This is a genomic window from Mesorhizobium humile (genome assembly GCF_033977215.1).
Taxonomy (GTDB): Bacteria; Pseudomonadota; Alphaproteobacteria; order Rhizobiales; family Rhizobiaceae; genus Mesorhizobium; species Mesorhizobium humile.
Genome location: NZ_JAVIIV010000025.1, coordinates 1 through 83489, shown reverse-complemented (window position 1 = coordinate 83489; position 83489 = coordinate 1). Strand labels below are relative to the sequence as shown.

General features: G+C 63.9%; 73 protein-coding genes, 2 pseudogenes and 1 riboswitch. Of the genes and pseudogenes, 37 read left to right on the top strand and 38 right to left on the bottom strand.

The features are described from left to right. From RFM52_RS28170 to RFM52_RS28160, 3 genes and pseudogenes are all read right to left on the bottom strand, one after another. A pseudogene (locus RFM52_RS28170) lies at positions 1-215 on the bottom strand (glutamine--fructose-6-phosphate transaminase (isomerizing)); the annotation flags it as partial. Between the two features lie 235 nt (positions 216-450). Further along, positions 451-1818, bottom strand: a complete 1368-nt coding sequence (gene glmU / locus RFM52_RS28165; protein ID WP_320295548.1) for a bifunctional UDP-N-acetylglucosamine diphosphorylase/glucosamine-1-phosphate N-acetyltransferase GlmU — start codon at positions 1816-1818, stop codon at positions 451-453. A gap of 145 nt (positions 1819-1963) precedes the next feature. Next, complete coding sequence (locus tag RFM52_RS28160; protein ID WP_320295547.1) at positions 1964-2710, bottom strand: cytochrome c biogenesis CcdA family protein; 747 nt, start codon at positions 2708-2710, stop codon at positions 1964-1966. Positions 2711-2873: 163 nt separating this feature from the next. Here RFM52_RS28160 and RFM52_RS28155 point away from each other — a divergent pair, with 163 nt between their 5' ends. The 8 genes from RFM52_RS28155 to rpmG all read left to right on the top strand — a co-directional run bounded on the left by RFM52_RS28155 (position 2874) and on the right by rpmG (position 11818). Continuing rightward, entirely contained in the window at positions 2874-3251 is a 378-nt protein-coding gene (locus RFM52_RS28155; RefSeq protein ID WP_320295546.1) for a COG4315 family predicted lipoprotein, read from the top strand. 335 nt (positions 3252-3586) lie between these two features. Next, positions 3587-6154 (top strand): type I DNA topoisomerase, encoded by a 2568-nt coding sequence (gene topA, locus RFM52_RS28150; RefSeq protein WP_320295545.1) that lies wholly within the window; start codon positions 3587-3589, stop codon positions 6152-6154. Between the two features lie 6 nt (positions 6155-6160). Next, a complete protein-coding gene (gene rnr, locus RFM52_RS28145; RefSeq protein WP_320295544.1) occupies positions 6161-8470 on the top strand; it encodes a ribonuclease R in 2310 nt (769 codons plus the stop codon). Next, complete coding sequence (locus RFM52_RS28140) at positions 8470-8913, top strand: DUF983 domain-containing protein (protein WP_320295571.1); 444 nt, start codon at positions 8470-8472, stop codon at positions 8911-8913. The genes rnr and RFM52_RS28140 overlap by 1 nt, the downstream gene beginning before the upstream one ends. A 92-nt stretch (positions 8914-9005) precedes the next feature. After that, on the top strand, positions 9006-9746 hold the full coding sequence (locus RFM52_RS28135) for an NUDIX hydrolase (protein WP_320295543.1): 741 nt from the start codon (positions 9006-9008) through the stop codon (positions 9744-9746). A gap of 20 nt (positions 9747-9766) precedes the next feature. Next, on the top strand, positions 9767-10942 hold the full coding sequence (locus tag RFM52_RS28130; RefSeq protein ID WP_320295542.1) for an MFS transporter: 1176 nt from the start codon (positions 9767-9769) through the stop codon (positions 10940-10942). A gap of 93 nt (positions 10943-11035) precedes the next feature. Further along, a complete protein-coding gene (locus RFM52_RS28125) occupies positions 11036-11494 on the top strand; it encodes a YqfO family protein (RefSeq protein ID WP_320295541.1) in 459 nt (152 codons plus the stop codon). A gap of 156 nt (positions 11495-11650) precedes the next feature. Continuing rightward, entirely contained in the window at positions 11651-11818 is a 168-nt protein-coding gene (gene rpmG / locus RFM52_RS28120) for a 50S ribosomal protein L33 (RefSeq protein ID WP_006201775.1), read from the top strand. Between the two features lie 519 nt (positions 11819-12337). Here rpmG and RFM52_RS28115 read toward each other — a convergent pair. Then, the gene (locus tag RFM52_RS28115; RefSeq protein ID WP_320295540.1) at positions 12338-13711 is read right to left on the bottom strand and encodes a PleD family two-component system response regulator; all 1374 of its coding nucleotides are present in this window, start codon (positions 13709-13711) and stop codon (positions 12338-12340) included. Between the two features lie 33 nt (positions 13712-13744). Beyond that, complete coding sequence (locus RFM52_RS28110; protein WP_027166515.1) at positions 13745-14116, bottom strand: response regulator; 372 nt, start codon at positions 14114-14116, stop codon at positions 13745-13747. Positions 14117-14358: 242 nt separating this feature from the next. Between RFM52_RS28110 and RFM52_RS28105 the strand changes: the two genes are divergently transcribed. Next, positions 14359-14658 carry a DUF3572 domain-containing protein gene (locus tag RFM52_RS28105; RefSeq protein ID WP_320295570.1) on the top strand — a complete coding sequence of 100 codons (300 nt, stop codon included), beginning with the start codon at positions 14359-14361 and terminating at the stop codon, positions 14656-14658. Then, positions 14655-15308, top strand: coding sequence for a hypothetical protein (locus RFM52_RS28100; RefSeq protein ID WP_320295539.1), 654 nt, complete (start codon positions 14655-14657; stop codon positions 15306-15308). Before RFM52_RS28105 ends, RFM52_RS28100 begins: the two co-directional genes overlap by 4 nt. Before the next feature lie 9 nt (positions 15309-15317). On the opposite strand, the gene RFM52_RS28095 is transcribed toward RFM52_RS28100, so the two are convergent. After that, on the bottom strand, positions 15318-16895 hold the full coding sequence (locus tag RFM52_RS28095) for a YdgA family protein (RefSeq protein ID WP_320295538.1): 1578 nt from the start codon (positions 16893-16895) through the stop codon (positions 15318-15320). Positions 16896-16997: 102 nt separating this feature from the next. Beyond that, entirely contained in the window at positions 16998-17573 is a 576-nt protein-coding gene (locus RFM52_RS28090) for a GNAT family N-acetyltransferase (RefSeq protein WP_320295537.1), read from the bottom strand. Between the two features lie 65 nt (positions 17574-17638). Between RFM52_RS28090 and RFM52_RS28085 the strand changes: the two genes are divergently transcribed. Then, positions 17639-18967, top strand: coding sequence for a DNA polymerase IV (locus RFM52_RS28085; protein WP_320295536.1), 1329 nt, complete (start codon positions 17639-17641; stop codon positions 18965-18967). A 4-nt stretch (positions 18968-18971) separates the two neighbouring features. On the opposite strand, the gene RFM52_RS28080 is transcribed toward RFM52_RS28085, so the two are convergent. After that, positions 18972-19475, bottom strand: a complete 504-nt coding sequence (locus RFM52_RS28080) for a hypothetical protein (RefSeq protein WP_320295535.1) — start codon at positions 19473-19475, stop codon at positions 18972-18974. A gap of 177 nt (positions 19476-19652) precedes the next feature. On the opposite strand from RFM52_RS28080, the gene RFM52_RS28075 reads away from it, so the two are divergent. After that, complete coding sequence (locus RFM52_RS28075) at positions 19653-20534, top strand: DMT family transporter (protein WP_320295534.1); 882 nt, start codon at positions 19653-19655, stop codon at positions 20532-20534. 60 nt (positions 20535-20594) lie between these two features. Here RFM52_RS28075 and RFM52_RS28070 read toward each other — a convergent pair whose 3' ends face one another. Next, positions 20595-22157 (bottom strand): DUF7055 domain-containing protein, encoded by a 1563-nt coding sequence (locus RFM52_RS28070; protein ID WP_320295533.1) that lies wholly within the window; start codon positions 22155-22157, stop codon positions 20595-20597. A 317-nt stretch (positions 22158-22474) separates the two neighbouring features. Between RFM52_RS28070 and RFM52_RS28065 the strand changes: the two genes are divergently transcribed. After that, positions 22475-23338 (top strand): class I SAM-dependent methyltransferase, encoded by an 864-nt coding sequence (locus RFM52_RS28065; RefSeq protein ID WP_320295532.1) that lies wholly within the window; start codon positions 22475-22477, stop codon positions 23336-23338. A 119-nt stretch (positions 23339-23457) separates the two neighbouring features. Here the strand turns inward: RFM52_RS28065 and RFM52_RS28060 are convergent, their stop codons facing one another. The 5 genes from RFM52_RS28060 to RFM52_RS28040 all read right to left on the bottom strand — a co-directional run bounded on the left by RFM52_RS28060 (position 23458) and on the right by RFM52_RS28040 (position 31970). After that, on the bottom strand, positions 23458-23892 hold the full coding sequence (locus RFM52_RS28060; protein ID WP_320295531.1) for a GtrA family protein: 435 nt from the start codon (positions 23890-23892) through the stop codon (positions 23458-23460). Between the two features lie 20 nt (positions 23893-23912). Continuing rightward, positions 23913-24863, bottom strand: coding sequence for a glycosyltransferase (locus RFM52_RS28055; RefSeq protein ID WP_320295530.1), 951 nt, complete (start codon positions 24861-24863; stop codon positions 23913-23915). Positions 24864-24906: 43 nt separating this feature from the next. Further along, entirely contained in the window at positions 24907-26127 is a 1221-nt protein-coding gene (locus tag RFM52_RS28050; protein ID WP_320295529.1) for a glycosyltransferase family 2 protein, read from the bottom strand. 181 nt (positions 26128-26308) lie between these two features. After that, complete coding sequence (gene dnaE, locus RFM52_RS28045; protein ID WP_320295528.1) at positions 26309-29836, bottom strand: DNA polymerase III subunit alpha; 3528 nt, start codon at positions 29834-29836, stop codon at positions 26309-26311. 121 nt (positions 29837-29957) lie between these two features. Further along, positions 29958-31970: an acetyl/propionyl/methylcrotonyl-CoA carboxylase subunit alpha gene (locus tag RFM52_RS28040; protein ID WP_320295527.1), complete on the bottom strand. Its 2013-nt coding sequence runs from the start codon at positions 31968-31970 to the stop codon at positions 29958-29960. 251 nt (positions 31971-32221) lie between these two features. Here RFM52_RS28040 and RFM52_RS28035 point away from each other — a divergent pair, with 251 nt between their 5' ends. The 7 genes from RFM52_RS28035 (at position 32222) to RFM52_RS28005 (ending at position 37402) form a co-directional block, all read left to right on the top strand. Further along, complete coding sequence (locus tag RFM52_RS28035; protein ID WP_320295526.1) at positions 32222-33349, top strand: S-(hydroxymethyl)glutathione dehydrogenase/class III alcohol dehydrogenase; 1128 nt, start codon at positions 32222-32224, stop codon at positions 33347-33349. 67 nt (positions 33350-33416) lie between these two features. Beyond that, the gene (gfa, locus tag RFM52_RS28030) at positions 33417-33986 is read left to right on the top strand and encodes an S-(hydroxymethyl)glutathione synthase (RefSeq protein WP_320295525.1); all 570 of its coding nucleotides are present in this window, start codon (positions 33417-33419) and stop codon (positions 33984-33986) included. A gap of 64 nt (positions 33987-34050) precedes the next feature. After that, entirely contained in the window at positions 34051-34518 is a 468-nt protein-coding gene (locus RFM52_RS28025; protein ID WP_320295524.1) for a YaiI/YqxD family protein, read from the top strand. A 24-nt stretch (positions 34519-34542) separates the two neighbouring features. Further along, a complete protein-coding gene (locus tag RFM52_RS28020) occupies positions 34543-35214 on the top strand; it encodes a DUF1345 domain-containing protein (protein ID WP_320295523.1) in 672 nt (223 codons plus the stop codon). 98 nt (positions 35215-35312) lie between these two features. Beyond that, positions 35313-36185: a cytochrome b/b6 domain-containing protein gene (locus RFM52_RS28015; RefSeq protein WP_320295522.1), complete on the top strand. Its 873-nt coding sequence runs from the start codon at positions 35313-35315 to the stop codon at positions 36183-36185. A gap of 1 nt (position 36186) precedes the next feature. Continuing rightward, positions 36187-36978, top strand: a complete 792-nt coding sequence (locus RFM52_RS28010) for a molybdopterin-binding protein (RefSeq protein WP_320295521.1) — start codon at positions 36187-36189, stop codon at positions 36976-36978. Beyond that, positions 36965-37402 carry a GNAT family N-acetyltransferase gene (locus RFM52_RS28005; protein ID WP_320295520.1) on the top strand — a complete coding sequence of 146 codons (438 nt, stop codon included), beginning with the start codon at positions 36965-36967 and terminating at the stop codon, positions 37400-37402. The genes RFM52_RS28010 and RFM52_RS28005 overlap by 14 nt, the downstream gene beginning before the upstream one ends. Here RFM52_RS28005 and RFM52_RS28000 read toward each other — a convergent pair. Next, positions 37399-38403 (bottom strand): hypothetical protein, encoded by a 1005-nt coding sequence (locus tag RFM52_RS28000; protein ID WP_320295519.1) that lies wholly within the window; start codon positions 38401-38403, stop codon positions 37399-37401. The two genes, RFM52_RS28005 and RFM52_RS28000, sit on opposite strands and share 4 nt — an antisense overlap. Positions 38404-38616: 213 nt before the next feature. Then, positions 38617-38703: riboswitch (glycine riboswitch) on the top strand. A 149-nt stretch (positions 38704-38852) separates the two neighbouring features. Between RFM52_RS28000 and gcvT the strand changes: the two genes are divergently transcribed. The 3 genes from gcvT to gcvP are packed head-to-tail and all read left to right on the top strand — an operon-like array spanning position 38853 to position 43156. Beyond that, complete coding sequence (gene gcvT, locus RFM52_RS27995; protein WP_320295518.1) at positions 38853-39953, top strand: glycine cleavage system aminomethyltransferase GcvT; 1101 nt, start codon at positions 38853-38855, stop codon at positions 39951-39953. 6 nt (positions 39954-39959) lie between these two features. Further along, the gene (gene gcvH / locus RFM52_RS27990) at positions 39960-40328 is read left to right on the top strand and encodes a glycine cleavage system protein GcvH (RefSeq protein WP_320295517.1); all 369 of its coding nucleotides are present in this window, start codon (positions 39960-39962) and stop codon (positions 40326-40328) included. Between the two features lie 17 nt (positions 40329-40345). Further along, on the top strand, positions 40346-43156 hold the full coding sequence (gene gcvP / locus RFM52_RS27985; RefSeq protein WP_320295516.1) for an aminomethyl-transferring glycine dehydrogenase: 2811 nt from the start codon (positions 40346-40348) through the stop codon (positions 43154-43156). 14 nt (positions 43157-43170) lie between these two features. Here gcvP and RFM52_RS27980 read toward each other — a convergent pair whose 3' ends face one another. The 9 genes from RFM52_RS27980 to cpaB all read right to left on the bottom strand — a co-directional run bounded on the left by RFM52_RS27980 (position 43171) and on the right by cpaB (position 52579). After that, positions 43171-44343 (bottom strand): GGDEF domain-containing protein, encoded by a 1173-nt coding sequence (locus tag RFM52_RS27980; RefSeq protein ID WP_320295515.1) that lies wholly within the window; start codon positions 44341-44343, stop codon positions 43171-43173. A 175-nt stretch (positions 44344-44518) separates the two neighbouring features. Continuing rightward, positions 44519-44992, bottom strand: a complete 474-nt coding sequence (locus tag RFM52_RS27975) for a tetratricopeptide repeat protein (RefSeq protein ID WP_320295514.1) — start codon at positions 44990-44992, stop codon at positions 44519-44521. Between the two features lie 338 nt (positions 44993-45330). Beyond that, positions 45331-46293, bottom strand: coding sequence for a type II secretion system F family protein (locus RFM52_RS27970; RefSeq protein ID WP_320295513.1), 963 nt, complete (start codon positions 46291-46293; stop codon positions 45331-45333). 1 nt (position 46294) lies between these two features. After that, positions 46295-47260: a type II secretion system F family protein gene (locus RFM52_RS27965; RefSeq protein WP_320295512.1), complete on the bottom strand. Its 966-nt coding sequence runs from the start codon at positions 47258-47260 to the stop codon at positions 46295-46297. 4 nt (positions 47261-47264) lie between these two features. Further along, entirely contained in the window at positions 47265-48686 is a 1422-nt protein-coding gene (locus RFM52_RS27960) for a TadA family conjugal transfer-associated ATPase (RefSeq protein ID WP_320295511.1), read from the bottom strand. After that, positions 48683-49897 (bottom strand): CpaE/TadZ family protein, encoded by a 1215-nt coding sequence (locus tag RFM52_RS27955; protein WP_320295510.1) that lies wholly within the window; start codon positions 49895-49897, stop codon positions 48683-48685. The genes RFM52_RS27960 and RFM52_RS27955 overlap by 4 nt, the downstream gene beginning before the upstream one ends. A 13-nt stretch (positions 49898-49910) precedes the next feature. Further along, positions 49911-50186, bottom strand: coding sequence for a hypothetical protein (locus tag RFM52_RS27950; RefSeq protein WP_320295509.1), 276 nt, complete (start codon positions 50184-50186; stop codon positions 49911-49913). A gap of 4 nt (positions 50187-50190) precedes the next feature. Further along, positions 50191-51630 carry a type II and III secretion system protein family protein gene (locus RFM52_RS27945; protein WP_320295508.1) on the bottom strand — a complete coding sequence of 480 codons (1440 nt, stop codon included), beginning with the start codon at positions 51628-51630 and terminating at the stop codon, positions 50191-50193. 28 nt (positions 51631-51658) lie between these two features. Then, positions 51659-52579: a Flp pilus assembly protein CpaB gene (gene cpaB, locus RFM52_RS27940; protein WP_320295507.1), complete on the bottom strand. Its 921-nt coding sequence runs from the start codon at positions 52577-52579 to the stop codon at positions 51659-51661. Positions 52580-52833: 254 nt separating this feature from the next. Here cpaB and parE point away from each other — a divergent pair, with 254 nt between their 5' ends. From parE to RFM52_RS27925, 3 genes are all read left to right on the top strand, one after another. Beyond that, on the top strand, positions 52834-54888 hold the full coding sequence (gene parE / locus RFM52_RS27935; RefSeq protein ID WP_320295506.1) for a DNA topoisomerase IV subunit B: 2055 nt from the start codon (positions 52834-52836) through the stop codon (positions 54886-54888). 42 nt (positions 54889-54930) lie between these two features. After that, a complete protein-coding gene (locus tag RFM52_RS27930) occupies positions 54931-57027 on the top strand; it encodes an FUSC family protein (protein WP_320295505.1) in 2097 nt (698 codons plus the stop codon). A gap of 84 nt (positions 57028-57111) precedes the next feature. Next, the gene (locus RFM52_RS27925) at positions 57112-57549 is read left to right on the top strand and encodes a VOC family protein (RefSeq protein WP_320295504.1); all 438 of its coding nucleotides are present in this window, start codon (positions 57112-57114) and stop codon (positions 57547-57549) included. A 16-nt stretch (positions 57550-57565) separates the two neighbouring features. Here the strand turns inward: RFM52_RS27925 and RFM52_RS27920 are convergent, their stop codons facing one another. Then, positions 57566-58687 carry a DUF2336 domain-containing protein gene (locus RFM52_RS27920; RefSeq protein ID WP_320295503.1) on the bottom strand — a complete coding sequence of 374 codons (1122 nt, stop codon included), beginning with the start codon at positions 58685-58687 and terminating at the stop codon, positions 57566-57568. 152 nt (positions 58688-58839) lie between these two features. On the opposite strand from RFM52_RS27920, the gene RFM52_RS27915 reads away from it, so the two are divergent. Further along, the gene (locus tag RFM52_RS27915) at positions 58840-59292 is read left to right on the top strand and encodes a MaoC family dehydratase (protein WP_320295502.1); all 453 of its coding nucleotides are present in this window, start codon (positions 58840-58842) and stop codon (positions 59290-59292) included. Continuing rightward, positions 59292-60167: an HpcH/HpaI aldolase/citrate lyase family protein gene (locus tag RFM52_RS27910; RefSeq protein WP_320295501.1), complete on the top strand. Its 876-nt coding sequence runs from the start codon at positions 59292-59294 to the stop codon at positions 60165-60167. Before RFM52_RS27915 ends, RFM52_RS27910 begins: the two co-directional genes overlap by 1 nt. 3 nt (positions 60168-60170) lie before the next feature. Here RFM52_RS27910 and RFM52_RS27905 read toward each other — a convergent pair whose 3' ends face one another. Then, positions 60171-60845: a methyltransferase family protein gene (locus tag RFM52_RS27905; protein ID WP_320295500.1), complete on the bottom strand. Its 675-nt coding sequence runs from the start codon at positions 60843-60845 to the stop codon at positions 60171-60173. Positions 60846-60987: 142 nt separating this feature from the next. Between RFM52_RS27905 and RFM52_RS27900 the strand changes: the two genes are divergently transcribed. Next, on the top strand, positions 60988-61725 hold the full coding sequence (locus RFM52_RS27900; RefSeq protein ID WP_320295499.1) for a TetR/AcrR family transcriptional regulator: 738 nt from the start codon (positions 60988-60990) through the stop codon (positions 61723-61725). Positions 61726-61761: 36 nt separating this feature from the next. Here the strand turns inward: RFM52_RS27900 and RFM52_RS27895 are convergent, their stop codons facing one another. Further along, positions 61762-62346, bottom strand: a complete 585-nt coding sequence (locus tag RFM52_RS27895; RefSeq protein WP_320295498.1) for a nitroreductase family protein — start codon at positions 62344-62346, stop codon at positions 61762-61764. 164 nt (positions 62347-62510) lie between these two features. Here RFM52_RS27895 and RFM52_RS27890 point away from each other — a divergent pair, with 164 nt between their 5' ends. Further along, positions 62511-63476, top strand: coding sequence for a hypothetical protein (locus RFM52_RS27890; RefSeq protein ID WP_320295497.1), 966 nt, complete (start codon positions 62511-62513; stop codon positions 63474-63476). Positions 63477-63689: 213 nt separating this feature from the next. Here RFM52_RS27890 and RFM52_RS27885 read toward each other — a convergent pair whose 3' ends face one another. Both RFM52_RS27885 and thrS read right to left on the bottom strand, forming a co-directional pair. After that, positions 63690-64631 carry a lysophospholipid acyltransferase family protein gene (locus RFM52_RS27885; protein ID WP_320295496.1) on the bottom strand — a complete coding sequence of 314 codons (942 nt, stop codon included), beginning with the start codon at positions 64629-64631 and terminating at the stop codon, positions 63690-63692. An 82-nt stretch (positions 64632-64713) separates the two neighbouring features. Further along, a complete protein-coding gene (gene thrS / locus RFM52_RS27880; protein ID WP_320295495.1) occupies positions 64714-66687 on the bottom strand; it encodes a threonine--tRNA ligase in 1974 nt (657 codons plus the stop codon). Between the two features lie 173 nt (positions 66688-66860). On the opposite strand from thrS, the gene RFM52_RS27875 reads away from it, so the two are divergent. Further along, positions 66861-67763 (top strand): SAM-dependent methyltransferase, encoded by a 903-nt coding sequence (locus RFM52_RS27875; RefSeq protein WP_320327888.1) that lies wholly within the window; start codon positions 66861-66863, stop codon positions 67761-67763. Positions 67764-67769: 6 nt separating this feature from the next. Here the strand turns inward: RFM52_RS27875 and blaOXA are convergent, their stop codons facing one another. Beyond that, complete coding sequence (blaOXA, locus tag RFM52_RS27870) at positions 67770-68582, bottom strand: class D beta-lactamase (protein WP_320295569.1); 813 nt, start codon at positions 68580-68582, stop codon at positions 67770-67772. A gap of 142 nt (positions 68583-68724) precedes the next feature. Further along, positions 68725-69099: a membrane protein insertion efficiency factor YidD gene (gene yidD / locus RFM52_RS27865; protein ID WP_320295493.1), complete on the bottom strand. Its 375-nt coding sequence runs from the start codon at positions 69097-69099 to the stop codon at positions 68725-68727. Between the two features lie 319 nt (positions 69100-69418). On the opposite strand from yidD, the gene RFM52_RS27860 reads away from it, so the two are divergent. Then, the gene (locus RFM52_RS27860; RefSeq protein WP_320295492.1) at positions 69419-70324 is read left to right on the top strand and encodes a LysR substrate-binding domain-containing protein; all 906 of its coding nucleotides are present in this window, start codon (positions 69419-69421) and stop codon (positions 70322-70324) included. 8 nt (positions 70325-70332) lie between these two features. On the opposite strand, the gene RFM52_RS27855 is transcribed toward RFM52_RS27860, so the two are convergent. Next, positions 70333-70779: an iron-sulfur cluster assembly scaffold protein gene (locus RFM52_RS27855; RefSeq protein WP_095815273.1), complete on the bottom strand. Its 447-nt coding sequence runs from the start codon at positions 70777-70779 to the stop codon at positions 70333-70335. Between the two features lie 236 nt (positions 70780-71015). Here RFM52_RS27855 and folE point away from each other — a divergent pair, with 236 nt between their 5' ends. The 3 genes from folE to RFM52_RS27840 all read left to right on the top strand — a co-directional run bounded on the left by folE (position 71016) and on the right by RFM52_RS27840 (position 73196). Then, complete coding sequence (folE, locus tag RFM52_RS27850) at positions 71016-71648, top strand: GTP cyclohydrolase I FolE (RefSeq protein WP_320295491.1); 633 nt, start codon at positions 71016-71018, stop codon at positions 71646-71648. 39 nt (positions 71649-71687) lie between these two features. Next, positions 71688-72146, top strand: a complete 459-nt coding sequence (gene hisI / locus RFM52_RS27845; RefSeq protein WP_320295490.1) for a phosphoribosyl-AMP cyclohydrolase — start codon at positions 71688-71690, stop codon at positions 72144-72146. A gap of 84 nt (positions 72147-72230) precedes the next feature. Then, entirely contained in the window at positions 72231-73196 is a 966-nt protein-coding gene (locus RFM52_RS27840) for a patatin family protein (protein ID WP_320295489.1), read from the top strand. A gap of 16 nt (positions 73197-73212) precedes the next feature. Here RFM52_RS27840 and recJ read toward each other — a convergent pair whose 3' ends face one another. From recJ to RFM52_RS27810, 6 genes and pseudogenes are all read right to left on the bottom strand, one after another. Beyond that, a complete protein-coding gene (gene recJ / locus RFM52_RS27835) occupies positions 73213-74997 on the bottom strand; it encodes a single-stranded-DNA-specific exonuclease RecJ (RefSeq protein ID WP_320295488.1) in 1785 nt (594 codons plus the stop codon). After that, positions 74998-75221, bottom strand: a pseudogene (locus tag RFM52_RS27830) (DUF6434 domain-containing protein). Positions 75222-75293: 72 nt separating this feature from the next. After that, entirely contained in the window at positions 75294-76277 is a 984-nt protein-coding gene (glpX, locus tag RFM52_RS27825) for a class II fructose-bisphosphatase (protein WP_320295487.1), read from the bottom strand. A 217-nt stretch (positions 76278-76494) separates the two neighbouring features. Then, a complete protein-coding gene (locus RFM52_RS27820) occupies positions 76495-77808 on the bottom strand; it encodes a homoserine dehydrogenase (RefSeq protein ID WP_320295486.1) in 1314 nt (437 codons plus the stop codon). 159 nt (positions 77809-77967) lie between these two features. Then, positions 77968-79185 (bottom strand): LL-diaminopimelate aminotransferase, encoded by a 1218-nt coding sequence (locus RFM52_RS27815; RefSeq protein ID WP_320295485.1) that lies wholly within the window; start codon positions 79183-79185, stop codon positions 77968-77970. Between the two features lie 49 nt (positions 79186-79234). Then, entirely contained in the window at positions 79235-79642 is a 408-nt protein-coding gene (locus RFM52_RS27810) for a hypothetical protein (RefSeq protein ID WP_320295484.1), read from the bottom strand. Between the two features lie 97 nt (positions 79643-79739). Here RFM52_RS27810 and phaC point away from each other — a divergent pair, with 97 nt between their 5' ends. Both phaC and RFM52_RS27800 read left to right on the top strand, forming a co-directional pair. After that, positions 79740-81575: a class I poly(R)-hydroxyalkanoic acid synthase gene (gene phaC / locus RFM52_RS27805; protein ID WP_320295483.1), complete on the top strand. Its 1836-nt coding sequence runs from the start codon at positions 79740-79742 to the stop codon at positions 81573-81575. Positions 81576-81901: 326 nt separating this feature from the next. Next, entirely contained in the window at positions 81902-83059 is a 1158-nt protein-coding gene (locus tag RFM52_RS27800) for a D-Ala-D-Ala carboxypeptidase family metallohydrolase (protein WP_320295482.1), read from the top strand. The last annotated feature ends 430 nt before the right edge of the window (positions 83060-83489 follow it).

Below are 83489 nucleotides of genomic sequence, written 5' to 3'. Positions count from 1 at the left end.
GTGTGACCGATGCCGATCGTGCCGTCGAGCGGCTCTTCCTTCAGCCGGCGTTCAAGGTTGATGAGCTTGCCCTCGGCGCGGCGGCGGCCAAGCTCACCCTTCTCAATGGTGGCGACACCGGCCGAGTCGTAGCCGCGGTATTCGAGCCGCCTCAACGCATCGACGATGAGCGGCGCGACTTGGCTTCGGCCAACGATTCCAACGATACCGCACATGGCGCTTGCCCCCGATTCCCAGCGGAAAATCCGGCGTTATCTAGGGACTGCCGGCCTGCCGCGAAAGTCACTTTGCGTTTCGTTCCGTGTCAGCGGAACGGTTCTTTGCCAAGGCACAATGCCAGACTGCGCTTGCAATCCGGTTACCTGAACCGCTCGGGTTTTCAGGGCCCAGGTTTTCCACTCGTTCATATCTGATCGAGCAGCGACCGCCTCCCGAAGGAGGTGCTGAAGATCATTCCGCGGCCTTCTTCTTCGCCGCAGCGGCCGAGGCGAAGCGCTCGCGCAGCTCCTTGCCCTTGCCGGGGATCGTCTTCTGGCGGGCACGGCCGAAGGCCAGAGCGTCGTCGGGCACGCTCTCGGTGATCACGCTGCCGGAGGCGATATAGCCGCCCTTGCCGATCGTGACCGGCGCTACCAGCGAGGAGTTCGAGCCGACAAAGGCCCCCTCGCCGATATCGGTGAAGAATTTCGAGTAGCCGTCATAATTGCAGGTGATGGTGCCGGCGCCGATATTGGCCGCGGCCCCGACACGCGCATCGCCGATATAGGTCAGATGGTTGACCTTGGCGCCCTCCTCGATCGTCGCCTGCTTGACCTCGCAGAAATTGCCGACCTTTGCCTTGTTGCGAAGATCAGCGCCCGGCCTGAGCCGCGCGAAGGGCCCGACATCGCAATTGGACGCGATCGTCGCGCCCTCGATATGGCTGAAGGCGTGGATCTTGGCGGCCGAAGCGATCCTGACGCCCGGCCCGAACCAGACATTCGGCTCGACGATCGTGTCGGCGCCGATCTCGGTATCGTGCGAGAAATAGACGGTCTCGGGCGCAATCAGCGTCACGCCCGCCATCATCGCCTCGCGCCGCCGGCGCGCCTGCCAGACCCGCTCCGCCTCGGCAAGCTCGGCCCGGTTGTTGATGCCGAGCGCGTTTTCGAAACTGGCTTCCGTCGCCACCACGCTGAGGCCTTGCGCGCCGGCGATCTCGACGATGTCGGTCAGGTAGAACTCACCCTTGGCATTGTCGTTGCCGACTTTTTCGAGCAATTGCAGCGCCTGGTCGCCGGCAATGGCCATCATTCCCGCATTGCAGAAGGTGATCTTCTTCTCGTCCTCGCTGCAATCCTTCTCCTCGATGATGGCAAAGAGCTTTCCGCGTCTTTCGATCAGGCGCCCGTATCCGGTTGGGTTTGGAGTGCGAAAGCCAATGACGACGACGGCCGCACCCTCTGCCAGCTTTTGCCGCGCGGCTGCCAGCGCTTGCGCATCGATCAGCGGCGTGTCGCCGAACATGACGAGAATATCGTCATAACCTTTTGATATCGCTTCGCGAGCGGCAAGCACCGCATGCGCGGTGCCGAGCCGCTTCTCCTGCACGAAAGTCTCCGCCTTCGGCGCGAATTTCTGCGCCGCCTTGCGCATCTCGTCGGCGCCGTGGCCGATCACCAGCGCCAGGCCTGTTGCACCGGCGGCCTCCGCCGCCTTCACGACATGCGCCACCATAGGCAAGCCGGCAATGGCGTGCAGCACCTTGGGCATGGCGCTTTTCATGCGCGTGCCTTCGCCGGCGGCGAGAATGACGGACAGGCAGGATCTCTGGCTCATGAAATGGCAACCATGTGAAAGGGCTTGAATCAACGCATGCTAGCAGCGGGGTGATGCTGCACCAATGCGGTTAAATTCCGGTGAGGTGGGAGAGCAGCTGACTCTGAGCGGGTCCGCCATTCGATCTGGTGCTGCGCGCCCGGCCCTACCCCAGCCGCCCCAGCACCGGAAAATTCTCCAGCAGCCAGTAGGACGCGCTCTGCACGCCGCCTGTGAGGAAGAACACGCCGGCGACGACCAGCAGCGCGCCGATCGCCTTTTCGACGCGGCCGAGATGGACGCGGAATTTGCCGAGGAAGCGCATGAAGGCGCCGGAAAACAGCGCCGCGATCAGGAACGGGATGCCGAGGCCGAGCGAATAGGCCGCGAGCAGCAGTGCGCCCTCGCCCACCGTCTCGCGCCCGCCGGCCAAAGTCAGGATCGGTCCCAGCACCGGGCCGATGCAGGGCGTCCAGCCAAAGGCGAAGGCCAGCCCCATGACATAGGCGGCGATCATGCTGGCGGGCTTGCCCTGCGACTGGAAGCGCGCCTCGCGCGACAAGAGCGGAATGCGCAGGATGCCGAGGAAGTTCAGGCCCATGATGATGATCAGCGCGCCAGCCACCATCGCCAGCGGCTCCTGCCAGACGCGGAGCAGGTGGCCGATGGTCGAAGCGCCGGCGCCGAGCGCAACGAAGACGGTCGAGAAGCCGAGCACGAAAGCGAGCGAAGCATAGAGCAGCGCGCCGCGCGCGCCTTCCTTTGCCGTCACGCTTTGATTGCCGCGGAAATCGTCGACCGAAACGCCGGCCATGTAGCAGAGATAGGGCGGCACCAGAGGCAGCACGCATGGCGACAGGAACGAGATCGCCCCTGCTCCGACCGCGCTGACATAGCCGATGTCCAATGCCATTTCGTCCGCCCTGCTTGTGCTGGCGACGATATAGCGACGCGGATGGCGCTTCGCCAATCACCATTGTGTGGCACGTCGCCGCTTCGCCAAGGAAGAAACAGCCGCGCCAGGGCGTTGACATAGCCAGCGCGGAACTTCCGCGCGTGTTCTCAGGGAGATTGTCATGAAATCGATCGCACTCGGGTTTGCCGCACTTTTGCTCGGCACCGCCGCGTCCCATGCCGCCGAAGCGTGGAAGGAAGCCGAAGTCGGCGGCACCAAGATCTACACCGATGCCAAGGGCATGACGCTTTACACTTTCGACAAGGACGAAAAGGGCAAGTCCACCTGCTACGACAAATGCGCCGCCAACTGGCCGCCGCTGAAGGCCGAGGCCGGCGCCAAGGCAGACGATGAATGGACTGTTATCGACCGCACAGACGGCTCCAAGATGTGGGCCTATAATGGCAAGCCGGTCTACACCTTCGTCAAGGACAAGAAGGCCGGTGACATGAGCGGCGAAGGCGTCGCCGGCGCCTGGCATGTCGTCAAGGCCGATTGAACCTGCCCTCGCCACCGCCTGGCTGGAGGGTGGCTGCCGGGTCTCTCTCGACTCGGCAGCCGGCAATCCCTTTCCGATCCGAGCCGCTTCGACGATCGTCTTGCGACAAGAGCGCACGACCGTATCTCATGTGATCGAGACGCGGACCTCGCCATCCCCAAAAAATGTGATCTTTGCCATACACTCTAAGAGTGTATCGCCGATCGCCGCTTCCCAAATTGCCCGCCTCCCCTTGACCGATTGCAAAAGCGCGGCCATGTGAGCGACGAAAAGAGTGGGATTTCGTCGCGCGTCGCGGAGTTCTTCCGCCACCTCACAGCTGATTAAGAGACCTCATGGACGTCGTCGTCGTCGAATCGCCGGCCAAGGCGAAGACAATCAACAAATATCTCGGCAAGAACTATAAGGTTCTGGCCTCGTTCGGCCATGTCCGCGATCTGCCGGCCAAGGACGGCTCGGTGCGCCCCGACGAGGACTTCGCCATGTCCTGGTCGGTCGACACCGCGTCGGGCAAGCGCCTGGCCGACATCGCCAAGGCGGTCAAGGATGCCGACGGCCTGATCCTCGCCACCGACCCCGATCGCGAGGGCGAGGCGATTTCCTGGCACGTGCTCGAAGTCCTGAAGCAGAAGCGCGCGCTGAAGGACAAGCCGGTCAGCCGCGTCGTCTTCAACGCCATCACCAAGGCCTCGGTGCTGGATGCGATGGCCAATCCGCGCCAGATCGACGCGCCGCTGGTCGACGCCTACCTCGCCCGTCGCGCGCTGGATTATCTCGTCGGCTTCACGCTGTCGCCGGTGCTGTGGCGCAAGCTGCCGGGCGCCCGTTCCGCAGGCCGCGTGCAGTCGGTGGCGCTGCGCCTGGTCAGCGACCGCGAATCCGAGATCGAGCGCTTCATCCGCGAGGAATACTGGCAGATCGCCGCCATCCTCAACACGCCCCGCAACGACAGTTTCGAGGCGCGGCTGACCGCCTTCGCCGGCAAGAAGCTGCAGAAGCTCGACATCGCAAACAAGGCGCAGGCCGACGACATCAAGGGTATGCTCGAAGGCGCGACCTTCAAGGCTTTGTCGGTCGAGGCCAAGCCGACAAAACGCAATCCCGGCCCGCCCTTCACCACATCGACGCTGCAGCAGGCGGCATCGTCTGGGCTCGGCTTCTCGGCCACCCGCACCATGCAGGTGGCGCAGAAACTCTATGAAGGCATGGATGTCGGCGGCGAGACCGCCGGCCTCATCACCTATATGCGTACCGACGGCGTGCAGATGGCGCCGGAGGCGATCGAAGCCGCGCGCGACGCCATCGTCAGCGAGTTCGGCGCGAAATACCTGCCGGAAAAGCCGCGTTTCTACACCACCAAGGCCAAGAACGCCCAGGAAGCGCACGAGGCGATCCGCCCGACCGATTTCAAGCGCACCCCGACTTCCGTTCGGCAATATCTCGATGCCGACCAGGCGCGCCTCTACGAGCTGATCTGGAAGCGCGCCATCGCCAGCCAGATGCAGCCGGCCGAGATCGAACGCACCACGGTCGAGATCGAGGCGGTCAACGGCGCCCGCACCGCGGAGCTGCGCGCGATTGGCTCGGTCATCCGTTTCGACGGCTTCATTGCCGCCTATACCGACCAGAAGGACGAGGACGCGGAGGACGAGGAGAGCCGCCGTCTGCCCGAGATCCGTTCCGGCGAGCAGCTTGCCCGCCAGGCGATCAACGCCACCCAGCACACGACCGAGCCGCCGCCGCGCTATTCCGAGGCGTCGCTGATCAAGAAGCTGGAAGAACTGGGCATCGGCCGGCCGTCGACCTACACCGCGATCCTGAAGACGCTCGAGGACCGCGACTACGTCACCATCGACCGGCGCCGGCTGGTGCCGCAGGCCAAGGGCCGGCTGCTCTCGGCCTTCCTCGAAAGCTTCTTCGAGCGCTACGTCGAATATGACTTCACCGCCTCGCTCGAGGAGAAGCTCGACGAGATTTCCGACGGCAAGCTCGCCTGGAAGGACGTTCTGCGCGACTTCTGGAAGGATTTCTCCGGCGCCGTCGACGACATCAAGGAACTGCGTGTGACCGACGTGCTCGACGCGCTCAATGAGGAACTTGCGCCGCTTGTCTTCCCGGAACGCGAGGACGGCTCCAACCCGCGCATCTGCCCGAAATGCGGCTCGGGAAACCTCTCGCTAAAGCTCGGCAAGTTCGGCGCCTTCGTCGGCTGCTCGAACTATCCCGAATGCTCCTACACCCGCCAGCTCGGCGACGCCGCCAACCCCAATGGCGAGAACGGCAATGGCGACGACGGCGTCAAGCTGCTCGGCAAGGATCCCTACACCGCCGAGGAAATCACGCTGAGGAGCGGCCGTTTCGGCCCCTATATCCAGCGCGGCGAAGGCAAGGAGGCCAAGCGCTCGAGCCTGCCCAAGGGCTGGACGCCCGAGTCGATCGACCACGAGAAGGCGCTGGCGTTGCTGGCCCTGCCGCGCGATGTCGGCAAGCATCCGGAGACTGGCAAGATGATCTCGGCCGGCCTCGGACGCTACGGGCCGTTCGTGCTGCATGACGGCACCTATGCCAATCTGGAAAGCATCGAGGACGTATTCTCGATTGGCTTGAACCGCGCCGTCTCGGTGATTGCCGAGAAGCAGCAGAAGGGCAAGGGCGGCCGCAACGGCGCCACGCCCGCGGCGCTCAAGGACCTTGGCGACCATCCCGATGGCGGCGGCAAGATCGTCGTGCGCGACGGCAAATACGGTCCCTATGTCAATTACGGCAAGGTCAATGCGACGCTGCCCAAGGGCAAGGACCCGCAATCGGTGACGATGGAAGAAGCGCTCGCTCTGATTGCCGAGAAGGAAGCCAAGGGCGGAGGCGGCAAGAAGCCCTTCCGTCGGGGCGCGAAGAAGGGGTAGCGGGACGTGGCGCGCAGGATCTCCGGAAGAAGCCACGGCGATCCGCGCAACGCCGACACGAGGGCCAAGGTGGTCAAGGACGATTACCGGCCCTCGCGCGACGAGTTGCTGCGCTACATCGCCGAAAATCCCGACCGGTCCGGCAAGCGCGAGATCGCCAAGGCCTTCGCCCTTCGCGGCGACGACCGCATCTGGCTCAAGGATATGCTGCGCGACCTTCAGGACGAGGGCCTGTTGACGAAGGAGCGCAAGCGGCTCTCCCGTGTGGGCGCCGTGCCTCACGTCGCGGTGCTCGATATTTTCGGCCGTGACGACGACGGCGTGCTTCTGGCGCATCCGAACGAATACACCGGCAATGGCTCGCCGCCCGTCATCGCCATCCGCATTTCGCGCGGCGCCAGCGGCCCGGTGCCCGGCATCGGCGACCGCGTTTTAGCCAAGACCTTCCCGACCGACGATCCGTCGGGCCCCGCCTATACCGGCCGGGTGATGAAGATCTTCGAGAAGCGCAGCGACGCGGTGCTCGGTGTCTTCCGCGTGCTGAAGGACGGCACGTTCCGCATCGAGCCCGTCGAACGGCGGCAGCCGGAACTGATCGTCGACAAGGAATTCCAGAACGGCGCCAGGAACGGCGATCTCGTCGAGGTCGAGCCGGCGCGGGCATCCCGCTACGGACTGCCCAGGGCAAAGGTGCTGGCGGTGCTGGGATCGCTGAGCAGCGAGAAGGCGGTCTCGATGATCGCCATCCACGCCCACGACATTCCCCATGTCTTTCCGGCAGACGTGATCGCCGAGGCCGAAGCGGTGAAGCCGGCGACGCTCGATCACCGCGAGGATTGGCGCGATCTGCCGCTGGTGACGATCGATCCGGCCGACGCGAAGGACCATGACGACGCCGTCTTCGCCGCGCCCGATGCGGACGAGAAGAATCCCGGAGGCGTCGTCGTCACCGTGGCGATCGCCGATGTCGCCGCCTATGTTCGCTACGGCACGCCGCTCGACCGCGAGGCCTTGAAGCGCGGCAATTCGGTCTATTTTCCGGACCGCGTCGTGCCGATGCTTCCCGAACGCATCTCCAACAACCTCTGCTCGCTGCGCGAGGGCGAGGACCGACCGGCCATCGCCGTGCGCATGACCTTCTCCTCGGAAGGCCGCAAGCTCAGGCATTCCTTCCACCGCGTGATGATGAAGTCGGCCGCCAAGCTTGCCTACCCGCAGGCGCAAGCCGCGATCGACGGCGTGCCTGACGACAAGACGAAGCCGATCCTCGATAGCGTCCTGAAGCCGCTTTGGGATGCCTATTCGGTGCTCAGGCGCGGCCGCGACTCCCGCCAGCCACTGGAGCTCGACCTGCCGGAGCGCAAGATCCTGCTGAAACCCGACGGCACGGTCGATCGCGTCACCGTGCCGGAGCGTCTCGACGCGCACAAGCTCATCGAGGAGTTCATGATCCAGGCCAATGTCGCGGCCGCCGAGACATTGGAGGGCAGGAAAGAACCCCTCGTCTACCGCATCCACGACGCGCCGTCGCTGGCCAAGCAGGAATCGCTGCGCGAATTCCTGCAGACACTCAGCCTGTCGCTGGCGCGCGGCGCGCAGATGCGGCCCAGCCAATTCAACGGCATTCTGGAGCGGGTGCGCGGCGCCGACAACGAGGCGCTGGTCAACGAAGTGGTGCTGCGCTCGCAGAGCCAGGCCGAGTACTCGCCGAAGAACATCGGCCATTTCGGTCTCAACCTCAGGCGCTACGCGCATTTCACCTCGCCAATCCGCCGCTATGCCGATCTGATCGTGCACCGCGGGCTGATCGCCGCACTTGGTCTGGGTCCCGGTGGCTTGACGCAGCAGGAGGCGGACAGGCTGGAAGAGGTCGCAGCGCTGATCTCGGCCACGGAACGCCGCGCCATGGCCGCCGAGCGCGACACGGTCGACCGGCTGATCGCCGCCTATCTGGCCGAGCGCGTCAACGACACGTTCGACGCGCGCATCTCCGGCGTCACCAAGGCGGGGCTCTTTGTCCAATTGCCGCAGTACGGCGCCGATGGCTTTATTCCGGTGTCAAGTTTGGGCGGCGACTACTATATCTACGACGAAACCGCCCGATCGCTGTTCGGGGAACGCACCGGCAAAGGCTATCAGCTTGCCGACCGCGTCGAAGTCCGGCTAGTCGAGGTCGCGCCAATGGCCGGCGCGATGCGTTTCGAGATGCTGACCGACCCGAAGCCCCTGCCCGGCTCGAAGCGGTCGTTCCACAAGGCCAAGGGCCGCGCCCGCGCGTCGCAATCGCGCACCGGTCCGCGCGGCAGGAGAAGATGATGCCAGGCGATATGCGCGTGGAAGAACAGGTTTTCGGCGGCGAGCATCACTCCGGCCGCGTGGCGCGTCCGCTGTGGACGGCGATCAAGCGCGGCTTGCTCGGCCGCTGCCCGCATTGCGGCAAAGGGAAGCTGTTCAGCGCCTTCGTGAAGCCCGTGGACAAGTGCGAGGTCTGCGGCGAGGAACTGCACCACCATCGCGCCGACGACCTGCCTGCCTATCTGGTCATCGTCATTGTCGGCCATATCGTGGTTGGCTCGTTCATGATCGTGGAGGCCGCCACCACGCTGTCGACATGGCAGCACGCGCTGATCTGGGTGCCGCTGACCATCATTCTCGCTCTCGTGCTGCTGCAGCCGGTCAAGGGCGCCGTCATCGGCCTGCAATGGGCGCTGTATATGCACGGCTTCGGCGACGAGAAGGACGAATTCGAGAGCCATTGATAAGCCAGGTCTCGCCGCTGCCCGGCCCTGGTGCAAAGGCAGCGACGAGCAAGCCACTTTCGCATCCGGGAAGTTTCCGCTAGGTCGAGCGCATGGAACGAATGACCAAGGCGGATGTCGACAAGCTCGATAAGGGCCTGGCCGTGCGCAGCGGCCGGGCGCTGCGTCCGCGCGATGCCGCGACCCTCATTCTCCTCGACCGCAAGGGCAAGGACGTTCTGGTGCTGATGGGCCGGCGCCACGCCCGCCATGCCTTCATGCCCGGGAAATTCGTCTTCCCCGGCGGCCGCACCGATCCGGCGGACAGCCGCATTTACGTCGGCGCCCCCCTGCCCGGCGAAGAAGAGAAAAAGCTGCTCGCGGGTCCTGGCCGCGCGAGCGCGGCGCGGGCGCGGGCAATCGCCCTGTCGGCGATTCGCGAGACCTATGAGGAAGCCGGCCTGCTGATCGGCCGCAAGGGCGCCTTCTCGACCGTAAAGCGCGACTGGCAGGGTTTCGCCGAACATGGCGTGGTCCCGTCGCTGGACGTGCTTCGCTTCATCGCCCGCGCCATCACCCCGCCCAATCGCGTGCGCCGTTTCGATACGCGTTTCTTCAGCGCATGGCGCCAAGACGTTGCCGTGGAGTTGCCCGGCGGCGGTCCGACCAACGAGTTGGAGGAACTCGTCTGGCTGCCGCTCGCCGATGCCCGCAAGGCCGACATCCCCGACATCACAGGCATGATCCTGGAAGAACTGCAAAGTCGGCTTGCCGACGATCCCTTGCTGCGGCCGGGGGGCGCCGTGCCGTTCTTCCGGCTCGTCCGCAACCGCTTTGTCCGCGAAGTCCTTTAGAAGCAGAGCATTTTGATCCCATGACGGTCGATACCCAACAACAGGGCGACGAACGCGTACACTGGCTGCCGATGATCGCGGCGATCTCCTCGATCAGCGTCGTCGGCATCGCCATCGGCCTCGGCATGCCACTGCTCAGTGTCATCCTGGAGACACGCGGCCACTCGGCCTCGATGATCGGCCTCAACACGGCGGTTGCTGGCCTGGCCTCGATCGCCGGTGCGCCGCTCGCCACGCCTTTAGCCATGCGGCTCGGCGTCGCCTGGACCATGCTGTCGATGATTGCCATCGGCGCGCTGGCCTTTGTCGGCTTCCACTTCGCGCCAGATTTCTGGATGTGGTTTCCGCTCCGCGTCGTGCTGCACATTTCGCTCACGGTGCTGTTCATCCTGTCGGAGTTCTGGATCAGCACCTCCGCGCCGCCGCACCGGCGCGGCCTCGTGCTCGGCATATACGCCACGGTGCTGTCGCTCGGCTTTGCCGCCGGGCCGTGGCTGTTCGCTCATCTCGGAAGCTCGGGGTTCAGACCCTTTGGCGTCATCATCGCCCTGGTGACGCTGGCCGCGATTCCCGTGCTGGCGGCACGCAAGGAGAGTCCGACCATCGTCGCCGACAGCGAGACCAGCCACTTCCTGCGCTACATCTGGCTGGTGCCGACCGCCACTTTCGCCGTGCTGGTCTTCGGCGCGGTCGAGACCGGCGGCTTCGCGCTCTTCCCGGTCTATGGCAACCGCATCGGTTATTCAGAAGCCGACGCGGCGCTGCTTTTGACCATGATCGGTCTCGGCAATGTGCTGCTGCAGATCCCGATCGGCATGATCAGCGACCGCATTTCAGACCGGCGCTACCTGCTCCTGATCTGCGCCACGGTAGGGCTGATCGGAACCGCCTTCATGCCGTTCTTCGCCCAGAACTGGCATCTGATGGCGGCGCTTCTGTTCGTTTGGGGCGGCGTCGTGGCGGCCATGTACACGATCGGCCTTGCCCATCTCGGCTCGCAGCTTTCCGGCCATGAGCTTGCCTCCGCCAACGCGGCCTTCGTGCTTTGCTATGGCGTCGGCATGGTGCTGGGTCCGCAGGCGATCGGCATCGGCATGGATGCGTTCGGCCCCTCGGGCTTCGGCTGGTCGCTGGCGATCTTCTTCGCCGCCTACATGCTTCTGGTCCTGGTCAGGCTGGTGCGCAAGATTCTGTAGAAGAACGTAGCCGAAGCTTCGGGCATCCTGACATCACCATGTCAGCAGCACCCCTGCTATACCCTGTCTCCAACGCGAGGTAGGAGAATTGCTATGATCGACAGCGGCTTTGAAACCAGATCCCTCAGGATGGAATTGCTTCTGCTCGTCACATTCCAGGCGCCGGCCGCCGATGTCGAGCGCATCATGGAGGCAGTGGTGGCGATCACGCCGCTGCGCATGGGCAAATATGACAGCAACGCCTATCAGTCGGCGCAAGGCGTCGAGCGCTATCGGCCGCTCGAAGGCGCCGCCGCTGGCGCCGAGACGGAATTGCGCCGGCGGCCCGGCACCGTCGAAGTGTCGTTCGAGATCGCCGACGACCAGGCGCTCGCCACTCGTGTCGTCGAGGCGATATTCCAGGCCCACTCCTATCAGGAGCCCGTCATCCGCATCCAACCGCTGCTCGCCAGCCGTTCCAAGGGTCTTGACGACCATGCCAATCCCAACCGCTGGTGGAACACCACGGGCGACTGGAAAAAAACCGCTCAGCGGATCGAGGAGAACGCCTGAAGCAGCGAAATCAGCCGTGCCGAGATGAGGCAAGGACGGCGCCCGGGCTTGACTTTCCGGGCGCGTTCTTTATGTGTCGCGCCAAGTTTCCCGCGTCCGGGTGTTTTCCCCGTGCTCCAGCGGCCAAAACTCCACGAACATTAACGGACGAAAATCATGGCCAAAGCCGCAAACATCAAGATCAAGCTTCTATCGACCGCCGACACCGGGTTCTTCTACGTCACCAGCAAGAACAGCCGTACCAAGACGGACAAGCTCTCGTTCCGCAAGTACGATCCGGTTGCCAAGAAGCACGTCGAGTTCAAGGAAACCAAGATCAAGTAATCTGGTTATCCTGAGAAATCAAAACGCCGCCTTCCGGGCGGCGTTTTTGTTTTTGGAAAGACCCCAGGAAAAGTCGGACACGGCTTTCCGACAAGAGGAAGCCGCGCGGCTGTCCGCGCAAGCTTCCGATGTCGGTTTTTGAGAAAAAGGGGGCCGGTCGGCGTTTGGCAGCGGTACGAGGAGGCCACTATGTGCCAGCGCCGGCCGGCCGACCCCACGGACCCAGGAGATGCGGCGGACCTGAGCATCATGGGGTATTTTCTGGATCGAGCCGGCTAGTCTACCCTCGTGCCGGCCTCGTCTTCGGTCTATGCATCGCAGATTTGCGCAAGACCTTATAAAAATCAACCATTTCTTAACCACCGCTCGCGAATCGCTTGGGTTAAGGTAAATTCGTAACCCTGTCGGGACGGCCGGGAATCAGCGCCTTTTGCAGGGCATGTCTCCGAAAGTGGGAACATGCGCAAAAGCTAAACCTAAAGCATAAACAGCAAATCTGAAAGATCGCGGCGGCGCGCGTCAGGCAGCCTTGGCGACCACCCGGTTGCGACCGCCGCTTTTGGCCTCATAGAGCGCCAGGTCGGCGCGCTTCATCAGCGCGGCGACGCTGTCCGTCCCTTTCAGGACCGAGGACACGCCGACACTGACCGTGACCTCGATCGCCTTGCCGTCGGCACCGATGGCAAAAGGCGCCTGCGCGATCTCGGCGCGAATGCGCTCGGCCACCTTCTCGGCCACCGCGCCGTCGGTATCCGGCATGACCACGACGAACTCCTCGCCGCCGAAACGACAGGCGAGATCGATGCCACGCACATTCTTGCGCAGCCGCCGGGCGAACTCGCGCAGCACGTCGTCGCCGCCATCATGGCCGTGGGTATCATTGATCGACTTGAAGCGGTCGAGATCGGTGATCATCACCGACAGTGGCCGCCGCCGCGCCACGGCGCGATCGAACAGCGTCTGCAGATGGCTGTCGAGATAGCGTCGGTTGTGCAGCCCTGTCAGCCCGTCGATCACCGCCATCTCGATCGTCTGGGCGACGCTGGCGCGCAATTGGTCGTTGTAGCGCTTGCGCCGCACCTGGGTGCGCAGCCGCGCCGTCAGCTCGTGCTGGTCGATCGGCCGCATCAGGTAATCGTTGATGCCGAGCTCCAGCCCGCGCAGGATGCGGCCCTCCTCGCCCTCGTCGGCCAAAAGCATGATTGGCAGGAAGCGGGTGCGGTCGAGCGAACGTAGCTGCGAGCAGAGCCTCAGCGCATCGAAGTCGGAGAAGGCGGTCGACACCAGCACGCATTCATACGGCGTCTCGGCCGCCTGGAAGAACCCGGCATGGGGATCGGTCGCGACATCCAGCTCGGCGCTGTTGCGCAGCATCTTCTGGATGCGTTCGACCGAAGATTGGCGCTCGTCGACAAGCAGTACCCTCGGCTTGGTGTCCTCGGTCGCGAAATCGCGGCTCAGAAGTTCTTCGATGCCGATATTGCGCGTGGTCGAGGCGCGCAGCCGTAATTCGTCGGTCAACGATTTCAACCTGACTAGGCTCTTCACGCGCGTCATCAGTTGCAGGTCGTTGACCGGCTTGGTCAGGAAATCGTCGGCGCCCGCCTCGAGGCCGCGCACCCGGTCCGACACCTGGTCGAGCGCGGTGATCATGACGACGGGGATATGCGAGGTCGCGGGATCGCTCTTCAGGCGCTTGCAGACCTCGAACCCGTCCATGTCCGGCATCATCACGTCGAGCAGCACGACGTCGACCTTGCCGTTCTCGCAGGTCTCGATCGCATCCGGGCCGTTGCTGGCCGTCAGCACCTCGAAATACTCGGCAAGCAGCCGAACCTCCAGCAGCCGCACATTGGCGGGGATATCGTCGACGACGAGGATCCGCGCTGTCATCTCAAAAAACTCCGGTTCTGCTGGTCTTGGGCATCAGGCGTCGCCCAGATAGGATTTGATCGTCTCGATGAAGCGCGGCACCGAAATCGGCTTGGAGATATAGGCCTCGCAGCCGCCCTGGCGGATGCGCTCCTCGTCGCCCTTCATGGCGAAGGCGGTGACGGCGATGACCGGGATCGAATGCAATTCGTCGTCTTCCTTCAGCCACTTGGTCACTTCCAGGCCGGAGACCTCGGGCAGTTGGATGTCCATCAGGATGAGGTCCGGGCGGTGCTGGCGCGCAAGATCCAGCGCCTCCAGCCCGTTGCGCGTGCGAACCGTCTCGTAACCGCTGGCTTCGATGAGGTCCCGAAAGAGCTTCATGTTGAGCTCATTGTCCTCGACGATCATGACCTTCTTAGCCATCAGTTTCCCGTCCCGACCGCCCTCGAAGCCGAAGGCCGTCGCAATGCGTCCCCCCTCGGACCGCACCCAACCCTTTTCCACCCTAGCCCAATATGATTGACGAAACGGAAACCGAAGGTTGGAAAAGCTGCACGGATTCCACCTTCGGACGTTGCACGGGGAGAGAGCGGAGGCTTGCCGCAAGCGACGCTTGCCGTTACTGCGGAAGGAGACTCGAAAAAATCCACCATTCAAAGGTAATGATGGCGAACGCAGCGTCAATGCGCGAGGAAGCGGAAAACATTGCCGTCAAGGCGCTGGGCTTCATTGCCGCGGATCCCGAACTTCTGCCCCGCTTCCTGGCGATCACCGGCATCGACGTGCAGTCGATCCGCAAAGCCGCCGCCGAGCCCGGCTTCCTTGCCGGCGTCCTGCAATTCATCCTTGCCCACGAGCCGACGCTGCTGCGCTTCGCCGAGGAGACCGGCACGCCGCCAGCCGCCGTCGGCAAGGCACTGCGCGCGCTTCCGCTCGGCAACGACGACCACGAGCGTTCGACATGAGCGACGATCCTGAGACGGCGCGGCAGATCGAAGAGCTTGCCGCCGATGACCGGCCGCTGCTGGTGCTCGACGTCGACGATGTCGTGCTCGAATTCATCCGGCCTTTTCCGCACTATCTGAAGTCGCGTGGTTTCGGCCTGACACTCGCTTCCTTCCGGCTTACCGGCAACATCGCCGAGACGGCAACCGGCCGGCTGATCGAGCAACCCGAGGTGACGGCGCTCTTGGGCGAATTCTTCGATGCCCAGGCGGATTGGCAAAGCATCGCCGACGGCGCCGCGGACGCGCTCGCAATGCTCGGACGAGGCGCCGAGATCGTCATGCTGACCGCCATGCCGCACAAGCACCGCGCCGTGCGCCGCGCGCACCTCGATGCGCTGGGGCTCAATTATCCGCTGCTGACGACGGAAATGGCCAAGGGACCTGCCATCGCGAAACTGCGCGGCGTCAAGGGCCGTCCCGTCGCCTTCGTCGACGACCAGCCCTCCAACCTGGTCTCGGCGCGCAATTCCGTGGCGGATGCCCATCTCTTCCACTTGATGGCCGACAACGCGTTGCGCGCCTTCCTGCCGCCGACGTCCGAAGACATCTTCTCGGTCGAGGACTGGCGCGAGGCGACGCCAAAGATCGCGGCGGCGCTTGGGCTCTAACTCAAGTGCTCAGGGCTGCAGCTTCGCGCCAGCCCCGCCATTGTCGCCGCCGTCAGAATCGTCGCCTCCGGTGGAATCATCCGTTCCGTTGGCGCCGTCATTGCCCGAATTGTCATCCTGGCCGGCGCTGTCATCCTGGACTTCATCCGGGCCCTTCAGCATGGCGCCGTTGACCGTGACGGATCCATCGGCCTTGGTGTTGATCATCCATTCCAGCCGGCCGTCCGGCAGCGTCTTGCCAAAACCTTTGACCGCCAAGGCGAACGGGAAGGCCTGCGCCATCTGCTCATCGCTCTTGGCCGCTTCCTTCAGGGCATCGACGATCTTGTCATAGCCGGCGACGTCGATGGTCACGGTCGCATCGGGCTTTTCGCCGGGGAAGGTCATCTCACCTTCCATCGCGACCTCGATGGCGCCATTCTTCAGCGTGCTGTGCCCGATCACGACCTTCGGGTTCTTGGCCTTGAAATCGGCGACCAGAGCCTTGCCGAATTCATCCGACAGCGGCGGATTCTTATTGAGATCAAAGGCTTCGATCGCTTTCTTGGCCATTGTATCGAGATCGATATTGGCGCCGCCGAAGTTCAGGTCGATGTCGGTTGGCAGCAATGCGGCGGTCCATTCCGGAAGGGTCTGCCGCGGGATCGTCAGGCCGGTTGCCTTGATCGTGTAGTCGAGCTTGCCGTTCTGGGAGACACCGTCCATGCCGAAGGCGGTGCTGAATTGCGCGGCCCCGAACTTGCCGACGGGGCTCTCCACCTCGAAATCCTTGAAGCCGTAGTTGCCGTCGACCCGTTCCCAAACGGGCAGCGCAGCCAGCATGAGCGATTTGAGCTCCGCCTGGTTCGCCTTGAGCTTGGTTTCGTCCTCATTGGCCACGGCGAAGGCAAGCAGGTCGAGCAAGGGCTTCGTGCGCACGCCCTTGCCCTTTGCGTCCACCGAAAGTTCCGGCGTTTTCAAGGTGAGTGGGAAATTCATTCCGCTGTTGGGATCATCGATCTTGATCTTCTCGACGAAGTCCGAAACTTTCTGGGTGGCGGTGAAGTCGACGCCGCCATTGGCTGACTTGGTCGCCGTAACAGTGGCGGTGCCGGCGCCGGTCGAGACATCGGCCTGCTGCTTGGCTTCCCGGGACGTCATGGTCATCCCGGCCAACGAGCTGGTGGCGTTGGTGAAGGCGGCAAGCGCCGGATCGTAGACACTGGTCAGCTTGCCGTCCTTGATCGTGAACTCCATGCTCTGACGGCCTTCCGGCCCATCGAGCTCGAAGGACGCGCCCTGCGAGAAATTCGACGAGACGTCCCAGGACCCGTCGCTGCGCGGTTTCACCATCAGGGCGTATGGCGCCATGTCGAATTTCAGGAGCTTCTGCTCCGGCAGCGCATTGACGAGCGCCTTGATGTCGAGCGCGATCTTGTAGGCGCCACCCTCGACCGAAACCTTGAGCACTCCCTTGTCGAAGGCCTGCTTGCCGAAATAGCGCGACAGATTGTCAGACAGCTCCTTTGCGCCCTGGTTGTCGACGGTCTGGGCAAAAGCTGGGGCGCTGAGCGCAAGGGCAAAGGCAAGTGGCAAAATACGCTTCACGTCGGTTCTCCGTTGGTCTCGGAAGACGAAATATTTGTGCTTCTGGTAGGCAAGAAGCGTTACAGCCGCAAGACACCGACTGTAGGCCAAAAACGCATCCGGCTAAAGCACAAGTCGCATCAGCGGCCGGCCGGGCTTGCGCTCCACAAGCCTTTCGAAGCCGGCCTTCTCGAACACCCGCGACGAGCCGACGAAAAGCCCGATCGAACGCGAATCGCGCGACAGGTCGATCGGGCAGGCTTCCAGCAGCCTCGCGCCGTTCTCACGCGCAAAGGCGATGCCGCCCTCGACAAGGCGGTGCGTGACGCCGCGGCCCCTCGCCTTGACGCGGATGAAGAAGCAGGAGATCGCCCAGACATCCGGATCGCCGGCATCGGCAGGATCGACCGGCGCCGAGCCCCTGCCCTGATTGTTCCACTCGGGCACGTCGGCGCGCGGACCGATCTGCATCCAGCCGACGGCCTTGCCGTCCTCGAAGGCTAGAAGCCCAGGTGGCGGGCCGGCCTCGATTCGCGCCTTGATGTGGTCCTTGTTGCGCTCCTTGTCGCTGGCGCGGCGCTCCGCCGGCGCCAGCCGGAAATGGGTGCACCAGCAGCCGTAACAGGCGCCCTGCTTGCCGAAGAGGTCCTCGAAATCGGTCCAGCGCTCAGGGGTCAGCGGTGCTATGGTTGTGCTCATGCGTTCTCCCCAGGCCAAGCTTGTTGCCAGCCTTGCGCTGTCGTACCATTGCATTTGTTCTCTTTATGTTCGCAGCGATGGCGGCTCCTGTCAACAATCCCGAACACGGTTTTTGCCGTGACTGCCTGGCTCTCCAGCGCTCGCAGACGCGTCGCTGCGATCGCTGCGGCAGCCCGCGCCTGGTCCGTCACGCCGAGCTCTACCGGCTCAAGATCGCCCATATCGATTGCGACGCCTTCTACGCGGCGATCGAAAAGCGCGACAACCCGGCGCTGAAGGACAGGCCGGTGATCGTCGGCGGCGGCCGGCGCGGCGTCGTCTCCACGGCCTGCTATATCGCCCGCATCCAGGGCGTGCGCTCGGCCATGCCGATGTTCAAGGCGCTCGAACTGTGCCCTGAAGCGGTGGTGATCCCGCCCAACATGGAGAAATATGTCGGCGTCGGGCGCGAAGTCCGCGCGTTGATGCTGGCGCTGACGCCGCAGGTCGAGCCGCTGTCGATCGACGAGGCCTTTCTCGACCTCGCCGGCACCGAGCGGCTGCACGGCATGCCCCCGGCGCTGGTGCTGGCGCGCTTCGCCCAGACGGTGGAAAAGGAGCTCGGCATCACCGTTTCGGCCGGCCTCTCCTACTGCAAGTTCCTGGCCAAGATCGCCTCGGATTTCCGCAAGCCGCGCGGCTTTTCGGTGATCGGCGAAGCAGAGGCGCCGAGCTTCCTCGCCGCGCAGCCGGTGACGATGATCTGGGGCGTCGGCAAGGCGCTGGCCGCGACGCTGGAGCGCGACGGCATCCGCATGATCGCGCAATTGCAGCGCATGGATCGCGGCGACCTGATGCGCCGCTACGGCGTGATGGGCGACCGGCTCTATCGCCTGTCGCGTGGCGAGGACGACCGCCCGGTCGACCCCGGCGGCGATGCCAAGAGCGTCTCGGCCGAAACCACCTTCGACACCGACATCGCCGCCCTGGCGGAACTGGTGCCGGTGCTGCGCGGGCTCTCGGAAAAGGTCTCGGCGCGGCTGAAGAAATCAGGCATCGCCGGGCGCACCGTGGTGCTGAAGCTGAAGACGCAGGATTTCAAGCTCCGCACCCGCAACCGCCAGCTTGGCGATCCGACTCGGCTGGCAGACCGAATCTTTCAGACAGGGCTCGATTTGTTGCGCCGCGAAGCCGACGGCACCAGATTCCGCCTGCTCGGCATCGGCGTCAGCGACCTTTCGGACGACGAAAAGGCCGATCCGCCGGATCTGGTCGACGTACAGTCGCGCAAGCGCGCGCTGGCTGAAGGCGCGATGGACACGCTGCGCGACAAGTTCGGCAGGAAAGCCGTCGAGACCGGCTACACATTCGGCAAGGGCCGGGCCGCCAATCCGCCCGAGCCGCTGGAAGATTGAGGGGTCAGGTCCGCTTGAGGTCGATCCGGCTCGTCACCACCATCTTGCCGGTCGCCGGATCCATGTCGGTCACCGTCATGCGCATATTGTCCGGCCCGACCTTCTCGACCGTCAGCTCCGCGTCGCGGTCGCCATTGACGATTTTCGCCCAGTGGATGTCGAGATTGATCGCATCGCCCTCGCGGCTTCCGCTGAGCCCGGCGGGTCCGCTGCGCGAGCCGATATAGGTGCCGGTGTAGCTCGCCCCGCTGACTTTCAGGTCGGCGCGGATTTCGCGCGACATGATCAGCAGCGCGCGGCAGGTGCCGTCGAGCGACAGCGAGTCCGCCGTCGCGTCCGAGGTGAAGGTGCAGTTGATGTTCATCACCGGCGTGTTGGTTCGGATCCTGACCGTTCCCTTGCCGGAGAACTTGCCCTGCAGCGAGCGCAGGAAGGCCGCCTCGTCGGCATGCGCGCCCGTCGAGCAGAAAAGACAGGCGGCGGCCAGCAAAGCAGCGGTCGATTTCATCAAGACGTCCCCTCTTGCGATTGTGGCCTTCCAGCGGAAGGCGTGGACTTAACGGGTACCCGGGCAGCAGGTTCCGATGCAGCGATGACGGTTTTTTGACACCCGATCCGCTGGCCCAGTGAAATGACGCCGCTAGCGGTTGCGGCCCGGGTCCGGGCTTGCGACATAGGCCCCCAAATGGCGCCCGCTCCCTCGATCCCAAAAGCCGCGTTCTGGATGGCTCTGTCAATCGCCTCGATGCTGGCGATGTCGGTTGCCGGTCGCGAGACGACCGCCGAGCTCAACGTCTTCCAGGTGCTGGAACTGCGCTCGGTGATCGGCTTCTTCATCCTTTTACCGCTGGTGATGATGAACGGCGGTTTTGCGGCGATGCGAACCGAGCGTCCCTTCGCCCATATCGCCCGCAACATCATCCACTATACCGGCCAGGCCGCCTGGCTCTATGCGCTCACCCTCATTCCGCTCGCCGTGCTGATCTCGATCGAGTTCACCACGCCGATCTGGACGGCGATTCTCGCGGTCAGCTTTCTGGGGGAAAGACTGTCGCGCTCGAGGCTCACGGCGATCGTGCTTGGCCTGGTCGGCGTGGTCGTCATCGTGCGCCCCAGCGCCGGTTCGATGGACCCCGGCCACCTCGTCGTCCTGGGCGCCGCGGTCTGCTTCGGCATCTCGATGGTGCTGGTCAAGTCGATGACTAAGACCGAAAGCGTGGTGCGCATCATCTTCTGGATGCTGATCATCCAGTCGGTGGTCGGCCTGATCCCGGCTCTCTACAGCTGGCACACACCCTCATCCGGCCTCTGGCCATGGATCTTCATCATCGCTTTCACCGGCATGTCGTCGCATTTCTGCCTGACGCGCGCGCTCACCCACGCCGACGCCACCATCATCTCGCCGATGGACTTTTTGCGCGTGCCGCTGTCGGCGCTGGTCGGGTGGCTGCTCTATCACGAGCAGGTCGACGTCTTCACCGCCGGCGGCGCTGCCTTGATCCTCGCCGGCAACCTGCTCAATTTGCAGCGCAAGGCGCCACGGGTGGTGGAGGTCGCCACCCCCTAAGGCCAACGTCCGTCATACCGCGATCGTCAGGCCGTCGATCGAAGCGGCATTCGGCTCATATTAGTCATAGACGCCGTCAAACAGAAGATCGTTGTCCTTGCCGGGCTTGAAACGTCCGGCATAGGAACCGGTCGGCAGCAGCAATGCTTCGCCTGCTGGATCGTGCAAGATCACGGTCTTTGGTCCGGTCGAAAATTGAACTGGCGGCGCAAGCACTTTGCCGTCGACCTCGACCCGCCCCGACAACTGAGAACCATCCTCGTTGTAGAGCGCATAGCTTCCAGCGATCGGAACGTCGAAAATCTTGCGCTCGCCCGACTGGAGGAGGACGCCGGCTATCCTGAGATTCGGCGCGATCCTGACATAGCTGTTCAAGATGAGAGGCGCGACCACCGGATAGATGTAGTCCATCCTGTAAGACCAGAGGATCAGCTTCGGCGGGGACTTGCTCAAGACACTATACGCTTCGGAGCGGCCGCTTTCGCGCAAGGTCTTGAGCACATAATGCACGTCGAGCCACAAGGTTGTCGGTTCCATCCGGTTGGGCAGGATTCCTATGCCGTCGAAATACCGTTCGTCCGGTGCCAGCAGCGACTCCGCGCGCGCCACCAGCTCGAGTTGGGCTGCATTGTCGATGCGAAGGTAAAGCAGATTGGCAACGAAGCTTATGGATACGGCCGTGGCCAGCGCTATCCACGCAATGCGCAGGTAACGCACGCGGTTTGCGATGCCGTCGAGCAGTGCCAACGACCATAGCGACATGAACGGCAACGCCATGATGAACACGTAAGGCCACGGCTGGTCGTGCGCGAAGACCAGCACCGTGATGACGACGGAGAAGATGAGCGCAATTCGCCTTCGTTCGTCGAGCTTCATGATCTGCGCCAGCGCCAGGGCCATGCCGGCGAAACAGAAGACATAAAGAACATAGTTGCGTGCCAGCGTCTGCAACACAAAGCGCCTCAGCCCGCCATAATCAGCGCCCCCGCGCGTCGCAATCTCAATCGGGCCGAAGAAGAGGTTCCTGGCGACCGGAACAGGGTCGGCCCCACCGAAGATGAAGCAATAGACAACAATGGGGACAGTCCATCCCAGTATCAGCCATGTGCCGCGAGCCACACCTGCTGCATAGCGTCCCCTCAAAGCTGCATCGCCGACCAAACCGAGGCCAAGCGCAAAATTGAAATAGACCGCCTTCTGAGTGGCGAGGAACGACAGGCCACTGAGGATACCAGAAGCGACAAGCGGCCAACCCTTCAATTCGCGCGCTCGCAGGACGACCAGCAGCGCCGCCACGGCAAAAAACACCGCCAGTGGTTCGGCGATGGTGCGAAAGATGCGCTCCATGAAATTCGAGAAGCACAGCAGGACGAGGACGATCGCGAGGGCGCGCGCGCGGTTTTCTCCGAGACTGCGCGCGGATGCATAGACAAATCCAATGGTCAGGCACGCCAGCAGCGCAGTCTGCATGCGGCCGACAAACAGGATCGACCTGGCGTCCCAGCCGATCAGGTGCGCGATCTCGAAAAACATCGCATAACCAACCGCCTTGGGATGCCAGATCGTATCGAAGAGGCCGTTCGAGAAATATTTTGCCCATCCGAGCTGAACGAATTCGTCCATCACGAACCGGCTTTCATATGCAAATACAAACAGAATTATAATCTTTAGTGCGACAGCAATGCTTATATATACAGTCGCGGATCGGGGGAGAATTTTCTCCCCACTGGATTGAACCGCTTCTGTTTTCATTAAATATACGGTGCCAAACACTTCGCAGCCACAGAAGCCTGAATCGCTTTAGGGGGCGCATTGTACACGCGGAATGCGGGCTCACAAGGCAGCTCGGGCGATTGCATTGGCCGTGGCGAGCAGTTGAATGGAATGTTGATATTTGCCTGCCAAGCTCAGTTACGACGCACAGTCAAGGAGTGTTCCGAATGATCTGCCTTGGTGATGGTTCGGAGGCCTGCCAGTATATTTCCCTTGGCAAATTCCTGGATCGTAGCGGCAAAGTCGACCACGTCGAGGTTGTACGTTGCCTGCGTTGTGGTCACGGCGTTTCCTTGCCGCCACTGCCGAATGTTGCTTTTCTCTACCAAGATCGTGAAAGCCAGGATTTTCAGCCCGACGCCAAGGGTCTCTCACACGAAATCAAGGATATTGCCTTCCGCTCGCAGGCCAGAAAGCTCTTGCGGCAAGCTGGCGGCGCGCGGGGAACGATACTTGATTTTGGTTGCGGAAGCGGACAGTTCACAAGGGTCCTTGGTGAAATGGTTGGCAGCGCATCGGAAGTCATTGGTGCCGACATGCACTCCGAACCTCCCGCCGAACTCGCCGAAAGGCCGTATCTCGGTCCTGAGGAGCTCGGCTCCCGCAAGGATAGCTTCGACATCGTCATTGCCTTGCACGTCTTGGAACATGATGACGATGCCGATGGACTGCTCAGGACTATATCCGGATACGCCCGCCACGGAGGCAAGGTCGTGATCGAGGTTCCCAACGTCGATTGTGTTTGGGCCAGGATATTCGGAAAGTTCTGGGACGCTTGGTACCTGCCGTATCACAGGCACCATTTTACCCGTAACTCCCTGGTCAGATTGATGCAGCGCAACGGCCTTCAGATCGAATCCGTTCACGGGGTGACGGTTCCAACGATGGGCAGATCATTCGCCGACATTGCAGGAGGAACTAACAATCTGTTCTGGCTGCTGCTGGGTATCTTGGCGCACCCATTGCAGGTCCTAGGGGAAGTCCTGACACGCAATTCGTCTGCAATACGGGTGATTGCCGTCAGGAAATAGCGGCAAACGCCTGCTCTCCGTTTGCAAAAATCGGGAACGGCGAGGATGCGGCAGTCTTGATCGCGTGCCTGATGACGCCATTAGGACGTGGCTTTAGACCCCCATTCCATACGGGACCGTCACCGCCGCCGCAGGTAGAGCCGTGGCACGATGGCCCAATGCGCAGCGATAAAATTCCAGACGAACAGGGCCAATGTGCCGATCGGTGTGGCAACGGGAACGCTGAGCCCGAAACCGGAACAGAGGACGATCATCATGGCGACCGAGACTGGATACGCCGTGGCGACGCCTCCGACAAAACGCATGAGAGCTTTCCATCGAAGCGGCTCGGCAAAGGTGAACCGGCTGTGCAGTACATATCCGAGTGGCGTCACCATAACGAACGATATTACGGTGCCTAGCAGGTAGTGTACTCCCACGTAGTCGGCCGCGATCATGATGGCGTTGTGCGCAATTGCGCAGACCGCTCCCACCAGGGTGTATCGCCATCCCCGCTCCAAAAGCGGTCTTTCGTTCGCAGGACGCTCCCGCCGCGCCCGCTCATCGGTATTCATGACAGGACTAGGCATCGGCGTCAGAAGGCTCCTGTCCATTTCGCGCGAAGCCGGCACGTGACGCGCTCACGCAACCGCGAGTCGCGCAAATAGCGCCTCGTGCCGCGCGGGCCAAGCGACAGTACAGCACGAGCCGCTCGAACCAATGCCTTCAAGTCGCCGCCCGACGCGGCGGCAAGCGATACGTTGACGCTGATCGATGCCCTGGCAGCCGGTTCAACCCAGCGTCGGCTGCTCGCAGGGAGCCGAGGCAGATGGCGCTCCAGGACGATCTGCATTTGCGACTGGAACTCGCTCGCGTCTCGCGATCCGGTAACGGTAAGCGAACTGCCGTGAACCCGAAAGGCCGTCGTGATCTCGTCGTGATAGATAACCGGCGCGGCGACGGCAAGCTTCGCCCAGATATCCCAATCGGCCGTGTACCAGAGTTTCTCATCCATGCCTCCGCATGCCAGCCATGCGGTTCGGGCGAATATCGGAGCGGGCACCGAGACAAAATTCTGGACAAGCAGCCGTTCAAGCAGAAACTGAGCCCCTAGGACCTCGTCGGCCGGCAGCGGGCAGTTCCAGCGCCCCACGCGGCGGCCGTGGCGGTCGATAACAGCAGTCGGCGCCAAATGAAGTCCGACTTCGGGCGCATCGGCAAGCCAGCGACGAGCCGCTGCAACGCGGTCCGGCAGCCAAAGGTCATCCTGGTGGAGAATGCAGACGTGATCGGCGGCAGCCAGTTCCACGCCCAAATTGGTCTTGGTCTGCCACGGCCCAAGGTCCCGCCGCTCCAGCAGCCGAAGAGGCAATCGGTGGGCAAACCGCTCGACGATGGCGGCAGTGGCGCCCGTCGGGCTGCTGTCGATAACGAGTACTTCCAGGTCCCCGGCGGGCTCGTCGGCCAGCGAGTCGAGTGTCGCTGCAATCCATGCCTCTCCTGCATGGACAGGCATGATGACGGAAAGAAGCGGCTTCTCGTCCACACTGCCACCTGCCCGAGTTTCAGCTCTGGGGGCATTCAGACGGTCAGAACGCACGCCTGTCACCGAGATTATCCAGCAGCAACTTGAGCACGAAGCCGGACAGCACCATGGACATGCCGGCCACGCAGGCAGTGGTGGTCACAAACGTCAGGTGCACCGACTGCTCCATCGGGCCGCCGACAAAAATCCAATGCAGCGCAAGCAGCACATCGGCGACAAAGCCAGCCACCGCAAGCATGCCACCGGAAAAGACCAGCCATTCCAGTGGACGACCACGCATCAGCCAGGGCACGATTCGACCTTCGTGGACTGGGTGGTAAATGGCGATCGCCACCTTGGCCAGCATACCGAAAAGGATCGCCAAAAGACCAATCAGCGTCGCCATGGCAGAGAGCGCGACGAAATGAATTCCGAAATACCACCCACCCACCCGGACAGGTCCCGCAGCAAGCATTGCAAGGCCAGCAATGCCAACAACCAGCAAGGTCACTCCCGGTATTAGGTACATGGTATCTGGTGCGTGGGCTATGATCAGCCGCAGGTGTCGCCAACCGTCTCGGAATGAACGCAGATGGGGTGGGCGGCCGCGTTTGTCCGGATAGAGCTTGATCGGCACCTCGCGGATCACGAGGCCCGCGCGATGCGCGTTTATGATCATCTCCGAGGCGAATTCCATGCCCGGCGAGCGTGCGCCCATCCTGCGGAACGCATCGCGAGTGAATCCGCGCATACCGCAATGAAAATCGTGTATCGGGGAGTGGTGGAGCCAGCGGGCGATCGTTGAAAGCACCGGATTGCCGAGATATCGGTGCAGCGCAGGCATAGCGCCGGGTTGGATACCGCCCGCGAACCGGTCACCCATCACCAGTTCGGCGCCATCCTCCAACGCGTCGATGAAATCCCCGAGGCTGCTCCAGTCGTAGGAATCGTCCGCGTCCGCCATGATGAGGTATTTGCCCCGCGCGGCTTCGGCCGCCGCGCTGATCGCCGCGCCATATCCCTTGACCCGCTGGTGTACGACACGCGCGCCGAGGGATTCGGCAATCTCGACCGACCGGTCACTCGACCCGTTGTCTCCCACGACCACCTCGCCGTTGAGGCCCCGCTTCGCAAAAACGTCAAAGGCCTTGCGGATGCAGATGCCGAGCGTACGCTCTTCGTTCAGGCAGGGGATAATAGCCGACACGAGAGGCGCCTCCACCTCATCCGAGCACTGGCTATCGCGATCCGTCTGGACCGCCCCGAAATCCAACGTCTCGACCATGATGCCCACCCCGGCCCAATCGTCAGCCTTCCGGGCGACGCAGACATGTGCCTCCGCCGCCTGTTCCAACACTAAAACAAGTTAGCTAACAATAATATACGAGTCGCGTGTCGTCGGGCCGGGGCAAATGGAGCGTATTCGCTGGAATCTCCTCACCGCGCTACATGTGACGACTGGCGGGTCAAACCAACTCCACTTCCACCACGCCGGGCACCGCGCGCATCGCCGACGCGACCTGCGGCGAGATGCGGTAGCGGTTGGGCAGTTCGATCTCCACCTCGCCCTGCCCGGCTTCCTTGATAAGCACGAAGCTTACCTGGCCTTCGCCCTTCACCGCAAGCTGGTTGGCAAGGGTGTTGATCGGCTGGGCGTCGCGCACGAAGATGCGCAGCGCCTTCTGGATGCGGCTTGCCTCGTCCTCCAGCGACTGTACCGTCTGGATACGCAGGTTGATGCCCTCCGGCCGGTCTTCCGCCGAGACTGTGATCACCACCGAACTGCCGGGTTCCAGCATGTCGCGATACTGCGCCAGACCTTCGGAAAACAGCACAGCCTCATACTGTCCCGTCGTGTCGGAAAACTGCACCACGCCCATCTTGTTGCCGGTGCGGGTCTTGCGCTCCTGCTTGGAAGTGACCGTGCCGGCGAGGCGTCCGGCCGCTGCGCCGCGTTTGACCGCAGCCGAGAATTCCGCCCAGTTCTGCACCCGCATCTTTTGCAGTGCGGCCTTGTACTCGTCGAGCGGATGCGCCGAGAGATAGAAGCCGACGATCTGGAATTCCCGGTGCAGCTTGTCGGCGGCGAGCCACGGATCGGTCGACGGCAGGTTGAGCGCCTGCGACTGGCTCCCGAGCGACGCGCCGAAAATGTCGGCCTGGCCGGAGATGGCGTTTTGCTGCGCCAGCGAGGCCAGGCCCATCATCCGCTCGACGCCAGCCATCATCTGAGCGCGGTCGTGGCCGAAGCAATTGAGCGCGCCGGCCATGATCAGGCTTTCGAAGACGCGCTTGCCGACGATCTTCGGATCGACGCGTTCGCAGAAATCGGCAAGGTTCTTGAACGGCTTTTCGCCGCGCTTCTCGACGATGTGCTCGACCGCCGCGTCGCCGACGCCTTTCAGCGCCGCCAGCGAATAGAAGATCTTGTTCTCGCCGACCTCGAAGGGACGGAAGCTCGACATCACCGACGGCGCCACCACTTCGATGCCGAGGCGCATGGCGTCCTGGCGGAAATCGGCCAGCTTGTCGGTATTGCTCATGTCGAGCGTCATCGACGCCGCCAGGAACTCGACAGGGTAATGCGCCTTGAGATAGGCGGTCTGGTAGGACACGACCGCATAGGCCGCCGCGTGTGATTTGTTGAAGCCGTAGTCGGCGAACTTGGCCAGGAGGTCGAAGATGAAGTCGGCCTGCGGCTTGCTGACACCGCGCTCGACCGCGCCCGTGACGAAACGCTCGCGCTGCTTGTCCATCTCGGCGCGGATCTTCTTGCCCATGGCGCGGCGCAGAAGGTCGGCTTCGCCAAGCGAATAGCCGGACAGCTCCTGCGCGATCTGCATCACCTGTTCCTGGTAGACGATGACGCCCTGCGTCTCCTTCACCAGGTGGTCGATCTTGGGATGGATCGAGGCCATCTCCTCCTCGCCATGCTTTCTGGCGTTGTAGGTCGGAATGTTCTCCATCGGGCCGGGACGATAGAGTGCGACCAGCGCGATGATGTCCTCGATGCAGTCCGGCCGCATGCCGATCAGCGCCTTGCGCATGCCCGCACTTTCAACCTGGAACACGCCGACCACCTCGCCGCGCGACAGCATCGCGTAAGTGTCGGGGTCGTCGAGCGGGATCGTCGCGAGATCGATGTCGACGCCGCGCCGGCGGATCAGCTTCACCGCCGTTTCCAGCACGGTCAGCGTCTTCAGGCCGAGGAAGTCGAATTTCACCAGCCCGGCCTGCTCGACATATTTCATGTTGAACTGGGTAACCGGCATGTCCGAGCGCGGATCGCGGTACATCGGCACCAGCTCGGACAGCGGCCGGTCGCCGATGACGATGCCCGCGGCATGCGTCGAGGCATGGCGGTAGAGGCCTTCGAGCTTCTGCGCCGTATCGAGCAGCGTCTGCACGATCGGCTCCTTCTCCGCCTCCTCGGCGAAGCGCGGCTCGTTGGCGATGGCGTCCGCTAGCTTGACCGGATTGGCCGGATTCTGCGGCACCATCTTGCTCAGCTTGTCAACCTGGCCGTAAGGCATCTGCAGCACGCGGCCGACATCGCGCAGCACCGCGCGCGCCTGCAGCGTACCGAAAGTGATAATCTGGCCGACCTGGTCGCGCCCATATTTCTGCTGGACGTAGCGGATCACCTCCTCGCGCCGGTCCTGGCAGAAGTCGATGTCGAAGTCGGGCATCGAGACGCGGTCCGGATTGAGGAAGCGCTCGAACAGCAGCGAGAAGCGCAGCGGGTCGATGTCGGTGATGGTGGTTGAATACGCAACCAGCGAGCCGGCGCCCGAACCGCGCCCCGGCCCGACCGGAATGCCTTGCGCCTTCGCCCATTTGATGAAGTCGGCAACGATGAGGAAGTAGCCGGGGAACTTCATCTTCTCGATGATGCCGAGCTCGAATTCGAGCCGCTCGCGATATTGCTCGACCGTGTAGCCCGGCGTCGGCCCGTGCGCGGCAAGCCGCGCCTCCAGCCCTTCGCGCGCCTGCCGTGCAAGCTCCGCCGCCTCCGCCTTCTCGGCTGCGTCCTTGTCGGCGGCATCGGCGCCGGTGAAGCGCGGCAGGATCGGGCTGCGGTTCTTCGGATAGTAGGAGCAGCGCATGGCGATCTCGACCGTGTTGTCGATCGCTTCCGGCAGGTCCGAGAACAACCGCGCCATGTCGGCCTGGCTGCGCAGGAAATTGTCCGGCGCAAGCCGCCGGCGGTTGTCGGCGGCCACCACCGACCCTTCGGCGATGGCGATCAGCGCGTCATGCGCCTCGTAGTCGTCGCGCTTGGAGAAGAACGCCTCGTTGGTGGCGACCACCGGCAGTTCATGGGTGTAAGCGAGATCGACGGTCGATTTCTCGACCATGCGGTCATAGCCCGTGACCCGCTCGAGCTCGACATAGAGCCTGTCGCCGAACAGGCCTTTGAGGAACAGCAGTCGCTGTTCGGCAAGGTCGCGCCGATCGGCCTTCAAGGCAGAGCCGATCGGCCCGCGCGGCCCGCCGGTCAGGCAGATCAGGCCGTCGCTTTTGCCTTCCAGCATGGCGCTGGTCAGATGCACCGGCTCGCCGGGCGGTGTCTCCAGATAGACCTTGCTGATCAGTCGCACGAGATTGGCATAGCCGGCCTCGCTCGCGGCGATCAGCACGACCGGCGACATCTCCGGCCCATGCCGGCGGCGGTCGCGCTGGCCGTCGCTCGCCTCCCCGGAAAAGGCGAGATCGACCTGGCACCCGATGATCGGCTGGATGCCGTCCTTGACCGCCTTCTGGGCGAATTCGAGCGCGCCGAACAAATTGTTGGTGTCGGTGACCGCGATCGCCGGCGCCTCGTCCTTGACCGCATGCCCGACGATCGCGCCAAGCTGCAAGGCGCCCTCGAGCAGCGAATAGGCCGAATGCACGCGCAGATGGATGAAGGTCCGCGCCGGCGCTTCCGGACGCGCGGCCTTCACGGCAGCTTCACGCTGCAAGGGGTCGCGGGGAAGTCGTTCATCCGCCATGTTTTTTCGCGCTATCCCAAAGACTCAAAATCTATGCAGATGTATTGTCCCGGACGGGGTCATGCCAGTCCAGCACAATCGACCCACAGACCACAGGCTTGCGGCCGCGTATCGCCTCGTCTCAGGCGAACTCCATGATCACCGCGTCGACCGCCAGGCTGTCGCCAGGCTTGGCGTTGAGTTTGGCTATAGTAAGGTCGCGCTCGGCGCGCAGCACGTTCTCCATTTTCATCGCCTCGACCACGGCAAGCGTTTCGCCGGCCTTGACCTCCTGCCCTTCCGCGACGGCGATCGAGACGACGAGCCCAGGCATCGGGCAGAGCAGCATCTTCGAGGTGTCGGGCGGCAGCTTCTCCGGCATCAGCCTTTCGAGCTCCGCGGTGCGCGGCAGCATGGCGCGCGCCATCACCGACATGCCTTTCCAGGCGATGTGCAAACCGTTCAGCGCCGGACGGATCTGCGCCGTGACCCTGTCGGCGCCGACCGTGCCCTGCCAGATCGCGTCGCCCGGCCGCCAGTCCGAAGCGACCGTCAACGGCTTGCCGCCGTCGATTGACAAATCGACCTCCATCGGAATGGAAATCATCCCGTCGACGATCGCGACCGGAAAATAGTCGGCGCCGATCTTCGCCACCCAATCGCGCTTGAGATGGCCGGAATGCGGCGCCAGCCTGCCGTCGAGACGATCGAGCCGGTCGCGGCGCAGCAGTTCGATCGCCGTTGCGACAGCGGCGAACACGGCCCTCTCCGCGCCATCGGGCTCGACCGGCGCGAAGCCGTCCGGATATTCCTCGGCGATGAAGCCGGTCGACAGCCGCCCCTCGCGCCAGCGCGGGTGCTGCATCAGCGCCGCCAGGAACGGAATGTTTTGCTCGATGCCATCGACGACAAAGCTGTCCAGCGCCTCCGACATGGCGTCGATCGCCTCGAGCCTGGTCGGCGCCCAGGTGCAGAGCTTGGCCACCATGGGGTCGTAGAACATCGAGATTTCCGACCCTTCGGCGACGCCGGTGTCGTTGCGGATGACGATGTCGCCGAACGTGCCCTCCTGGGGCGGCCGGTAACGGGTCAGCCGGCCGATCGACGGCAGGAAATTGCGGAAAGGATCTTCCGCGTAGAGGCGGCTTTCCACCGCCCAGCCGTTGAGCTTCACGTCGCTCTGCTTGATGCCGAGCTTCTCGCCGGCGGCGACGCGGATCATCTGTTCGACCAGGTCGATGCCGGTGACAAGCTCGGTCACCGGGTGCTCGACCTGCAATCGCGTATTCATTTCAAGGAAATAGAAGTTCTTGTCCTTGTCGACGATGAACTCCACGGTGCCGGCGCTCTGGTAGTCGACGGCCTTGGCCAGGGCCACCGCCTGCTCGCCCATCGCCTTTCTGGTCTTGGCGTCGAGGAATGGCGACGGCGCCTCCTCGACCACTTTCTGGTTGCGGCGCTGGATCGAGCATTCGCGCTCGCCGAGATAGAGCGCGGTGCCATGCGCGTCGGCCAGCACCTGGATCTCGATATGACGCGGGTCGACGACGAATTTTTCGATAAAGACGCGGTCGTCACCGAAGGAGCTTTTCGCTTCCGAGCGAGCCCTGTCGAAGCCGTCGCGCACTTCCGATTTGCTCCAGGCGATGCGCATGCCCTTGCCGCCACCGCCGGCCGAGGCCTTGATCATCACCGGGTAGCCGATCTCGCCGGCGATCTTTTCGGCATGGTCGGCGTCTTCGATGACACCCAGCCATCCGGGCACGGTGGAGACTTTGGCTTCGCTGGCGAATTTCTTCGATTCGATCTTGTCGCCCATCGCCTTGATGGCCTTGGGCTTCGGCCCGATGAAGACGATGCCTTCCTTCTCCAGCGTCTCGCAGAATGAGGCACGTTCCGAAAGAAAACCATAGCCCGGATGCACGGCTTCCGCCCCTGTCTCCTTGCAAGCGGCGATGATCTTCTCCGGCAGCAGATAGCTCTGCGCGGCGGGCGGCGGTCCGATATGCACCGCCTCGTCGGCCATTTCGACATGCAGGGCATCGCGATCGGCATCCGAATAGACCGCAACGGTGGCAATCCCCATCTTGCGCGCCGTCTTGATGACGCGACAGGCGATCTCGCCGCGATTGGCGACCAGGATCTTCTTGAACATTCGGATGTCGTTCCTCCGGCGAAGCGGTCCAGTTCTATGGACAATTCCGGCGCGCCTCAAGTGCCCGCGGGCCAGCTCCCACGGCTGGCGCCGATTACGGAAACCGCGCCGAAAAACGTCGCAACAGACGTTGGCCGCCAGCCCGGAACTCGCTAAGCTTGCCTGTAACGCCGGAGGGATGGCAGGCGGGCATTCGCCATAAACAGCTTGCCGTTAGCCAAAACTTACAGATTGCTTGGGAGGAGTGCCTCATGAAAACGCGTGCCGCCGTAGCCGTTGCCGCCGGAAAGCCGCTGGAGATCATGGAGGTGGACCTCGAAGGGCCGCGCGACGGCGAGGTTCTGGTTGAGGTCAAGGCGACCGGCATCTGCCATACCGACGAGTTCACGCTGTCGGGCGCCGATCCGGAAGGCCTGTTTCCGGCGATCCTCGGCCATGAGGGCGCCGGCATCGTCGTCGACGTCGGCAAGGGCGTGACCTCGGTCAAGAAGGGCGACCACGTCATCCCGCTCTACACGCCCGAATGCCGGCAGTGCCCTTCCTGCCTGTCGCGCAAGACCAATCTGTGCACCGCCATCCGCGCCACGCAAGGGCAAGGCCTGATGCCTGACGGCACCTCGCGCTTCTCGATGGGCAAGGACAAGCTCTTTCATTACATGGGCTGTTCGACCTTCTCCAACTTCACCGTGCTGCCCGAGATCGCTGTCGCCAAGGTCAATCCCGACGCCCCCTTCGACAAGATCTGCTACATCGGCTGCGGGGTCACGACCGGCATCGGCGCCGTCATCAACACCGCCAAGGTCGAGCAGGGCGCGACGGCGGTCGTCTTCGGCCTCGGCGGCATTGGCCTGAACGTCATCCAGGGGCTTCGCCTTGCCGGCGCCGACATGATCATCGGCGTCGATCTGAACAATGACAAGAAGGCCTGGGGCGAGAAGTTCGGCATGACGCATTTCGTCAATCCGAAGGAGATCGACGGCGACATCGTGCCTTACCTGGTCAACCTGACCAAGCGCGGCGCCGACCAGATCGGCGGCGCCGACTACACCTTCGACTGCACTGGCAACACCAAGGTGATGCGCCAGGCGCTGGAGGCCTCGCATCGCGGCTGGGGCAAGTCGGTCGTCATCGGCGTCGCCGGCGCCGGCCAGGAGATTTCGACCAGGCCGTTCCAGTTGGTCACCGGGCGCAGCTGGATGGGCACCGCCTTTGGCGGCGCGCGCGGCCGCACCGATGTGCCCAGGATCGTCGACTGGTACATGGAAAAGAAGATCCAGATCGACCCGATGATCACGCACACGTTGAAGCTGGAGGACATCAACAAGGGATTCGACCTCATGCATGAGGGCAAGTCGATCCGGAGTGTCGTGGTTTATTGAGGAAAGCCACCAGGCCGCAGGCCGGAATGCCCGCGACCTCTGTGGTCAAACATGGGAGGAAGTGTAAATGGCCGAAAAACTGCATCCGAAGATCGACAATGGCTTGCCGAAGGAGAGCGCATCCTTCGCCGGCGGCACGCTGGTCTGCCTGTGCACCAGCAATCCGGTGAAGGTGAAGGTCAAGGGTCAGATTGCCCACAACCATGCCTGCGGCTGCACCAAATGCTGGAAGCCGGACGGCGCCATCTTCTCGGTGGTGGCCGTTGCCGGCACGGGCGACGTCACCGTCACCGAAAACGGCGACAAGCTGAAGGTGGTCGACCCTGCGGCGCTGATCCAGCGCCACGCCTGCACCGGCTGCGGCGTCCACATGTATGGCCCGGTCGAGCGCGACCATCCGTTCAAGGGCCTTTCCTTCATCCATCCCGAGCGCTTCGAGGAGGACGGCTGGTCGCCGCCGGGCTTCACTGCTTTCGTCTCCTCGATCATCGAATCCGGCGTTGATCCGAGCCGCATGGACGGCATCCGCGGCCAGCTGAAGTCGATCGGATTGGATCCTTATGACTGCCTCAACCCCGGCCTGATGGACTACATCGCCACCTGGACGGCGAAGAAGTCGGGCGCGCTTCCAGCCTGACTTTGTGCGAGATTTATGCGAAGGGCCGGCCAGCGCCGGCCCTTTTGCGCATTTGGAGGCACGCTTGCCCGCACCCATCATCTATGTCGACGCCGACGCCTGCCCGGTCAAGGCCGAGGTCGAGAAGGTTGCGGAACGCTTGGGCGTGGTGGTCACTTACGTCTCCAATGGCGGCCTGCGCCCGTCGCGCGATCCGATGATCCGCAACGTTGTCGTCTCCAAGAGCGCGGACGCGGCGGACGACTGGATCGTCGAGAACGCCAGGCCCAACGACATCGTGGTGACGGCCGACATTCCGCTTGCCGCGCGCACGGTGGCGCTCGGCGCGCATGTGCTCGGCCCCACCGGCCGCCCGTTCACGCCGGAAACCATCGGCATGGCGGTGGCGATGCGCGATCTCAAGCAGCATCTGCGCGAAACCGGCGAAAGCAGAGGGTTCAACGCCAGCTTCACACAGAAGGACAGATCGCAGTTTCTCGGCGAGCTCGACCGCATCTTGCGGCGCGCGCTCAAATCCGTCACACCGGACTGATCCAACGTCTTCAGGGCTCGGGCCATGGGTGAGGATCTCAAGACGCCGATGCATCGGCACATGCAGTTCGCCCTCGCCGCGGCCATCGGCATCGTGGCACTGCTGCTTGCCCTGCTGCTGCGCGCGCCGCTTCCCTACTCGATCGGCGCCAATGTGTTCTTTGTCAGCTATATCGCCCTGGTGCTGGCCCTGATGCCGAGCCTTACCGGCCGCTATCTCAGCAAGAACGCGCGCGCCACCGACCTGCCGGTACTGCTGATCTTTGCCGTCACGCTCTTTGTCGTCGGCGCGGCCATCGTATCGCTGTTCCTGCTCATCAACCAGAAGGATGCCGCGCATCCCCTGCAGCTCGCCTTCGCCATGTTGTCGATCCCGCTCGGCTGGTTCACCATCCACGCCATGGCGTCCCTGCACTATGCGCATCTCTATTGGAAAGACGGCGACGAGATCGACGAGAAAACCCAGAAGAAGATGCCGGTCGGCGGCCTTGATTTTCCCGGCGGCAAAAGGCCGAAAGGCTGGGACTTCCTTTATTTCGCGACGGTCATCGGCATGACGGCGCAGACGGCGGACACGGCCGTCACCACCTCGCAGATGCGGCTGGTCGTGCTTGTCCACTCGATCCTGACCTTTTTCTTCAACACGGTGATCGTTGCCGCGGCAGTCAATCTCGCGGTCAGCCTGGGCGCTCCGTAATAAATCCGTGATTGCATGAAACATTGCCTTGTGCGGCGACGTATTGAGGGGAAGACAATGATCTGAGAAGCCGTCTGCAGAAGGCGGCCGGAGGCAAGATGGACACTGTTGCCAACGACCAATCCGCCCCCAGGGCGGACGGCAAGGACACCACCCTCATCTACCGGCAATCGCGCTGGACGCGGTTGACCCACTGGATCTGGGCCTTCTCGCTGTTCTTCATGCTGCTTTCCGGCCTGCAGATCTTCAACGCGCGGCCGCAGCTCTATATCGGCAAGCAGTCCGGCTTCGAGTTCAACAACACCATTCTCCAGATCGGCGCCGAAAACACCGCCACCGGCCCGCGCGGTTTCACCGAGATCTTCGGCCACCGCTTCGACACCACCGGCGTGCTCGGCTGGTCGGGCCCGCCGGGACAGGAGACGCCGCGCGGCTTCCCGGCCTGGGCGACGATCCCGTCCTACTACGATCTCGGCACCGCCCGCGTCGTGCATTTCTTCTTCGCCTGGATCCTGACTTCAACGCTGCTCGTCTGGCTGATCGCCGGGCTGATCAACGGCCATATCCGCCGCGACCTCGCCCCTCGCGTGTCGGACCTGCGCAAGCTCCCACGCGACATCGTCGATCACGCCAAGCTGAAATTCCACCACACGCGCGAATACAACACGCTGCAGAAGATGGCCTATGGCGGCGTGCTCTTCGTGCTTTTGCCGCTGATGATCATAACCGGTCTCGCCATGTCGCCGAGCATGAATTCGGTGCTGCCCTGGCTCAACGAAATCCTCGGCGGCAGGCAGACGGCGCGCACCATCCATTTCACCGTCATGGTGCTGCTCGTGCTTTTCTTCGTCATCCACATCCTGATGATCCTGGCCGCCGGCCCGATCAACGAGCTGCGCTCGATCATCACCGGCTGGTACCGCACCGACCCGCCCGCGAAGCACGACCAGCCGACCGAGAGGAGCGCCTGACATGGCAAAATTCCAGATCAGTCGCCGCAAATTCCTGACCGCCAGCAGCCTTGGCCTGTCCGGCATCGCGCTGTCGGGCTGCGACGCCTTCGACAGTGGCCTGGGTATCGGCGGCGGCTTGCGCAGCTTCCTTGAAAACGCCAATGGCCTGACCTGGCGCGCGCAACGCCTGCTCGCCGGCCGCAACGCGCTGGCGCCGGAATTCACCGAGGCCGAAATCCGCCAGCCGCAACGGCCGAATGGCAGCACCGCGCCCGACGACGAGACCTACAAGGGCCTGCTCGCCAACAATTTCGCCGACTGGCGCCTGGAGGTTTCAGGCCTCGTCGAAAAACCGTTGTCGCTGACCCGCGAACAGCTCCAGAACATGCCGAGCCGCACCCAGATCACGCGCCATGACTGCGTCGAAGGCTGGAGCTGCATCGCCAAATGGACCGGCACACCGCTGTCGCTGGTGCTGGACCAGGCGGTGGTCAAGCCACAGGCCCGCTACGTCATGTTCCACTGCCTCGACACGATCGAGCAGAGCCTGTCCGGCGACATCAAATATTACGGCACGATCGATCTTATAGACGCCCGCCATCCGCAGACGATCCTGGCCTATGGCCTGAACGGCAAGCCCTTGCCGGTCGAGAACGGCGCGCCGCTGCGTGTGCGCGTCGAGCGCCAGCTCGGCTACAAGATGCCGAAATACATCTACAAGATCGAGTTGGTCGACAGTTTCGCCAATGTCGGCGGCGGCCGCGGCGGCTATTGGGAAGACAATGGCTACGACTGGTATGGCGGGATCTGATGGCCCTCGCCTGCAGGCCGAGCACGATCTGTCGTCAGCCGGGCTCAGTTCAATCGAGGAATCCCTTAACGGCGATAACCGGCGGCTGACCGGTCGTGACGACGATCGTGCCCTCATCTTTGCCTTGCGGGATGAGCAAGGGCGCGCCGTCGGGATCGCCTCTGGTTATTCCTGGGCCGGCATTGCCGAGCTCACGCTGATGTGGGTCGACGAGGCCTATCGCGGCTTCGGCCACGGCAGGAAGCTGCTCGATGCCTTCGTCGCGGAGGCAGCCGCGCGCGGCTCGCTGCGGATATGGGTTTCGACCCATGACTTCCAGGCGCCGGGCTTGTACGAGAAGGCCGGTTTCCAGCGTGTGGCCGAGTTCGCCGGGTGGCCCGAAGGCCATTCCAACATCATTTTTTGCAGGACGGTCGCTGCCTAAGCCACCTTCTCAAGCAGCGGCTTCAGCGCCGGATGGATTTCCGGCGAAGCGTGCCTGATCAGCGTCAGCAGCGCGCGCTCGTTGTCGCGCAGCGGCCGCTGGCCGCCGCCGACGCGCTCGGCCAGCCATTCGGCTTCGCTGGCATCGATCGTCTCGGCGCGGCGGGCAAGCGCCTCGGTGACCCGGTTCCTGGCTTCCCATTCGGCCTCGATGTCGCCGGGCGAATGATAGGCTTCGAGGATCGCGGCGAAGCCGCCCGAGACCATCCGGCTGAAGAAGCCGCCAAGCGTAGGGCTTGCCTCGTCGAGGAAAGTCTCGTGGCGCAGCGCCACTTCCCGCGTCGGCGGTTCGTAGCCGGTCGCGCACATGACATAGTTGGCGATCGCCTTGACGAAGAGGTCGTTCCAGGACGGATCGTTGTCGGCCGCCGCGATCCGGTCGTTGATCCTGAACAGGACCTCCGCCTCGGCCTTGCTGATGGCGATGTTGCCGTCGCCGCCATAGGCATAGAGGATGCGCCGCAACAGATCGACCTCGGCCTTGGCGATCAGCCCGGGCACGAGATTGCCGCCGAGCATCAACGGGCCTTTGCCGTCGATCACCGCGTGCGCGACCTGTTCCAGCGCATAGGCCGAGAGCTGGCCGGGCGAGGATTTCGCTTCCTCCAGCACATGAACCAGCAGCTCCAGCTCAGTTCGGCTGTCGACCATGCCGTCGCGCGAGATCGTGCGGACCAGCCAGTCGGCATTCTCCTCAGAGATATAGCCTTCCGGCTTTTCCTGATGGACGATGTAATCGGTCACCGCCTCGACGAAGAACGACGCCCATTCGCCGCATTTGTCGCGCGCCGTCTGGTCGAGCGCGAACAGGGCCTCGGCCTCGCCGCGGCTCACCACGCCGTCCGCGAAAACCTCGCGCCGCAGCATCGTCACGTCCTCGGCCGTGATCTTGCTCTTCGAGGTCAGCCCCGCCACCGGAGCGCTCATGATCAATTCGCCCATTTGCCGTCCCTGCCCGTCGCCCGTTGCCGGCGCTATCCCGTCAGGTTTATCAGCTTTGTCTTGAGAAACCGGCAAATGGAGTGGTTAGCGAAGCCTTGCCGGTGCGGAGGATCTGGTCCAATAGCGCCCCGCGCCTGAAAATGTCGCTGGGAGGTGACAAGGTGTCGCCGACGGGCTATGGATGGCGCGTCATGGGCTCAGGTGACTGAGTCCTACCTGTTTGCGGGAGAGAGCAGCGCAAGCTGTCGCCGAAGGGGAAATCGCCCGAAATCTCTCAGGCAAAAGAACCGTGGACGGGAAAGACAACTCTGGAAAGTCGGGAATCTTCCCGCGCCGAAGGTGTAAGCGCTGCCGACAGAGTTACGGGGCGCGAGTCTCTCAGGCTTCAGACAGAGGGGCACGACTAGGCCGCCATTGGCGGTCGATTGGCGTGCGACTCTGGAGAAGACATGACAGGTGACGACACCAGACATCTACCCCTCGAAGATTTGCATCAGGCCGCGGGTGCGCGTTTCGGCGCCTTCGCCGGCTGGTCGATGCCGCTGACCTACCCGCCCGGCGTGATGAAGGAGCATCTTCACACACGCGAGCATGCCGGCCTGTTCGACATCTCGCATATGAAGCTTTTCGAGGTCGCCGGTCCGGGGGCCATCGCGTTGTTGAACCGAGCCTGCCCGCTCGATGCCGGCGCGCTGGACATCTCGCAGTCCAAATACACCTTCTTCCTCAACGAGGCGGCAGGCATCATCGATGACCTGATCGTGACGTGCCTGGGCGATGACCGGTTCATGGTGGTGGCCAATGCCGGCAACGCGGTGGAGGACGAGAAGCATCTGCGCGACCTCTGCGCCGATTTCGACGCCAGGGTCGACCCGCTCGACCGGGTTTTCCTGGCGATCCAGGGACCGGACGCCTGGGCAGCCCTGGCGCGGGCCGGCATCGAAACCGGCTCGCTGCTCTTCATGCATGGGGTCGAGCCGCGGCAAAACTGGTTCATGAGCCGTTCCGGCTACACCGGCGAGGACGGTTTCGAAATCGGCTTGCCGGAGAAGGATGCCCGCGATCTCGTCGCCAGACTCCTGGAAGACGAGCGCGTGCAGTGGATCGGCCTTGCCGCCCGCGACAGCCTGCGGCTCGAGGCTGGGCTTTGCCTGCACGGCCAGGACCTGACGCCCGAGATTGACCCGGCAAGCGCCGGACTGATGTGGGCAATTCCCAAGGAGGTCCGGATCTCGGGTCATTTCATCGGCGCCGACGCGCTGCGCTCTATCCTCGAGCGCGGGCCGTCGCAGAAGCGCGTCGGCCTGAAGCCCGACGGACGCCAACCGGTGCGCGCGGGCGCGGCGTTGATCGATGCCGACGGCAATCCGGCCGGCCACGTCACATCCGGCGGCTTCGGCCCTTCGGCCGGGCACCCGGTCGCCGTGGGCTACGTCAACACGTCGCTGTCCAAGCCCGGCACGAAACTCTTCGCCGACGTCCGCGGGACAAAAATCCCGGTCGACGTCACGTCCCTGCCCTTCACACCGCATCGCTACCGCAAAGGATAAGTCCCGATGGCAAAGACCTATTTCACCGAAGACCATGAATGGTTGCGCGTCGAGGGCGGCGTCGCCACCGTCGGCATCACCGACTATGCGCAGGCACAACTCGGCGATCTCGTTTTCGTCGAGCTGCCGGAAATCGGCCGCAAGCTCGCCAAGGGCGACACCGCCGTCGTCGTCGAATCCGTCAAGGCGGCGTCGGACGTCTACGCGCCGGCCGACGGCGAGATCACCGAGGCCAACGCCTCGCTGTCGGCCGATCCCTCGCTGGTCAACTCGGCCGCGACCGGCGACGGCTGGCTCTGGAAGATGAAGCTCGCCAACGAAAGCCAGCTCGACAGCCTGATGGATGAGACCGCCTACAAAGCCCATATTGGCTGATATCAGGACATAAAGACATGACCGCAGCGCTTACTCCCTTCTCGGCCCGCCACATCGGCCCGGGCGTCAACGATGTCAGAGCCATGCTTGCCGTGCTCGGCGTTCCGTCCGTCGAAACGCTGATCAGCCAGGCCGTGCCGAGATCGATCCGCCTCGACCAGCCGCTCGACCTGCCGGCTCCGGCCAGCGAAGCGGAAGCGCTGGCCGAACTGTCTGCGATCATGGCGAAGAACACGGTGCTGAAGAGCTTCATCGGCGCCGGCTATCATGGCGTCTTCGTGCCGCCGGTCATCCAGCGCAACCTGTTCGAGAATCCGGCCTGGTACACGGCCTACACGCCCTACCAGGCCGAGATCAGCCAGGGCCGGCTGGAAATGCTGTTCAACTTCCAGACATTGGTGACGGAACTGACAGGCCTGCCGGTGGCGTCCGCCTCGCTGCTCGATGAAGCCACCGCCGTCGCCGAAGCCGTCGGCATCGCGCTGCGCCACCACCGCGACAAGCGCACCAAGGTGGCGCTTGCCGGCACGCCGCATCCGCAGACGCTGGACGTCGTGCGCACCCGCGCCGAACCGCTCGACATCGAGGTCGACGGCGAGACGATCGACGACAACACCGCCGCCCTGCTCGTCTCCTGGCCGGACACCTTCGGCGTCTACGGCGACCACAAGGCGGCAATCGAGAAGGCCCGCGCGACCGGCGCGCTCGTCGTCTTCATCGCCGACCCGCTGGCGCTCACGCTGACGGACGCGCCGGCAAAACTTGGTGCCGACATCGCCGTCGGCCCGATGCAGCGTTTCGGCGTGCCGATGGGCTTTGGCGGTCCGCATGCCGCCTATTGCGCCGTCTCCGACAAGCTGACCCGCCTGATGCCCGGCCGCCTCGTCGGTCAGTCGACGGACACGATGGGCCGCCCGGGCTACCGGCTGGCGCTGCAGACGCGCGAGCAGCACATCCGCCGCGACAAGGCGACCTCCAACATCTGCACCGCACAGGCGCTGCTGGCCAACATGGCGACGGCCTATGCGATCTGGCACGGCCCCGCCGGGCTGCAGGCAATTGCCGGTCAGATCCACGGGTTGGCCGGCCGTCTTGCCTCGGGTCTCAAGGCAGCCGGTGTATCCGTCCTCGGCGCAAGCCGCTTCGACACGGTGACGGCCGAAGTGAAGGGCAAGGCCGGCGCTATCGCCGCTGCCGCCGAAAACACCGGCCGGCTGTTGCGCGTCATCGACGCCGACCGCGTCAGTATCGCCTTCGACGAGACCTCCACGCAAGCCGATCTCGAGGCGATCGCCGCCTTGTTCGGGGCCAAGCCCGGCGCGGCGGAAGGCGGCTCCATGCCTGGCAAGCCGCGCGGCAAGGAATTCCTCACCCAGCCGGTCTTCCGCGACAACCATTCCGAAACCGAGATGATGCGCTTCCTGCGCAGGCTGGCCGACAAGGACCTCGCGCTCGATCGCACCATGATCCCGCTCGGATCCTGCACCATGAAGCTCAACGCCGCCGCCGAGATGATGCCGGTGAGCTGGCCGAGCGTCGCCAATCTGCACCCCTTCGCGCCGGCCGGTCATTCAGAGGGCTATCGCAAGATGGTCGGCGACCTGGAAGCCTGGCTGTCGGAGATCACCGGTTTCGACGCCGTCAGCCTGCAGCCCAATGCCGGCAGCCAGGGCGAATATGCAGGCCTGCTCGCCATCCGCGCCTATCACCGCGCGCGCGGTGAAGGCCACCGCACCATCTGCCTGATCCCGTCCTCAGCGCACGGCACCAATCCGGCGAGCGCTGCGATGGCCGGCATGAGTGTCGTCGTCGTGCGTTGCCTGGACGACGGCAACATCGACATGGACGACCTGCGCGCGAAGGCCAACGAGCATTCCAAGGACCTCGCGGCGCTGATGTTCACCTACCCTTCGACGCATGGCGTTTACGAGGAAGGCGCGCGCCATCTCTGCGCGCTGATCCACGAGCATGGCGGCCAGGTCTATTTCGACGGCGCCAACCTCAACGCGCTCGTCGGCCTCGCCCGCCCCGGCGACATCGGCGCCGACGTCTGCCACATGAACCTGCACAAGACCTTCTGCATTCCGCATGGCGGCGGCGGTCCGGGCGTCGGCCCGATCGGCGTCAGGGCGCATCTGAAGCCCTATCTGCCGGGCCATGTCACGGAAGGCTCGGCGCATGCCGTTGCCGCCGCTCCCTTCGGCAGCGCTTCAATCCTGCCGATCACCTGGATGTACATCCGCATGATGGGCGGCTCCGGCCTGAAGCAGGCGACCGAGACGGCGATCGTTTCGGCCAACTATGTGGCGACGCGGCTGGCACCACACTACCCGCTGCTCTACAAAGGCAGGAGCGACCGCATCGCGCATGAATGCATCCTCGACACGCGCGTGCTCAAGGAAAGCGCCGGCATCAGCGTCGACGACATCGCCAAGCGCCTGATCGACTACGGCTTCCACGCGCCGACCATGTCGTTCCCGGTCGCCGGCACGCTGATGGTCGAGCCGACCGAGTCCGAACCCAAGCGTGAGCTCGACCGCTTCTGCGAGGCGATGATCGCCATCGCCGGCGAGGCGGCGAAAGTGGCGAAAGGCGAGTGGCCGTCCAACGACAACCCGCTGGTCAACGCCCCGCACACCGCGGCGGAAGCGCTTGCCGGTGAGTGGAAGCATCCCTATTCGCGGCTGGAGGCGGCCTATCCGGCGGGCGACGCCGATCTGGCGGCGAAATACTGGCCGCCGGTCTCGCGCATCGACAACGTCGCCGGCGACCGCAACCTGGTCTGCTCCTGCCCACCGCTGTCGGAATATCTCGGCGCAGCGGAGTAGACGCTGACGTTTGCTCAGGCGGTTCTCAGGGCCGGCCCGGCATCGGGCTGGTCCGCTTCGACCTGAGCGATGACGCGGTTGCGCCCTGCGCGCTTGGCCGCGTAAAGCGCGGCGTCCGCTTGCGCCAGCACCTCGTGCAGGGGACGGCCCGCGGCCGAGCCGAAGCCCATGCCGCCGCTGACGCTGCTGCGCAGCGGGCCGCGATGGGTAGGCACGATCTCCGTGCCGAACGCGACGCCGATCCGGCTTGCCATGTCATGCGCCTTTTCCGGTGTCACGCGCGACATGACGAGCGCGAATTCCTCGCCGCCCAACCGGAAGGCGTCGACCCCTGCCCTGCCGTATTTCTTGATCACCGCCGCGAAGCGGCAAAGGACCTGGTCGCCGACGGGGTGGCCGAAGACGTCGTTGGTCATCTTGAAATGGTCGAGATCGAACATCGCGATCGCCATGAACGGACCGAAGCTGCGATCGCCGTAAAGCTCGTTGAGCGCCCTGCGGTTCATCAGGCCGGTCAGCGGATCGGTCATGGTTTCGGCCTTGAGCTCGATCTGCGCCTGCAGGTGGTGCAGCGAAAGCGTCAGCGCGCCGAGCCCGGTCATGCAGGCGACCGCGACGACAGAGTTCAGCCGCTCCGCCCAATTGTCGGGCGCGGCGCCGAGGGCCCATTGCCCTTGCGCCAGCAACGTCAGGCCGCACAGCGCGAAGGACAGGCCGCAGGCGCCGCTGAGGAACGAAACGACGAGCAGGATCTGGCGATCGTGATCCCCCTTCATCCAGAACATCGTCCCGATCGCCACGAGCAGCGCCGTCACGGCCGCATAGGTGATCTGGAAGCCGATCCCGTCGAAACCGAGAAAGGTGACGATCGCGCAGGCCGCAATCGCGGCCAGCGTCGGCACGATCGCGCGACGGTAGTCGCGAAAGCCGAGATACTGCATGGCCGACAGGCAGATGATCAGGAAACCCAGGGTCAGCAGCGCCAGCACGATCTGGCACAGCCAGGATTCGGGATCCTTGGTATAGCGCCAGAACGCGACGACATGGGCGACGAGCACCAAGATGCCGCAGGCGACCGTGAGCACGAAGCGCGCCCGCGGCGTGGTGAGCCAGATTGCAAACATGGTGATGCTGAGGCATGTGCCCGACAGCGCCGCGGCGAGCAGGAGCGAACTGAAATCCAACATCGGTGAAGAACTGCCTCTAGCGAGTGCCCGTCGTCCCTCAATGTAGGCTGGCGGCGGCCGGCGCAAACCGTTTTCGGCGAATGCCCAACGCTACCTCGGCAAAGGGTTTACAAAGCGTCGACATCAGAGGCGAAGTCCCTCGACGGCACACGGGAAACGGGAACCCGCAGAGGGATCAGCCCTTGTTGAGCAGCGCCAGATTGGCGTTGACCACCGTCTGGTCGGCCATGCCGGCCTTGGCCTCGAGCAGCAGCGCGCGCGCCTTTTTCTTGTTGCCGCGCAGAAGCTGCGAATAACCCATATTGTTGACGATCTGCGGCTTGCGTCCGGCGACCTTCAGCAGCTGCGCATAGGCGCGATCGGCGAAGTCGAAGCGGCCAAGCTCGTCATAGGACGCGGCAAGCCCCATCCACGCCTCGGCATTGTCGGATTTGAGCTCGACCGCCTTGCGGAAATGCTGTTCGGCAAGGCCGAAATTCGCCTCGCGGAACTGCGCCTTGCCTTCGACGAGGTCGTTGGCGCTGATATCCTTGGCCACCGGCTGGATCGCCGTGGTCTTGGTCGTGTCGACGTTGTTGTTCGTCGTGCAGCCGGTGATCATCAAGACGGCCGCCAACGCCGCCGCTGCCCTGGGAAGTCTCTGACGCATGCCCCTGCCCCATCGCCCGATTTGCCGGGTCGTTCTTCAGGAAAAAACGATACAGCAGAGCGATTAAGCTTCGGTGCCGAAATGCAGCTAAAATTCGGTTGTCTGCAAAGGGCGCGTTAACCCTGCCGGCGTCGGGCTGGAGGCATGTTGAGATTCAGGTCAGGCCGAGTCGAAAGCAGTAGTTTTTCGAGAACCGGCCTACGCCGGCCGTAGCCTTCCTGGAGCGAAGACCCTTATGAGGGCTTCGGCCGGCGAAGGCCGGAGCGGAGCGTATTTGAAGTACGTGAGCACCGGAAGCGCAGGAGGCTGCCGTTTGCAGGCCGGCCTCACCTGAATCCTCAGTGGGCGGTCAGCTTCACGATGATCGGTATGATGGCGATCATCAGCACCACCGGCAGGATGCAGACCGTCACCGGCACCGACATCTTGGCCGGCAGGGCATGCGCCTTCTCCTCGGCCAGCGACATGCGCTTGTGCCGCATTTCGTCGGAAAAGACGCGCAGCGAACCCGACAGGCTGGTGCCGAGTTCCTTGGATTGCTGCAAGAGCGTCGCGAAGGAGCGAACCTCGTCGAGGCTGAGGCGGTCGGCAAGCGCCTTCAGCGCGTCGTCGAGGCTGCGCCCGGCCCGCAACTCCAGCGACACCAGGATCAGGTTCTGGCTGAGCGACGGATAGGTCCTGGCAAGCTCCTTGGAGACCCGCTCGATACCGGCCTCCATGCTCATGCCCGCATCGGAGCAGACGATCATCAAATCCATGAAATCGGGAAAGCCGTTGCGGTATTCGCGCATCTTTTCCCGAACCTTCTGCGTCAGCACCAGGCCAGGCAGGAAATAGCCGCCGGCCCCCGACAGGATGATGAAGGTCCAGCGGCTGGTCATAGTCGACTCGGCGCTGGCCGCCCAGTGGTTGACCAGGAATGCACCGAGCGCCGCGCCGACCAGCGCGGCGAAACGGATCAGGAAGAACATGCCGACCGCGCGCGGCTCCATATAGCCGGCCTGGATGAGCCTCAGGCGCAGCCGCGCGACATTTTCCGGGTCGCTCTTGGCATAGAACTCCTGCGCCCGTTTCACCGCCTTCTCGCGCACGGCATTGGTGCTCTTCTTGGGCGCGGGCTCCACCTGCTCGACCGGCTGGAATATCTCCACTTTCAGCCGGCGTTTGACATCGCCGCGATCGCCCTTGGCGAGCACCAGCGGCCAGGCGACCGCGCCGCCGCCCAGCACCAGGAGCAGCACGGCGATCGGCATCAGCGAGGTCGGCGCGAGCGAAGCAAGGAAGCGGATGACGTCTTCCATCTCAGAACCTGAAATTCGACATCTTGAACATGATGGCGTTGCCGAGCAGCAGCCAGATGATGGAGCCGCTCAGCATGTACCAGGTCTTCGGCACGTCCCAGACATCCTGGTAGAACTGTGGCATCAGCACCATGATGGCGCTGAACAGGAGCACCGGGACCGCGGTCAGGATGTAGGCCGACATGCGCCCTTCCGTCGAAATGGCGCGCACCTTGCGGCGCAGCTTGCCACGGTCGCGGATCGTCGCCGACAGGCCGTCGAGGATCTCGCGCAGATTGCCGCCCGAGCTGCTCTGGATCGACACCGCCGTGACGAACAGCGGCAGGTCCTCGTGCCCCACCCGGTCGAAAAGGTTGTTGAGCGCCGAGACCAGGTCCGAGCCGTAGGTCACCTCGTCGGCGACGACGCCGAACTCGGTGCCGATCGGATCGGCCATTTCGCGCGAAACCATGGCAATAGCCACCGGCACCGGATGGCCGGCCTTCAGGCCGCGCGTGATCAATTCAAGCGCCTCGGGCAGTTGCATGCCGAACCGCTTGTGCCGGCGCTTGCGCATGAAGCGCATGACCATCACCGGCAGCACCGGCAACAACACGAGAAGCAGGATGAGGCCGAACAGGAGCGGCAAGCCCTTCCAGATGCCGACAAGCGCCAAAGCGAGAGCGATCCCCGATGTGACCATGAGGAACTTCGGCAGCGGCGTGGTCATGCCGGACTGCGTGCGCAGGGCGCGGAAGCGGTCGAGGGAAAAGATGGAGCTGCCGCCGTCGATCCCGCGCTCCTTGCGCAGCTGGATCAGCACCTGCTCCTGGCTGATCTTGTTCTCCGCGAGCTTCATGCGGCGGTTGATGGCCGTGCGCTTATCGCTGCGCCCGGCATAGAGCAAATAAAGGCCCTCGGCGATCATGATGCCGGTGAGCGCCGCCGCGGCGTAAACGACGTAGACCGGGCTGAATCCCTCGAACACCGGCCTAGTCCTGCGGCCGGCCGGGTTCGAAATACTTGCCCGGGAATTCGATGCCCATGTTGCGCAGGTCCTCGAGGAAGCGTGGGCGGATGCCGGTTGCTTCGAAGTGGCCGAGGATCTTTCCGTCAGCCTCCATGCCGGTGCGCACGAAGCGGAATATCTCCTGCATCTGGATGACGTCGCCTTCCATGCCGGTCACTTCGGCGACGCTGGTCACCTTGCGCTTGCCGTCGGACAGGCGCGTCAACTGGACGATGATGTCGATGGCGCTGGAGATCTGGCTGCGGATCGACTGCACGGTCATCGGCATGCCGGTCATGCCGAGCATCTGTTCCAGGCGCGAGATGGCATCGCGCGGCGTGTTGGCATGGATGGTGGCCATCGAGCCTTCATGGCCGGTGTTCATCGCTTGCAGCATGTCGAAGGCTTCCTCGCCGCGGCACTCGCCGAGGATGACGCGGTCGGGGCGCATGCGCAGCGCGTTCTTGACAAGGTCGCGCTGCTTCAATTCGCCGTGGCCCTCGATATTGGCCGGGCGCGTCTCCATGCGCGCGACATGCGGCTGCTGCAATTGCAACTCGGCCGCATCCTCGATGGTGATCAGGCGCTCGTCTTCCGGAATGAAGGCCGACAAGGCGTTGAGCATCGTCGTCTTGCCCGTGCCGGTGCCGCCGGAGATGATCGTGGTCTTGCGGGCATGCACCGCCGCCGCCAGCACTTCGGCCATGTTCTGGGTGATGGCGCCGAATTCGACCAGCTTGTGCAGGCCGAGCTTGTTCTTGGAGAATTTGCGGATCGACACCAGCGGCCCATCGACGCCGACCGGGCGGATCGCGGCGTTGAAGCGCGAACCGTCGAGCATGCGGGCGTCGACCATCGGCTGTGATTCATCGACGCGGCGGCCGACCGCCGCGACGATTTTATTAATGATTCGAAGCAGATGCGCCTCATCCTTGAACGGGATGTGGACCTGCTGCAGCTTGCCGCGCTTTTCAACGAAGCAGTTCTCGTGGCCGTTGATCAGGATATCGTTGATCTCGGGGTCCTTGAGCAGCGGCTCCAGCGGGCCGAGGCCGACCATCTCGTCGACGATGTCGTCGACGAGCGCGTCGAGTTCGGCGTTGTTGATCGCCATCCGCTCATTGCGCGTCTTCTCCGAGACGAATTCATGCACCTGCCGGCGCATTTCGTCCCGGGGCAGCCGCTCCAGCGCCACGAGGTTGATCTCTTCGAGCAGCATGCGATGGATACGCACGCGCGCATCGAGCACCTTGTTGGCGCTTTTTGCGGGCGTGGCTTCAGGCTTCGGCGGCGCCGGCTTGCGGGTCGTCGGGATGATGACCGCATTGTGCGTGACGGGCGCGGGTTCCGGCGCACGCTGCGGACGGACGTCGCGACTCTGCAGGTTGGAAAAGCGGCTGTTCATCCTGCTTTCCTCTTCAGCAAGCCCTTGCCCAGGCCGAACAGCGACTTCGACTTGGCCATGGTCTGGACGGCCTCTTCCGGAAGGATGATCTTCTTCAGGTCGTTGACGACATTGGCGTTGGGGTCGATGGCGTGCAGCGGCACACCGCGGTCGACCGCCTCGCGCACCAGCCGGTAATTGTTGGAGATGCCGCCAACGAAATGCTCGCCGAGTATCTCCTGGACGTCGGCCTGCTTGATGCCGCTGTCGAACATCTTCTGCTCGAAGCGGTTGACGATGACGTTCGGCTTCACTTCCTTGCCGGCGGTCTCATAGACGGCCTGGATGAGACGCTGCGTATGGCGCAGGCAGGGCACCGTCATCTCGGCGACGATATAGAGCTTGTTGGAACCCAGCAGCACCGTCTCGGTCCAGGGGAACCACGTGCGCGGCAAGTCGATGACGACATTGTCGAAATAGGCCGCCACGAGGTCGAGCATGCGCACCACGACATCGGTCTTGAACGAACGCATGTCGGACGGGCGCGTGGGAGCGGCAAGCACGCACAGCCCGCTCGCATGCTTGGACAGCATCACGTCAAGCAACTGCCGGTCGAGGCGCTCCGGCTGGTTCTCGATTTCCGTGATGTCGAAGCGCGGTTCCAGGTCGAGATATTCAGCGCAGGCGCCTTGCTGGAAATTGAGGTCGACGACGCATGTCGAGGCGCCGCGCGTCACCGAATGATGCAGCTGGAAGGCCGTCTGCAGGGCGAGCGTGGTGGTGCCGACGCCACCGGCGGCCGGCATGAAGGTGTAGATGTGCGATTCGGTGTTCTCTTCCCGCCCCGGCCCTTGCAGCGCACGGATGACGGAACGCACGAGGTCGGCCGTGGTGATCGGCTTGACCAGGAAATCGGCGACCTTGAGCTGCACCAGGATGCGCACCGCCGCCGCATTGAATTCCTGGGTGACGACGACCACCGGAACGCTGCCTTCCAGCCGCCGCATGACGCGCTGCAGCGACTCGATCTCTTCGAGCTTCGCCGCGTCCATGTCGACGATGACGGTGCCGAAATCCGCCTCAACGGCCTCGCCGCGCAGCTCATTGACGCTCTTTTCCACCGTCAAAAGCTCGATCACCTCGGAAGCGGCGAAGGCCGTCCGCGTGTCCTGCACAAACACTTTGTCGGTGGAAACGAGCAGGATCTTCTTGGTCTTGCTACCAGATGCCATCGTCGTCAGCCCATCAGTTCGATGTCGTTGATGATGATGTCACCGGCGCCGGCCCGGAGCCGGCTTTCGCACCGACGGCAGCGCTTTCGGAACCCGGGCGCTGGGCCGGCACTAGGAGTTTTGTGTTCTGCACGCCGTATTTCCAGGGATCGACCATCTGCATGGCGGTGTTGGACGCCTGCGCGTTGCCGGCCGCCAGTGTCACCCCTTCGGCGCGAATGTAGTCGTCGCTGGTGCAACCGCCGGCGAAGCCGGCCAGCAGCAGAGCGATGCAAACGGGGATGCGCATGGCCTTAGTCCTTTGGCAGGTCGAGGAAGTGGCCGGACGTGGTGGCAGCCACCGGCCGGGCGGCGCTGCCGTCCGCCAGAGCCACCGGACGCTTCGACGCCGAGGCGTCCACTTCCTCGGTGTTGTTCAGGAAATAGTCGGCGGGACTTGCCGGCTGGGTGCCGTCGGTCGGCTCGACCATCTTCTTCGAGGGATCGACCGGCTTGACGAGGTAAGGCGTGACGATGATGACCAGGTCGGTCTCGCGCCGCTGATAGGATTTCGAGGAAAACAGCGGACCGAGCACCGGCAGCTTGCCGATCCCCGGCACCCGCGATGTCGTGATGTCGTTCTGCGACTGCAGGAGGCCGGCGATCATGAAGCTCTGGCCGTTCTTGAGGTCGATCGATGTCCTGGCGCGGCGCACGATGAAGGCCGGAATGGAAATGCCGCTGCTGACCTGGATGGAAGCGGACGGGTCGATCGAGGACACTTCCGGCGCGATGTCGAGGCTCACCAGCCCGTCCTTCAGCACCGTCGGCGTGAAGTCCAGGCCGACGCCGTACTTCTTGTAGGTGACGCTGATCTTGCCATTGTCCTCGGAGACCGGGATCGGGAACTCGCCGCCGGCAAGGAAGCTCGCCGTCTGGCCCGAACGCGCAATCAGGTTCGGTTCCGCAAGCCGCCGCGCCAGGCCGCGCTCCTCCAGCGCCTTGATGGCGATGTCGATCGAAACGCCGTTCGACAAAAGGCTGCCGATGATCTCACCGGTTCCGGCCCCCGTCACGCTCCCCCCGTCCGGGTTCAGCACGACTTTGCGGTTGCCGATGCCATAGGCGAAATTGGCGGAGTATTTGGCGCCGAGGTCCTGGCCGGCCTGACGGTTGATCTCGACGAAGCGGACGTTGAGCTGCACCTGCTGCGAGGACGAGATGTTGACCGAGTTGATGACTTCCTCATTGCCGGAAAAGCGCGACGCGATCTTGCTGGCCTTATCGGCGGCGACCGCATCGTCGGCCTCGCCCGACAGCACGACGCGGCCGTTCGCCGAACCGACCTTGATCTTGGCGTCGGGCACGCTGGCGCGGATGGTGCTGGCCAGCTGGTCGGTATCCAGCGTCACCTCGATGTCGATGGTGCCGACAAGCTGCTTGTTCTGGTCGAAGAGCGCAATGCCGGTGGTGCCCAGATTGTTGCCGAGCACGTAGAAGGACTTGTCGGTCAGCGGATTGACGTTGGCGATCTCAGGATCGCCGATGACGATCTGGTAGAAGGCGGCGCTCGTCATGATCGTCTTGGGCTTGCCCTTGGCAACCTTGATCGAGGCGTTCTTGTTCGCCGAGACATAGACGATTTCATTGTCCGCCCTTGCCGGCCCGGTGACGCCAAGCATTGCCGCCGCCAGCGCTATCGCGCCGAGAAGACGCCATCCCCCGGTCGTCCGAAATGCATCAAACCCGAACATCTTGCCCCGTCCCGCCGGTCCCCACCGGCTATTGCTGCAGTTCCTGCGGCGGTTCCCGTGAAGGAACCTTGTATTCCTCGACCTTGTCGCCGCGCGTCACGATCACCGTCTTGAATTTCGGCTTGTCCTCATCCTTCGTCACCGCGTTGACGAGCGAGGCGGCGCTCGCCTGCGCGTTTGCGGCAACCGACCCGCCGAAGGAGGAGATGGTCGTAAGCCCGCCTTTGCTGGCGCTGGCGTCAGCCGCGGAACGCAAGGACAGCGACAAGGAGCCGACGGTGCGAGCGAGCGCCACTTTCTGCGCCCCTTCATTGGTCACCTCGAGGGTCACGGAATTGGCGACCTGCGGCTCGGTCTTGCGTTCGTCGGTGCCCTGTCCGACCGAAAGCACCTTGGCGTCGGACACGACGATCTCGGACGTGACGGTCGAGCCGGCGGCGCCCTGCGCATTCTTGGACACTTCCTGGATATCCCCCGCGTCGCGCGTCAGCACGACGTCGACACGGTCTCCCGGCGTGATGAAGCCGCCGACGCCGGCGATCTCATCGGTACGGATGGTGACGGCCCGCATTCCCGGCGACAGCATGTTGGAAAGGGTGGCGCGGCCGTTTGGCCCCGACAGCTTGGCGAGCAGCACCGGTTCATTGACCTCGATCGGCGACAGCACCACCCGGCTGCCGTCCGCAAGCAGCTTATCGATGGTCGGGAAAGCGCCCTGCGGCAGGGAATCTTGCGGCCACGGAATCTCGGCGAGCTGCGGCCGTCCGAGCTCCATGCCGTAGCGCAGCGGCGCTTGAGCCACCACGATGGTCTTTAACTCGACCTTGGGTTGCTGCGGGGCTTCGACCGTGACGACCTTGACCTCGGGCTGAGCCTTCGCCTGGCTCTTGACCCAGAAATCCGCCGCAAAGATCGAGATCGCGCCGAAAACGGCGGCGATGCCGATCATGGGTATGGCCCTGCCCCTCACAACGAAACCCCTGACGCCCGTGGTCTTTTGTTGGTTAGGCCTCACGCTAGGCATTAATGTTAAAGAATAAGGAACACCGGGCCTCACGGACCGCCCTATTTCGGCCGGCTTGGTTATCGAATGGTTTTGGAATAAGAGACAGTTTGATCCCTGAACGGAACAGGAACTCGTTCGCCCGTCAAAAGCGTGGCAGTATCGAGACGTGATTCGCATTACCGGACGCTAGGCCCAGCATGGACGACAGCAACGACCTCTTCGGCAAGATGGAAAAGCCGGCACAGCCGGTGCGCGCGCCCTCGCGCCCGGCCGATCCGCTGGTTCAGGCCGCGAAGCGCTTGACCGCCGCCCGTGATGGCAGCGAGGGCTACAGCGCCGCCGACATCGAGGTTCTGGAAGGGCTGGAGCCGGTGCGCCGCCGTCCAGGCATGTATATCGGCGGCACCGACGACAAGGCGATGCATCACCTGTTCGCCGAGGTCATCGACAATTCGATGGACGAAGCTGTTGCCGGTCACGCCACTTTCATCGACGTCGAGCTTTCCGCCGACGGCTTCCTGACCGTCACCGACAACGGCCGCGGCATCCCGGTCGATCCGCATCCGAAATTCAAGAAGCCGGCGCTCGAAGTCATCATGACGACGCTGCATTCGGGCGGCAAGTTCGACTCCAAGGTCTACGAGACCTCCGGCGGCTTGCACGGCGTCGGCGTTTCGGTCGTCAACGCGCTGTCCGACCACCTCGAGGTCGAGGTCGCGCGGGGTCGTCAGCTCTACCGCCAGCGTTTTTCCCGCGGCGTCCCGGTCAGCGGTCTTGAGCATCTCGGCGAGGTCCACAATCGCCGCGGCACCAGGACCCGCTTCCATCCCGACGAGCAGATTTTCGGCAAGGGCGCCGCCTTCGAACCGGCGCGGCTTTACCGCATGACGCGCTCGAAGGCCTATCTGTTCGGCGGCGTCGAGATCCGCTGGACCTGCGATCCGTCGCTGATCAAGGACAAGGACCAGACGCCGGCCAAGGCCGAGTTCCATTTCCCAGGCGGCCTGAAGGACTATCTCAAGGCGACGCTCGGCGACGAATTCCAGGTCACGCGCGAGGTCTTCGCCGGCAAAGGCGACAAGCAGGGCGGCCACGGTTCGCTCGAATGGGCGGTGACCTGGTTCGGCGGCGACGGTTTCCTCAACTCCTATTGCAACACCATTCCGACCCCCGAAGGCGGCACGCATGAGGCCGGCTTCCGCAATGTGCTGACGCGCGGGCTGCGCGCTTATGCCGATCTGATCGGCAACAAGCGCGCCTCGATCATCACCACCGACGACGTGATGATCTCGGCCGCCGGCATGCTGTCGGTGTTCATCCGCGAGCCGGAATTCGTCGGCCAGACCAAGGACAGGCTGGCGACGATCGAGGCGATGCGCATCGTCGAAAACGCCCTTCGCGACCCGTTCGACCACTGGCTGGCCGACAATCCGCAGGAAGCCTCGAAGCTTCTGGAGTGGGTCATCGCGCGCGCCGATGAGCGCGTGCGCCGCCGCCAGGAAAAGGAAGTCTCGCGCAAGAGCGCGGTGCGCAAGCTGCGCCTTCCGGGCAAGCTCGCCGACTGCACGCAGAACGCCGCCGCCGGCGCCGAGATCTTCATCGTCGAGGGTGACTCGGCCGGCGGCTCGGCCAAGCAGGCGCGCGACCGCGCCAGCCAGGCGGTGCTGCCGCTGCGCGGCAAGATCCTCAACGTCGCCTCCGCCGGCAACGACAAGCTCGCCGCCAACCAGCAGATTTCCGACCTCATCCAGGCGCTCGGTTGCGGCACGCGCTCGAAATACCGCGACGAGGACCTGCGCTACGACCGCGTGATCATCATGACCGACGCCGACGTCGACGGCGCGCACATCGCTTCGCTGTTGATCACCTTCTTCTATCAGGAGATGCCGAACCTGATCCGCGGCGGCCATCTCTACATGGCCGTGCCGCCGCTCTATTCGATCAGGCAGGGCGGCAAGGTCGGCTACGCCCGCGACGACGCGCACAAGGACGAATTGCTGCGCACCGAGTTCACCGGGCGCGGCAAGGTCGAGATCGGCCGCTTCAAGGGCCTGGGCGAGATGATGGCCTCGCAGCTCAAGGAGACCACGATGGATCCGAGGAAACGCACGCTTCTGAGGGTCGATGTGATCGACGCCGAGCAGGCCACCAAGGATGCCGTCGACGCGCTGATGGGCACCAAGCCCGAGGCGCGCTTCCGCTTCATCCAGGAACGTGCCGAATTCGCCGAGGCGGACGTGCTGGATATCTGATCGCCTGCTGGTCCATAACAGTCTCCGGCACGGAGAACCGATGTGACCTGGACGCGGTTGAAAGAGCTTGTCGAGACGCCGCTGAGCGGCCTGACGCAGCCGACCCGTTCGGACTGGATTTTTGCCCTGCGCACGGTTTCGGCCGGACTGATCGCGCTGCTTGTCGCCTACGCCCTGAAGCTCGACCATCCGCAATGGGCGATGATGACGGTGTTCATCGTCGCGCAACCAGTCGCCGGCATGGTGCTGGCAAAGGGCTTCTACCGGCTGCTCGGCACACTGGCCGGCGGCTTGGCCGCGGTCGGCATCACATTCCTGTCCGGCGCCAATCCCTGGGTGCTGGTCACTATCCTGGCGCTCTGGATCGGCATCTGCACGCTTGTATCCTCGCTGCTGCGCAACCCGGAGGCCTATGGCGCGGCGCTTGCCGGCTACACGGCGATGATCATCAGCCTGCCGGCGCTCGGACAGCCGCATATCGTCGTCGACCTTGCGATCGCGCGCTGCGCGGAGATCGTGCTCGGCATCGTCTGCGCCGGCGTCACCAGCCGGCTGATCCTGCCGAAGCTCGCGGCCGACGCCATCATTTCCAGGTTGAAGCGCAGCATCCTCGATCTCGCCGAATATGCCGGCGGCGCCTTTTCCGGCGGCGATCCGGCAAGCCTCGCCGCGCTTCAGCGCAAGCTGATCACCGATGCTCAGACGCTCGCCGAAATGCGCACCTACGCGCGCCTGGAGGCGCCGAGCTTCGCCACGCGCGCACACCCGGTGCGGCGCACGATCGGTCAGCTTCTATGGGCGCTTTCGGCGGCGCGCGCGCTGCACAGCCACCGCAGGCCGAAGAACGCGGCACTCATTCCCATGCGCAGCGAATTGAAAGCCTTCGTCGGCGAGCTGGCGGCGACGCCCGGCGCGCTCGACGACACGGCCCCCTGGGTGGCCCGGCTTGACGCGATCGCGGGCAAGGCCAGGGAGATGCCCGACCTGCCCAAGGATACCGGCCCGAACGATAGCGGCCCCGACGATAGTGGCGAAGACAAGGTCGGCACCATCACCCGCCTGACCATTGCCGGCGATTTCGCCGAGGCGCTGAAGCAGGTGATGCGCGGCCTTGACGCGCTTCGCTCGCCTGTCTCGCGGAAGTCGAGCGAGCGAGCCCAGCCGGCGCTGGTCGTCCACCGCGACTATCAGGCCGCATGGCGCAACGCCGTGCGCGCGGCGCTCGCGACCTTGCTCGTGGCGATCTTCTGGCTGACGACCAAATGGTCGGAAGCGGCCGGCACCGTCATCCTCGTCGCCGTCGTCTCCAGCCTGTTCGCGGCGCGCCCTGATCCCGTGCAATCCGCCTTGGGCTTCTTCACCGGAACGCTGATCGCGCTGCCTTTTGCCTTCCTGGTCGGCCAGGTCGCGCTGCCGGCGCTGCCCGGCTTCGGCTGGTTCACGCTCTTCGTCGTGCCGATCATGGTGCCCGCGGCGCTCGGCATGGCCAATCCCCGCCATGTCGGCGTCGCCACCGCTTTCGCCATCAACTTCCTCGCCTTCCTCAGCCCGCATCAGCAGATGATCTACGATCCCGGGCCGTTCTTCGCCGGCTCGGCCTCGATCCTGGTCGGCATCCTGATTGCCATCGGCGTCTTCATCGTCGTGCTGCCCGCCGATCCCTGGGGCACCGTGGAGCGCATCTCGCAGGCGATGCGCGAGGATCTGGCGCGGCTTTGCCTGCATGAGCGCATTCCCCGGCGCTCGGCCTTCGAAAGCCTCGCCTATGACCGGATCAACCAGTTGATGCCGCAGGTGCAGCAGACCGGCCGCAAGGGCGATCCCATTCTTGGCGGAAGCATCGCCGCCGTCACCGTCGGGCTGGAGGTGCTGCGGCTGCGCCACGCGCAACTGAACTCCACCGTCCCGCACGAAACAGTCGAGTCCATCGGCAACTTCCTGCGCGGCCTGGCGCGCGAATTGCTGTTCAGGCGGCCGGGTGAGCCACAGACCGCGACCGTCGCGGTGGCGAGGCAATATGCGGCCAGCATCGCCCAGCGCAGCGACCGGCTCGACATGCTGCAGATCGCCGCCTCGCTGCGCATCATCGCCGCGGCGATGGAGGATTACCCGGATTTCTTTGCGAAGGGTCGCGCTTGAACCATTCGGGCGTATCGCGTTTCAGGTCGGACCGTTTCGGGAATGGTTCCTTGATAACTGGTCGACACTTTATAGGGTGGACACATGGCGCTCAAACGGATGGACAACATAGGAATCGTCGTCGAGGACCTCGACGCGACGATTGATTTCTTTCGCGAGCTCGGCCTCGAGTTCGAGGGGCGCGCCATGATCGAGGGAGAATGGGCCGGACGTGTCACCGGGCTCGGCGATCAGAACGTCGAGATTGCGATGATGCGCACGCCGGACGGCCACAGCCGGCTCGAGCTGTCCCGCTTCATCAGGCCGCCTGTCGTCGCCGATCACCGCAACGCCCCGGTGAACGCCCTGGGCTATCTCCGCGTCATGTTCGCCGTGGACGATATCGACGACACGCTTGCGAGGCTTCGCAAGCGCGGCGCCGAGCTCGTCGGCGAAGTGGTCCGGTATCAGGACGTGTATCGGCTCTGCTACATCCGCGGGCCTGAAGGGCTTCTCATCGGCCTCGCCCAGGAGCTCGGATGAGCCTTGAACATGCGCTTTAGGCCGCTGCGATCGCCAGCGCGTGCCCGCGCGCATTTTCCCGCAGGGCGTCGAGATGGATCGATTTCACCAGCCCGGCAAGATCGCCCTCTGCCGATTGGCCTCCGAGTTCCTTCAGCATCAGCCAGCTCACTTCCTGCACGCCGGCGACACGCCGGCCGTTGGCGACCTCGCGCCATACTTTCAGCGCGCGCAGGATTATGCCATGCGTCGCCGGCGCAAGTCCGGCGCTGCGGAACAGCGCCTGCAGCGCAACGTCATGCCCGCCGGCGAGAAGCGCCGTCACCCGCTGCTCGGACTGCTGGGCCAAAGCCACCAGCGTCGAGCCGAAGAAGTCCACCTTGCCATGCGCGATGGTGCGGATGATGAAACTTGCCGTGAGGTCGCCGCGCAGTCTCAGATGCTCGATCAGCGCGGCATGCTCTTCCATGCGCGTCCCCTCGATCAGCGTGACCGAGGCTTTCACGCAGGCGTCGCGCATCACGCGATCGGCGCGCGCCGCCCCCATCATCGCCAGCACCAGCGGCGAACCTTTCAGGGTCTCGCCGAGCTTGACCAAAAGCATGTGCCGGCAATCGGCGGGCAGGCGCTGATCGGCAATCAGCGCCTCGCGCACCAGCGGCAGGTGGCCGTGGCGCTCGGCCATGCGGCGGAAACTCAGCGAAGCAATCTCGGCGCCGCTGTTGCCGACCAGCGCGACGCAGGCTTCCGGCTCGCCGATCTCGGCGATCGCCGCCGCCAGCGACATCGAGACGACCGGACGGTTGGCGATCAGCTTTTGCGTCGCCTTCTGGCCACAGGCGACGCGTTCGACCAGATCGGCATCGGTAAGCAGCGGCGAACGCGCCAGCACCAGCGCCGCCACTTCCGGCTGGTCGGCAGCCAGGGCGCTGATCACCTGCGGCGGCGCGTGATGGCTCATCGACAGCGCCTCGGCAAGCGCCTGGCGAACCTTGGAGGAAGCGTCGTCCAGAAGCAGCGTGAGGGCCGCCTCGGCGGCGCAGCGGTCCTCGAACGGCAGATCGGAATTGACATAGGCGCGCGCCAGCGCGCTCGCGGCGGCGGCCCGCTCGGAAACCCTTGCCGTATCAATCCACTTTAGAAAGTGCGAAACAACCATACCGACCAGCTACGCCCTCGCCGGAATATTTCCGGCCCCGTTGTGAACGGTAGGCCGGAAATGGTTTACGAACGGTTCACCATGTTTCTTAACCGGCTTGATGGCAGCGCGGCCAACGCCTATCAAGCACGGGCATTGGAGGAGATCGAACCATGGCCGGGCTTTATCTGGAAGAGTTTGTCGTCGGCCATGTCTTTCGCCACACGCTGCGCAAGACGGTGACCGAGAGCGACAACATGCTGTTTTCGGTGATGACGCTGAATCCGCAACCTCTGCACATCGATTTCGACTTCGCCGCGAAAACCGAATGGGGCAAGCCGCTGGTGAATTCGCTGTTCACGCTCGGCCTGATGATCGGCATTTCGGTGAACGACATCACCGTCGGCACGACGGTCGCCAATCTCGGCATGAAGGAAACGGTGTTCCCACACCCCGTGTTCCACGGCGACACCATCCGGGTGGAGACCACGGTCGTCTCGTTGCGCGAATCCAAGTCGAAGCCTGATCGCGGCATCGTCGAGTTCGAGCACCGCGCCTACAATCAGAATGATGTTCTCGTCGCCAGATGCACAAGGCAGGCGATGATGCTGAAAAAGGCGGCCTGATGCGCTCGCTGCTGTTCGTGCCCGGCGATTCCGAGCGGAAACTGGAGAAGGGTTTTGGCGCCGGCGCCGACGTGGTCATCGTCGATCTCGAGGATTCCGTTGCCGCCGCCAACAAGAGTGCGGCACGCGACGTTGCGGCGCGCTTCATCTCCAGCCAAAAGCAGCAGACGAGCTCCGCCATCTACGTCCGGGTCAACGACCTGTCCACCGGCTTTACCGACGCCGACCTCGCGGCGCTCGTCCCTGCGAAGCCCGACGGCATCATGCTGCCGAAGTCGAACAGCGGGCAGGACGTCCAGCAGTTGGCGGCGAAGCTTCGGGTGCACGAGGCCGAGAACGGGCTTCCGGACGGCGGCATCAAAATCCTGCCGATCATCACCGAGACCGCGACGGGCGTGCTGGCGGCGGCAAGCTATGCCGGAACGAGCGCGCGGCTCGCCGGCGTGACCTGGGGCGCCGAGGACTTGTCGGCCGCGATCGGCGCGCGCGCGACCCGCGACGAGAGCGGCTGCTACACCGACGTGTTTCGCCTGGCGCGCGCCATGACCATCCTGGCGGCCGGCGCTGCGGAAGTCGCTGCCATCGACACCGTCTTTCCCGATTTCCGCGACATGGCCGCCTTCGAGAAGGAATGCCGTGAGGCCGAGCGCGACGGCTTCACCGGCAAGATGGCAATCCATCCGGCGCAGGTGCCGGTCATCAACGCCGCCTTCACACCGTCCGCCGAAACGGTCGGGCTATCGCAGGCGATCGTTGATGCCTTTGCGGCAGCGGGAAACCCGGGCGTCGTCGGCATCGGTGGCAAGATGTACGACCGGCCGCATCTGCGGCTGGCCGAACGGCTGCTCGCGCGCGCGAGGGCCGCCGGCGTCTGACCGTTACCAGACCATCGGGATCAGCTTGTAGCGAACGCGCGCGGCGTAATCGTCATAGCCCCGCAGGCCGGTCCGCAAGGTCTTTTCCTCGATGAAGGTTCGGATGGCGAGCAGGACGATGAAGGCAAGCACCGATGCCAGCCCCCACCAGGAGCCGAGAAGCAGCGCCGTGCCGGCGAAATAGAGTATGGCGCCCGCATACATAGGGTGGCGGACATAAGCGTATTGCCCGGTGGTGATCACCTTCTGCCCGCGCTCGTCCTGGATCTTCACGACAGGCGCCGCGAAGCTGTTTTCCAGCATTGTGAGATAGCAGATCCAGATGCCGACGAGCAGGATCAGCATGCCGATCGCCTGCGCCCAGACTGGTACTGGCGACCAGCCGAAACGGATGTCGAGCCCCATCAGCGCCAGCCAGGCGAAGATGCCGAGCAGCAATATGCTCAGCAGGATCTTGTCGGCCGCAGTCTGGGTCTTCTGGATCGGAGGACTGAGGCGCTCATTCATCAGGCCTGGATCGCGCCGGGCCAGTGCCACCCCCATGGTAAGGCTCAGCCCGACCATCATGATTATGTACACCCAGGCGCCGATCCAGTGCAGGGTGCCGGCCGACAGGAACAGCAGCACGCCCATGACGCCGAACCATATGAATGTCTGGAAAACCAACCTCGAGATCATGACCAACCTTCCGTGACGTCTCCCCGCCGCTATTGGCCGAATCCGACCAGTGGTCTATTATACCGACCGACGGTCTATTCTCAAGCGTAATCGGCGCCGGGCATCTGGACGGGAACGGCGGCCGCGTGCACAAGGTTTCGTCATGCCACGTATCATCAAGCACCCGGAGCTCAGGCGAGAAGAGCTGCTGGACCATGCCCAGGCCCTGTTCCTGACACATGGCTACGACAGAGCGAGCCTCAACGACGTCATCGCCGCCGCCGGCATCTCGAAGGGCGCCTTCTATCACTACTTCGCCTCCAAGGAGGCCCTGCTGGAGGCGCTCGCCGAGCGTTTCGCGAGGCAAGCGCTCGCCGGCGTTCAGGATGTGCTCCGCGATCCGGCGCTCGATCCGCTTGGACGCCTCAATGCCTTGCTCGCGAAGTCACGGCAGGCCAAGGTCGAGACCGCGGCGGAAGCCTGGGCGCTGTTCGAGACAATGTTCCGGCCCGAAAACCTGGTGCTGTTTCACCGCATCAACCTGGCGGCCAGCGCGACCTTTTCGCCCTTGCTGGTCGAAATCATCAGGCAGGGTGTCGAGGACGGGACGTTCCGCACCTTCGATCCGGAAGGCGTCGCCGACATCGTCATGCAATTCGGCATGGCCACGCACGATGTGATCGCCAAGGCGTTCGCCGGCGGCAGCGATGCCGATATGGACATTGCGATCGAAACCCTGGAAAGGCGCGTCAGGCTCTACGAGATCGCGCTCGACCGCCTTCTGGGGCTTCCCGACGGCAGCATCCGGATTGGCGAGCCTGGCTATGTCCGTGCCGTCATGACGGCGCGTCGCGCTAATCCTTCCGTCGGCACGGATGCACGGCCTTCGAAGAATCGTTAGCCAGGCCGCGCTTCTTTGCAGCGTCCGTAGATCGCGCTACCCGGCCCAGGGGCCGGCATAGTCTGCATAGAGCTTTGCCGGATCGGGCCGCGACCGCTCCGGCGCCGGCCCCTGGTACGAGCCGATATGGACGAAGCCGACGACGCGCTCCTGCGGCGACAGCCCGAGGATCGCCCTGCCCTCGGCGACGTCGGAGTACCAGTTGCTGATCATGTTGGTGCCATAGCCGAGCGCGTTGGCCGCGATCATCAGGTTCATCGCCGCCATGCCGCCCGACAGGAACATCTCCCATTGCGGGATCTTCGGGTTTTCCTTCGGCACCGACACGACGCCGATTACCAGCGGCGCGCGCGAGAAGCGCGCCAGCTCCTGGTTGCGCCGGCCCTCCGGCAACGGCCCCTCGCGCTGCTCAGCAAGCGCCGCCAGCTTCCTGCCGATCTCGATGCGCGCCTCGCCGCGATAGAGGATGAAGCGCCAGGGCTCCAGCCTGCCGTGGTCGGGAACGCGCGAGGCGGCCGCGATCATCGTCGCGATCTCGGCGTCGCTCGGCGCCGGTACCTTGAGGTCGGGGATCGGCGCGGAATTGCGGGTGAGCAGGAAATCGATGATCGGCGACGCCATGGGCGCAAGTCTCCTGGAAGGCATTCGATTTTGAGCTGAAGCACGCCATCGGGAGGTCGGGCGGCTCGGGCGGTGGCGTTTTGCGCCGGATAAGAAGCAGCCGAAGGAAAGCAGCGCGCTCCTAGGCCTTGAAATTGCCACCGCCTTGGGCTTCAACGCAAGGCATGTTTGAGGGGACACTGCGCCTTTTCGTGATCGCACTCGTCGCTGCGTTGTTCGCGGTGCCAGTTTCCTTTGCGTTGGCCCAGAACGCCAACGATGTCGGCGACCTCAAGCTTCCAGGCATTTCGAGCTACGCGACGCCGAAAGCGGAGGGACCGCTGTCGCTTGGCAGCGGCGGCGCCGTCACCCTGTCGGCCCAGCTGACCGACAAGGGCGCGGACATCTCCCGCGGCATCGTCTGGCGCGTCTTCAAGCCGGAACCGACCAGCGACGGCAAACTGCCGATGGTGGCGTCCGCGCACGGCGGCACGGCTGTTTTCCAGCTCGCCCCCGGCAGCTATCTCGTCCATGCCTCCTATGGGCGCGCCGGCGCCACCAAGCGCATCACCGTCGGCAAGGAAGCCAGGCGCGAAAGCCTTGTGCTCGATGCCGGCGGCCTGAAGCTCGACGCGGTGACGTCCGGCGGCGCCCCGATCCAGTCGAAGAAATTGCGCTTCTCGATCTATGAAGGCGAGGCCGCGGCCAATGGCGACCGCGCGCTGATCGCCCCTGACGTCGCGCCGAACACCGTGGTGCGGCTGAATGCCGGCACCTACCATGTCGTGTCCACCTACGGCGCGGTCAACGCCGTCATCCGCTCGGACATCCGTGTCGAGGCCGGCAAGCTGACCGAGGCGACCGTCGAGCACCGTGCCGCCGAGCTGACGATGAAGCTGGTGCGCGAGCCCGGCGGCGAAGCCATCGCCGACACGTCCTGGTCGCTGCTCAACGAAAGCGGCGATCCGATCAAGGAAGCGGTCGGCGCCTTCGCCTCGATGGTGCTGGCCGAGGGCCAGTACACCATCATCGCCAAGAACCGCGACCGCATCTACCAGAAGGACTTCACGGTCGTCGCCGGCCAGAACCAGGAAATCGAGGTCGTGGCCAACGAATCGGCCGCCATCGATCCCAACGAAGGCGCCGATTAGAGCGTTTCACCGTTTCACGGAAACGGCGAACCGCTCTATCTCTTTGTTTTTACGCAATTCCAGACGGAAAACCGCCCACACTTTTCCTGGAATTGCTCTAAAGCGCGTCGCGCAGAAACGGATTCAGGCGACGCGCTTTAGGTCCTTTGTTTGATGCATGTCGTTGCCGCAAAACCGAGGTCACTTTTGCGCGACATGCATTAATCCCGTTAGTCAGGCCGCCTTGCGCATCCGCTTGGGCAGGAACGGCACGCGGCCACGCGGTGCGGCCGGGATCGCCAGGTCGAAGACCGCGCGGTAGAGTCGGTCGAGCAGCGCCTTGCGCTCGCGCAGCGGTTCGAGGTCCCTCCATCTCAGCACGTCGCCTATCCGCACCTCGATTGTCCTGCCTGACAGGCGTGCGAACTCGCGGATGAGCAGGGAAAGACGCAGTGTCAACGATGCCTTGCCGATGAACTTGGCCACGCGGTTGTCGCGCTCGGCCATGTTCATCGGACCGCTGACGAGGTGGAACAGACGCCCGTTTTGGCCGGAAAAGTGCATCGGGATGACAGAGGCCTTGGCCTCCTGAACCAGCTTGGCCGGAAACATCTTCCATGGCAGGTCGATGGCGCGACCGAAGACCTTGGGCGCCGTGGCGACACCGCCAGCCGGGAAGATCACGATGGTGACGCCTTCCTTCAACAGCCGCACCGCTTCATGGCGCACCGCCATATTGTTCTTCAGCGCCTCTTTAGTTTCGGAAAAATCGATCGGCAGCGAATAGGGCTCCATCTCGCGGATCCGGAGCAGATCCTTGTGGATCATGACCCGGAACGGCCGGCCGAGCTGCTCGACAAGCGACAGCACCGCAATGCCGTCGCCGATGCCGAAGGGATGGTTCGCGACGATGACCAGCGGCGTGTCCGGCAACTCCGCCGGCGGCCATTGCACGGCGTTGCGGACCTTGACGTCGATCAATTCCAGCATGCGGCTGAACACGCGGTCGCCGGTCGGCACCACGTGGCGGCGCCAGAAATCGTAAAGCACGGCGAAGCGGTCGCGGCCCGACAGGCCCTCGACGGAATGGATGAACCAGCGCGTCAGCACCGGCTGATGCGGGTTGGCGTAGGACAGCTCGGGGAAACGTCTTTCCCGCAGTTTCAATTTGAGCATGGCGGTTGGTTACAAGGCAGGCGTGACAGGCGTGTGAAAATGGCGGTGGACACGCCACCGCCATTCAGAAAGTGCCGCTATGTCAGGCGGCGCGGCGCTTGCGGTCGGGCGAAACCGCTTCATCGGAAAGCTGCTTCACCGCATCGTCGAGCTTCAGCGATTCCTGGTCGCGGGAGCCCAGCCGGCGGATATTGACGGTTTCCTCTTCGGCTTCGCGCTTGCCGCAGACGAGGATGACCGGCACCTTGGCCAGGGAATGCTCGCGCACCTTGTAATTGATCTTCTCGTTGCGCAGATCGGTCTCGGCCAGCAGCCCCGCAGCCTTCAGCCGCCCGACGACCTTGATGGCGTATTCGTCCGCATCCGAGGTGATCGTCGCCACCACCACCTGCAGCGGCGCGAACCACAGCGGGAAATGGCCGGAATAGTTCTCGATCAGGATGCCGAGGAACCGCTCCATCGAGCCGCACACCGCGCGATGCACCATCACCGGCTGCTTCTTCTCCGAATCCGAGCCGATATAGAAGGCGCCGAAACGTTCCGGCAGGTTGAAGTCGACCTGCGTGGTGCCGCATTGCCATTCGCGGCCGATGGCGTCCTTCAGCACATATTCGAATTTCGGCCCGTAGAAGGCGCCCTCGCCGGGGTTGATCGAGGTCTTGATGCGGTTGCCGGAACGCGCGCGGATCGTCTCCAGCACGTTGCTCATGATCGCCTCGGCATGGTCCCACGCCTCGTCGGTGCCGACGCGCTTGTCCGGCCGGGTCGACAGCTTCACGCTGACCTCGTCGAAGCCGAAATCGGCATAGGTCGACAGGATCAGGTCGTTGATGCGCAGGCATTCGGCCGCGAGCTGCTCCTCGGTGCAGAAGATATGCGCGTCGTCCTGCGTGAAGCCGCGCACGCGCATCAGCCCGTGCAGCGCGCCGGACGGCTCGTAGCGATGCACATTGCCGAACTCCGCAAGCTTGACGGGCAGTTCGCGGTAAGACTTCAACCCATGCTTGAAGATCTGCACATGGCCGGGACAGTTCATCGGCTTCAGCGCGAAGACGCGGTCGTCATCGGTATCGTCGCCGGCAACCGTCACCTTGAACATCGCATCGCGATACCAGCCCCAGTGGCCCGACGTCTCCCACAGGCTCTTGTCCAGCACCTGCGGCGCGTTGACTTCCTGATAGCCATGCTCGTCGAGGCGGCGGCGCATGTAGTTGATCAGGTTCTGCACCATCTTCCAGCCCTTGGCGTGCCAGAAGACAACGCCCGGCCCTTCTTCCTGGAAATGGAACAGATCCATCTCACGGCCGAGCTTGCGATGGTCGCGCTTTTCAGCTTCTTCCAGCAGCGTCTGGTAGGCATCGAGCTGCGCCTGGTCGGCAAAGGCAGTGCCATAGATGCGCGTCAGCATCGGATTGTTGGAGTCGCCGCGCCAATAGGCACCAGCCACCTTCATGAGCTTGAAGGCATTGCCGATCTGCCCTGTCGAGGCCATATGCGGACCACGGCAGAGATCGAACCAGTCGCCCTGCGCGTAGATCTTGAGATCCTGGTCTTCCGGAATGGCGTCGATCAGCTCGAGCTTGTAGCGCTCGCCCTTGTCGGAAAAGACCTTCTTCGCCTTCTCTCGCGACCAGACTTCCTTGGTGAACGGCTTGTTGCGCGCGATGATCTCGCGCATCTTCTTCTCGATCACCGGGAAATCGTCCGGCGTGAACGGCTCGTTGCGCGCGAAGTCGTAATAGAACCCGTTCTCGATCACCGGCCCGATCGTCACCTGCGTTCCCGGCCACAGCTCCTGCACGGCCTCTGCCAGCACATGCGCCGTATCGTGGCGGATGAGCTCCAGCGCGCGCGGATCCTCGCGGGTGATGATCTCGACCTTGCCGGACGTGCCGAGCGGATCGGAAAGATCGCGAACGGTGCCGTCGAGGCTGTAGGCGACAGCCTTCTTGGCCAGCGACTTGGAGATCGATTCGGCAAGACCAGCGCCGGTCAGCGCTGAGTCATACTCGCGGACGGAACCATCGGGAAATGTCAGGGAAACGGAATTCGGCATCAGGGTTCTCCTATCCAGTCCCGCAAACGAGCGCGGGTGGTGAAATGCAGGTCGCAGGATGCATTGCGGCATGCAGAGGTTTAGCCGGAGGCGCCAATCAAGGGGATGATGGCCAGCGGCGCGGTTTTAGAGGCAGTGTCGCGCGAGGTAAAGAGCGGCCGTCAGGAAATGTCGTGAGCCATGTCGCAGGCCAGTCGCGCAGGCTTGTGAACAAAGCGCGACGCAGCTTGTATAGCCGCATGGAAGACGCATCCCCCAGCCGAACCGCCCTGCGCGTCGCGCGCCTGAGGGCTCTTCATCAGTTCTCGCCGCAGGCAGCGCTGTTTCGCGATCCTTATGCGAGCGCGATCCTGGGCGATGCCGCGCCCGGCGCGCAGGAGCTGCAGCAGGAGGACGAACATGACCGTCGCATGCGGCTGTTCGTGGCGTCACGCGCCCGCCTCGCCGAGGATTGGCTGGCGGCAGCGGTGCGGAGCGGCATCCGCCAGGTCGTGGTGCTCGGTGCCGGCCTCGACACCTTTTCGCTGCGCAATCCGTATCCGGACATCGCGGTGTTCGAGGTTGATCATCCGGCCACACAGGCCTGGAAGCGCCAACGTATCGCCGAGGCCGGTCTTGCCGAGCCGGCCGGCGTAACCTTCGTGCCGGTCAATTTCGAACGCCAGAGTCTGGCAGGGGAATTGGCGGCGGCGGGTTTGAAGCCGACCGAACCGGGCTTCTTCATCTGGCTGGGGGTCGTGCCCTATCTGACGCGCGACGCGATTTTTGCCACGCTTGCCTATATCGCCCGCATGCCTGGCTCCGAAGTGGTCTTCGACTACAGCGAACCGGCCGAGAACCGCGACGAGGCGGCTTGGGCAACGCGTGCCTTTTATGCGGCGCGCGTTGCGGCCATCGGCGAGCCCTGGATCAGTTTCTTCGATCCTGTTGAGTTGGCGAAGTCCCTCACCGAGCTCGGCTTCGACGAAATCGAGGATCTCGAGAGCGGCGAGATCGCCGCGCGTTTTGCCAGGTCTCCCGCTACCGCCCGAAGCAATTCCGGCGGGCACATCCTGCGCGCCCGCCGCAGCGCCTGAGACAAACTACTTCACCAGTTGCGGCAGATCCTTCAGGAACGCCGCCCGCGTCGCCAGGCCCTTCGGCTTGTCGGTACGCTTGGCGTCGACGACCAGCCTGGCAAAGACGACGCGGCGGCCATTCTTCTCGGCCCAGCCGACGAACCAGCCGAGCGAGCGTTTGCCGTCCTGGCCGAGCCTGGTGCTGCCGGTCTTGCCTTGCACGGTCCAGTCCCCTGCCGGGAAGGTCGGCAGGATCGCCCTGGTCATCTCATGCGCCTTCGCCGACACCGGCATCTTGCCGGCGAGCAGTTGGCGCAGGAAAGCCGTCTGTTCGACCGGCGATATCTCGAGCGAGGAATTGATCCAGGATTGCGTCAGCCCGTTGTCCTTGCCGGCATCGCCCGAAACGTCCTTGTTGCCATAGCCGAATTTCGACACGTAGGAGGCGAACTTCTCCGCCCCGAGACGCCGCGTGACCTCGCGCGAGTACCAGACGATGGAATCGCGTTCCCAGACAGTCGGATCGACGGTCTTCTGGTCGCGCTTCGCCGCCTTGAACTCCGGCTTGTAGTCCCAGCTCGGCGTGTGCTGGTCGCTCAGTATGCCGGCATCGTAGCCGATCAGCGCGAGCGGCACCTTGAACGTCGAGGCCGGGCTGACGCGCTTGTCGCATTCGCCGTCCTGGTAAAGCGTCTCGCCGCTCTGTGAGTCCTGGACCAGCGTGCAGTGGATATCTTCGAGCGGCGCCGATTGCGCCCGCACCGGCAAACCCAGCATCCAGGCCAGAAGGAAGAGGACGATGGCAAAAATAAAGGGATAGCGGTCCATCTGGCGCAGGGCGAAGTCACTCCGGAATGAGATTACGGCAGCGGCTTAGCGAGGCGACTTGTCTCGATTTTGTCTCAAATTCGCAGTGTTTGTGCAGCCTCGCGTTAACCCTACCAGATCGTAAAATTCGACGATCATGGTCGCTCGGTTATCAGACTTCGGCTTCGCCGCTCTTCTTGCCGATCCGCCAGTAGCGCCAGGGCATGAACCAGACATAGCGCTGGGCAAGTGTCTCCGGCACGCGGTCGATGCCATGCGTTCCGAACGGCCCGCAGCGCAGGACCCGGAACAGCCCCATCCAGCCGCCGGCCCACAAGCCATGCCGGGCGATCGCCTCATGCGCGTATTCGGAGCAGGTCGGCAGGTGCCGGCAGCTGTTGCCGACGAAGCCTGAGAGCGTCAGCTGATAGAGGCGCACGAGCGATGTGCCGAGTACGCGCCCGGGCGTCTTGCGCCATGGCCCCGGCCAGTTGCGCCCGCGCTGCACCGGCCGGACGCCATGTGTATGCCCGGAATGGTCGCCCATTGCTCCGCAGCCTGTTTCACTGCGCGATAGATGTGGGCTCCGACGCCGAAACGCAATGGATTTCACCCTCAAGGCCTCGAGCGCCGGATAGGATGGCTGCCGGTCCATGGGCGATGGTGAGAGGCAAGATCGCGACAGTCATGGTGGCCACCGCGCACGACTTCGCCGTGCCACTGGAAGGTCGCTATCCGTATCACGTCGCTGAAAATGGCCAGGAACTCGTTCATGGCAGGTCTCCTTCGAAACGGATTAGACTGCCGCTGGCCTTCCTTCTCAAACGAGTATAATTTCCGCTTCGAATAACTTGAGGTTATGCGAAATGAAGCGAGGACGGCTGCCGCTGACGGCGCTCAGGAGTTTCGAGACCGCTGGCCGGCATTTGAGCTTCAGCCGCGCGGCCGAGGAGCTTTATGTTTCGCAAGCCGCGATCAGCCGGCAGATCCGCGAACTCGAAGCCTTCTTGCGCCAACCGCTGTTCCACCGCCTCCACCGCCGCGTCGAACTGACGGATGCGGGACAAAGGCTGCTCGACCGATTGGTCAGAAGCTTCGACGACATCGACCGCGTGCTTTCCGAGCTGACGGCCTCGCCGGCGCAATCGGTGGTCCGCGTCAGCGTCGAGCCATCGCTGGCAGCCGTCTGGCTGGTGCCGCGGCTTAACCGCTTTCGCCAATTGCGACCCGACATCGACGTGTCCCTCGAAGTCGATCCACGTCCGATCGAGTTCCGAGGCGATCAGCCCGAGCTCGCCTTGCGTTTCAGCGCGCACGCCACCTCATGGCCGCGCAGTGAGGCCGAGCGCCTGGCTTCGACCGTCGATTCTCCGGTTCTGTCCCCGGCGCTGCTGGCCTCTGGCCCTCCGCTGGAAAAGCCGATCGACCTTCGCCATTACACGCTGCTGCACGAAGAAAACCGCCAGGGTTGGGCGCGCTGGTTCCAGGCCGCCGGCGTGCCCGCCGACGCGATCCCCGCGCGTGGCCCGATGCTGGCCGACGTCTCGCTTTCCAAGCAGGCGGCACTCCTCGGCCATGGCGTGGCGCTCGGCGATCTCTTGCAGATCGGCGAGGAGCTCGCGTCAGGCACTTTGATCAAACCGTTCGATATCGATGTCGCTTCCGGCGCCTACTGGCTGGTGGCGAGGAGCTTGGCGGATCTGCCGGAACCCGCCAAGGCGTTCGCCGACTGGATACGAAGCGAATTCGCCGTGACCAGAAGGGCTGCCTAGCCCTATCCTTAGGCCGCCTGTCCGGCGCGCTTCTTCTCGATCTGGCCGATCGCGTCGACCACCGCGTCGAAGGTCAGCATGGTCGAGGCGTGGCGCGCCTTGTAGTCGCGCACCGGCTCCAGATATTTGAGGTCGGCGAAACGGCCTTCCGGCGGCGCGCCGTTCTCCTTGAGCATCTTCAGCATGGTTTCGCGCACGGCGCGCAGTTCGTCGGCGCGGGCGCCGACCACATGCTGGGCCATGATCGACGACGAGGCCTGGCCGAGCGCGCAGGCCTTCACGTCATGGGCGAAATCGGTCACCACGTCGCCGTCCATCTTGAGGTCGACGGTCACCGTCGATCCGCACAATTTGGAATGCGCCCTGGCCGTCGCGTCGGCATCGTCGAGCCGGCCGATCCGCCCTATGTTTCCGGCGAAGCCGAGAATTTTCGCATTGTAGACGTCGTCGATCATATTTTTCCAATCCGTCGCCGCCCAGCGAACAGGCTTTGCCGCTCTCGCGTCTTCCTTTCGCTCCGCTGTAACCATATATAATGGTCGCAGTCGGGCATCGACAAGGCGATCAAAAGCCGCTGTCTTTGCTCATATGTTCACGCCGCTTGCGGGATGGAAATGGGCGATTTTCACCCAAAAGGTCGTGGTCCGTTCAACTCGTCCCACCTTTGAGTGGGACTACGGGAGACGCCTTTATGGATGCCGTCATCAAGAAAATCATGCCCCCCTCCGAATACTTGGAAAAGCCAGTCACCGACCGGCCGACCGAGGCGGAGGTCGAAGCTGCCGTGCGCACGCTTTTGCGCTGGACCGGCGACAATCCTGAACGCGAAGGCCTGATCGATACGCCGAAGCGTGTCACCAAAGCCTTCCGCGAAATGTTCAACGGCTACGACATGTGCCCGGCCGACGAGCTTGGCCGCACTTTCGAGGAGGTTGCCGGCTATGACGATCTCGTCATCGTCAGGGACATAAAGTTCCATTCGCATTGCGAGCACCACATGGTGCCGATTATCGGCAAGGCGCATGTCGGCTATCTGCCGGACGGCAAGGTCGTTGGCCTGTCGAAGATCGCGCGTGTCGTCGACATCTTCGCGCATCGCCTGCAGACGCAGGAAGCGATGACGGCGCAGATCGCCGGCGTCATCCAGGACGTGCTCAACCCGCGCGGCGTCGCCGTCATGCTCGAGGCCGAGCATATGTGCATGGCCATGCGCGGCATCCGCAAGCAGGGCTCGACCACGCTGACCTCGACCTTCACCGGCGTCTTCAAGGACACGCCGGAGGAGCAGATCCGCTTCGTCACCATGGTGCGCGCCGGCGGCTGATTGCCGGCCCTCGCCGGCCCAAACACATAAGGACCGGCGATGTCGGCACTGCAATTCCCGAAAGCCCCATCCGACAAGAAGGCGCTGGAGGAAGGTTCTGTCCTTTCTCCGCGCTTCGATGCCGCGGGCCTCGTCACCGTCGTCGTCACCGATGCCGGCGACGGCATGCTGTTGATGGTCGCGCATATGAATGCCGAGGCGCTGTCGCTTACGCTGGAGACCGGCATCGCCCACTACTGGTCGCGCTCCCGCAACGCGCTGTGGAAGAAGGGCGAGACCTCCGGCAATTTTCAGCACATCGTCGAGATGCGCACGGATTGTGACCAGGACGCGATATGGTTGCGCGTGAAAGTGTTGGGCCACGACGCAACTTGTCACACCGGTAGACGTTCCTGCTTTTATCGGACGGTGGGGCTGAACGACGGCAGAGCGACGCTTGCCGACGACGGCAGCAAGCCGCTGTTCGATACGGACCAAACGTATCGGAAGCCTCTGTGAACCGTTCAATATTCACAAACCACTCATATTCATTATTCTCAAACATCCTTGTGGTACAAGGGATATGGGACACGGGAGATCGTGATGCTCGAATGGGCGTCATTGCGCAGCAGACCTGACGTTCGGGAGGCCAACGGCCCCGCATCGTCCGGCGGCGTGCCCGATCCGAAGCCTGGCAGGAAAACAGGGATCTCGCTGGCGCTGGGCGGCGGATGCGCCCGCGGCTGGGCCCATATCGGCGTGCTGCGCGCGCTCGACGAGGCCGGCATCGAAGTGTCGATGATCGCCGGCACGTCGATCGGCGCCCTGGTCGGCGGCTGCTACCTTGCCGGCAAGCTCGACGAGTTGGAAGAGTTCGCCAGAAGCCTGACCAAGCGGCGCATCTTCGGCCTTCTCGATCTCAATCTGGGCGGCAGCGGCCTGTTCGGCGGCATGAAGCTCGATCGGCGCCTGCGCGAGCACCTCGACGGCGCCCGCTTCGAGGACCTGTCGAAACCCTTCGTCGCCGTCACTTCCGAAATCCGCACCGGCCATGAGATCTGGCTGTCGAGCGGCTCGCTCGTCACCGCCATGCGCGCCTCCTATGCGCTGCCGGGCGTCTTCGAGCCGGTCGCCTGCAACGGGCGCATGCTGGTCGACGGCGCCCTGGTCAATCCAGTGCCGGTGTCGGTCTGCCGCGCTTATGAGCAGCCGCTCGTCGTGGCGGTCAACCTGCACTACGACCTGTTCGGTCGCGCCGCTGTCATCAAGCACAGCGCCGGGGAACTTCTCGTCGAAAACGACGCGCCGCGTCCCGGCCAGGTCAATCCCCAATCGCACCAGACACGCCTTGGCATCACCGGCGTCATGGTCGAGGCCTTCAACATCATCCAGGACCGGATTTCGCGCGCGCGTCTCGCCGGCGATCCGCCGGACATGTCGCTGCAGCCCAAGCTCAGCCATATCGGCCTCACCGAATTCCACCGGGCAGACGAGGCGATCAGCCTGGGCTACCAGGCGACGAAGTCGCAGATCAACGAACTGACCCGGCTGCAGTCCGTGCTCATGTGAATTCCCGCTATCGTCGTTACGCCAGCGCCGCATCGCTGATGCGGAACTGCACCGTGCGGTTGCCGTTCCAGTAATTGCCCGACAGTGAACCGGCGATGTGCACGGTCCTGCCCCTGTTTTTAAACAGGAATTCGCCGAGCGCCGTGTCGACGGCGCGGAACGCGATGGCCTGAATGTTGCCGCCGCTTTGCGACTGCAGGTCCACCCGGATGTGGTTGGTGCCGATCGCGCGCGCGTCGGCCAGCCGGTGCCGCGGCAGCACGAATACCGGCGCGATGTGCCCGGCGCCGAATGGCCCGGCTTTCTCCAGCGCGTCGAGCAGCGCGATCGTGGCGCCCTCGGCAGCCAAGGCGCCGTCGATCGCCAGGCTTTCCTCGTTCTGAAGCCGGAACACGTCGGCCGCGGCGCGCTCCTCGAAGAAGGCGCGCAATTCGCCGAGCTTGGCGCGCTCGACGGTGATGCCGGCGGCCATCGCATGGCCGCCGCCCTTGACGATCAGCCCGGCCTCGGCTGCCTCGCGCACCAGCCGGCCGAGATCGAAGCCGGTCACCGAACGGCCGGAGCCCGTGCCGATGCCGGTCGAATTGAAGGCGATGGCAAAGGCCGGCCGACGCGCATAGTCCTTGAGCCGCGAAGCGATCAGCCCGACGATGCCCGGATGCCAGGTGTTGCTGGCGGTGACGATGACTGCCGGACCGTTGCCGCCGGCAAGCTCCGCGTCGGCCTCGGCGCGGGCCTGCGCCAGCATCTCTTGCTCCATCTGCTGCCGTTCCTGGTTCAGCCGGTCCAGTGTCTCGGCAATGCTTGCCGCCTCGACGGGATCGTCGGTGGCCAAAAGCCGGCTGCCGAGCGCGGCATCGCCAATGCGGCCGCCGGCATTGATGCGCGGGCCGATCAGGAAGGACAGATGGAAGGTGTTGATCGGCTCGCCGATGCGCGAGACCCGCGCCAGCGCGGCCAGCCCCTCATTCTTCTGCTGGCGCGCCACCTGCAGCCCCTTGACGACGAAGGCGCGGTTGACCCCGGTGAGCGGCACCACGTCGCAGACCGTTGCCAGAGCCACCAGATCGAGCATCGAAAGCAGATCGACCGGCGCGGCATTCGGCAACCTCTCGCGCAGTACCTTGGCCGTTTGGACAAGACACAGGAAGACGACGCCGGCGGCGCACAGATGGCCCTGCCCCGACAGGTCGTCCTCGCGATTGGGATTGACCACGGCGTCCGCGGCCGGCAGCGGACCGCCGACCTGGTGATGGTCGAGCACCACGACATCGGCGCCGGCCTCTCTGGCCGCGTCGATCGAGGTCGCGCTGTTGGTGCCGCAGTCTACCGTGACGATCAGCTTCGCGCCGCGCGAGATCAGCTCCCGCATCGCTTCCGGATTGGGCCCGTAGCCCTCGAAGATGCGGTCCGGGATGTAGATTTCCGACGGCACCGAAAAATGCGTGAGAAAGCGTTTCAGGAGCGCCAACGACGCGGCGCCGTCGACGTCATAGTCGCCGAAGATCGCCACTTTTTCGTGGGCGACGACCGCATCGGCCAGCCTCGCCGCCGCTTTCTCCATATCGGTCAGCGACGCCGGATTTGGCAGGAGCTCGCGAATGGTCGGATCGAGGAAGCGCTCGGTCTGGTCGGCGCTGACGCCGCGCCCGGCAAGCACCCGCGCCACGATGTCGGGCACGCCATGGCCCTGCGCGATGGCCAAGGCGGCCATGTCCTGCCGCTCGGTCAGCCGGTGTTCCCAGGAAACACCGGTCGCCGACTGCCTGACATCGAGGAAGAGGCGCTTTTCGCCGCTCAACTACGCTTTCCGCTTTTCAGCCTGGCGGCGGAGCCATTCGTCCGCCGCATCGCCCATGGTCTTTCCCGTACCATCCTTGAGCCAGGCCATGAAAGGGCGGTCGAACCGAAATGCACTGCCGTATTCGCGCGCGAGAAGCGGCGCACATTCTGGGTATTGCGATAGGATTTTGTAATCACCGTGGCGCGCGAAATCGGATCCGCGTGCCAGTCGAACGCCTTCATCGTCAGATCCCTGCAGCCGGTATCGTCGTCCCTGAGATGGCTAACAACTGCGGTCCGACCTCGCAAGCAGGTCTAGAACTTATCCAGATCCTGGTGTCGCGCCTTGATCTCGCGCACCGTGCGCGAGGACGAGCGCAGCACGATCGTGTGCGTGGTAATGAAGGTGCGGCCGAACTTCACTCCGTCGAGGAGGTTGCCGTCGGTGACGCCGGTCGCCGCGAAGAGTACGTCGCCGCGCGCCATATCCTGGGCGCGATAGACGCGCTTCGGGTCGGAAATGCCCATCTTCTGCGCCCGCGCCACCTTCTCGGGCGTGTCGAGGATCAGCCGGCCCTGCATCTGTCCGCCGGTACAGCGCAGCGCAGCCGCCGCCAGCACGCCCTCCGGCGCGCCGCCGGTGCCAAGATAGATGTCGATGCCGGTTTCGTCGGGATCAGTGGTGTGGATGACGCCCGCGACATCGCCGTCGCCGATCAGCCGGATCGCGGCGCCCGTGGCGCGCACGGCGTCGATCAGCCTGGCGTGACGCGGCCGGTCGAGGATGCAGGCGGTGATGTCGGAGACGCCCACGCCCTTGGCCTTGGCCAGATTGGCGAGGTTCTCGGCCGGCGAGGCATCGATGTCGATCAGGTCATCCGGGTAGCCGGGGCCGATGGCGATCTTGTCCATGTAGACGTCGGGCGCAAACAGCAGGCTGCCCTTTTCCGCGATGGCGATGACGGCCAGCGCGTTGGGCAGGTTCTTGGCGCAGATCGTCGTGCCTTCGAGCGGATCGAGCGCGATGTCGACGGCCGGACCTTTGCCGGTGCCGACTTCCTCGCCGATATAGAGCATCGGCGCCTCGTCGCGCTCGCCCTCGCCGATCACCACCGTGCCTTTGATGGCCAACCGGTTGAGCTCATGGCGCATGGCGTCGACCGCCACCTGGTCGGCGGCCTTCTCGTCACCGCGCCCGCGCAGCCTTGCCGCCGCGACCGCCGCACGCTCGGTGACGCGCACGACTTCCATGGCAAGGATCCGGTCGAGACCAGCGACGATGTTCTGGGCGATGTTCATGGATTACGCGTTCCTCGTTGTCATGAGAGCGGTTCAGTTCTGAGCCGCTCCAGTTGTTGCTTCGAGCAATTCCAGAACGGTCGAGCGCCGGAATTGCTCCGCCTCCCGCCAGAGGCGCGCTTCTTCTGGCAAAGCTCCATGACAACGGCAAGACTCAGCCTGTCACTTTTCGAAATGACAGCAAAATCAATCGATTGAAGGCAAAAACGGACTTGGCTTATTCGGCCCGCTCGATGCGGATCACCTGCGGCTTGTCGGTCAGATGACCGTCCTTGGTGATGCCTTCTACGGCCTTGCGCACCGCCGCTTCCGTCGTCTCGTGGGTAACGAGGATGACCGTCTTCTGCGCCTTCGTTTCGGCGCCAGCCGCCTGCTGGACGATCGATTCCAGCGAGATGTCGTTGTCGGCCATGCGCTTGGCTATGGCCGCGAAGACGCCGGTGCGGTCATGCACGGTCAGCCGGATGAAATAGCCACCGGCATGACTGCGCATCTGCGCCTTCTTGTAGGGTTTCAGTTCCTTCGCCGGCCAGCCGAAGACCGGGCCATGCTGGAAACCTGGCCGGCTCTTGGCGATGTCGGCAATGTCGCCGACGACCGCCGAAGCGGTGGCATTGCCGCCCGCGCCCGGACCCGAGAGCAGGAGCTCGCCGAGGATATCGGTCTCGATCGCCACCGCGTTGGTGACGCCATGCACCTGCGCGATGACCGAAGCCGTCGGCACCATGGTCGGGTGCACGCGCTGTTCGATGCCGCTCTCGGTGCGCTGCGCGACGCCGAGCAGCTTGATGCGGTAACCGAGGTCGCCCGCCGCGCGGATGTCGGCCTGGGTGATGTTGGAGATGCCTTCCATGTAGATGTCGCCGGCGGCGATCTTCGTCCCAAACGCAAGGCTGGTCAGGATCGACAATTTGTGCGCCGTATCGTGGCCTTCGATATCGAAGGTCGGATCGGCCTCGGCGTAACCCAGCCGCTGCGCGTCCTTCAGGCAGGCGTCGAAGGCGATGCCTTCGGCTTCCATGCGGGTCAGGATGTAGTTGCAGGTGCCGTTGAGGATGCCGAACACACGCGTCACCGCGTTGCCCGCCATCGCCTCGCGCATCGTCTTGATCACCGGGATGCCGCCGGCCACCGCCGCCTCGTAATTGAGCAGCACGCCCTTCTTCTCGGCGATCTCGGCAAGCGCCACACCATGCTTGGCAAGCAGCGCCTTGTTGGCGGTGACGACATGGCGCCCGGCCTCGAGCGCCGCCTTCACCGAGGCACGCGCCGCCCCTTCGTCGCCACCGATCAGCTCGACGAAGACATCGATATCCGCCTTTTCGGCCAGCTTGACCGGATCGTCGAACCATTTCGCGGCGCTTAGGTCGATGCCGCGGTCGCGCTTCGGGTCGCGGGCCGACACGGCCGTCACGACGACGTCGCGGCCGCATTGGCGGGTGAGCTCGGCCGCCTTGTCGCGCAGCACGCGCGCCACCGAGGCACCGACCGTGCCAAGGCCGGCAATTCCAACACGCAACGCTTCAGCCATGTCCGGCGACGCCCCTCAAGGATTGGTCGATGTGATGTGCGGCAAACTAGAGCATGATGCCGAAAAGTGTGAAGCGGTTTTCGGGTAACATCATGCTCTATCTTCTTGATTTAGAGCCGGATTCAGATTTCAGGTCGATTCGACCTGAAATCATCCGCTCTAACGGCGGGCGGCTAAAGGCACCACGTTGTTGGGCTGCTTGGCGGTGGTCGCGAGGAACTTCTTGATGTTGCGTGCCGCCTGGCGGATCCGGTGCTCGTTCTCGACCAGCGCCACGCGCACATAGTCGTCGCCATGCTCGCCGAAGCCGACACCCGGCGCCACCGCGACATCCGCATGCTCGATGAGCAGCTTGGAGAATTCGAGCGAGCCGAGATGGCGGAACGGCTCCGGGATCGGCGCCCAGGCGAACATCGAGGCCGCGGGCGCGGGAATGGTCCAGCCGGCGCGGCTGAATGAATCGACCATCACGTCGCGCCGCTTGTGGTAGACCTCGCGCACCTCCTCGATGTCGGCGCCGTCGCCGTTCAGCGCATGCGCCGCCGCCACCTGGATCGGCGTGAACGCGCCGTAGTCGAGATAGGACTTCACCCGCGTCAGCGCCGAAATCAGCCGTTCGTTGCCGACCGCGAAGCCCATGCGCCATCCGGGCATGGAAAAGGTCTTCGACATTGAGGTGAACTCGACGCAGACATCCATCGCGCCCGGCACCTGCAGCACCGACGGCGGCGGATTGCCGTCGAAATAGATTTCCGAATAGGCGAGATCCGACAGGATGATGATGTCGTTCTTCTTCGCGAAGGCGACCACGTCCTTGTAGAAGTCGAGCGAGGCGACGAGCGCCGTCGGGTTCGACGGATAGTTGAGGATCAGCGCCAGCGGCTTCGGGATCGAATGGCGGATGCCGCGCTCGACCGCCGGAATGAAGCCGTCATCGGGCTCGACCTGAAGCGAGCGGATCACCCCGCCCGACATGATGAAGCCGAAAGCATGGATCGGATAGGTCGGATTGGGGCACAGGATGACGTCGCCGGGCGCGGTGATCGCCTGCGCCATGTTGGCGAAGCCCTCCTTCGAGCCGAGCGTCGCCACCACTTGCGTGTCGGGGTTGAGCTTCACGCCGAAGCGGCGCTGATAATAATTCGCCTGGGCGCGGCGCAGGCCGGGAATGCCGCGCGACGAGGAATAGCGATGCGTGCGCGGATCGCGCACCACTTCGCACAATTTGTCGACGATAGCCTTCGGCGTCGGCAGGTCCGGATTGCCCATGCCAAGGTCGATGATGTCGGCGCCGCGCGAACGGGCGCTGGCCTTCAGCCGATTGACCTGCTCGAACACGTAAGGCGGAAGCCGGCGGACCTTGTGAAATTCTTCCATTGGAGTTCCAGACGATCAAAGGGGGGCGCTTTCGGCGCGCGATATAAACCTAATTGCAGCTAGGGTCGAGGGCAGGGTCGCATTTGCCCTCGATCTGCTTCAGCGTGTCGTCGCCATGCGTCTTGGCAAGCTTGTTGAGAGCCGCCGCATTCGCCGGTGCCTTGACGCTGCCGCCCTTGGCGGCCTGCGCCTGCTCCTCGGCCTTGAGCTGGGCCAGGTTCGCCGCGGTCTCCTCCTTGGTGAGCTGCTTGGCGGCCACCGGCGGCGGGACATTGAGGTTCGGATAGGAGCCGGTATCCTTCGGGCCTTCGGTCAGGGACGTCGGTGCCGCATTGTTCGTGCCGGTGCTCGTGCAACCACCGGCGGGCAGCAGCACGCCGACCAGCCCGGCCACGACCGCCATGCGGCAAATCGAACCCGGCCTGAGAAAAAAAGTCCCGCCAACATTAATCGTCATATTGTTTTCCTGGCTGCCGGGTTACAGCGAATTGGACCCGGTCAGATGTCCCATGGTAATATGTCAAGAAAACGCTCCGGGAGGAACCCCGCGAACCATGTCCAAACCTGACGATTCGGACAAAGCGGAAAATGGCGGACCTTCAGCCATCGAGCAATATCTGGTGAAGGACCCCGAGCGTTTTGCCTTGAACATGGCGCGCATGATCGAGCAGGCCGGCAAGGCGGCTTCCGCCTGGACCGAACCGCGCGAGAAGGGCGAAGTGCGCGATCATGTCGCCGAGCCCGTCGTCGACATGGTCAAGACTTTCTCCAAGCTCTCGGAATACTGGCTGGGCGACCCGCAACGGGCGCTCGAAGCGCAGACGCGACTGTTCGCCGGCTATATGACTGTCTGGGCGAACGCCATCCAGAAGGTCAATCCCAACGCCGAGGCGCCGCAGGACGCGGTTCAGCCCGAGCGCGGCGACAAGCGCTTCCAGGACCCGGAGTGGGGCCGCAACGCCTTCTTCGATTTCCTCAAGCAGGCCTATCTCGTCACCTCGCGCTGGGCGAACGAGTTGGTCGAGCATGCCGAGGGCCTGGACGAGCACACGCGCCACAAGGCGAGCTTCTACGTCAAGCAGGTGTCGAACGCGATCGCGCCGTCGAACTTCATCCTGACCAACCCGGAGCTGTTCCGCGAGACCATGGCCTCGAACGGCGAGAATTTGGTGCGCGGCATGAAGATGCTGGCCGAGGACATCGCCGCCGGTCGGGGCGACCTGAAGCTGCGCCAGGCGGATTACACGCCGTTCGAAATCGGCAAGAACATCGCCACCACGCCCGGCAAGGTCATCGGCCGCAGCGACGTCGCCGAGATCATCCAATACGACCCGGCGACGGAGACGGTGCTGAAACGGCCGCTGCTGATCTGTCCGCCGTGGATCAATAAGTTCTATATTCTCGACCTCAACCCGCAGAAATCCTTCATCCGCTGGGCCATCGAGCAGGGCCACACCGTCTTCGTCATCTCCTGGATCAATCCGGACGAGCGCCACGGCGCCAAGGGCTGGGAGGCTTATATCCGCGAAGGCCTGCAATTCGGCCTCGACATGGTGGAGAAGGCCACCGGAGAGAAGGAGGTCAACGCCATCGGCTACTGCGTCGGCGGCACGCTGCTTGGCGCGGCGCTGGCCCTGCTGGCGCAGGAGGGCGACCATCGCATCAAATCGGCCACCTTCTTCACCACGCAGGTGGACTTCACCTATGCCGGCGACCTCAAGGTGTTCGTCGACGAGGACCAGGTCGCCGCGGTCGAGCGCTCGATGAGCGAGAAGGGCTATCTGGATGGCACCAAGATGGCGACCGCCTTCAACATGCTGCGCTCGGGCGACCTGATCTGGCCCTATGTCGTCAACAACTATATGCGCGGCAAGGAGCCGCTTCCCTTCGACCTGCTCTACTGGAATTCCGATTCCACGCGAATGGCAGCGGCCAACCACTCGTTCTATCTGCGCAACTGCTATCTCGAGAACAATCTCTCGCGCGGCGTGATGGAGCTTGCCGGGCGCAAGGTCTCGCTCGCCGACATCACGATCCCGGTCTACAACCTGGCCACGAAGGAAGACCACATCGCGCCGGCGCTTTCGGTGTTCCTGGGATCGCAATTTTTCGGCGGCGACGTCGAATATGTGATGGCGGGTTCCGGCCATATCGCGGGCGTCGTCAATCCGCCCGCCGCCAGGAAATATCAGTACTGGACCGGCGGCAAGCCGGTGGGGGACTTCAACGCATGGCTCGCCGCGGCGCACGAGCATCCAGGCTCGTGGTGGACACACTGGCAGCACTGGATCGAGAACCAGGACGACATCCGCGTACCCGCCCGCAAACCCGGCAAGCGTATGAAAACCTTGGGAGATGCGCCGGGCAGCTATGTCAAGGTGCGCGTGTAACGGGCTGTAATGTCTGGTGAGTTGACGGGCCGCCAAAACAGGGCGAAATGGTGGCGTCAATCGTTCCGCGGCCTCAAATCACCTTCCGACGCAGAATAATTCCGAGGCTTGCAGATTCGACACACGTCCCGTTTCCGGTTGGGAACAGGAGGGTTATCGCGGCCCGGTTCTGGAGTGGCGCCGCGATAACGAACCGACCGGATACCGAGGGGGAATTTGTTTTGAAATCAGCAGGTTGGCGTCTTGCACGAAGGGAAAGCCGCAGCATTGCGGCGGCGCTTTTTTCCGTGCTCCTGGCCTCTTGCACGTCGACCGGCGACCCGACGATGTCGGTCGTTTCGCCCGCCTACAATTCAACCGCGACCGAAATGAGCGCGACATCTGGCGCCAAGACCGGGACCGCGTCCGATTCGTCGTTGCAGGCATCGGCGCCCGCCGAGGCGACGGCGACCGTGATGAGCGCGGGCGATACGCCCCTGCCCGAAAAGGTCGCCTATGTGCCGGAGACGCGGCCGCAAGCCGCCTTCCCGACCGTCGCCTTGCCGGCGGGCTCCACCGCTATTACCGGCAGCACACCCCAACCGCTGGTTCAGCAGGCGCAGACGGCGGAACAGACGCAGGGCGTCGCCCAGCAGGTCGCCGCCGGCGATGCCGCCGCCATCGCATCGAAGGCTCAGGCGACCACGCAGGCCATGAGCAACGGCGTCTATGTGACCGCGGGCGAACCGGCGCAGCCGCAGGTCGCCGCGCCGAAGAAGAGCCTGTTCGCCTCGCTGTTCAGCACCACCCCGGCTTCGGCCGCACCCGCCCCCCTGATCAACAATGCGCGCTCCGGCGAGCAACCCGCGGCGCAGGCCAAGACGACGGCGCCGGCCAAGCCGATCGTGACGCTGGCCTCGGCCACCCCGGCCGACAAGCCGGTGCAACTGGCTTCGATCGACGACCCGGCCAATCACATCACCGGTGCCGACGCGCTCCCCGGCGTGCGCCAGACCGCGCTGTTCGAGATCAAGCGCAAGTCCGGCATCGACGACGAAAGCGACGTGGACCTCAATGAGGACGAGGGCGGCGGTTCCTACCAGGTAGCGTCGGCCGCCGGCATGGCCAGGCTCGCGCCCAATGGCCTTTTGAAGCAGAACGAAAGCGTCGACGTCGCCTGCCTCAAGCCGTCGCTGGTGCGGGTGCTGAAAACGATCGAGGGCCATTTCGGCCGCAAGATGATCGTCACCTCCGGCTACCGCGATCCTTCGCGCAACCGCCGCGCCAACGGCGCCAAGAACTCGCTGCATATGTATTGCGCGGCCGCCGACATCCAGTTGCCCGGCGTGTCGAAGTGGGACCTGGCGAGCTATGTCCGCTCGATGCCCGGCCGCGGCGGCGTCGGCACTTACTGCCATACAGAATCCGTCCACATCGACGTCGGTCCCGAACGCGACTGGAACTGGCGCTGCCGCAGGCGCAGCGGCGGTGGCGAGGACGGCTGAGCCCTTCGGCTTGGCCTCGTGGGCATAGCAGGTTTGATCGGTTGAAGGCCGATTGCCGTCAACATTAGTTTCAAAACGCCACCACAGACATTGGCGATTAGCCGAAGCCCGTCCGAACTTCGTCATCCACGGGCGGAGCGGGAGCGAAGCGGACGCGCAGACCCGAGGATCCATTCCGTGACCTTGGCCTAAGAGTGCAGCGGCGCAGATTCTGCACCGTTGCGGCGCGTCATCGTCACGGAATGGATTCTATGGTCTGCGCGCGTCGCTTCGCTCCTTGCTCCGCCATAGAATGACGATCGCGAGGGGCGTTGCAGTCAATCTCCAAGCTGCACGATCAAGTGGAGTCGGAAACCACGCCTAAAGCGCGTCGCGCTGAAACGGATTCAGGCGACGCGCTTTAAGTCTTTGTTTTGATGCATGTCGTTGT

What these genes read in the sequence shown, in the direction of transcription:
- thrS (WP_320295495.1), bottom strand. Translation starts at nt 66,687, where the DNA reads ATGCCGAATTCCGTTTCCCTGACATTTCCCGATGGTTCCGTCCGCGAG.
- RFM52_RS28060 (WP_320295531.1), bottom strand. Translation starts at nt 23,892, where the DNA reads ATGAATACCGATGAGCGGGCGCGGCGGGAGCGTCCTGCGAACGAAAGA.
- RFM52_RS27840 (WP_320295489.1), top strand. Translation starts at nt 72,231, where the DNA reads ATGCTCGAATGGGCGTCATTGCGCAGCAGACCTGACGTTCGGGAGGCC.
- RFM52_RS28155 (WP_320295546.1), top strand. Translation starts at nt 2,874, where the DNA reads ATGAAATCGATCGCACTCGGGTTTGCCGCACTTTTGCTCGGCACCGCC.
- folE (WP_320295491.1), top strand. Translation starts at nt 71,016, where the DNA reads ATGGATGCCGTCATCAAGAAAATCATGCCCCCCTCCGAATACTTGGAA.
- RFM52_RS27900 (WP_320295499.1), top strand. Translation starts at nt 60,988, where the DNA reads ATGCCACGTATCATCAAGCACCCGGAGCTCAGGCGAGAAGAGCTGCTG.
- RFM52_RS27975 (WP_320295514.1), bottom strand. Translation starts at nt 44,992, where the DNA reads ATGCGTCAGAGACTTCCCAGGGCAGCGGCGGCGTTGGCGGCCGTCTTG.
- RFM52_RS27890 (WP_320295497.1), top strand. Translation starts at nt 62,511, where the DNA reads ATGTTTGAGGGGACACTGCGCCTTTTCGTGATCGCACTCGTCGCTGCG.
- hisI (WP_320295490.1), top strand. Translation starts at nt 71,688, where the DNA reads ATGTCGGCACTGCAATTCCCGAAAGCCCCATCCGACAAGAAGGCGCTG.
- RFM52_RS27925 (WP_320295504.1), top strand. Translation starts at nt 57,112, where the DNA reads ATGGCGCTCAAACGGATGGACAACATAGGAATCGTCGTCGAGGACCTC.
- RFM52_RS28125 (WP_320295541.1), top strand. Translation starts at nt 11,036, where the DNA reads ATGATCGACAGCGGCTTTGAAACCAGATCCCTCAGGATGGAATTGCTT.
- dnaE (WP_320295528.1), bottom strand. Translation starts at nt 29,836, where the DNA reads ATGGCGGATGAACGACTTCCCCGCGACCCCTTGCAGCGTGAAGCTGCC.
- gcvH (WP_320295517.1), top strand. Translation starts at nt 39,960, where the DNA reads ATGGCAAAGACCTATTTCACCGAAGACCATGAATGGTTGCGCGTCGAG.
- RFM52_RS27910 (WP_320295501.1), top strand. Translation starts at nt 59,292, where the DNA reads ATGCGCTCGCTGCTGTTCGTGCCCGGCGATTCCGAGCGGAAACTGGAG.
- parE (WP_320295506.1), top strand. Translation starts at nt 52,834, where the DNA reads ATGGACGACAGCAACGACCTCTTCGGCAAGATGGAAAAGCCGGCACAG.
- RFM52_RS27945 (WP_320295508.1), bottom strand. Translation starts at nt 51,630, where the DNA reads ATGTTCGGGTTTGATGCATTTCGGACGACCGGGGGATGGCGTCTTCTC.
- RFM52_RS27970 (WP_320295513.1), bottom strand. Translation starts at nt 46,293, where the DNA reads ATGGAAGACGTCATCCGCTTCCTTGCTTCGCTCGCGCCGACCTCGCTG.
- RFM52_RS27810 (WP_320295484.1), bottom strand. Translation starts at nt 79,642, where the DNA reads ATGACGATTAATGTTGGCGGGACTTTTTTTCTCAGGCCGGGTTCGATT.
- RFM52_RS28040 (WP_320295527.1), bottom strand. Translation starts at nt 31,970, where the DNA reads ATGTTCAAGAAGATCCTGGTCGCCAATCGCGGCGAGATCGCCTGTCGC.
- RFM52_RS28015 (WP_320295522.1), top strand. Translation starts at nt 35,313, where the DNA reads ATGGACACTGTTGCCAACGACCAATCCGCCCCCAGGGCGGACGGCAAG.
- RFM52_RS27895 (WP_320295498.1), bottom strand. Translation starts at nt 62,346, where the DNA reads ATGGCGTCGCCGATCATCGATTTCCTGCTCACCCGCAATTCCGCGCCG.
- RFM52_RS28085 (WP_320295536.1), top strand. Translation starts at nt 17,639, where the DNA reads ATGTTCGCAGCGATGGCGGCTCCTGTCAACAATCCCGAACACGGTTTT.
- RFM52_RS28135 (WP_320295543.1), top strand. Translation starts at nt 9,006, where the DNA reads ATGGAACGAATGACCAAGGCGGATGTCGACAAGCTCGATAAGGGCCTG.
- RFM52_RS27800 (WP_320295482.1), top strand. Translation starts at nt 81,902, where the DNA reads ATGTCGGTCGTTTCGCCCGCCTACAATTCAACCGCGACCGAAATGAGC.
- RFM52_RS27815 (WP_320295485.1), bottom strand. Translation starts at nt 79,185, where the DNA reads ATGGAAGAATTTCACAAGGTCCGCCGGCTTCCGCCTTACGTGTTCGAG.
- gcvP (WP_320295516.1), top strand. Translation starts at nt 40,346, where the DNA reads ATGACCGCAGCGCTTACTCCCTTCTCGGCCCGCCACATCGGCCCGGGC.
- RFM52_RS27980 (WP_320295515.1), bottom strand. Translation starts at nt 44,343, where the DNA reads ATGTTGGATTTCAGTTCGCTCCTGCTCGCCGCGGCGCTGTCGGGCACA.
- gfa (WP_320295525.1), top strand. Translation starts at nt 33,417, where the DNA reads ATGGCCGAAAAACTGCATCCGAAGATCGACAATGGCTTGCCGAAGGAG.
- RFM52_RS28160 (WP_320295547.1), bottom strand. Translation starts at nt 2,710, where the DNA reads ATGGCATTGGACATCGGCTATGTCAGCGCGGTCGGAGCAGGGGCGATC.
- RFM52_RS27820 (WP_320295486.1), bottom strand. Translation starts at nt 77,808, where the DNA reads ATGGCTGAAGCGTTGCGTGTTGGAATTGCCGGCCTTGGCACGGTCGGT.
- RFM52_RS28050 (WP_320295529.1), bottom strand. Translation starts at nt 26,127, where the DNA reads ATGGTCGAGACGTTGGATTTCGGGGCGGTCCAGACGGATCGCGATAGC.
- gcvT (WP_320295518.1), top strand. Translation starts at nt 38,853, where the DNA reads ATGACAGGTGACGACACCAGACATCTACCCCTCGAAGATTTGCATCAG.
- RFM52_RS27915 (WP_320295502.1), top strand. Translation starts at nt 58,840, where the DNA reads ATGGCCGGGCTTTATCTGGAAGAGTTTGTCGTCGGCCATGTCTTTCGC.
- RFM52_RS28065 (WP_320295532.1), top strand. Translation starts at nt 22,475, where the DNA reads ATGATCTGCCTTGGTGATGGTTCGGAGGCCTGCCAGTATATTTCCCTT.
- RFM52_RS28110 (WP_027166515.1), bottom strand. Translation starts at nt 14,116, where the DNA reads ATGGCTAAGAAGGTCATGATCGTCGAGGACAATGAGCTCAACATGAAG.
- RFM52_RS28020 (WP_320295523.1), top strand. Translation starts at nt 34,543, where the DNA reads ATGGGTGAGGATCTCAAGACGCCGATGCATCGGCACATGCAGTTCGCC.
- RFM52_RS28010 (WP_320295521.1), top strand. Translation starts at nt 36,187, where the DNA reads ATGGCAAAATTCCAGATCAGTCGCCGCAAATTCCTGACCGCCAGCAGC.
- RFM52_RS28070 (WP_320295533.1), bottom strand. Translation starts at nt 22,157, where the DNA reads ATGGACGAATTCGTTCAGCTCGGATGGGCAAAATATTTCTCGAACGGC.
- yidD (WP_320295493.1), bottom strand. Translation starts at nt 69,099, where the DNA reads ATGGGCGACCATTCCGGGCATACACATGGCGTCCGGCCGGTGCAGCGC.
- RFM52_RS27855 (WP_095815273.1), bottom strand. Translation starts at nt 70,779, where the DNA reads ATGATCGACGACGTCTACAATGCGAAAATTCTCGGCTTCGCCGGAAAC.
- RFM52_RS28075 (WP_320295534.1), top strand. Translation starts at nt 19,653, where the DNA reads ATGGCGCCCGCTCCCTCGATCCCAAAAGCCGCGTTCTGGATGGCTCTG.
- glmU (WP_320295548.1), bottom strand. Translation starts at nt 1,818, where the DNA reads ATGAGCCAGAGATCCTGCCTGTCCGTCATTCTCGCCGCCGGCGAAGGC.
- RFM52_RS27885 (WP_320295496.1), bottom strand. Translation starts at nt 64,631, where the DNA reads ATGCTCAAATTGAAACTGCGGGAAAGACGTTTCCCCGAGCTGTCCTAC.
- RFM52_RS27905 (WP_320295500.1), bottom strand. Translation starts at nt 60,845, where the DNA reads ATGATCTCGAGGTTGGTTTTCCAGACATTCATATGGTTCGGCGTCATG.
- rpmG (WP_006201775.1), top strand. Translation starts at nt 11,651, where the DNA reads ATGGCCAAAGCCGCAAACATCAAGATCAAGCTTCTATCGACCGCCGAC.
- RFM52_RS27860 (WP_320295492.1), top strand. Translation starts at nt 69,419, where the DNA reads ATGAAGCGAGGACGGCTGCCGCTGACGGCGCTCAGGAGTTTCGAGACC.
- RFM52_RS28115 (WP_320295540.1), bottom strand. Translation starts at nt 13,711, where the DNA reads ATGACAGCGCGGATCCTCGTCGTCGACGATATCCCCGCCAATGTGCGG.
- RFM52_RS28005 (WP_320295520.1), top strand. Translation starts at nt 36,965, where the DNA reads ATGGCGGGATCTGATGGCCCTCGCCTGCAGGCCGAGCACGATCTGTCG.
- RFM52_RS28080 (WP_320295535.1), bottom strand. Translation starts at nt 19,475, where the DNA reads ATGAAATCGACCGCTGCTTTGCTGGCCGCCGCCTGTCTTTTCTGCTCG.
- RFM52_RS27920 (WP_320295503.1), bottom strand. Translation starts at nt 58,687, where the DNA reads ATGGTTGTTTCGCACTTTCTAAAGTGGATTGATACGGCAAGGGTTTCC.
- phaC (WP_320295483.1), top strand. Translation starts at nt 79,740, where the DNA reads ATGTCCAAACCTGACGATTCGGACAAAGCGGAAAATGGCGGACCTTCA.
- RFM52_RS28105 (WP_320295570.1), top strand. Translation starts at nt 14,359, where the DNA reads ATGGCGAACGCAGCGTCAATGCGCGAGGAAGCGGAAAACATTGCCGTC.
- RFM52_RS28100 (WP_320295539.1), top strand. Translation starts at nt 14,655, where the DNA reads ATGAGCGACGATCCTGAGACGGCGCGGCAGATCGAAGAGCTTGCCGCC.
- RFM52_RS28140 (WP_320295571.1), top strand. Translation starts at nt 8,470, where the DNA reads ATGCCAGGCGATATGCGCGTGGAAGAACAGGTTTTCGGCGGCGAGCAT.
- cpaB (WP_320295507.1), bottom strand. Translation starts at nt 52,579, where the DNA reads ATGATCGGCATCGCCGCCGTTTTCGGCGCGATCTCGATCTTTGCGGCG.
- glpX (WP_320295487.1), bottom strand. Translation starts at nt 76,277, where the DNA reads ATGAACATCGCCCAGAACATCGTCGCTGGTCTCGACCGGATCCTTGCC.
- RFM52_RS28035 (WP_320295526.1), top strand. Translation starts at nt 32,222, where the DNA reads ATGAAAACGCGTGCCGCCGTAGCCGTTGCCGCCGGAAAGCCGCTGGAG.
- RFM52_RS27960 (WP_320295511.1), bottom strand. Translation starts at nt 48,686, where the DNA reads ATGAACAGCCGCTTTTCCAACCTGCAGAGTCGCGACGTCCGTCCGCAG.
- RFM52_RS27955 (WP_320295510.1), bottom strand. Translation starts at nt 49,897, where the DNA reads ATGGCATCTGGTAGCAAGACCAAGAAGATCCTGCTCGTTTCCACCGAC.
- RFM52_RS28130 (WP_320295542.1), top strand. Translation starts at nt 9,767, where the DNA reads ATGACGGTCGATACCCAACAACAGGGCGACGAACGCGTACACTGGCTG.
- RFM52_RS28090 (WP_320295537.1), bottom strand. Translation starts at nt 17,573, where the DNA reads ATGAGCACAACCATAGCACCGCTGACCCCTGAGCGCTGGACCGATTTC.
- topA (WP_320295545.1), top strand. Translation starts at nt 3,587, where the DNA reads ATGGACGTCGTCGTCGTCGAATCGCCGGCCAAGGCGAAGACAATCAAC.
- RFM52_RS27950 (WP_320295509.1), bottom strand. Translation starts at nt 50,186, where the DNA reads ATGCGCATCCCCGTTTGCATCGCTCTGCTGCTGGCCGGCTTCGCCGGC.
- RFM52_RS28000 (WP_320295519.1), bottom strand. Translation starts at nt 38,403, where the DNA reads ATGGGCGAATTGATCATGAGCGCTCCGGTGGCGGGGCTGACCTCGAAG.